Origin of the sequence: Komagataeibacter sucrofermentans DSM 15973 (assembly GCF_040581405.1) — a bacterium.
Classification (GTDB): Bacteria; Pseudomonadota; Alphaproteobacteria; order Acetobacterales; family Acetobacteraceae; genus Komagataeibacter; species Komagataeibacter sucrofermentans.
In genome coordinates, this window is record NZ_CP137157.1 from 2,766,351 (window position 1) to 2,880,109 (window position 113,759).

108 protein-coding genes, 2 tRNA genes and 1 pseudogene (2 of these 111 cut by a window edge) are annotated in these 113,759 nt (G+C 64.1%); 41 read left to right on the forward strand and 70 right to left on the reverse strand.

Annotated elements, in window-relative coordinates; translation table 11 throughout:
- From odhB to zapE, 3 genes are all read right to left on the reverse strand, one after another.
- Positions 1-381 carry the beginning of a 2-oxoglutarate dehydrogenase complex dihydrolipoyllysine-residue succinyltransferase gene (gene odhB / locus R5N89_RS13055; RefSeq protein ID WP_110569600.1) on the reverse strand. It extends 879 nt beyond the left edge of the window, so 381 of the gene's 1,260 nt are visible here — the first part of the coding sequence; its start codon is at positions 379-381; its stop codon lies off the left edge, out of view.
- A gap of 121 nt (positions 382-502) precedes the next feature.
- Entirely contained in the window at positions 503-3,376 is a 2,874-nt protein-coding gene (locus R5N89_RS13060) for a 2-oxoglutarate dehydrogenase E1 component (RefSeq protein WP_110569601.1), read from the reverse strand.
- Positions 3,377-3,722: 346 nt separating this feature from the next.
- Entirely contained in the window at positions 3,723-4,922 is a 1,200-nt protein-coding gene (gene zapE / locus R5N89_RS13065; RefSeq protein WP_110569602.1) for a cell division protein ZapE, read from the reverse strand.
- Between the two features lie 120 nt (positions 4,923-5,042).
- On the opposite strand from zapE, the gene R5N89_RS13070 reads away from it, so the two are divergent.
- The 4 genes from R5N89_RS13070 to R5N89_RS13085 all read left to right on the forward strand — a co-directional run bounded on the left by R5N89_RS13070 (position 5,043) and on the right by R5N89_RS13085 (position 7,172).
- Positions 5,043-5,381, forward strand: a complete 339-nt coding sequence (locus R5N89_RS13070; RefSeq protein ID WP_110569603.1) for a carboxymuconolactone decarboxylase family protein — start codon at positions 5,043-5,045, stop codon at positions 5,379-5,381.
- A 107-nt stretch (positions 5,382-5,488) separates the two neighbouring features.
- On the forward strand, positions 5,489-6,133 hold the full coding sequence (locus R5N89_RS13075) for a 2OG-Fe(II) oxygenase (protein ID WP_110569604.1): 645 nt from the start codon (positions 5,489-5,491) through the stop codon (positions 6,131-6,133).
- A gap of 88 nt (positions 6,134-6,221) precedes the next feature.
- On the forward strand, positions 6,222-6,587 hold the full coding sequence (locus tag R5N89_RS13080) for a hypothetical protein (protein ID WP_110569605.1): 366 nt from the start codon (positions 6,222-6,224) through the stop codon (positions 6,585-6,587).
- A 51-nt stretch (positions 6,588-6,638) separates the two neighbouring features.
- The gene (locus R5N89_RS13085) at positions 6,639-7,172 is read left to right on the forward strand and encodes a Spy/CpxP family protein refolding chaperone (protein ID WP_110569606.1); all 534 of its coding nucleotides are present in this window, start codon (positions 6,639-6,641) and stop codon (positions 7,170-7,172) included.
- A 149-nt stretch (positions 7,173-7,321) separates the two neighbouring features.
- Here the strand turns inward: R5N89_RS13085 and zwf are convergent, their stop codons facing one another.
- Positions 7,322-8,866: a glucose-6-phosphate dehydrogenase gene (gene zwf, locus R5N89_RS13090; protein ID WP_110569607.1), complete on the reverse strand. Its 1,545-nt coding sequence runs from the start codon at positions 8,864-8,866 to the stop codon at positions 7,322-7,324.
- 281 nt (positions 8,867-9,147) lie between these two features.
- Here zwf and R5N89_RS13095 point away from each other — a divergent pair, with 281 nt between their 5' ends.
- From R5N89_RS13095 to R5N89_RS13120, 6 genes are all read left to right on the forward strand, one after another.
- Positions 9,148-10,167 (forward strand): aspartate-semialdehyde dehydrogenase, encoded by a 1,020-nt coding sequence (locus R5N89_RS13095; RefSeq protein WP_078525753.1) that lies wholly within the window; start codon positions 9,148-9,150, stop codon positions 10,165-10,167.
- Between the two features lie 243 nt (positions 10,168-10,410).
- Positions 10,411-10,803, forward strand: coding sequence for a succinate dehydrogenase, cytochrome b556 subunit (gene sdhC, locus R5N89_RS13100; protein ID WP_110569608.1), 393 nt, complete (start codon positions 10,411-10,413; stop codon positions 10,801-10,803).
- 2 nt (positions 10,804-10,805) lie between these two features.
- Positions 10,806-11,237, forward strand: a complete 432-nt coding sequence (sdhD, locus tag R5N89_RS13105) for a succinate dehydrogenase, hydrophobic membrane anchor protein (protein WP_110569609.1) — start codon at positions 10,806-10,808, stop codon at positions 11,235-11,237.
- Between the two features lie 97 nt (positions 11,238-11,334).
- A complete protein-coding gene (sdhA, locus tag R5N89_RS13110; RefSeq protein ID WP_110569610.1) occupies positions 11,335-13,146 on the forward strand; it encodes a succinate dehydrogenase flavoprotein subunit in 1,812 nt (603 codons plus the stop codon).
- Positions 13,147-13,172: 26 nt separating this feature from the next.
- On the forward strand, positions 13,173-13,955 hold the full coding sequence (locus tag R5N89_RS13115; protein WP_078525748.1) for a succinate dehydrogenase iron-sulfur subunit: 783 nt from the start codon (positions 13,173-13,175) through the stop codon (positions 13,953-13,955).
- A gap of 95 nt (positions 13,956-14,050) precedes the next feature.
- The gene (locus tag R5N89_RS13120) at positions 14,051-14,716 is read left to right on the forward strand and encodes a fused DSP-PTPase phosphatase/NAD kinase-like protein (protein ID WP_110569611.1); all 666 of its coding nucleotides are present in this window, start codon (positions 14,051-14,053) and stop codon (positions 14,714-14,716) included.
- Between the two features lie 119 nt (positions 14,717-14,835).
- Here R5N89_RS13120 and R5N89_RS13125 read toward each other — a convergent pair whose 3' ends face one another.
- From R5N89_RS13125 to R5N89_RS13145, 5 genes are all read right to left on the reverse strand, one after another.
- On the reverse strand, positions 14,836-15,300 hold the full coding sequence (locus tag R5N89_RS13125) for a helix-turn-helix domain-containing protein (protein ID WP_110569612.1): 465 nt from the start codon (positions 15,298-15,300) through the stop codon (positions 14,836-14,838).
- Between the two features lie 256 nt (positions 15,301-15,556).
- Positions 15,557-17,107, reverse strand: coding sequence for an apolipoprotein N-acyltransferase (lnt, locus tag R5N89_RS13130; protein WP_110569613.1), 1,551 nt, complete (start codon positions 17,105-17,107; stop codon positions 15,557-15,559).
- Between the two features lie 36 nt (positions 17,108-17,143).
- The gene (locus R5N89_RS13135) at positions 17,144-17,989 is read right to left on the reverse strand and encodes a GNAT family N-acetyltransferase (protein WP_078525741.1); all 846 of its coding nucleotides are present in this window, start codon (positions 17,987-17,989) and stop codon (positions 17,144-17,146) included.
- A complete protein-coding gene (locus tag R5N89_RS13140) occupies positions 17,986-18,477 on the reverse strand; it encodes a Fur family transcriptional regulator (protein WP_110569614.1) in 492 nt (163 codons plus the stop codon). The genes R5N89_RS13135 and R5N89_RS13140 overlap by 4 nt, the downstream gene beginning before the upstream one ends.
- Positions 18,478-18,535: 58 nt before the next feature.
- On the reverse strand, positions 18,536-18,943 hold the full coding sequence (locus R5N89_RS13145; protein WP_110569615.1) for a MucR family transcriptional regulator: 408 nt from the start codon (positions 18,941-18,943) through the stop codon (positions 18,536-18,538).
- A gap of 93 nt (positions 18,944-19,036) precedes the next feature.
- Between R5N89_RS13145 and R5N89_RS13150 the strand changes: the two genes are divergently transcribed.
- Positions 19,037-19,285: a sulfurtransferase TusA family protein gene (locus R5N89_RS13150; protein WP_110569616.1), complete on the forward strand. Its 249-nt coding sequence runs from the start codon at positions 19,037-19,039 to the stop codon at positions 19,283-19,285.
- Here R5N89_RS13150 and rimI read toward each other — a convergent pair.
- The 12 genes and pseudogenes from rimI to R5N89_RS13210 all read right to left on the reverse strand — a co-directional run bounded on the left by rimI (position 19,266) and on the right by R5N89_RS13210 (position 31,764).
- On the reverse strand, positions 19,266-19,709 hold the full coding sequence (gene rimI / locus R5N89_RS13155; RefSeq protein WP_110569617.1) for a ribosomal protein S18-alanine N-acetyltransferase: 444 nt from the start codon (positions 19,707-19,709) through the stop codon (positions 19,266-19,268). The two genes, R5N89_RS13150 and rimI, sit on opposite strands and share 20 nt — an antisense overlap.
- The gene (tsaB, locus tag R5N89_RS13160; RefSeq protein ID WP_110569618.1) at positions 19,706-20,419 is read right to left on the reverse strand and encodes a tRNA (adenosine(37)-N6)-threonylcarbamoyltransferase complex dimerization subunit type 1 TsaB; all 714 of its coding nucleotides are present in this window, start codon (positions 20,417-20,419) and stop codon (positions 19,706-19,708) included. Before tsaB ends, rimI begins: the two co-directional genes overlap by 4 nt.
- Before the next feature lie 3 nt (positions 20,420-20,422).
- Complete coding sequence (locus R5N89_RS13165; protein WP_110569619.1) at positions 20,423-21,007, reverse strand: malonic semialdehyde reductase; 585 nt, start codon at positions 21,005-21,007, stop codon at positions 20,423-20,425.
- Positions 21,008-21,042: 35 nt separating this feature from the next.
- Positions 21,043-21,606: a NifU family protein gene (locus R5N89_RS13170; RefSeq protein ID WP_110569620.1), complete on the reverse strand. Its 564-nt coding sequence runs from the start codon at positions 21,604-21,606 to the stop codon at positions 21,043-21,045.
- 132 nt (positions 21,607-21,738) lie between these two features.
- Entirely contained in the window at positions 21,739-23,010 is a 1,272-nt protein-coding gene (locus tag R5N89_RS13175; RefSeq protein WP_244192226.1) for an ATP-binding protein, read from the reverse strand.
- 104 nt (positions 23,011-23,114) lie between these two features.
- Entirely contained in the window at positions 23,115-23,888 is a 774-nt protein-coding gene (locus R5N89_RS13180; RefSeq protein ID WP_110569622.1) for a response regulator, read from the reverse strand.
- Positions 23,889-24,165: 277 nt separating this feature from the next.
- Positions 24,166-25,474 (reverse strand): annotated as a pseudogene (locus R5N89_RS13185) (hypothetical protein).
- Between the two features lie 112 nt (positions 25,475-25,586).
- Entirely contained in the window at positions 25,587-26,354 is a 768-nt protein-coding gene (locus R5N89_RS13190; protein WP_110569623.1) for a MotA/TolQ/ExbB proton channel family protein, read from the reverse strand.
- Positions 26,355-26,462: 108 nt separating this feature from the next.
- The gene (locus R5N89_RS13195) at positions 26,463-26,792 is read right to left on the reverse strand and encodes a hypothetical protein (RefSeq protein ID WP_244192222.1); all 330 of its coding nucleotides are present in this window, start codon (positions 26,790-26,792) and stop codon (positions 26,463-26,465) included.
- A gap of 221 nt (positions 26,793-27,013) precedes the next feature.
- A protein-coding gene (gene prfB / locus R5N89_RS13200; RefSeq protein ID WP_110569624.1) for a peptide chain release factor 2 occupies positions 27,014-28,145 on the reverse strand; the annotation gives its coding sequence in 2 pieces (ribosomal slippage) (positions 27,014-28,075 and positions 28,077-28,145; 1,131 coding nt in all).
- A 67-nt stretch (positions 28,146-28,212) separates the two neighbouring features.
- On the reverse strand, positions 28,213-30,777 hold the full coding sequence (locus tag R5N89_RS13205; protein WP_110569625.1) for a penicillin-binding protein 1A: 2,565 nt from the start codon (positions 30,775-30,777) through the stop codon (positions 28,213-28,215).
- 99 nt (positions 30,778-30,876) lie between these two features.
- Positions 30,877-31,764, reverse strand: coding sequence for an aldo/keto reductase (locus tag R5N89_RS13210; RefSeq protein WP_110569626.1), 888 nt, complete (start codon positions 31,762-31,764; stop codon positions 30,877-30,879).
- Here R5N89_RS13210 and R5N89_RS13215 point away from each other — a divergent pair.
- Positions 31,763-31,912: a hypothetical protein gene (locus R5N89_RS13215; RefSeq protein ID WP_167400889.1), complete on the forward strand. Its 150-nt coding sequence runs from the start codon at positions 31,763-31,765 to the stop codon at positions 31,910-31,912. The genes R5N89_RS13210 and R5N89_RS13215 overlap by 2 nt on opposite strands.
- Here the strand turns inward: R5N89_RS13215 and hrcA are convergent.
- The gene (hrcA, locus tag R5N89_RS13220) at positions 31,876-32,955 is read right to left on the reverse strand and encodes a heat-inducible transcriptional repressor HrcA (protein WP_110569668.1); all 1,080 of its coding nucleotides are present in this window, start codon (positions 32,953-32,955) and stop codon (positions 31,876-31,878) included. The two genes, R5N89_RS13215 and hrcA, sit on opposite strands and share 37 nt — an antisense overlap.
- Before the next feature lie 127 nt (positions 32,956-33,082).
- On the opposite strand from hrcA, the gene rph reads away from it, so the two are divergent.
- Together rph and rdgB are read left to right on the forward strand one after the other, a co-directional pair.
- A complete protein-coding gene (gene rph / locus R5N89_RS13225; protein WP_110569627.1) occupies positions 33,083-33,811 on the forward strand; it encodes a ribonuclease PH in 729 nt (242 codons plus the stop codon).
- Positions 33,808-34,422 (forward strand): RdgB/HAM1 family non-canonical purine NTP pyrophosphatase, encoded by a 615-nt coding sequence (gene rdgB, locus R5N89_RS13230; RefSeq protein ID WP_110569628.1) that lies wholly within the window; start codon positions 33,808-33,810, stop codon positions 34,420-34,422. The genes rph and rdgB overlap by 4 nt, the downstream gene beginning before the upstream one ends.
- 139 nt (positions 34,423-34,561) lie before the next feature.
- Here rdgB and R5N89_RS13235 read toward each other — a convergent pair whose 3' ends face one another.
- The 4 genes from R5N89_RS13235 to truB form a co-directional block, all read right to left on the reverse strand.
- Positions 34,562-35,980 carry a nitronate monooxygenase family protein gene (locus R5N89_RS13235; protein WP_110569669.1) on the reverse strand — a complete coding sequence of 473 codons (1,419 nt, stop codon included), beginning with the start codon at positions 35,978-35,980 and terminating at the stop codon, positions 34,562-34,564.
- Between the two features lie 92 nt (positions 35,981-36,072).
- Positions 36,073-38,211: a polyribonucleotide nucleotidyltransferase gene (pnp, locus tag R5N89_RS13240; RefSeq protein WP_110569629.1), complete on the reverse strand. Its 2,139-nt coding sequence runs from the start codon at positions 38,209-38,211 to the stop codon at positions 36,073-36,075.
- 304 nt (positions 38,212-38,515) lie between these two features.
- Positions 38,516-38,785, reverse strand: a complete 270-nt coding sequence (gene rpsO / locus R5N89_RS13245) for a 30S ribosomal protein S15 (RefSeq protein ID WP_061274462.1) — start codon at positions 38,783-38,785, stop codon at positions 38,516-38,518.
- A 24-nt stretch (positions 38,786-38,809) separates the two neighbouring features.
- Positions 38,810-39,730 (reverse strand): tRNA pseudouridine(55) synthase TruB, encoded by a 921-nt coding sequence (truB, locus tag R5N89_RS13250; protein ID WP_110569630.1) that lies wholly within the window; start codon positions 39,728-39,730, stop codon positions 38,810-38,812.
- A gap of 254 nt (positions 39,731-39,984) precedes the next feature.
- Between truB and R5N89_RS13255 the strand changes: the two genes are divergently transcribed.
- A complete protein-coding gene (locus tag R5N89_RS13255; protein ID WP_110569631.1) occupies positions 39,985-40,956 on the forward strand; it encodes an MlaD family protein in 972 nt (323 codons plus the stop codon).
- A 199-nt stretch (positions 40,957-41,155) separates the two neighbouring features.
- Here R5N89_RS13255 and rbfA read toward each other — a convergent pair whose 3' ends face one another.
- From rbfA to rimP, 5 genes are read right to left on the reverse strand one after another with little or no spacing between them, the layout of a single operon-like run.
- Entirely contained in the window at positions 41,156-41,575 is a 420-nt protein-coding gene (rbfA, locus tag R5N89_RS13260) for a 30S ribosome-binding factor RbfA (RefSeq protein WP_110569632.1), read from the reverse strand.
- A gap of 23 nt (positions 41,576-41,598) precedes the next feature.
- Positions 41,599-44,295, reverse strand: coding sequence for a translation initiation factor IF-2 (gene infB, locus R5N89_RS13265; RefSeq protein ID WP_110569633.1), 2,697 nt, complete (start codon positions 44,293-44,295; stop codon positions 41,599-41,601).
- Positions 44,292-44,924, reverse strand: a complete 633-nt coding sequence (locus R5N89_RS13270; protein WP_110569634.1) for an RNA-binding protein — start codon at positions 44,922-44,924, stop codon at positions 44,292-44,294. The genes infB and R5N89_RS13270 overlap by 4 nt, the downstream gene beginning before the upstream one ends.
- Before the next feature lie 34 nt (positions 44,925-44,958).
- Positions 44,959-46,497: a transcription termination factor NusA gene (gene nusA / locus R5N89_RS13275; RefSeq protein WP_110569635.1), complete on the reverse strand. Its 1,539-nt coding sequence runs from the start codon at positions 46,495-46,497 to the stop codon at positions 44,959-44,961.
- Between the two features lie 20 nt (positions 46,498-46,517).
- Positions 46,518-47,138, reverse strand: a complete 621-nt coding sequence (gene rimP, locus R5N89_RS13280; protein ID WP_110569636.1) for a ribosome maturation factor RimP — start codon at positions 47,136-47,138, stop codon at positions 46,518-46,520.
- A 176-nt stretch (positions 47,139-47,314) separates the two neighbouring features.
- Between rimP and R5N89_RS13285 the strand changes: the two genes are divergently transcribed.
- Genes R5N89_RS13285 through R5N89_RS13295 form a run of 3 tightly spaced genes read left to right on the forward strand, consistent with a single transcriptional unit; the run spans position 47,315 to position 50,199 of the window.
- A complete protein-coding gene (locus tag R5N89_RS13285) occupies positions 47,315-47,953 on the forward strand; it encodes a hypothetical protein (protein WP_110569637.1) in 639 nt (212 codons plus the stop codon).
- Positions 47,950-49,221, forward strand: coding sequence for an AAA family ATPase (locus R5N89_RS13290; protein ID WP_110569638.1), 1,272 nt, complete (start codon positions 47,950-47,952; stop codon positions 49,219-49,221). Before R5N89_RS13285 ends, R5N89_RS13290 begins: the two co-directional genes overlap by 4 nt.
- Before the next feature lie 42 nt (positions 49,222-49,263).
- Entirely contained in the window at positions 49,264-50,199 is a 936-nt protein-coding gene (locus R5N89_RS13295) for a hypothetical protein (RefSeq protein WP_208624702.1), read from the forward strand.
- A 93-nt stretch (positions 50,200-50,292) separates the two neighbouring features.
- Here R5N89_RS13295 and R5N89_RS13300 read toward each other — a convergent pair whose 3' ends face one another.
- Both R5N89_RS13300 and acnA read right to left on the reverse strand, forming a co-directional pair.
- On the reverse strand, positions 50,293-51,189 hold the full coding sequence (locus R5N89_RS13300) for a LysR family transcriptional regulator (RefSeq protein WP_110569639.1): 897 nt from the start codon (positions 51,187-51,189) through the stop codon (positions 50,293-50,295).
- A 225-nt stretch (positions 51,190-51,414) separates the two neighbouring features.
- Positions 51,415-54,108: an aconitate hydratase AcnA gene (gene acnA, locus R5N89_RS13305; RefSeq protein WP_110569640.1), complete on the reverse strand. Its 2,694-nt coding sequence runs from the start codon at positions 54,106-54,108 to the stop codon at positions 51,415-51,417.
- Positions 54,109-54,390: 282 nt separating this feature from the next.
- Here acnA and ccmA point away from each other — a divergent pair, with 282 nt between their 5' ends.
- Positions 54,391-55,035, forward strand: coding sequence for a heme ABC exporter ATP-binding protein CcmA (gene ccmA / locus R5N89_RS13310; protein WP_208624705.1), 645 nt, complete (start codon positions 54,391-54,393; stop codon positions 55,033-55,035).
- Positions 55,032-55,712, forward strand: a complete 681-nt coding sequence (gene ccmB / locus R5N89_RS13315; protein ID WP_110569641.1) for a heme exporter protein CcmB — start codon at positions 55,032-55,034, stop codon at positions 55,710-55,712. Before ccmA ends, ccmB begins: the two co-directional genes overlap by 4 nt.
- 5 nt (positions 55,713-55,717) lie before the next feature.
- On the opposite strand, the gene R5N89_RS13320 is transcribed toward ccmB, so the two are convergent.
- Positions 55,718-56,122, reverse strand: coding sequence for a copper resistance protein CopC (locus R5N89_RS13320; protein WP_244192223.1), 405 nt, complete (start codon positions 56,120-56,122; stop codon positions 55,718-55,720).
- Positions 56,123-56,245: 123 nt separating this feature from the next.
- Complete coding sequence (locus R5N89_RS13325; protein WP_110569643.1) at positions 56,246-57,376, reverse strand: type III PLP-dependent enzyme; 1,131 nt, start codon at positions 57,374-57,376, stop codon at positions 56,246-56,248.
- A gap of 387 nt (positions 57,377-57,763) precedes the next feature.
- Here R5N89_RS13325 and R5N89_RS13330 point away from each other — a divergent pair, with 387 nt between their 5' ends.
- The gene (locus R5N89_RS13330; RefSeq protein ID WP_373320424.1) at positions 57,764-58,696 is read left to right on the forward strand and encodes a YihY/virulence factor BrkB family protein; all 933 of its coding nucleotides are present in this window, start codon (positions 57,764-57,766) and stop codon (positions 58,694-58,696) included.
- Positions 58,697-58,746: 50 nt separating this feature from the next.
- Here R5N89_RS13330 and R5N89_RS13335 read toward each other — a convergent pair whose 3' ends face one another.
- Positions 58,747-59,289 carry a septal ring lytic transglycosylase RlpA family protein gene (locus tag R5N89_RS13335; protein WP_110569672.1) on the reverse strand — a complete coding sequence of 181 codons (543 nt, stop codon included), beginning with the start codon at positions 59,287-59,289 and terminating at the stop codon, positions 58,747-58,749.
- 132 nt (positions 59,290-59,421) lie between these two features.
- Between R5N89_RS13335 and aroQ the strand changes: the two genes are divergently transcribed.
- Genes aroQ through accC form a run of 3 tightly spaced genes read left to right on the forward strand, consistent with a single transcriptional unit; the run spans position 59,422 to position 61,687 of the window.
- Entirely contained in the window at positions 59,422-59,877 is a 456-nt protein-coding gene (aroQ, locus tag R5N89_RS13340) for a type II 3-dehydroquinate dehydratase (protein WP_061274471.1), read from the forward strand.
- Positions 59,874-60,338 carry an acetyl-CoA carboxylase biotin carboxyl carrier protein subunit gene (locus tag R5N89_RS13345; RefSeq protein WP_110569645.1) on the forward strand — a complete coding sequence of 155 codons (465 nt, stop codon included), beginning with the start codon at positions 59,874-59,876 and terminating at the stop codon, positions 60,336-60,338. Before aroQ ends, R5N89_RS13345 begins: the two co-directional genes overlap by 4 nt.
- Positions 60,338-61,687, forward strand: a complete 1,350-nt coding sequence (accC, locus tag R5N89_RS13350; RefSeq protein ID WP_110569646.1) for an acetyl-CoA carboxylase biotin carboxylase subunit — start codon at positions 60,338-60,340, stop codon at positions 61,685-61,687. The genes R5N89_RS13345 and accC overlap by 1 nt, the downstream gene beginning before the upstream one ends.
- Positions 61,688-61,833: 146 nt before the next feature.
- Here accC and R5N89_RS13355 read toward each other — a convergent pair whose 3' ends face one another.
- From R5N89_RS13355 to R5N89_RS13370, 4 genes are all read right to left on the reverse strand, one after another.
- Positions 61,834-64,068 (reverse strand): FUSC family protein, encoded by a 2,235-nt coding sequence (locus tag R5N89_RS13355; RefSeq protein WP_110569647.1) that lies wholly within the window; start codon positions 64,066-64,068, stop codon positions 61,834-61,836.
- Between the two features lie 136 nt (positions 64,069-64,204).
- Positions 64,205-64,735, reverse strand: a complete 531-nt coding sequence (locus tag R5N89_RS13360; RefSeq protein ID WP_110569648.1) for an adenine phosphoribosyltransferase — start codon at positions 64,733-64,735, stop codon at positions 64,205-64,207.
- Positions 64,736-64,919: 184 nt separating this feature from the next.
- Positions 64,920-66,218, reverse strand: a complete 1,299-nt coding sequence (locus R5N89_RS13365) for a multidrug effflux MFS transporter (protein WP_110569649.1) — start codon at positions 66,216-66,218, stop codon at positions 64,920-64,922.
- 86 nt (positions 66,219-66,304) lie between these two features.
- Positions 66,305-66,997, reverse strand: coding sequence for a TVP38/TMEM64 family protein (locus tag R5N89_RS13370; RefSeq protein ID WP_110569673.1), 693 nt, complete (start codon positions 66,995-66,997; stop codon positions 66,305-66,307).
- Positions 66,998-67,114: 117 nt separating this feature from the next.
- Here R5N89_RS13370 and R5N89_RS13375 point away from each other — a divergent pair, with 117 nt between their 5' ends.
- Positions 67,115-68,185 (forward strand): COX15/CtaA family protein, encoded by a 1,071-nt coding sequence (locus R5N89_RS13375; protein WP_110569650.1) that lies wholly within the window; start codon positions 67,115-67,117, stop codon positions 68,183-68,185.
- 447 nt (positions 68,186-68,632) lie between these two features.
- Positions 68,633-69,211: a hypothetical protein gene (locus R5N89_RS13380; protein ID WP_244192224.1), complete on the forward strand. Its 579-nt coding sequence runs from the start codon at positions 68,633-68,635 to the stop codon at positions 69,209-69,211.
- A gap of 91 nt (positions 69,212-69,302) precedes the next feature.
- On the opposite strand, the gene hemH is transcribed toward R5N89_RS13380, so the two are convergent.
- The 3 genes from hemH to mutY all read right to left on the reverse strand — a co-directional run bounded on the left by hemH (position 69,303) and on the right by mutY (position 71,687).
- Entirely contained in the window at positions 69,303-70,358 is a 1,056-nt protein-coding gene (hemH, locus tag R5N89_RS13385) for a ferrochelatase (protein ID WP_110569652.1), read from the reverse strand.
- 72 nt (positions 70,359-70,430) lie between these two features.
- A complete protein-coding gene (locus R5N89_RS13390) occupies positions 70,431-70,553 on the reverse strand; it encodes a hypothetical protein (protein ID WP_354680686.1) in 123 nt (40 codons plus the stop codon).
- A gap of 60 nt (positions 70,554-70,613) precedes the next feature.
- Positions 70,614-71,687 (reverse strand): A/G-specific adenine glycosylase, encoded by a 1,074-nt coding sequence (mutY, locus tag R5N89_RS13395; RefSeq protein WP_110569674.1) that lies wholly within the window; start codon positions 71,685-71,687, stop codon positions 70,614-70,616.
- Between the two features lie 10 nt (positions 71,688-71,697).
- On the opposite strand from mutY, the gene R5N89_RS13400 reads away from it, so the two are divergent.
- Positions 71,698-72,198, forward strand: a complete 501-nt coding sequence (locus R5N89_RS13400) for a DUF721 domain-containing protein (RefSeq protein ID WP_110569653.1) — start codon at positions 71,698-71,700, stop codon at positions 72,196-72,198.
- Positions 72,199-72,468: 270 nt separating this feature from the next.
- Positions 72,469-72,801, forward strand: coding sequence for a hypothetical protein (locus R5N89_RS13405; protein ID WP_110569654.1), 333 nt, complete (start codon positions 72,469-72,471; stop codon positions 72,799-72,801).
- A 64-nt stretch (positions 72,802-72,865) separates the two neighbouring features.
- On the opposite strand, the gene R5N89_RS13410 is transcribed toward R5N89_RS13405, so the two are convergent.
- From R5N89_RS13410 to R5N89_RS13420, 3 genes are all read right to left on the reverse strand, one after another.
- The gene (locus tag R5N89_RS13410; protein ID WP_110569655.1) at positions 72,866-73,492 is read right to left on the reverse strand and encodes a phosphoribosylanthranilate isomerase; all 627 of its coding nucleotides are present in this window, start codon (positions 73,490-73,492) and stop codon (positions 72,866-72,868) included.
- 118 nt (positions 73,493-73,610) lie between these two features.
- Complete coding sequence (gene pyrF / locus R5N89_RS13415; protein WP_110569656.1) at positions 73,611-74,330, reverse strand: orotidine-5'-phosphate decarboxylase; 720 nt, start codon at positions 74,328-74,330, stop codon at positions 73,611-73,613.
- 40 nt (positions 74,331-74,370) lie between these two features.
- Positions 74,371-74,784, reverse strand: a complete 414-nt coding sequence (locus tag R5N89_RS13420) for a LapA family protein (protein WP_110569657.1) — start codon at positions 74,782-74,784, stop codon at positions 74,371-74,373.
- Positions 74,785-74,904: 120 nt separating this feature from the next.
- On the opposite strand from R5N89_RS13420, the gene R5N89_RS13425 reads away from it, so the two are divergent.
- Positions 74,905-75,195 (forward strand): hypothetical protein, encoded by a 291-nt coding sequence (locus R5N89_RS13425; RefSeq protein WP_110569658.1) that lies wholly within the window; start codon positions 74,905-74,907, stop codon positions 75,193-75,195.
- On the opposite strand, the gene R5N89_RS13430 is transcribed toward R5N89_RS13425, so the two are convergent.
- Complete coding sequence (locus R5N89_RS13430; protein WP_146220220.1) at positions 75,190-75,441, reverse strand: hypothetical protein; 252 nt, start codon at positions 75,439-75,441, stop codon at positions 75,190-75,192. The genes R5N89_RS13425 and R5N89_RS13430 overlap by 6 nt on opposite strands.
- Between R5N89_RS13430 and R5N89_RS13435 the strand changes: the two genes are divergently transcribed.
- Genes R5N89_RS13435 through R5N89_RS13445 form a run of 3 tightly spaced genes read left to right on the forward strand, consistent with a single transcriptional unit; the run spans position 75,440 to position 78,571 of the window.
- On the forward strand, positions 75,440-76,846 hold the full coding sequence (locus R5N89_RS13435) for a M20/M25/M40 family metallo-hydrolase (RefSeq protein ID WP_110569675.1): 1,407 nt from the start codon (positions 75,440-75,442) through the stop codon (positions 76,844-76,846). The genes R5N89_RS13430 and R5N89_RS13435 overlap by 2 nt on opposite strands.
- A complete protein-coding gene (gene pdxA / locus R5N89_RS13440) occupies positions 76,839-77,828 on the forward strand; it encodes a 4-hydroxythreonine-4-phosphate dehydrogenase PdxA (RefSeq protein ID WP_110569660.1) in 990 nt (329 codons plus the stop codon). Before R5N89_RS13435 ends, pdxA begins: the two co-directional genes overlap by 8 nt.
- A complete protein-coding gene (locus R5N89_RS13445) occupies positions 77,825-78,571 on the forward strand; it encodes a pyridoxine 5'-phosphate synthase (RefSeq protein ID WP_110569661.1) in 747 nt (248 codons plus the stop codon). The genes pdxA and R5N89_RS13445 overlap by 4 nt, the downstream gene beginning before the upstream one ends.
- Positions 78,572-78,772: 201 nt before the next feature.
- Here the strand turns inward: R5N89_RS13445 and tldD are convergent, their stop codons facing one another.
- Entirely contained in the window at positions 78,773-80,233 is a 1,461-nt protein-coding gene (gene tldD / locus R5N89_RS13450; protein ID WP_110569662.1) for a metalloprotease TldD, read from the reverse strand.
- A gap of 764 nt (positions 80,234-80,997) precedes the next feature.
- Here tldD and treF point away from each other — a divergent pair.
- Positions 80,998-83,163 (forward strand): alpha,alpha-trehalase TreF, encoded by a 2,166-nt coding sequence (treF, locus tag R5N89_RS13455; protein ID WP_110569676.1) that lies wholly within the window; start codon positions 80,998-81,000, stop codon positions 83,161-83,163.
- A 170-nt stretch (positions 83,164-83,333) separates the two neighbouring features.
- Here the strand turns inward: treF and R5N89_RS13460 are convergent.
- From R5N89_RS13460 to R5N89_RS13470, 3 genes are all read right to left on the reverse strand, one after another.
- A tRNA-Pro gene (locus R5N89_RS13460) sits at positions 83,334-83,410 on the reverse strand.
- 56 nt (positions 83,411-83,466) lie between these two features.
- On the reverse strand, positions 83,467-84,051 hold the full coding sequence (locus R5N89_RS13465) for a TIGR00730 family Rossman fold protein (RefSeq protein WP_110569663.1): 585 nt from the start codon (positions 84,049-84,051) through the stop codon (positions 83,467-83,469).
- Between the two features lie 44 nt (positions 84,052-84,095).
- On the reverse strand, positions 84,096-85,289 hold the full coding sequence (locus R5N89_RS13470) for an MFS transporter (RefSeq protein ID WP_110569664.1): 1,194 nt from the start codon (positions 85,287-85,289) through the stop codon (positions 84,096-84,098).
- Positions 85,290-85,500: 211 nt separating this feature from the next.
- On the opposite strand from R5N89_RS13470, the gene R5N89_RS13475 reads away from it, so the two are divergent.
- Complete coding sequence (locus R5N89_RS13475; RefSeq protein WP_110569665.1) at positions 85,501-86,076, forward strand: NUDIX hydrolase; 576 nt, start codon at positions 85,501-85,503, stop codon at positions 86,074-86,076.
- A gap of 120 nt (positions 86,077-86,196) precedes the next feature.
- Here R5N89_RS13475 and R5N89_RS13480 read toward each other — a convergent pair whose 3' ends face one another.
- The 3 genes from R5N89_RS13480 to R5N89_RS13490 form a co-directional block, all read right to left on the reverse strand.
- Positions 86,197-86,949, reverse strand: coding sequence for a methylenetetrahydrofolate reductase (locus tag R5N89_RS13480; protein ID WP_110569666.1), 753 nt, complete (start codon positions 86,947-86,949; stop codon positions 86,197-86,199).
- On the reverse strand, positions 86,946-87,863 hold the full coding sequence (gene folD, locus R5N89_RS13485) for a bifunctional methylenetetrahydrofolate dehydrogenase/methenyltetrahydrofolate cyclohydrolase FolD (protein WP_110569677.1): 918 nt from the start codon (positions 87,861-87,863) through the stop codon (positions 86,946-86,948). The genes R5N89_RS13480 and folD overlap by 4 nt, the downstream gene beginning before the upstream one ends.
- A 286-nt stretch (positions 87,864-88,149) precedes the next feature.
- Positions 88,150-88,326 (reverse strand): hypothetical protein, encoded by a 177-nt coding sequence (locus R5N89_RS13490; protein WP_244192225.1) that lies wholly within the window; start codon positions 88,324-88,326, stop codon positions 88,150-88,152.
- Positions 88,327-88,391: 65 nt separating this feature from the next.
- On the opposite strand from R5N89_RS13490, the gene R5N89_RS13495 reads away from it, so the two are divergent.
- Together R5N89_RS13495 and R5N89_RS13500 are read left to right on the forward strand one after the other, a co-directional pair.
- A complete protein-coding gene (locus R5N89_RS13495; protein WP_233043190.1) occupies positions 88,392-89,735 on the forward strand; it encodes an IS1182 family transposase in 1,344 nt (447 codons plus the stop codon).
- A 170-nt stretch (positions 89,736-89,905) separates the two neighbouring features.
- Entirely contained in the window at positions 89,906-90,994 is a 1,089-nt protein-coding gene (locus R5N89_RS13500; RefSeq protein WP_146220199.1) for a hypothetical protein, read from the forward strand.
- A gap of 919 nt (positions 90,995-91,913) precedes the next feature.
- Here the strand turns inward: R5N89_RS13500 and R5N89_RS13505 are convergent.
- Together R5N89_RS13505 and R5N89_RS13510 are read right to left on the reverse strand one after the other, a co-directional pair.
- A complete protein-coding gene (locus R5N89_RS13505) occupies positions 91,914-93,488 on the reverse strand; it encodes a Do family serine endopeptidase (RefSeq protein ID WP_110568701.1) in 1,575 nt (524 codons plus the stop codon).
- A gap of 122 nt (positions 93,489-93,610) precedes the next feature.
- A complete protein-coding gene (locus tag R5N89_RS13510; RefSeq protein ID WP_110568699.1) occupies positions 93,611-94,078 on the reverse strand; it encodes a nucleoside deaminase in 468 nt (155 codons plus the stop codon).
- Between the two features lie 175 nt (positions 94,079-94,253).
- Between R5N89_RS13510 and R5N89_RS13515 the strand changes: the two genes are divergently transcribed.
- A complete protein-coding gene (locus tag R5N89_RS13515) occupies positions 94,254-94,376 on the forward strand; it encodes a hypothetical protein (protein ID WP_354680952.1) in 123 nt (40 codons plus the stop codon).
- Between the two features lie 51 nt (positions 94,377-94,427).
- On the opposite strand, the gene R5N89_RS13520 is transcribed toward R5N89_RS13515, so the two are convergent.
- The 13 genes from R5N89_RS13520 to mnmE all read right to left on the reverse strand — a co-directional run bounded on the left by R5N89_RS13520 (position 94,428) and on the right by mnmE (position 108,919).
- Positions 94,428-95,099 (reverse strand): histidine phosphatase family protein, encoded by a 672-nt coding sequence (locus tag R5N89_RS13520; RefSeq protein ID WP_110568697.1) that lies wholly within the window; start codon positions 95,097-95,099, stop codon positions 94,428-94,430.
- 34 nt (positions 95,100-95,133) lie between these two features.
- Complete coding sequence (locus R5N89_RS13525) at positions 95,134-97,245, reverse strand: hypothetical protein (protein WP_110568695.1); 2,112 nt, start codon at positions 97,243-97,245, stop codon at positions 95,134-95,136.
- Entirely contained in the window at positions 97,227-97,955 is a 729-nt protein-coding gene (locus R5N89_RS13530) for an RluA family pseudouridine synthase (protein ID WP_244192138.1), read from the reverse strand. The genes R5N89_RS13525 and R5N89_RS13530 overlap by 19 nt, the downstream gene beginning before the upstream one ends.
- A 26-nt stretch (positions 97,956-97,981) precedes the next feature.
- Positions 97,982-100,828, reverse strand: a complete 2,847-nt coding sequence (locus R5N89_RS13535; protein ID WP_110568691.1) for a DNA translocase FtsK — start codon at positions 100,826-100,828, stop codon at positions 97,982-97,984.
- Positions 100,829-100,983: 155 nt separating this feature from the next.
- Positions 100,984-101,559: a 16S rRNA (guanine(966)-N(2))-methyltransferase RsmD gene (gene rsmD, locus R5N89_RS13540; RefSeq protein WP_110568690.1), complete on the reverse strand. Its 576-nt coding sequence runs from the start codon at positions 101,557-101,559 to the stop codon at positions 100,984-100,986.
- The gene (locus R5N89_RS13545; protein ID WP_110568688.1) at positions 101,559-102,335 is read right to left on the reverse strand and encodes a pseudouridine synthase; all 777 of its coding nucleotides are present in this window, start codon (positions 102,333-102,335) and stop codon (positions 101,559-101,561) included. Before R5N89_RS13545 ends, rsmD begins: the two co-directional genes overlap by 1 nt.
- Entirely contained in the window at positions 102,332-103,069 is a 738-nt protein-coding gene (locus R5N89_RS13550) for a gamma-glutamyl-gamma-aminobutyrate hydrolase family protein (RefSeq protein ID WP_110568686.1), read from the reverse strand. Before R5N89_RS13550 ends, R5N89_RS13545 begins: the two co-directional genes overlap by 4 nt.
- 156 nt (positions 103,070-103,225) lie before the next feature.
- A tRNA-Lys gene (locus tag R5N89_RS13555) sits at positions 103,226-103,301 on the reverse strand.
- Positions 103,302-103,385: 84 nt separating this feature from the next.
- Positions 103,386-104,285 carry a ParB/RepB/Spo0J family partition protein gene (locus R5N89_RS13560; RefSeq protein ID WP_110568683.1) on the reverse strand — a complete coding sequence of 300 codons (900 nt, stop codon included), beginning with the start codon at positions 104,283-104,285 and terminating at the stop codon, positions 103,386-103,388.
- Entirely contained in the window at positions 104,282-105,109 is an 828-nt protein-coding gene (locus tag R5N89_RS13565) for a ParA family protein (RefSeq protein WP_110568682.1), read from the reverse strand. Before R5N89_RS13565 ends, R5N89_RS13560 begins: the two co-directional genes overlap by 4 nt.
- Complete coding sequence (gene rsmG, locus R5N89_RS13570) at positions 105,102-105,710, reverse strand: 16S rRNA (guanine(527)-N(7))-methyltransferase RsmG (protein WP_110568680.1); 609 nt, start codon at positions 105,708-105,710, stop codon at positions 105,102-105,104. The genes R5N89_RS13565 and rsmG overlap by 8 nt, the downstream gene beginning before the upstream one ends.
- Before the next feature lie 17 nt (positions 105,711-105,727).
- Positions 105,728-107,599 carry a tRNA uridine-5-carboxymethylaminomethyl(34) synthesis enzyme MnmG gene (gene mnmG, locus R5N89_RS13575; protein WP_110568678.1) on the reverse strand — a complete coding sequence of 624 codons (1,872 nt, stop codon included), beginning with the start codon at positions 107,597-107,599 and terminating at the stop codon, positions 105,728-105,730.
- 12 nt (positions 107,600-107,611) lie between these two features.
- Positions 107,612-108,919 carry a tRNA uridine-5-carboxymethylaminomethyl(34) synthesis GTPase MnmE gene (gene mnmE / locus R5N89_RS13580; protein WP_110568676.1) on the reverse strand — a complete coding sequence of 436 codons (1,308 nt, stop codon included), beginning with the start codon at positions 108,917-108,919 and terminating at the stop codon, positions 107,612-107,614.
- A 99-nt stretch (positions 108,920-109,018) separates the two neighbouring features.
- Here mnmE and R5N89_RS13585 point away from each other — a divergent pair, with 99 nt between their 5' ends.
- Positions 109,019-109,471 (forward strand): methylated-DNA--[protein]-cysteine S-methyltransferase, encoded by a 453-nt coding sequence (locus R5N89_RS13585; RefSeq protein WP_110568674.1) that lies wholly within the window; start codon positions 109,019-109,021, stop codon positions 109,469-109,471.
- A 29-nt stretch (positions 109,472-109,500) separates the two neighbouring features.
- The gene (locus R5N89_RS13590) at positions 109,501-110,472 is read left to right on the forward strand and encodes a quinone oxidoreductase (RefSeq protein WP_110568672.1); all 972 of its coding nucleotides are present in this window, start codon (positions 109,501-109,503) and stop codon (positions 110,470-110,472) included.
- A gap of 109 nt (positions 110,473-110,581) precedes the next feature.
- On the opposite strand, the gene rho is transcribed toward R5N89_RS13590, so the two are convergent.
- Positions 110,582-111,892 carry a transcription termination factor Rho gene (rho, locus tag R5N89_RS13595; protein WP_061275141.1) on the reverse strand — a complete coding sequence of 437 codons (1,311 nt, stop codon included), beginning with the start codon at positions 111,890-111,892 and terminating at the stop codon, positions 110,582-110,584.
- 317 nt (positions 111,893-112,209) lie between these two features.
- On the opposite strand from rho, the gene R5N89_RS13600 reads away from it, so the two are divergent.
- Positions 112,210-113,019 (forward strand): glycosyltransferase family 2 protein, encoded by an 810-nt coding sequence (locus R5N89_RS13600; protein ID WP_110568670.1) that lies wholly within the window; start codon positions 112,210-112,212, stop codon positions 113,017-113,019.
- Between the two features lie 344 nt (positions 113,020-113,363).
- Positions 113,364-113,759, forward strand: the 5' end (the start) of a protein-coding gene (locus R5N89_RS13605) for a Hint domain-containing protein (protein WP_110568668.1). The gene runs 1,356 nt beyond the window's last position; only the first 396 of its 1,752 coding nucleotides appear in the window; the start codon lies at positions 113,364-113,366; its stop codon lies beyond the right edge, outside the window.

Here is a 113,759-nt window from a genome sequence, read left to right on the forward strand (position 1 = left end):
GGCCGCGCCCTGCGCCGCCACATCAGACGGCGGGGTGGCCGGACGCGCCACCGGGCCCGGGGTTGCGGGCTGGGCCTGCACGCCAGCGGGGGCGGCTTCCTTTTTTGGCGCGGGGGCTGCGGCAGCCTTGGGGGCGGCGCCACTACCGGCCTCGATGGTGGACAGCACGGTGCCGACTTCCACTTCAGCGCCTTCGGGCACCAGCAGCGGGCCAAGCACGCCAGCCTGCGGGGCGGGCACTTCCACACTGACCTTGTCGGTTTCGAGTTCCACCAACGGGTCATCCTCGTTCACGGCGTCACCCGGCTGCTTGAGCCACTTGGCGATGGTTGCCGTGGTTACGCTTTCACCCAGTGTCGGTACCTTGATCTCGGCGGACATTTCCTGTTTCCCAATCCCTTGGCCGCCCCTGCCCCAACCGGGCTGCGGGGCGGCCGCATTCGTTATCTGGGGTGCGACCGGCAGGCCGCCCCCATGTTATGTGTGCTCTATCCAGCCTGTATCAGGCGCTGACGCCCAGCGCCTTGTTCACCAGCGCCGCCTGCTCGGCCACATGCACCTTGGCAAGGCCCGTGGCCGGGCTTGCAGCCGCAACCCGCCCCACAAAGGTCGGGCGCGTGCTCTTGTGACCAATATCGGTCAGCACGCCCTCGATCAGGCGATCGACAAAGGTCCAGCCGCCCATGTTCTCGGGTTCTTCCTGGCACCAGATCACCTTGGCCTGTTTGTAGCGGGCCAGTTCCTCGCCCAGCATCTTGCCGGGGAAGGGATAGAACTGCTCGAGGCGCAGGATTGCGACGTTATCGAGCTTGCGCTCACGGCGCTCGGCCAGCAGGTCGTAATAGACCTTGCCCGAGCAGATCACCACGCGGTCCACCTTGTCGGGGGCGGCGATCGGGTCGATCTCGCCAATGACCGGCAGGAAGCGCGTGCCCGGCCCGAAATCCTTGAGTTCCGACACCGCCAGCTTGTGGCGCAGCAGGGACTTCGGCGTCATGATGATCAGCGGCTTGCGGTAGTCGAGGAACAGCTGGCGGCGCAGCGCATGGAAGTAGTTGGCCGGCGTGGTGATGTTGCACACCCGCATGTTGTTCTCGGCGCAAAGCTGCAGGTAGCGCTCGAGGCGGGCGGAGGAATGCTCCGGCCCCTGCCCTTCATAGCCATGCGGCAGCAGCATCACGAGGCCCGACATGCGCAGCCACTTGGTCTCGCCCGAGGCAATGAACTGGTCGATGATGACCTGCGCGCCGTTGGCGAAGTCACCGAACTGCGCCTCCCACAGCACCAGCGCGTTGGGGTCGGCCAGCGAGTAGCCGTATTCAAAGCCCAGCACGCCAAATTCGGATAGCAGCGAGTTGTAGATCTCGATGGCCGCCTGGTCCTTGGCGATGTTGTTGAGCGGCACGTAGGTGTTCTGGTTCACCTGGTCGATTAGCACCGCATGGCGCTGGCTGAAGGTGCCGCGCTGGCAGTCCTCGCCCGAGAGGCGGACATGATGTTTGTCGAGCAGCAGCGTGCCAAAACCCAGCGCTTCGCCCGTGGCCCAGTCGATGCCTGCGCCGGTCTCGAACATCTTCGCCTTGGCCTTGAGCTGGCGGATGATCTTGGGGTTGGCGTTGAAATCATCGGGCACATGGGCCAGCGATGCGCCGACTTCCTTCAGCCGGTCGATGGCGACACCGGTTTCAGGCGCGGGCAGGGTCGTGTCGACCGGCGGCGGCTTGAGGCCTTTCCATGCGCCTTCCAGCCAGTCGGCCTTGTTGGGCTTGTAGCCCTGGGCTGCCTGATAGGCCTGCTCGAGCTTGTTGTGGAAGCCATCCCACTCGGCGGTGACCTCGGCTTCGGTCAGCACGCCTTCACGCACCAGGCGGTCGGAATACAGCGTGCGGATGGTCGGGCGCGCCGCGATGGCCTTGTACATGGTGGGCTGGGTGAATGACGGCTCATCGGACTCGTTATGGCCGTGGCGGCGGTACCCCACGATGTCGAGCACCACGTCGGATGCGAACTTCTGGCGGAACTCGGCAGCAAGGCGCGAACAGTAGATCACCGCCTCCGGCTCGTCGCCATTGACGTGCAGGATCGGCGCCTGCACCGCCTTGGCCACGTCCGTGCAGTACAGGCCCGAGAAGGAATGGACCGATACGGTGGTGAACCCGATCTGGTTATTGACCACGACATGGATCGTGCCGCCGGTGCGGTAGCCGATCAGCTGCGACATGGCCAGCGTTTCATACACGATGCCCTGCCCCGCGAAGGCCGCATCACCATGCAGCAGCACACCCATGTGGCGGCCGCGCTGGTGGGGGTCGTCATCATCCTGCGTGGCCCTCACCTTGCCGATCACGACCGGATCGACCGCCTCGAGATGCGAGGGGTTGGGCTGGAGCGAGATGTGCACGGGGGTGCCGCCAATCTCGACATCGGTGGAGGTGCCGAGATGGTATTTCACATCACCCGAGCCCTGCACGTCGTCAGGCCTGAAGGACACGCCGGCGAATTCACTGAAGATGGCGGTGTAGGGCTTGCGCACGATGTTGACGAGCGTGTTCAGACGCCCGCGATGCGGCATGCCGATGGCCACCGAGCGCACGCCGCCCTGTGCCGCCTGGTCAATGATGGCGTGCAGCGCGGGGATGGTCACGTCCTCGCCCTCAAGGCCGAAGCGCTTGGTGCCGACATAACGCTTCTGGCAGAAGGACTCGAAGCCCTCCGCCTCGGTCAGCTGCTGCAGGATGACCTTTTTCTGCTCGGGTGTCGCACCCTTGCGCCAGTTATCGCCCTCAAGCCGCGCCTGCACCCACATGCGCTGCTCGGGGTCCTGGATGTGCATGAACTCGGCGCCGATCGGCCCGCAATAGACCGCGCGCAGGGCATCGAGCACCTGGTTGATGGTGGCGGTGTCCGAACCGATCAGGCTGGCGACGATATGGCCAAGATAGATCGGGCGGTCGCAGTCCTTGGGGCCAAAGCCGTAGGTGGCGGGGTCGAGATCCGCATGGGGCTTGGGCACCTGCAGGCCGAGCGGATCGAGCCGCGCCTCGAGGTGGCCGCGCACGCGGAAGGCGCGGATGAGCTGGGTCGCACGCAGGCTGTCATCAGCCGCCGCCTTCAGGCTCTCCGCCGTAACGCCCGCCGCCTTGCCATTGGGCAGAGGAGCCGGTTCATCGCCGGTGATGATATGCGGGCGCGGCGCCCAGGAGGCCCCTTCCGCATCATGAACGATTTCGGTGCCTTCCTCATGCAGTTCCTGGAACAGGGAGGCAAAGGAAGGATCGACGCTGTTGGGATCGGCCACCCAGCGCGCATACAACTCGGCCAGATAGGCCGTATTGGCGCCGCTGAATGCGGTCGAAAGAATATCTACGCCCGCCATATTGAAGACATCTCCTCGCTGGCGGCCTTTGTGGCCGCGCTATTTCCGGATCCGGCCTGAAACGGCAGCCGGCCCGATTTGTATCGCTACCCTAGCCGCACCCTTGCCGGGATGCCGCCATCATTCATCAGGATCAGGTCTGCTTGCCGCGCATACTGACATTTTCGTGCCTGACCCGTGATGGCGGGGCATGGCGCTGCAAAACATCACTTTCTGCGGCATGGCTCCCGGCTGATGCGAACTTGCCCATACCCAAGCAAAGACCGCACGGCTTGCCTACCGCCCCGGCAGTCACACCATCGCCATAACCGTCACGATGGCGTGACCCTTCCGCCGTTTTTACCCATCATGCGTTGAGGTGCGGCAACTGCATGTAGGCCGCACTCTGCATCTCCTCGAGGCGGGAAGCCGTGCGCTCGAACGCGGTCGCCCCCTGCCCTTTGGCATAGATGGCATCGGGGCGGTCCTCGGCGGAGGCAAACAGCTTGACGTTCTGTTCGTACAGCGTGTCGATCAGCACGATGAAGCGTCGCGCCTCGTCAAAATTGTCCGGCCCCATGCGCGGCACGCCATCGAGCACGAGGTTGGGGAAGCGCGTGGCCAGTGCCAGGTAATCACCCGCGCCGAGCGGCCTGCCGCACAGATCGGCAAAGCTGAACCGCGCAACCGGGCCTGCCGCGCGCGCAACCCTGAGCGGGCGGCCCATGATGTCGAGGGTTACGGGCACGACCGGCGCGCCATCGGCCAGGCGGCCAAAGATCGAGTCGAGTTCCTTTGTCGCCGCCGCATCGACGGGGATGATCCATGTCTGCATGCCCGGTGCGTTGCCCCGGCGGTAATCACGCGGGGAATCGAGGATGACGGTATCGACCTCCTTGAGGATCGCGGCGATGAAGGGCTTGAACGCATCGGCGCCGGGCCGGTCCTGAAACAGGTCCTCGGGCTTCGTGTTGGATGTGGCGACCACCACCACGCCATCGGCGAACAGGTAGTCGAACAGGCGGCCAAGGATCATGGCGTCCGCGATGTCATTGACCTGGAATTCATCAAAGCACAGCAGCCACGCCTCCTGCGCGATCTGGCGGGCAAGCGGGGGAATGGGATCGGACAGGTCGGGGTCGGCTTCCTTCATGTCATGTAGGCGCTGGTGCACATCCTGCATGAAGCGGTGGAAATGCACCCGGCGCTTGTGCTCGACCGGGGCGAGGCTGAAGAACAGGTCCATCAGCATGGTTTTGCCACGCCCCACCTGCCCCACCATGTACACGCCGCGCGGCCGGGGCTGCGCCTGCGCCGGCCTGCCCGCGAGGCCAAGCCGCGCCTTCAGCCCGCCAAGCCAGCCACTCGCGGGCGGGGCGGACTGGACCACGGGGTGGTAGTCGCGCAGTTCGCGCCAGAGCTGGTCGAGCCTGCGGGCGGCTTTTTCCTGCTCGGGGTCGCGGTCAAGACGGCCTGAAGCCACGCGGGCCTCATAGGCGGCGAAGGGGCCGGTGCCTGCGGGCAGCGCCGCAGCGGACAGGCGGGCGGGGGCAATATCGGTGTTCATGATATTTTGGCGATAGTCCGTTCAAAAACCCCCAGCAAGGCCCCGATCTCGCCAAACTGTGTCATGACAGGGGTTCTCTCCATCTGGTGAACTCAAACCCCATCATATGGAGGATTTGTGATGACTGACTGGAACGCCTACCGCGCCCATCTTGGCGAGTCCATCGGTGCGTTTGCCACCCTTTCACCCGGCACGCTCAAGGGACTCCAGACCCTCGACCGGGCAGGGGCCGAAACCGGCCACCTCGATGCCAAGACCCGCGAACTCATCGCGCTGGCCGTGGCCGTGACCACACGGTGCGACGGGTGCATCTCCGTCCATTCCGCCGCGGCGGTCAAAGCCGGAGCCACGAAGGCGGAAATTGCCGAGGCGCTGGGCGTTGCCGTGGCGCTGAACGCAGGGGCCGCCGCGGTCTATTCCAGCCGCGTGCTCGATGCGGTGGATACGCTCAAGCCCTGATCCGCGCGATCACTTGCGGGTGAAGGCAACTGGTCCTAGTCTGGCGCATATTGGCTTTCTGGCCCGATGACCGGGGCCGTTTTCACCCGCGTGCTTGCAGAGATGGCATGATCCAACCCGTCACCCCCGACTATGCGGCACTTGAAGCGACGCCCGTCGCAACCACGCCCTTTGCCCATGTGGTGGTGCCGCATTTCATCACGCCCGCCGACCTGCGCGCACTGGCCACGAGCATGCCCGACATCCGCTCGGGCGGGTCGTTTCCGCCCGCGGCACTCAGCCTGTCACCGCTCATGGCGGGGCTGGTGGCGGAGCTGGAAGGGCCACGCCTGCGGCAGGCCATCGCCACCAAATTCGATCTCGACCTTGATGCCGCCCCCACCATGCTGACCCTGCGCGGGCGCACGCGGGCAAAGGACGGGCGCATCCACCGCGATTCCGACAGCAAGCGCGTGACCGTGCTGCTCTACCTCAACCCTGCCGATGAGGCCGCCTGGGCGCGGCATGAAGGCTGCCTGCGCCTGTTGCGCAACGGGCATGACCTTGAGGATTTCGCCGCCGAGATCCCGCCCGTCAACGGCACGCTGCTCATCTTTCCCAACGGGCCGGACACATGGCATGGACACCGGCAGTATGTCGGCCCGCGCCATACCATCCAGCTCAATTACATGACCAATGACACCCGCGCGCGCAACGAACTGCGTCGCCACCGGTTATCCGCCCTGACCAAGCGGTTGCCCTGGGTGGCCTGAACACGGCCCGGGCCATTGTTTCGCCACGCGGGGCGCCTATCGTGCCCCCGTTCTTCGCCTTCACGATACGCCGAGGTACTCAAAGCCCATGAAGCTGCGTAAACTTACTGCTTCCCTCCTGTCAGCCAGCTTCGCCCTTGGGCTGCTGGCCACCGCCGTGCCTGCGGCTCATGCCCAGCCCTGGCGTGGCGGACCCGGCCCCGGACCTGGCCCCGGCTGGCATGGTGGCCCGCCGCATGGCGGCGGTTGGCATGGCGGATGGCGCGGCGGTGGCCGCCGTGGTGGCGGCGCGGGGCTGGCCGTGGGCAGCGGCATTGCAGGCCTCGCGGTTGGGGCCATGCTGGGCAGCGCGTTGGCCGAGCGGGGGGCCGCCCCGCCGCCGCCCGCCTATTACCCCGCGCCGCCCCCGCCGCCCCCGCCGCCAGCCTATTACCCCTATGGCGGCGGTTACTGACCGCCTGACATCCCACGCATCCACTCTCTCCCGCGAAGGAAAATATACAACATGATGTTCCGCCGGTTTCTCCCCGCTGCCGCCCTGCTGATGCTGCCCGCCATGGCCATGGCTGCCGACCCGCAGCCTGCGGCCCCCGCAGCGCAGGGCACGCCCAGCTCGACCGCATCACTCGCCCACACCCCGCGCGACCCCGCCCCCGATGAGGTCGAGGCCCACATCAAGGCCCTGCATGACGAGCTGGGCATCACCAAAAAGCAGGAAGCCCTGTGGACGCCGTTCGCGCAGGACATGATGGACAACGCCCAGCGCCTGCATGACGCCATCGAGGCCCGCCGCGACAAGCTGCCCAAGATGAACGCGGTGGAAAACATGCAGTCCTATGCCGACCTCGTGGCCGAGCGCGCGCATGACATGCAGACGCTCAACAGCGCATTTGCCCCGCTTTATGACAGCTTCTCCAAAAAGCAGCGCAAGCATGCCGATACCCTGTTCGTTCAGGGCGACAGCGAGCATGCCGAGAAGCAGCAGGAACGTGCTGCCGCAGCACAGGGCGCGACAACAGCCGCCCCCGCCGCGCAGTAACCAACTGCGCCACAGGCATGAAAAAAAGCCCGCGCCATGATGGCGCGGGCTTTTTTATTATGTGAAAAAGTTTTTGAAGCTTTTTTCAAAAAGCTTTGGAAGAACGCCGCCTTTTTAAAAAAAGGCGACGCCCAAAAACTTCTGTTTTTTCAGGCTTTATCCAACGGGTACCAGGCCCGCCCGTCACGCGCGAGCAACGCATCCGCGCCCTTGGGGCCGGTAGCGCCTGCTTCATACAGTTCGGGGCCTGTGCTGTCCTGCGCCCAGGCCTGCAGCACCGGATCGACCGCCTTCCATGCCGCCTCGATATTGTCAGCGCGCTGGAACAGGGTCTCATCACCCATCAGGCAGTCATAAAGCAGGGTCTCGTAGCCCACATTGGGTGACTTGGTGAACACGTCCTCATACCGGAAGCGGGCCTGCACGTCGGTCAGGTCCATTTCCGGCCCCGGCTTTTTCGCGCCAAGCTCCACCGTCAGCCCCTGGGCTGGCTGGATGTTGAGGATGATGCGGTTGGGCGGCAGGTTCCCGGTCTCGGTATCGCGGAACATCAGCATCGGCGGCTTGCGGAACTGCACCACCACCTCCGTGCGGCGCCCGCCCAGCCCCTTGCCGGTGCGCAGGTAGAACGGCACGCCCGCCCAGCGCCAGTTCTCGACATGCAGCTTGAGCGCCACATAGGTCTCGGTATTGCTGTGGGGGGCCACGCCGGGGCTTTCGCGGTAGCCCACCATGGGTTTGCCCTCCACCGTGCCGGCTGCGTACTGGCCGCGCACGGCGTCTTTCGGGTCAATGGGGGTTACGGCCTCGAACAGCTGCTCCTTGGCATTGCGCACGCTCTCGGCATCAAAGGTGTTGGGCGGCTCCATCGCCACCATGGCGAAAAGCTGGAACAGGTGGTTGGGCACCATGTCGCGCAGCGCGCCGGTGGGCTCATAGAACGCGCCGCGCTGCTCCACGCCAATGGTCTCGGCGGCGGTGATCTCGATATGATCGACATATTCGTTGCGCCACAGCGGCTCGAAGATCAGGTTGCCGAATCGCATGGCGAGAATGTTCTGCACCGTCTCCTTGCCCAGGAAGTGGTCGATGCGGAACACCTGCGACTCGTCAAGCACCGAGAGCACGCGGCGATTGAGTTCTTTCGCGGAGGCGAGATCGGAGCCAAACGGCTTTTCAATCACCACCCGGCGGAAGGCGCCATCCTTCTGCGCCACGACTCCGGCGGCACCCAGCGTTTCCACCACGGTGGCGAAAAAGCGCGAGGGGATGGCAAGGTAGAAGATGGCATTGGCGGGCAACTGGCTGCCGAGATTGCGGATGGCATCAACATCGCTGAAATCCGACTTCACGTATTCCATCCGCTGCGCCAGCCAGTCCCACTGCGCGGCATTGATGCTGGCGGGGTGGAATTCGGCATTGGGGTCGTGGGTAAAGGACTGCATCATGGCATTCAGTCCGTCGCGCCACGCAGCGGTGGTGCTGTCCACCCGGTCCACCCCGATCACGCGGAAATCCGGATGCAGCAGGCCGCTGCCCACCAGATTGTACAGCGCAGGCACCAGCAGGCGCTTGGTCAGGTCGCCATGCGCGCCAAATATGACCAGCGTGCACGGCGGCGCGCGGTGCGCGCCTGCGGGGGTGACCGGCAATACCGTGCCGGGCGTTGCGGAAATATCAGTTGGTGAGGCCATGATCTCTCTAACCGTCCTTGCCTGCGCGGCCGCGGGTGAGGCCACAAAGGCCCCCCACGCACGGGCGCGATGGGTCAAGCGTGCCTCGGGCACGCGGTACGCCACAAGGCCTATCACCGCATGGAAGCCGCCACCTTGACCTGCCCCCGATTCGATTCCCCCGTTTGGGGCGGCACAGGCTGCTTGCACGTTGGCGGCACAGGCTCTAGGTGTGCCTACAGTGACGGAAAACGGCCCGTTCCGCGCGAATGGACCGGCATGACAGGACAGGAAAGAAGATTATGGGTTACCGCGTTGCGGTGGTGGGCGCCACCGGTGCTGTGGGGCGCGAAATCCTCAAGACTCTGGCCGAGCGCCAGTTCCCTGTGGATGAGATCGTGGCCCTCGCCTCCGCCCGTTCGGCGGGCAAGGAAGTCTCGTTTGGCGATAAAAAGGTGCTCAAGGTGCAGAACCTCGAGACCTTCGACTTCACCGGCTGGGATGTGGCCCTCTTCTCGCCCGGCGGCGCGGTCTCGGCCGTGCATGCGCCGCGCGCGGCCAAGGCTGGCTGCATCGTGATCGACAACACATCCCACTTCCGCATGGAACCGGATGTGCCGCTCGTGGTGCCCGAGGTCAATCCCAACGATGTGAAGAAGGCGAAGCGCGGCATCATTGCCAACCCGAACTGCTCGACCATCCAGATGGTGGTTGCCCTCAAGCCGCTGCACGACCTGTTCACAATCAGGCGCGTGGTGGTGGCCACCTACCAGGCGGTTGCGGGCGCGGGCAAGAGCGGCATGGACGAGCTGTTCAACCAGGCGCGTGGCAGCCTTGTGGGCGACCCGCTCAAGGCCGAGCAGTTCACCAAGCAGATCGCGTTCAACTGCATTCCCCATATCGACCGCTTCATGGATGATGGCGCGACGAAGGAAGAGTGGAAGATGACGGTCGAGACCCGCAAGATCCTCGACCCCGACATCGCGGTTTTCGCCACCTGTGTGCGGGTGCCGGTGTTCATTGGCCATGCCGAGGCCATTACCGTTGAATTCGAGGAACCCGTTGATCTTGCACGTGCCCGCGAGGCCCTGCGCGAGGCACCCGGCGTGGTGCTGCACGACAAGCGCGAGGATGGCGGCTACGCCACCCCGCTCGAGATCGTGGGCGAGGATGCGACCTATGTCTCGCGCCTGCGCATCGACCCCACCGTGCCCAACGGACTCGGCTTTTGGTGCGTGGCCGACAACCTGCGCAAGGGCGCTGCCCTGAACGCGGTGCAGATTGCCGAAACCATGGTCGCCCTCGACCTGCTCGGACACTGAAGGACGGGCCTGTGATGGCGGTGCAGCGCGGCTGTACCGCCACCACGGCGGGGGTGGCGTCTCTCAACCTCGTGTTCCCCGCCTGCGTTGACCCCGCCCGCCGCGCGGCGTAGGACCGAATTCAGACAAGGCGACGGAACAAACCGAAGCCATAACAGGGAAATTGACGAGACGACCATGCAGGATGTCCGTGATGCGCTCTATGTAGGGCAGCGAAGCGACGGAACTCTGACCAGGCGGCCTATGTCCCCACACCTCCAGGTCTACCGCTTCCGTCTTTCCATGTTCCTTTCAATCGCGAACCGCGCTGCTGGTGTCGCCGCCGCAGGCGGTTCGGCACTTGGCCTGTGCTGGATCAGCGCGGCGGCAAAGGGACCAAAATCTTTCAGCAAGGTCCAGAAAGTGACCGGCAACCCGCTTGGCCAGATGCTGATGGCAGGCTGGGCGCTGGCTCTGGTCTACCACTTCGTGGCAGGGCTGCGCCATCTGGCGTGGGATAGCGGCTATCGCTTCTCCAAAAAGGAAATCAACGAGGATGGGCCGGTTGCCGTGGGTGTAACACTCGGCACCACGGCAGCCCTTGTTGCCGGTATCGTTGGCGTTGCGATCTGTCGCTCCCGCAAGAAGGCATCCTGACCATGAGCAATCCAAAGAAGCCACATGTCACGGTCATGCGCTCGCAGCTTTCGCGCGCACGGGGCCTGGGTTCGGGGCAGGCCGGTGTCGGCCACTGGTGGGCCGAGCGCGCCTCGGCGGTGGCCCTCGTGCCGCTGTCGGGCTGGTTCGTGATCCAGGTGTTCCGCCTTGCTGGCGCATCACAGCCGGAAGTGGCGAAGTGGGGCGCGCGCCCCTTCAACACCACCATGATGCTGTCGCTGGTGATCCTGACCTTCTATCACACCCAGCTTGGGCTGCAGGTCATCATTGATGACTATGTGCACGGCAAGGCGCACCTGCCTGCTGGCCTGCTGATGAAGGGGATCGTCTTCCTTCTGGGTCTGTTCGGCACGGTTTCCGTACTGAAGCTGGCGCTGGCCGGCAGCAGCCGGAGCACGATCGCCGCGGGCTGAAGCCCGCGCAATCGCCTGAGCAGAACATGACATTCGCGGACCGGCGGGCCGCACCCGCGGCCGGCCGTCCGAACGAGCATCGGGACACGTCCAAGAAATGAACGCGACCACTTCACCACTCACCGGCTCCTACAGGATCGTTGACCACGCATATGACGTGGTTGTCGTAGGCGCTGGTGGCTCCGGCCTGAGGGCCACGCTGGGCATGGGGGCCGCTGGCCTCAAGACCGCCTGCGTGACCAAGGTTTTCCCCACACGCAGCCACACCGTCGCAGCGCAGGGCGGCATTGGCGCATCGCTTGGCAACATGGCCGAGGATAACTGGCGCTGGCACATGTACGACACCGTAAAGGGGTCGGACTGGCTGGGCGATCAGGACGCCATCGAATACATGTGCCGCGAGGCCGTGCCCGCCGTGCAGGAACTCGAGCACATGGGCGTGCCGTTTTCACGCACGGAAGATGGCAAGATCTACCAGCGCCCCTTCGGTGGCCACATGCGCAATTATGGCGAGGCCCCGGTGCCCCGCGCCTGCGCCGCCGCCGACCGCACGGGCCATGCCATCCTGCACACGCTGTACCAGCAGTGCCTGAAGCATAACGTCGAATTCTTTGTCGAATACTTCGCCATCGACCTGATCATGGATGAAGACGGCACATGCCGTGGCGTGATGGCCTGGTGCCTGGAAGATGGCACGCTGCACCGCTTCCGCGCGCAGAAGGTGGTTCTGGCCACCGGCGGCTATGGCCGCGCCTATCATTCGTGCACCTCGGCCCACACCTGCACCGGTGATGGCGGCGGCATGGCCATCCGCGCGGGCATTCCCATGCAGGACATGGAGTTCGTGCAGTTCCACCCCACCGGCATCTTCCCCGCAGGCTGCCTGCTGACGGAAGGCTGCCGTGGCGAAGGTGGCTACCTCACCAACTCCAAGGGCGAGCGCTTCATGGAGCGTTATGCGCCCACCGCCAAGGATCTCGCCTCCCGCGATGTCGTCTCGCGCGCCATGACCATCGAAATCAACGAAGGGCGTGGCTGCGGGCCGGAGAAGAACTACATCATGCTCCATCTCGAGCATCTTGGCCCCGAGATCCTGCATGAGCGCCTGCCCGGCATTTCCGAGACCGCGCGCATCTTCGCGGGCATCGACGTGACCAAGGAGCCGGTGCCGGTCCTGCCCACGGTGCACTACAACATGGGTGGCATCCCCACCAACTACCATGGCGAGGTCATCCGCCCCACGGCTGACGATGTCGATGCGGTAGTGCCCGGCCTGATGGCCGTGGGTGAAGCCGCCTGCGTGTCCGTGCATGGCGCCAACCGCCTTGGCACCAACTCGCTGCTCGACCTTGTGGTGTTTGGCCGCGCCGCCGCCCAGCGCGCCGCCGCCACCATCAAGAGCGAGGAAGTGATCCCGCCGCTGCCCGAAGGCGCGGGCGAGGCCGCGATCGCGCGCTTTGACAGGCTGCGCTACGCCAAGGGCAAGACCCATGTGGCCGACATGCGCTCCAAGCTGCAGCGCACCATGCAAAAGCACGCCGCCGTCTTCCGCAATACCGAAAGCCTGGCGCAGGGTGTGGAGAAGATAAAGGAAATCTGGTCGGAACTGCCCGACATCTCGATCAACGACCGCTCGCTGATCTGGAACAGTGACCTGATGGAAGCGCTCGAGTTCGAGAACCTGCTCGCCAACGCCACCGTGACCATGGCAGGCGCCGATGCCCGCCACGAAAGCCGCGGCGCGCAGGCCCATGACGATTATCCCGATCGTGATGACAAGAACTGGATGAAGCACACCGTCGCCCACATGACCGACGCGGGCGATGTCACGCTGAGCTACCGCCCCGTGCACATGAAAACGCTGACCGACGATGTGCAGGTCTTCCCCCCCAAGAAGCGCGTCTACTGACGTAACGGCGGAAAAGGAACGAGACGATGGTCGAATTCAGACTGCCAAAGAACAGCACGGTGGGCAAAGGCCGCATTTTCACGGCAGCCCCCGGTGCCTCCAATGTCAAGAATTTCCGGATCTATCGCTGGAGCCCGGATGATGACAGCAACCCCGTGGTCGATACCTATGAGATCGACCTCGACAAGATCGGCCCGATGGTGCTCGACGCGCTGATCCACATCAAGAACGATGTGGACTCCACGCTCACCTTCCGCCGCTCGTGCCGCGAGGGCATCTGCGGGTCGTGCGCCATGAACATCGCGGGCGAGAACACGCTGGCCTGCCTCAAGCCCATCCGCGACATCGAGGGCGATATCGCGATCTATCCGCTGCCGCACATGCCGGTTATCAAGGATCTGGTGCCCGACCTTGATGGCGCCTATGCCCAGCTGCGCTCGATCGACCCGTGGCTGAAATCCGATACCGCGCCGCCGCCCGATTCCGAGCGCCGCCAGAGCATTGAGGAACGCGCCGAGCTTGATGGCATGTGGGAGTGCATCCTGTGCTTCTGCTGCTCCACCTCGTGCCCGTCCTACTGGTGGAATGGTGATCGCTACCTCGGCCCGGCAACGCTGCTGGCGGCCTATCGCTGGATTGCCGACAGCCGCGACGAGCATGCGGGCGACCGGCTGGATGCGCTGGAAGATCCGCTCAAGCTCTATGCCTGCCGCACCATCATGAACTGCACCCAGACCTGCCCCAAGGGCCTGAACCCCGCCAAGGCGATTGGCCGGATCAAGGAACTGCAGCTTGAACGCAAGGCGTAAGGGCTTCTTCCTTCATTCGTGATTGACGCGGAAAGCGCTGGATGTGAAAAATCCAGCGCTTTTTTCGTCTCCACCCATTTGAAAGGACAAGGCCGGTGTTTGAGGGAAACCTGTCCACCCCCGCTGGCCGAAGCCGCGCCTGGATCGACAGCCTGTTTGTTGACCACGCCATCCTGCGCCAGACCTGGACCAACTTCCGCACGGTCATTCCCGGCCGGGTCTATCGCTGCAACCACCCCACGCCGTGGCGACTGCGGCTGGCCACGCGCCGCCTGGGCCTGAAAACGCTGGTCAACCTGCGCGGGCACCGCAAATGTGGCTCGGATGCGCTCTCACGCGAGGCAGCCCACGCCCTTGGCCTGCGGCATATCGACATGGCGTTTGAAAGCCGCAACGCCCCCCACCGCGACCGCATCGAGCGCTTTGAGCGCATCTACCGCGATGATATCCGCTTTCCCATGCTCATGCACTGCAAGTCGGGCGCTGACCGCACGGGGCTTGCGGCGGGGCTGGTGATCCTGTTCGAGGGCGGCACGGCCAGGCAGGCGCTACGCCAGCTTTCATGGAAGAACGGGCATTTCAACTCATCACGCACCGGCGTGCTTGATGCGTTCTTCCTGCGCTACGCGGCGGAAGCGGAAGGGCGCATTCCCTTCATGGACTGGGTGCGCACGGAATATGACGAAGACCGCCTGCGCCATGATTTCCGCGCGGGCAGGATCGCGTCCTTCATGACCGATCAGGTGCTGCGGCGGGAATGACAATGGGGAACGCCGGTCATCATAAAAAAGTCTTTGGTGAAGCTTTTTTCAAAAAGCTTTAAAAACACCGTCTTTGTGAAAAACGGGCGGCACCCAAAAACTGTCTCATGATGACAGGCTTACGCTCCCATGGAGCGTACAAGATCCAGCACGCGGCGGCGCGTGCCGCTATCCTCGATTCCGTAATAGGCGCGCACCAGGTCGATCGTCTCGCGGCGCGATAGCAGGGCGAGATCATCGACCGGCATCTCCCCCCTGCTCTCTTCCTTCAGGGCAGGAAGCGGGGCTACGCTGGCCGCAGGCTCAGCCATGCCCGCCACTTCAGCCCCAACACCCGCATCCTGCTCCATGCCACGATCGGGCAGGCCCTCGAAAAAGAAGGCCACCGGCACGTTGAGCACGCAGGCAAGGTCATACAGACGCGACGCACCAACACGGTTGCGGCCACGCTCGTATTTCTGCACCTGCTGGAATGTGAGGCCAAGAGCATTGCCCAACCGCTCCTGTGACATGCCAAGCAGGGTACGGCGCAGGCGGATACGGTTGCCAACATGCACATCCACCGGGTTGGACGCAGCAGACATTTTCCCGATCACAGTAATAGCCTTACCTTTCCTGTCTCACACGGCGCAAACCGCTGGAACGTGCAGATACCCATCAGATGATGGCCGGGCATTAATCTTTTTTAAAGCAAGCCCGAATATAATACATACGCTATTTTCTGTCCTGTCTGCGCCCAAATGAGGCAGGCGTGCATAAAACTTCCCCACCGCGAAAAGCGGAGAAAAATTAGGAAAATATTCATGCATTTTGAATGCACGAATTAAGAGTGGGCGTATCCTAAAGAGGTATCCCAGAACCTTCTTTAAGGCCGGGCCGCCGCCAGACCAGCCCCGCAGCCCCCGTCAGCAACACCAGAAACAGGGGCACCAGACGGCCATAATGGCCAAAAAACGTGCGCGGCAGCGCATCGGGCAGCGCATGGACCAGCACGCCCTGCCGGTCCCATCCCAACCGGGCCAGTTCCCGGCCACGCCCGTCAAAAATGGCTGAAATGCCGGTATTGGCGGCACGCGCAACCGGCAGGCCTTCCTCCACCGCGCGGATGCGCACGGCGGCAAGGTGCTGGCGCGGGCCTGCGCTATTGCCATACCAGGCGTCATTCGTGCTGTTGAGCAGCCAGGTGGGGCGATCATGCGGATCAACCACCTGGCCCGAGAAAATCACCTCGTAACAGATCAGCGGCCCCACGGGGGCAACACCCGGCAGGTGCCAGGTCTGCACGCCGGGGCCAGGGGTCAGCCCATCGCCCGGCACGACGTGAAAGGGCAGGAAGGCGGGCTGGTATTCGCCAAACGGCACCAGATGCGCCTTGTCATAGGGGGTGGCGGGCTGTCCGCCGGGCAGCAGGGCCACCATGCTGTTGCGCCAGTGTTTGTCCTCCAGCCAGCGCAGCGTGCCGATCACGCCAGCCGCTGCGCCCTGCCCTGCCTGCATGATCATGGGGCGCGCGATGTCATCTTCCATCAGCAGGCCGGGAAAAGCCGATTCCGGCCACGCAAACACGACCGGCCGGCCGACTGCCTCACGCAGGCCCGCCTGCACGCCCTCATGTGTCAGTTGCAGATAGCGGCGGAACACAGCCACATCGGAATCGCGTGATATTTTCTCGGTTTCAGGCACATTGCCCTGCACCAGCACCACCTCGGGGTTGTGGCCATAGGTGTCATGGATGCTGGCCACCCGCAGCGCGCCACAGGCCACCCATGCCGCCAGCATGCCCGCGCAGGCCACGCGCCCCGTGCGGCCATAAAGCGGCGCAAGCGAGAGCAGGCAGGTCAGCAGCGTCAGCCCATCCACCCCGATCCATGCGGCGGGCTGGAGCATGATATCCCCCGCAAGCCCCGGAAACGCCCATACGCTGCCGGGCGGGTTCCACGGAAAACCGCTGAACACGTAAACCCGCGCCATGTCCGTCAGCGTCCATAACGCCGCCAGCACCACCAGCCGCCTTGTGCCGCGCGGCACAAGGCGGCTCAACCCGGCCGAGAGCGCGCTGAGCGGGGCCAGAATGACCGCGCAGCCCGGCGCGGCCAGCGGCACCAGCCACCAGAAATCATCCGCCCGGAGCAGGATGGCGTACATGAGCCAGTACAGGCCCACGGTGTACAGCCCCATGGCGAACATGAAGCCCCGCCGCGCGGCCCCTTTCCAGCCTGCTGCATTATCAATGGCCAGCGCCAGCAGGCAGAAGGCCACCGGCAGCACCACGACCGCATGCACAGGCGGAAAGCCAAGCGCGTACAGCCCACCCGCCAGCACCATCACAAGGTCCGCGCGCCAGCCATGCTGGCGCGACAGCCTCATATACAGATCATGAAGGAACCTCATGCAGCGCCACGATCCCCGCCGTGGGGGAGGGCGCGCCTAGTCCAGCGCGTCACGCAGGCGGCGCTCGTAATGGCGGTAATACTTGTCAGCCAGCAGTTCGCTCTTGACGAGCACGGCCACGTCAATGGTGTTGAACTGCTCATCAATCACCGCGCCATCGCCCACATAGCCCCCAAGCCGCAGATATCCCTTTATCAGGGGCGGCAGGCGCGCGAGCGAGCGGCGATGGTCGAGGGTCTGCGGGTCGGTGCGCAGCATTTCCACCCGGCGTTCCGGCACGGCGCTGATGCGCAGCGCGGGCGGGGCAAGGTGGTTGTGATACAGGTAGGTCAGTTCATCGGACAGCGCATCGGGGTTGGTGCCCGGCAGGCTCGCGCAGCCGAACAGCACGTCAATGCGGTGCAGGAAGATGTAGGAGGCAATGCCACGCCACAGCAGTTGCATAGCCGCGCGACCGCGATAGTTCTGGTCCACGCAGGAGCGACCCACCTCAAGTAGCCGACCGGGGAACTCGGTCAGGCGCGAGATGTCGTATTCGCCCGAGGTATAGAATTTGCCCAGCTTCTTCGCAGCATCGCCCTGCATGAGCCGGTAGGTGCCCACAACGCCCTTCGCCCCCGATGAGATGGCATGATCGATCACCAGAAGGTGATCGGCATATTCATCGAATTCGTCCACGTCGCGCTTGAGGCGCGCGGTACGGGAATCGGGGCGGGCGCCCATTTCCTCATAGAAGACACGGTAGCGCAGCGCCTGGGCGGCATCGCGCTCTTCATCCGTCGCGGCGATCCTGACGCCAAGGTTCCCCCCCCGCAGCTCGGGAAAACCGTTGCGCTCAAGGTCCAGAGTGGAAAGGGACTGTATGGTTTTCTCGATACTCAAGGCCGTGACCCGCCCTTCTGCTCCGTTTGCACCGTGTGGTCCGTCTGTTCTTGTGCCACGTCGGGTAGCCTGCGCGCAAACAGTTCCAGCCGATGGGACACCAGCTCGAACCCCAGTGAAGCCGTGATCTGGCGCAGCAGTTCGGCATGGGCGGCATGGGTGAACTCAACGACCTGCCCGCTTTCCACGTCGATCAGGTGGTAGTGGTCGCCTTCCTCCGTGGCCTCGTAGCGCGCGCGGCCGCCGCCAAAATCACGGCGTTCAAGAATGCCGTTTTCTTCAAGCAGGCGGACGGTGCGATACACCGTGGCAACCGATATGCGCCCGTCCAGCGCCGAGGCGCGGCGGTAGAGTTCCTCCACGTCCGGGTGGTCATGGGCCTCGGACAGCACGCGCGCGATGACACGGCGCTGGCCTGTCATCTTCAGGCCGCGCTCCATGCACATGCGCTCGATGCGCGTCTGTAGTCCGTTACGATCTGTTGCCATGCCTATGGACGTAGCCGATCGCGCCGATACCTGTCCATATGACCACCCGGCATGGAGATCAGTCCTCGCGCTGTTTCGTGCCAAGCCCGATCTTGCGGGCCAGGGTGGAGCGGTGGCTGGCATAGCTCGGCGCCACCATGGGGTAGTCATGCGGCAGGCCCCAGCGCTCGCGATATTCATCCGGCGTCATGTTATAGGCGGTCTTGAGGTGACGCTTGAGCATCTTGAGCTTCTTCCCGTCCTCGAGGCAGACGATATAATCAGGGAAGACGGATTTCTTGAGCGGCACGGCGGGCACCGGCTTCTCGGGCACGGGCTCGGCGCGCCCGAGCGAGGCGACAGCCTCATAGACCTGGTGAATCAGATCGGGGAGGGTATCCGCGTCGATTTCATTTCGTGAGACATATGCCGAAACGATTTCGGCAGCGAGTTCGCGCACTTCAACTTCTGCCGCTGCATCAGCCATTAATCTGATCCTGTCATTCTGGAATAATGATCCATCCTATATAAATAATTCCAGAAGGATCGCAACCGGTCACAACAGAGGTTTCATGGTAATATGTCTGATATAGATATGGCAAAACTGGATATCACCCATGAAGTGTGCCCCATGACTTTCGTGCACACGCGTCTGGCACTTGACAGACTTCCAGCCGGGGGAAAACTGCTTGTCCGCCTGCGCGGAGCGGGCCCGCTGGACAATGTTTCGCGCAGTCTGAAGCTGCTTGGTCATGTCGTGGAAGAAATACAGACAGAAACAGATGGCATAACCCACCAGCTGACCGTGCTCAAATCTCCCGCTTCATGACACAGGCATCGGTACCATCGGGGTAATATCGCGGCCTGACCCCAACCACCGCGAATCCCGCTGCATGGTAAAGCCCCAGCGCGGCCGCGTTATCACGCGCCACTTCAAGGAACATGCTGGCAGCCCCCGCGCGTGCGGCCTCATGCAGGCAACGCGCCAGCAGGGCGCGGCCAATGCCCTGCCCCTGCCAGGCGGGGTCCACGGCAAATGTCAGGATCTCGGCTTCATCAAACAGGGTGCGGGCCATGATGAAGCCTGCGCCGGGGGGAATATCCCCACCCTGCGCAAGCAGCACGAACACGCCGGGCAGGGCCAGCAGGTCCGTCATGGCCTGCGCGTCCCACCGATGCACGGGCGTGAAGGCTGCCGCGTGAATGCGAGCCAGCAGCGCGGCCTGCCCTGCGGGCACGGCAGTGTCCGTCATGAGGTAACGGGTGCCGGGCGCAGGCCTGCGGCGGGCAGCTTGGCTTCCGGCGCATCGACATAAAGCGGCTGGGCCGCGCGGGGGGGCAGATCACCGCGCAGGCGCAGCAGGGCGGCGGCGGCAATGGCCTGCGGGTCGGGTGGCGCATCGGGCAGCAGGTGGATGTCACCGCTCCGGGCGGCGGCGGCCTCGGCTACGGCCTGCGCGGCGTTCCCAGCCAGCAGCACAGGCCCCGGCGGCAGGTCAAGCGCATCAAGCATATAGGCGCGGACCTGCCCCAATGATGACGGCGTGCCCAATGTTTCAATAAACACGCGGCCCCGGCGGGCCATGGTGCAATGCAGGGCGGTCGCCCCCAGCGGGGCCGCGGCCGCGCGCAGGGTCGGGGCCATGACCTCTCCCCCGCTCACACCCACGACCGTGCAGCCCGAACCTGCCGCCAGCCCGTGCGCGAACGCCAGCGAGGCCCGCAGCCCCGTAAACGATCCCGGCCCCACCACCACGCCCGCAAGGTCAGGCATGGCATGGCCCCAGCCACATTGTGCAAACAGTTCGGTGGCCAGCAGCGGAAACTGCTCGGCAGCGCCGCGCCCGGTGGCAATACGGGTAGCGAGAATGGCTGGCACGCCCGCCCCATCAGCCGCCAGGCACGCGATCAGGGCCTGCGCCTGCGCCCCGGTCGCCGCCCCATCCATGACCAGAATACGCATGGGTCAGACAATCACGCAGGCATCATCAAAGCCCAGTCGCGGCGCGCGGGGACCCGGCGGCGGCCCGTCGCAATAGCCAAGGCAGAGCAGGAAATTGGCCTGCCAGCCCTGATCGGCCAGAAAGGCGTCTTCCACCATCGCCGCATCAAAGCCCGAAAGCGGCAGCGCCGACAGGCCGAGCGCGCGGGCGGCCAGGATCATGTAGCCACCTTCCAGCGTGCCGTTGCGCTGGGCGGTTTCCTCGGCCAGGCCCACATCGGCAGCGAACCACTGGCGCACATGGGCCTGCGGGTTCAGCGTGTCCATGCGATCAAAAAACAGCGGGTCATGCGCCACGATTACCGTGACCGGGGCGGTCATCATGCGCTGCACATTGCCTGCCGACAGGGCCGGACGCAGGCGCTCGCGCGCGCCCTCCGTGGTCAGGAACACGAAGCGGGCGGGGCAGCAGTTGCCCGATGTCGGCCCAAGGCGCACCAGATCATAGAGCTGGCGCAGCGTATCGGTGCCGACGGGCCGGTCATTCCACGTCACCGGCGTGCGTGCGTTACGGAACAGAAGATCAAGCCCAGCGTCATCAAGCGCCATGAAACATTCCCAAGCTTACGCGCAAGACCTGCCGATCAGGCCTCTACCTGCTCCACCGATACCACTTCCGGCACGTAATGGCGCAGCATGTTCTCGACCCCGTGCTTGAGGGTGGCGCGTGAAGACGGGCAACCCGAGCAGGCCCCCTGCATGGTCAGGCGCACCACGCCATCGCGGTAGCCACGGAACACGATGTCACCACCATCGCCCGCCACGGCGGGACGCACGCGGGTATCAAGCAGTTCCTTGATCTGCTGCACGATCTCCTCATCCCCCGGCGCGATCAGGTCTTCAACCACCTGCGCGTCGCTTTCCACCACGGGCTGCCCGGTGGAGAGATAATCGGCCAGCACCGCGAGCACCTGCGGGCGCAGGGCCTCCCACTCGGTGGCATCGGCGCGGGTCACGGCCGCGAAGTCATTGCCAAAGAAGACGCGGGCCACGCCATCGAGGTCGAACAGCAGCTCGGCCAGGCGCGAGCGGCCCGCCACGGAATCAGGGCTGATGAAATCCGCCGTCGCCCCGCTGGCCATGATCTCACGCCCCGGCAGGAACTTCAGGGTGGCGGGATTGGGTGTGTCTTCCGTTTCGATGAACATTGCTCGGTCTTCCAGACATGACGGGAAAGGGGGGACAGGCAAAAGTACTTCCCGGGTCCTGTTATATGATCGACCCGCGCGCAAATCCAACCCCACGCACACGCGCGGCGTGCATTTACGCCCCGTGGCCTATCACGGCATGCGCGGCAGGACAATTTCCGCGCATAATCCGCCCCCCAGCCGGTTGAACAGCCTGAACCGCCCGCCGCCACGCGCCACCTCGCGGCTGACAATGGCCAGTCCCAGCCCCAGCCCGCCCGTGCTGCGCGAGCGCGAACCCTCCACGCGGTAGAACGGCGTGGTGACCCGGTCGAGTTCGGCCTCGGGCAGGCCGGGGCCGTTATCCTCCACGCGGATGCACAGCGCATCTTCCATCAATGTCAGGCTGACATGGGCGTTGCCGCCATAGTTCACGGCATTGTCAATCAGGTTGCCCACCACGCGCTTGAGGGCCAGCGGGCGCACGATGGCCTGCGCCTGGTCCGGGCCATCATAGGTGACGTCGCGGCCCTGATCGGCCTCGTCATCCACGCGCGTGGCCAGAATGGAGGCCACATTGACCGAACGCGCGGGCTCGGGGTCCTTCTCGCCCGAAAGGTAGGCCAGCACGCCGGCAATCATGGCCTCCATCTCGGTCACGTCGGCCTCGATCTCCTTCTGCGCGTTCGCATCCTCCAGAAAGCCCGCGCGCAGGCGCAGGCGGGCCAGCGGCGTGCGCAGGTCGTGCGATACGGCGGCCAGCGCCTCGGTGCGGTCAGCAATGAGGCGGTTGATGCGCTCCTGCATGGCGTTGATGGCGCGGGCGAGATAGCGCACCTCACGCGGGCCCTTGTCGGCCAAAGGCACCCACCGGCCCGACCCCACCGTATCAGCCACGTCGGCCAGCGCGCGCAACGGCATGCTCAGCGCGCGCACCAGCATGCCCGCAGCCCCGATGACCGCCCCCGCAAGAATGGCCGCCGAGACAAGGCCCCGGCGCATATGGTGCGGCTCAAGAATATCGGGGGCGAGAAAGCCCATGTAGCTGCCATCGGGCAGGCGCAGCGTGCCGCGCACATCCGCCGTGCCCATGATGGTGCCAGACAGGTTGAGCGCATCGCCCTGCAACACCGGCAACGTGCCCGCCAGCCGGTCATGCAGCTTGCGCAGCGAAGGAGGCTCGACCTTGAGCGTGCCCTGCTGGCCCTGGTTGCGCCAGTCTACCGTCAGATCGCTTGTGGAGAGCATGGCGGCAAGCACCATGCGCTGCGAGGTTGGCGTTGCCGCCAGCACGCGCGCATCGATCACCAGCCGCTCGCCCACCTGCTCAAGCTGGGCGTCGTCTATGGTGTAGGTCTCGGCTTCCTCATAGAAAACGGAACTGCCCACGAACACGAGCGCCACCGCCACGAGCAGCACGAACATGACGCGCCCGACCAGCCCGCGCGGCCACAGCGTGATGCGCCGCGCCACCGCCTGCGGCGCGCGCGCGCCCTGTGCACTCCCCTGCCCCGCCACGGCGCGCGTGCTCAGACCCGCTCCACTTCAGCGGTGAAGATGTAGCCCATGCCGCGCACGGTGCGGATTAGCCCATCCGAATCCGGCCCCAGCTTGCGCCGCAGGCGGCTGACCAACACATCCACGCTGCGGTCGGACACATCGCCCAGCCGCGTGCGCGACAGTTCGAGCAGCCGGTCACGCCCGATCACGCGCTGCGGGTTGTCAAGAAAGCTGGTGAGCAGGTCATGCTCCGCCCCCGAAATTTCGACCGCCATGCCCGAGGGATCAGTCAGTTCACGCCGCCGTAGGTCGAGCATCCACCCGCCAAAGCGTACGGTTTCCTTGCGCTGGCGCCCGGCACTGGGCGTAGTCACGCCGCCGCCGCGCCTGCGCAGCACCGCGCGCACGCGGGCAAGCAGTTCTTTCTGGCCAAAGGGCTTGGGCACGTAGTCATCCGCGCCGAGTTCGAGGCCCTGCACGCGGTCGAGTTCCTCGCCACGGGCGGAGACGATAATGACCGGCACCTCGGTCAACGGGGCCTCGCCCGGCACCGAGGGGTCAGCCTGCGTGCGCAGGCTGCGGCACAGATCCAGCCCGTTGGTACCCGGCAGCATCACGTCAAGGATGATGAGGTCGGCCGCCTGCGCCTTGAGCGCATCCCACATTTCAGGACCATCCTGCACGCCGCGCACGCGGTAGCCATCGCCCTGCAGGGCGCGGACAATCAGGGTGCGCATGCCGGGGTCATCTTCCACCACGAGGATGCGGGCGGGCAGATCGGCTGTGGCAGGTGTCTGTGTCATTCTCTTGGCCATGTTCCGGTTCTGGGGCAGGCATGATGCCCTTCATGCAACAGCGCCCAGCATAGCCAACGCGCGGCATGGGGATAAGGCCATCGTTCATATCATAAAATGTCTGCCCATACGCAAACGGGGCGCCGGATGATCCGACGCCCCGTCCGGGGACAAACTTGTAAATAGCCACAAAAAATCAAGCGTTTCCGGGCGCTGCCTTTTTGAAAAAAAGGCAGCGTCTTTCAAAGCTTTTACACAAAAGCTTCACCAAAAACTTCTGTTTTCATCAATGCGCCGCAGGTGCCGCATTCAGCTTGAGCACCCAGAACTGCGCGATGTCACGTGCGCCATTGGTGCCTTCCACGCTGTTGAACGTGGTGATGGCAGCCGCCTTCTGGCCTGCCGCCGCCTGCGCCAGGCCATAATGCAGGCGACCGATATTGATGTCGGACGGCCCCTTGGCCAGACCCTGCTGCATCAGCGCCAGACCCTTGTCGGCCTGCCCATACAGCACGTAGTTGTAGCCTGCCGTGAGCATGGCGTTGCCGGTTGCGGCCTGGCTGGCTGCCGTATCGAGGTTGGCCTTGGTGCTCTCGGCATTCTGGGCCACCATCGCCTTCAGCTTTTCGCTGCGCGGGGCGGAGGCATCATGCCCGAGCACGCCGCTGGCATAACCCTGATTGATGATGTCGAGCGCAAGCTGGGGCAGGCCCGCCTGCATGGCCAGTTCGGTAATGTCCATATACTCGGCCGAGGTCTTGACCAGACCAGCCTCAAGGCGCACGCGGTCGATATCAAGCCGCAGGCCCGGCGCCATGTTGGGGTTGCTCAGCACGGAATGGACCACCTGCGCCCAGTAATCGGGCTTGGGGTAGTAGGTGGCGAGCATGACGTAGGTCTTGGTCAGCGCCGCGTTGTCCTTCAGCTGCGCCTGGCAGGCGGCCAGAAGCTGGAGCTGGTTCTCGGTGGGCTTGCCACCGGCCTTGATGGCGGCATCGATTTGGCCCTGCTGCACGCGGGCCGCATTGGCGAAATCATGCTGCAGGTAATAGGCCTGGATCAGGATGGTCAGCATCTGCGGGTTCTTGCCACCCGCCTTGATGTATTTCTCGCTCACCGTAACGGCGGTGGGGTAATCCTTGGCGGTAAAGGCCATGCTGCCTTCAGCCAGCGCCATCTGCTCCTTGGTGGCGGCAGGCGTGCGTGGGGAGGCGATCAGCTTGTCATAGGCCGAGATCGCGGCAGGCACGTTGCCCGACTGGGCAGCCACGGCGGCGCGCATCTGGGCAATGGTATAAGATTCGTAATCGGACTTGCCGCTCACGGCGTCCGCTTCGTCCACCTCGGTCATGGCCTGCGGGTATTTCTTGGCGGCAAGGTCGGTCTGGGCCTTCTGCAGCGCCATGCCCACCTTCTGGCCAAGCTGGTCAGCCGCGTGCGCACCATGCATGGGCAGGACGCCCGCCACCGGCAGCGCCATCATGACCCCGGCCAGCAGGCGGCCACGCAGCCGGAACAGCGATTTGGATGTGATGTTTTTCAACTGTGATGTCCTTCCATGAACGGGTCATGGCCCGAATGATCGGCCAGGGCATCACGATGGACCCGTCCGGCCCATCATTCAATCCGCCCCCGACCGCTGGCGCGGCAGCTCAAGGGAGCCGCCGCGCCGTGACGTTGAAATCAGGTTACGCGCGGATGGCAGGCTTATTCCGACGGTTCGTGCGTTTCATGGCGGTAGCCGCCGATCAGGATGGACTGCACGTCAGCCGCGAAGTTGCGCACTTCATCCAGCGCGCCCTTGTTGCGACGGACCAGCATGTTGTAGCCCAGCACCGCAGGCACGGCGGTGCCCAGGCCAATGGCGGTCATGATGAGCGATTCACCCACGGGGCCTGCAACCTTGTCGATCGAGGCCTGACCCGCGATGCCGATGGCCGTCAGCGCGTGATAGATGCCCCACACCGTGCCGAACAGCCCCACGAACGGCGAGGTCGAGCCCACGGTGCCAAGGAAGGCAAGGCCACCCTGCAGGCGGTTCTGGATGAAGTCCACCGAGCGCTGGATGGACATGGTGGTCCAGGAATACAGGTCGATCGTCTCCTGCATCGTACCTTCGTGGTGCTCGGCGGCGGTGATGCCGGTATCGGCGATGTAGCGGAAGGGCGATGCGGTATCGAGCTGGGCAGCGCCTTCCTTGATGTCATGGGCCTGCCAGAACTTGGCCTTCACTTCCTTGGCGGCCTTCATCATGCGGGCCTGCTCGAGGAATTTGGTGATCATGATGTACCAGGTCCCGACAGACATCACGACCATGATGATGAGCACGGTGCGGGCGATGAAGTCACCATTCGACCACAGCGCGCCCAGGCCGTAGGGATTATCGGCGGCTGCGGCGGGCGTGGCGTAGGCCAGTGCCGAAAAGGCGGTCAGCAGCGCGGCCGCCATGACTGGTTTACGATGCTGTCGGGTCATTTACCTCAAATCCTCTGACGAATAGGGCCATACTTCTGGCCCGCAACACATTTCATGACTGTTATCTGACCAGTCCGGACGCTGAAAATCAATCCACCTGTATCGTTTTCAGAACAATTCCGGCTCACGGACCCTGTTATCACGCCCGATCACCGGGGCGGGAATGACCGGAACCACCGGCGCGACCATGACCGGGCGCACGGGCGGCGGCGCGGGCGGCACCGGCGGTGGCGGCTCGGGAATGATGCGGATCGCGAGTGGCGGCAGGGGGCGGTATGGCTCGGGAAACATGGGCTTTGCCTTGGGCCGCAGCCCGTAAGCCAGCGCCGACACGACAACGACATGGACCAGCACGATCACCCCCGCCACGCGCAGGTAGGGCGTGCGCCGTCGCTGCTTGGCGGCATAATCCTCTCCCATGACTTCGTCAGACCACATGCCGCTCCTGTCCAGCCCCTGCGCGGCAACCCGCGCGGGCGCCTGCTGTTCAAATTGCCCTGAGCGGAATTGGGCGTGCTCGGGGGCGCTGTGTCAAGCATCATATGACACAGATTCGAAACAATTTTCTCTTGGCAGAACAATGCCCCAGCACCCATGGCATGAAAAAACCCCGTGGCCTGAGCCACGGGGTTGCCTGCCTGCACGCCCCGGTTGCGGCGTTACTGCGCCTGAGCGCTTGCTTCCGAGCGGGTAGCCCCCACGCGGGCGGCAAGGGCGGCTGCCATGAAGTCATCGATGTCACCATCCAGAATCGCACCCGGGTTGGTTTTCTCGACGTTGGTGCGCAGGTCCTTGACCAGCTGGTAAGGGGCCAGCACGTAGGAGCGGATCTGGTGCCCCCAGCCGATATCGGTCTTGCTGGCCTCGGTCTGGGCGGCGGCGGCCTCGCGGCGCTGGAGTTCCTGCTCGTACATCCGCGCCTTGAGCATGGTCATGGCGGTGGCGCGGTTGCGGTGCTGCGAGCGGTCGGTCTGGCACGCCACCACGATGCCGGTGGGGATGTGCGTGATGCGGATGGCCGATTCCGTCTTGTTGACGTGCTGCCCACCCGCGCCCGAGGCGCGGAAGGTATCGACACGCAGGTCGGCCTCGTTGATCTCGATCTCGATCGAGTCATCGACCACCGGATACACCCACACGGAGGCAAACGAGGTCTGCCGCCTTGCCGCCGCATCGAACGGCGAGATGCGGACCAGCCGGTGCACGCCCGCCTCGGTCTTGAGCCAGCCATAGGCGTTGGGGCCGGTCACCTGGATGGTGGCGGACTTGATGCCGGCCTGCTCGCCCTCCGAGCTTTCCATCATGGTCACCTTGTAGCCATGCTGCTCGGCCCAGCGGGTGTACATGCGCAGCAGCATCTCGGCCCAGTCCTGCGCCTCGGTGCCGCCCGCGCCCGCATTGACCTCAAGGTAGCAGTCATTGCTGTCGGCCTCGCCCGAGAGCAGGCTTTCGGTCTCGCGGCGCTTGGCTTCCTCGGCCAGGGCGCGCAGGTTGCCGAGCGCCTCGGCCACCACGGCCTCGTCGCCTTCCATCTCGGCCAGCTCAACGAGTTCGATCGTATCGTTTACATCGGCTTCAAGCCGCTGCACGCCCTCGATCTGGCCAGCGAGCATGGTGCGCTCGCGCATGAGTTTCTGCGCTGCGTCCGAATCGTTCCACAGGTCGGGATCTTCGGCCCGGTTGTTCAGTTCCGCGAGGCGGTCGATTGCGACATCCCAGTCAAAGATGCCTCCTCAGCAGCGCCACCGACTGCTTGATCTGGTCGTTCAGGGCCTCTGTCTCGGCAGACATGGGCTTGCTCCTTGGTCAACGGTCAACAGTGCGGGCGTGCGCATGTCACGCCCGGCCATAAACGGCGTCAATACAGCCCGCCCATGCCAATGTCACCCCCGGAAGGCTGCGTGGCGGGTGCTGCCGCAGGCGCCGCAGGGTGGCCTGCCGATGTCGTGCCATCAGGCAGGGCGGTGGGGCTGGCGGGCATCGTGGCCATGTCGTTCTCGGAATCGGGCATGTTCTCGGCCCCCGTATCCGCCGCCGTCAGGGCCATGCCGGAACCTGCGCCAAGATCCACGCTCTCACCGGGCACCTGGCCGGGCTTGAATGCATCGATTGCGACTCCCATGCCGGTATCATAGCGTGCAAGCTGCACACCATCAGGCACGCGGAAGTCAAGGCGCGGGCGGGTGGCGAGGGCCGCCTTCATCACCTGATTCCAGATCGGGCCTGCAATCACGCCGCCGGTCTCGTTCTTGCCCAGCGACTGCGGCGTGTCGAACCCGATCCACACCACCGTGACCAGATCGGGCGAGAAGCCCGCGAACCACGCATCATTGAAGTCCTGGCTGGTGCCGGTCTTGCCCGCGATGGGCCGGTCGATGCCCGCGCCCGCGCGCACGCCCGTGCCCCGGCGCACCACATCCTGCATCATGGCCACGATCTGGGCCGCGCTGGTGGCGGAGACGACCTGCGGGCGCGTATCGGCCACCTGCGGGCCATCGGCTGGCGTGCTGCCGGGCTGCCACGCAACCCCTTCGGGCCGCCACACCACGTTGCCGTTGCGGTCCTTGATGTCATCGATCAGGGAAGGTGTTACCAGCCTGCCGCCATTGGCGATGGTGGCGTAAGCGCCAGCCTCCTTCATGACGGTGGTCTCGACCGCGCCGAGGGCCGCGGGCAGCACCAGCGGCATGGAACGCACGAGGCCAAGCCCCTGCGCGAGGCTGGCCACCGGCTTCATGCCGATCTGGGCGGCAAGGCGGATGGTGACGAGATTGCGCGATTCGCGCAGCGCATCATGCAGGGTCGTGGGGCCCCAGAAATCCTTCTCGTAATTGTTGGGGTGCCACTCGCCGTAGCTGACCGGGGAATCATCGAATTTCTGCGAAGGCGAGATCCCCTGCTCCATCGCCGCCAGATAGACGAACGGCTTGAACGAGGACCCCGGCTGGCGCGCCGCCTGAATGGCGCGGTTGAACTGCGATTCGCGGAACGACCAGCCCCCCACCATGGCCAGCACGCGCCCGGTGCGCACATCGATGGTGGCAAGCGCCCCTTCCACGCGCGGCACCTGGCGGATGGCAACGCCGCTGCCATCGGCCTGCGGCTCGATCAGCACGACGTCGCCGGCCTGCACGCCCTTGCCGGTGCGCATCCACGTCATGTCACGCGCCAGCACCGTGCCGGTATGGGGCATGACGGGATCGCGCCCCTCAAGCCAGCCGACCCGGCCCGTGGCGGCCGACAGCACCACGGCCATCCGCCACTGCTCCAGCATGGCGGCGGGCGGTGTCACGTGCGCCAGCGCATTGGCCCAGTCGCCCGCCACGTCCGCCGCCCCGACATGCGCGAACGCGCCCCGCCAGCCGCCATGGGCGCGGTCATAGCGCAGCAGCCCCTCGCGCAAGGCGCCGGTGGCCACCTGCTGCAGGTGCGAATCCAGCGAGGTATGGACCGAAAGCCCGCCCTCCATGGTGGTGCCGATGCCGTAGCGCTCGATCAGTTCGCGGCGCACTTCCTCGGCAAACCATTCCGAGCCGGGCACGGGGCCGGGGCGGGTGAAGTTGGCGGGCACGAGGGGTTCAAGCTGGGCCGCGCGCGCCTCCTCGGGCGTAATCACCTTGAGGTCGGCCATGCGGTCGAGCACCCAGTTGCGCCGGTTGGTCGCCGCCTGCACGTAACGGTGCGGGTTGTAGTTGGTGGGCGATTTGGGCAGCGCGCCGAGGAAGGCGGCCTCGGCATTGTCAAGCTGGTCGAGCGGCTTGTTGAAATAGGTCTGGGCGGCGGCACCGATGCCGTACGCGCCCTCGCCCAGATAGATCTCGTTGAGGTAGATCTCGAGGATCTGCTCCTTGCTCAGCGTCTGCTCAAGGCGCATGGCCAGCAGCGCTTCCTTGATCTTGCGGTCGATCGACACCGCATTCGACCCCAGCAGCATGATGCGCGCGACCTGCTGCGTGATGGTCGAGGCCCCGATGGGGCGGTGCTTGGTGCCGTGCATCATCATGTCGGTGATGCCGGCACGCAGGATGGCCAGCGGGTCGACGCCGCCATGGCTGAAGAATTTCTGGTCCTCGGCAGCCAGGAAGGCGCTGCGCACGCGCTCGGGTATGGCGCTGTAGGGCACGAAGATGCGCCGCTCGGCGGCAAGCTCGGCCATCACCTGGTCATCACCGGAATACAGGCGGCTCATGACGGGGGGCTGGTAGGTGCGCAGGCCATCGACCGTGGGCAGGCCCTCGCTCAGGCGCTCATATTCGTACCAGCCCACAATGCCTGCGCCGCCACCACCCAGCAGCAGCACCGCCAGCGTGGTGCCCGCCAGCCAGCGCACCATGCGGTAGCGCGGGCGGCGCGGGCCACCCCCACCGGGGCGGGAGGGTCCATCCATCCGGCCATCGCGGCCTGATCCGTCAGCAAGCGTCATCCGGTGTCCAATAAGGAGAGAAAGGGGCTGTTCTGTGTCGTAAGGCCCCTGTCTAGCATTGTCCCGCGCTGCCGTCGCCCCCGATCCGCCCCGGTCCGTTCAGCCCGCGTTGCGGCTGGCCCATTCGGCCCGGCCATCGTTATCAAGCTGGCGGAATTCCTCATCGCTCAGTTCGATCGCGGCGGCAGCGGCGTTATCGGCCACATGCCCGGGACTGGACGTGCCGGGAATGGGCAGCATGACCGGTGAGCGGCGCAACAGCCACGCCAGCGCGATCTGGCCGGGCTGCACGCCTTTCTCGCCCGCAAGGCGCGTGAGCACGGTATCGCCCTTGGTCAGCCCGCCCGCCGCAAGCGGTGCCCACGGGATGAAGCCGATATTCTCGCGCGTGCAGTAATCGAGCACGTCCTCCGAATAGCGGTTGACGAGGTTGAAGCGGTTCTGCACCGTCGCGACCGGGAAATACAGCCGCGCGCGCTCGATCATTTCCACCGTCACTTCCGACAGGCCAACATGACGGATCAGCCCCTGCGCGCGCATGGCGGCGATGGCCTCGAACTGCTGTTCGGGCGTGCAGTCCGCCCCCACGCGGTGCAACTGCCACAGGTCGATGCGCGCGACACCGAGCCTGCGCATGCTCATCAGCACGCACTGGCGCAGGTAATCGGGGTTGCCCACCGGCTTCCATATATCCGGCCCGTGGCGCGTATGGCCGCCCTTGGTGGCAATGAGCATGCCCTCATAGGGGTGCAGCGCCTCGCGGATCAGGTTCTCGCTCACCTCGGGGCCATAGGCATCGGCGGTATCGACAAGATTGATGCCCAGCTCGGGCAGGCGCTTCAGCGTGGCAAGGGCCTTGGCGCGATCGGCAGGCTCCCCCCATATGCCCGGCCCGGTAATGCGCATGGCCCCAAAGCCGAGCCGTGTAACCTCGATATCGCCCCCGATCATGCAAGACCCGGACTGGCGTGCATCAGGCGTGAACATGGCTTTCTCCCTGCTTGATGGGCACGCCCGCGCCAGTATGGCGGGCGTGCGGTTGCTGCCTGCCCACCATAAGGGCGCCCTGCGGGCACGGTTGCATGCCCATGCGGCAGCTCAGCCCAGCAGGCGGCCGATCACGCGCGCGGTGTAGTCCACTACAGGAATGATGCGGCCGTAATTGATGCGGGTCGGCCCGATCACGCCAATCGCGCCCACGATGCGGTTGCTGTCGGTGCGCGCGGGGGCCACCACGACCGACATGCCCGCCATGCCGAACAGCCCGCTTTCGGCCCCGATGAAGATGCGCACCCCTTCTGATTCACGCGCAAGGTCGAGCAGGCGCAGCATGGTCTCCTGTGTTTCCAGCCGCTCGAACAGCATCTGGATGGTGGTCAGGCGCTCGATCTCGGTCACATCGGCCAGCAGGCGGCCCTGCCCGCGGATGAAGAGCGTGCCGCCGCGTTCCTCGGCATCGCTCCATGTGGCAAGGCCACTGGCCACCACGCCCGCCGTGAGGTGGTCGAGTTCGTTGCGGTTGGCGGTCATGTCGGTGCTGACCGTCTCCCGCAGGCGATCGAGCGTCTGGCCTGACAGGTGGGCGTTGAGGTAATTGCCTGCCTCGACCAGCGCCGAGGGCGGCAGGCCGGGCGGTGTTTCGATCACGCGGTTTTCCACCTGCCCGTCCGCGCTGACCAGAATGACCAGCGCGCGCCCCGGGCCAAGGGCCACGAATTCGATATGCTTGATGGTGCTCGAATCGCTCTTGGGCGCCATGACCAGCCCCGCCGCCGAGGACAGGCCCGAGAGCATGGAGGATGCCTGCGCCAGCATGTCCTCCAGTGAGCGGCCCTTCACATCGAGCGTGCCCGCAATGCTTTCGCGCTCCTCCTCGCTCAGGCTGCCAAACTGCAGCAGGCCATCGACAAACAGCCGCACCCCCTTCTCGGTAGGCAGGCGGCCCGCCGAGGCATGGGGCGAGAACAGCAGCCCCGCATCGGTCAGGTCGGCCATGACGTTGCGAATCGTGGCAGGCGAGAGCGAAAGCGGCAGGCGCTGCGACAGGGTGCGCGAGCCCATCGGCTCGCCCGTTTCCACATACTGTTCCACGATCTCGCGCAGGATCGCGGCGGAACGCGCATCAAGCCCGGACAGAAGGGCCGGCTGCGATACCGGTGATCGGGTTTCCATCGCCATGCCTCCTTTGCACGTCATCATCCGCCAGCCCCCATTATAACAGATCCCACCCGTCCCTGCCCACGCGGGACTGGAAATAGGGGCGGATTGCGCGCTATGCCGCCCCCTCACCTTGCGGAGTTGCCCCATGCGCCCATCCGGCCGCGCCCCCGACGCGCTGCGTCCCGTCTTCATCCAGACCGGCTTTGCCCGCCATGCGGAAGGCTCCGCCCTGATCCGCATGGGCGGCACCGAGGTGCTGTGCGCGGCCAGCGTCGAGCCGCGCGTGCCCTCCTTCCTGCGCGGCAAGGGGCAGGGCTGGGTCACGGCGGAATACGGCATGCTGCCCCGCGCCACCCATAACCGTGGCCCGCGCGAGGCGGCGCGCGGCAAGCAGAGCGGCCGTACGCTCGAAATCCAGCGTCTGATCGCCCGCGCGCTGCGCGCCGTGGTGGACCTCAAGGCCCTGGGCGAGATCTCGATCACGGTGGATTGCGACGTGCTGAACGCCGATGGGGGCACACGCTGTGCGGCCATTACCGGCGCATGGATCGCGCTGCGCCTGGCGCTGGAAAAACTGGTGCGTGAGGGCACGCTGCCTGCCGTGCCGCTCAAGGGGCAGGTCGCGGCCATATCCTGCGGGCTGACCGAGACAGGCGCCGTGCTCGACCTTGACTATGCCGAGGACAGCAATGCCAGCGCCGACGCAAACTTCGTGCTGACCGCTGATGGCGGCATTGTGGAAATTCAGGGCACGGCGGAAAAAGATCCTTTTACCGAGGCGCAGTTCAACACGCTCATGCGCCTTGCCCGCACCGGCACCGCCGAACTGTTCCATATCCAGACCGTAACCGTGAACGAGGCGCTCGCATCATGACCATCCCTCACCTCAACCGTGGCGACACGCTGGTGCTGGCCACGCATAACAAGGGCAAGATTGCCGAATTCGCCGCCCTGCTGGGGGGGTATGGCATCCGCGTCATCTCCGCAGGCGACCTGTCGCTGCCTGAGCCTGACGAGACGGCGGACAGCTTCGCGGGCAATGCCGCCATCAAGGCTGTCGCTGCGGCCAAGGCGGCCAACCTGCCCGCACTGGCCGATGATTCGGGCTTCTGTGTCGCGGCCCTTGATGGCGCGCCCGGCATTTTCTCGGCCCGCTGGGCTGGCCCCACCAAGGACTACCCCGACGCCATGCGCCGCATCCATGAACAGATGGGCGACAACCCTGATCGCAGCGCATGGTTCATTTCCGTGCTGTGCCTGGCCTGGCCCGATGGCCGCACCGAAACCTTCGAGGGCCGGATTGATGGCCACGTCATCTGGCCGCCACATGGCACCAACGGCCATGGCTACGATCCGCTTTTTGCCCCCGGCACCGGCACGCGCAGCTTTGCCGACATGAGTGATGCCGAAAAGAACGCCATCAGCCACCGCGGCCTGGCCTTCGCACTGTTCAGCGAGGCATGCCTGCCAAAGACAGAAGGATAAAAGTTTTTAGGTGCTGCCTTTTTTCAGAAAGGCAGCATTCTTTTCGAAGCTTTTTGAAAAAAGCTTCACCAAAAACTTCTTTATTGAAAAAGGCCGGTCCCTCGCGGGCACCGGCCTTTTTGTCGTGATCCGATCAGGCTCAGCGCCCGGTCATGATCCGCTCGAGCAGTTGCGCCACGGTCGGCACAAAGCCGTTGGCATAGAACGGGTCGGTCGCGAACCGCCACGCATTGGTGCCACCGAACATGAGGTTGTGGTCGATCACCTCAGCCTGGTCAGGCCCGTGGGCGTGAGCTGCATCCTGAAGGGTTTTCTGGATGCAGTAGGAACGCGGGTCCGCCTTGTGCCCGTTGGAATAGGCAGGCGGCTTCTGCGACCAGTTGGAAAAGCGGCACTCCGACAGGCAGCCCATGCAGGCCCCCTGATCGGCCAGGATTTCACGCGCGCGCCCGGGCGAGACGAACACCAGCGTGTTGTCCGGCGTGCGCATGGCCTCGGTGTGGCCTTCTTCCATCCACAGATGGGCGCGCTGCCCATCAGCGGGGGTAACAAAAACCTGCCGCCCGCGCGCGCCAATGGCGAGCGCCATGGTGTGCTCGCCAAGGGCTTCGGGCGAGAACGGGATCTGCCGCTCCGAGCGCCCGCGCAACTCGCGCAGGAAGCTGTTGTTGACGGCGGAAGAATAGAAACCCGTGGGCGAGAAGCGGTTGAGGAACACATCCCCCTTCTTCAGCGTCAGCAGGCGATCTTTCCATGCCTGCGGAATCGGGCTCTCCTGCGTGAGCAGCGGGCGGGTGCCGAACTGGAACACGATCGGCCCGAGTTCGGGGTTGTCGATCCAGTCCTGCCATTCCTCCAGCCACCACACGCCACCGGCCATGATGATGGGGGTGTCGTCCAGCCCGAAGGCGCGCATCTGCTTGCGCAGCGCCAGCACGCGGGGGAACGGATCTTCCGGCGCCAGCGGGTTCTCGGTATTGGACAGGCCATTATGCCCGCCCGCCCGCCAGGGGTCTTCATACACGACCGCGCCCAGCAGCTCGGCGGTCTTGTGATACGACCGCCGCCACAGGGCGTTGAACGCGCGCGCGGACGAGACGATGGGGTAGTAATGGATGCCGAATTTCGCCGCGATGTCTGACAGGCGGTACGGCATGCCCGCGCCACAGGTCAGGCCCTGGATCAGGCCCGGAGCCCCTTCGAGCACGCCATTGATGACCTGTTCCGCCCCGCCCATTTCCCACAGGATATTGGCGTGGATACGGCCCTTGCCACCGGCGATCTCATGCGCGATGCGGGCCTGGGCGATGCCGCCGCGAATGGCGTAATCAACCAGTTCCTCATGGCGCTCGCGCCGGGTCTTGCCGTGATAGATCTGCGGCACGATGTTGCCGTCCGCATCATAGGAATCGGCGTTCACGATCGAGACCGTGCCCGCCCCCCCGGCTGCCGCCCAGTGCCCGGCGGAAACGCCGGTCGAGATCGAGACGCCCTTCCCCCCCTCGACCAGGGGCAGAATATCCGTCCCGCCCATACGGATCGCATTGATCGGCTTCATCACCATTCCATCGTCATGTGTCTACCCGGCCACGGGGGCGCCATGCAGGCGCACCCTCATGGCCGGGCTGTCTGTAGGCCGGAACCGCGCGCTTAGCGTGCGGCGGGAGCACGGCCGGGCTTGGCGCCCACGGTCTCGGCAATGTCGGCACCGGTCTCCTGATCAACCACGCGCATGGACAGCTTCACCTTGCCGCGGTCATCAAAGCCCAGAACCTTCACCTTCACTTCATCGCCCTGCTTGACCACGTCCGTCGTCTTGGAGACCCGGCCCTGTGCCAGCTCGGAGATGTGCACCAGACCATCACGCGGGCCGAGGAAGTTGACGAACGCCCCGAAATCGGCGGTCTTGACCACCTTGCCGTTGTAGATGTGGCCCACTTCGGGTTCAGCCACGATGCCACGGATCCGCTCGATGGCCTTCTCGGCCTGATCGTCGGAGGACGCGGCGATCATGATCGTGCCGTCATCGTTGATATCGATCTTCGCACCCGAATATTCAACGATCTCACGAATGACTTTACCGCCCTGGCCGATCACATCACGGATCTTTTCCTTCGGCACGGAGATCGTGGTGATCTTCGGCGCGGAGGAGGAGACATCCGTGCGGCCCTCGGTCAGCGCCTTGGCCATCTCGCCCAGGATGTGCATGCGGCCATTGCGGGCCTGACCCAGCGCGATCTTCATGATCTCGGGGGTGATGGACGTGATCTTGATGTCCATCTGCAACGCGGTCACGCCCTGCTCGGTGCCCGCGACCTTGAAGTCCATGTCGCCAAGGTGATCTTCATCGCCAAGGATGTCGGACAGAACCGCGAAGTCCTCGTCTTCCTTGATGAGGCCCATGGCGATACCGGCCACCGGACGCTTGAGCGGCACGCCCGCATCCATCAGCGCCAGCGACGTGCCGCACACGGTCGCCATGGAGGACGAGCCGTTGCTTTCCGTGATCTCGGACACAACGCGCATGGTGTACGGGAAGGTGTCCTTGCCCGGCAGCAGCGGGTGGATGGCGCGCCATGCCAGCTTGCCATGGCCGATTTCACGACGGCCCGGCGAGCCCATGCGCCCGCACTCACCCACCGAGAACGGGGGGAAGTTGTAGTGCAGCATGAAGTTGTTGCGGTACTCGCCTTCCAGCGCGTCCACGATCTGCTCGTCCTGGCCGGTGCCAAGGGTCGCGACCACAAGGGCCTGCGTCTCGCCACGGGTGAACAGGGCGGAGCCATGCGCGCGCGGCAGGATGCCGACTTCGGACACGATCGGGCGGATCGTCTCGAGGTCGCGGCCATCAATGCGGTAGCCGGTGTCGAGCACCTCGGTGCGCACCACGTCGGCCTCAAGATCCTTGATCATCGGCTTGGCGGCATCGGCCTCGGCCTCGCCGATCTTGGCAAGGATCGCCTCACGGGCGGCGGCGACCTTCTTGTAACGCACCTGCTTGGCGCGTTCCTTGTAGGCCTCGGCGATCAGGGCGCGACCGGCCTTGTCCACCTTCTTGCGCAGCTTGATTTCCTCTGCCGTCGGCTCGGCCAGGTCCCACGGGGCCTTGGCGGCATCTTCGGCGAGGTCGATGATCAGGTCGATCACCGGCTGGAAGGCTTCGTGGCCAAACGTCACGGCGCCGAGCATCACGTCCTCGGACAGCTCGACCGCCTCGGACTCGACCATCAGCACGCCTTCGGCGGTGCCGGCCACGACCAGGTCAAGCGCGCTGTCCTTGAGCTGCGAGATGGTCGGGTTGAGCACGTATTCGCCGTTGGCGTAGCCCACGCGGGCCGCACCCACCGGGCCAAAGAACGGAATGCCTGACAGCGTGAGTGCTGCCGAGCAGCCGATCAGCGCCACGACGGCGGGATCGTTTTCCATGTCGTGGCTGAGCACGGTGGCCACGACCTGAACTTCATTGCGGAAGTTCTCGGGGAAGAGCGGGCGCAGCGGGCGGTCGATCAGGCGCGAGTTCAGCACCTCGGCCTCGCTCGGGCGGCCTTCACGCTTGAAGAAGCCACCGGGGATCTTGCCCGCCGCGTAGGCTTTTTCCTGGTAGTTGACCGTAAGCGGGAAGAAGTCCTGCCCCGGCTTGACGCTTTTGGCGCCAACGGCCGTGCACAGCACCACCGTGTCGCCATAGGTTACGACCACCGCGCCATCGGCCTGGCGGGCGACCTTGCCCGTTTCCAGAACCAGCGGGCGACCGCCCCATTCCATTTCCTTGCGAAAATAATTGAACATCCAGACAAACCCTGTCCGTTGACTGCCGCAATGCAGGCGGGCCGGACATTGGAACGTATGATGGCAGCGCCTCGGACGGCATGGAGCGATGGCGGCACATACCGCCAGAACACCATGTGGCCTGAAACGCTGCGATCCGGTCCGGACATCTCCGCCGTGGCGTCGGCAGCGTGTTGGCGGCGCCCGTCAGGGGCGCCTGAAAAAATGCGGCCCCGCGGGGCATGGCCATGCCTGCGCATGCGCCATGCCCGCATGGGCCACGCGGGAGGCGGGCATTATGCCTGCCCTCCCGCATGGTCGCAAATCAGCGACGCAGGCCGAGGCGCTTGATCAGCGTTTCGTAACGGGCCACGTCCTTGCGCTTGACGTAGTCAAGCAGGCGGCGGCGGCGGCCAACCAGCATCAGCAGGCCACGGCGGGAATGGAAATCCTTCGCGTGGGTCTTGAGGTGGTCGGTCAGGTTCACGATCCGCTCGGTCAGCAGGGCAACCTGCACTTCCGGCGAGCCGGTATCGGTTGCAGCGTTGCGGTATTCACCAATAAGCGCCGTGCGGCGTTCGGCAGTAATCGACATCATTCTCTCCATTGATCATTCGGTTCACAGCATGCGCACTGATCGCAGCACGCCGCCTTCAGGGCGGCACAGCCCGACCACGCGCGCCCCGTCCATCGCACGCACGACCCCGCTACGGGGGTCGGTGTGCGCGGGCATCCGGCCTGCCAGCTGCTCCAGGTCAATCACCTGGCCAAATGACAGGGCATCCGCTTCCTCACGGGTCAGGGCCAGCGCCGGGATGTCGGCCAGCGCGGTCGCGACCGGAAGAAGCAGATCCGGTGGGGCAGGCGCGTTGTCGGCGCTTGCGACAATTTTGTCCAGCGGAATCGCATGGGATTCATCAAATGGCCCCACGTTCAGCCGCCGCAGCGCCGCCACATGCCCCACCGTGCCGCAGGCCAGCGCAATGTCACGCGCAAGCGCGCGCATGTACACGCCCTTGCCCGATTCCACCTCGAACACCGCCGTATCGGCATCGGGCCGGGCGATCAGCTCGAAACGGTCGATACGCGCGGGCCTTGGCGCGAGTTCGGGGGCGTTGCCCGCGCGCGCCATGTCATAGGAGCGCTGCCCCCCCACCTTGAGCGCCGAGAACACCGGCGGCACCTGCATGATCTCGCCGCGGAAAGCGGCCAGGGCGGCCTCGAACGCGGCATTGTCGGGCCGCACGTCCGATGTGGCGGTGACCGCACCCTCGGCATCATCACTATCGCGCGCCTCGCCGATGCGCAGGGTGAAGTGGTAGCGCTTGGTGCCATCCATGATGTAGGGCACCGTCTTGGTGGCCTTGCCAAAGGCGATGGGCAGCAGGCCGGTGGCCAGCGGGTCGAGCGTGCCGCCATGGCCCGCCTTGGCGGCATCGAACAGGTAGCGCGCGCGGCCCACCACCTGCGTGGAGGTCATGCCCAGGGGCTTGTCGATGATCAGCCAGCCGTCAAGCGGGCGGCCACGTTTGCGTCGCATTGCACGGCACCTTGCATGGAATTGGGGAGTGCCGTGCGTTTAGACGAGGCACGCATGCACTTCAATGCCCCATTCCGCCACAGGGGCTGGCCGCCTGCGCCACACATGTTAAAAGGACAGGCGGGCACATGCCTGCCATCCCTCCAGGCTGCTTGGCCAGCGGGGCATGGAGTGCCATCTTGCAGCAAAACGGATGCATGGATAACCGTGTGCCACAGTATTTTTCATTCCGCGTCTAGGGAGACCTGAACACCATGGCTGAACGGCAGACCACGGTCGGTGCATTTGTGTTGGGTGGAGCCCTGCTTGGTGTGACGGCCATAGCGCTGTTCGGACAGTTTCATCCCTTTTCGCCCACCAACCGCGCCGTGGTGGTTTTTGACAACCCGATCAACGGGCTGGGCGTGGGCGCGCCGGTCACGTTCGATGGCGTGCAGGTCGGCCATGTGGAGCACATCGCCGTTCAGTTCGATCCGCAGACCCATCAGGCCTATATTCCGGTTACGGTGGAGCTTGAGGCCAATGGCGCGCGCATGGCGGGCTCGCATGGCCGCGCACTCGATGCCAACGAACTGCCCAAGCTGATTGAAAACGGGCTGCGCGCCGAGCTGCACATGCAGAGCTTCGTGACCGGGCAGGAAGAAATCGACCTGACCTTCGACCCCGGCATCCCTGCCCACCTGCATCCCGGGCTGAGCCCGCTGATCGAGATCCCGACCCGCGAATCGGAAATGCAGAAGCTGACCGATGCCCTGACGGCCCTGCCGCTCAAGAACATCGCCAACAATGCCGATACCATGCTGGTGAGCATCCGCACCCTGGCCGACAAGCTCGACAAGGACCTGCCGCCGCTGGTGGATAGCGTGCGCACCACATCCGACCATACGCGCGTGACCGTGGATACCGCGACCGACACCATTCGCGACCTCGACAAGCACCTCGACACCACGCTGGCCTCCATCGACCATCTGGCCGATACCGGCACCGCCCAGCTTGATGCGCGTGGCAGCGAACTGCACACGCTGCTGGTCAACTCCAACGATACGGTAACCGAGGCGCGCGGCGCGCTGGCGGGGCTGCATGACATTACCGCCCCGAGTTCGGCTGACCGATCCAATATCGATTCGTCGCTGCGTGACCTTGCCGCTGCTGCTGCCGCCCTGCGCGGGTTTGCAACCGACGTGGAGCGCAACCCCCAGCTTCTGCTCATGGGGCGGCGCAACTGACCGGGCGTTCACCCGCCACGATATAAAAAAGGCCGGTGGAGCAATGCTCCACCGGCCTTTTTTATGAACTGGCTTTTCAGGAATAAACGTTTTGGGTACTGCCTGTTTTCAAAAAGCGGCGTTTCCTGAAGCTTTTTGAAAACAGCGTCACCAAAAACTTTTCTTGTTTTTTATCTACGGCCTGTTTTCGAACAGACGCTCAGTCTTCATCCGAGAGGTCGCGCAGCACTTCAGGTTGGCGCAGCATGGTGTCGACTTCCATGGCGTAATCAAGCGCCGTATCAGGCTGGAAGTGCAGGTCTGGCACGCCACGCAGCCTGAGCGCGTGCGACAGGCGGGTGCGCAGGAACGGCGTTACGCGCTTGAGCGCGGGCAGCAGTTCCGCCACATCGCTCCGGCCCAGTCGTGCCACGAAAACCGTGGCATGCTTGAGGTCGGGCGAGATACGCACTTCGGTGACCGTAATGCGCACATCGGCCAGATCCGGGTCACGGAATTCGGTGCGGGCAAATATTTCCGCCAGCACGCGGCGGACTTCTTCCGCCACACGCAGCTGACGCTGCGAGGGACCAGACGCGGAATGGCCGGCAAGTTTCCCTGCCGGCCCACTCTCGCTCATCCCTTTTCTGGATGAATTGCGGCTCATGCCGGGACGAGTTCCATTTCATAACACTCGACCACGTCACCCTCGCGCAGGTCGTTATACCCGGCAAAGGACAGGCCGCATTCGTAACCGCGCGCCACTTCCTTGACGTCATCCTTGAAGCGCTTGAGCTGGCTCAGTTCACCTTCATGGATCACGACGTTGTCACGCAGCAGGCGCACGCCACAGCCACGCTTGACCACACCTTCGGTCACGTAACAGCCGGCAACCTTGCCCACCTTGGTAATTTCAAAAACCTTGCGGATTTCGGCATAACCCAGGAACTTCTCGCGATGCTTGGGCGCAATTTTGCCACGCACCAGCTGCTCCACGTCATCCGCCACCTGGTAGATGATCGAGTAGTAGCGGATGTCCACGCCTTCACGCTGTGCAAGCTCACGGGCCTGTGCCGTAGCGCGGACATTGAACGCGATGATGATCGCACCCGATGCCTTGGCAAGCTGCACATCGCTTTCCGTAATCTGGCCCACGGTAGCGTTGAGCACGCGGATCTTGACTTCCTCATGCTCAAGCTTCTGCACGGTGGCTTCAAGCGCCTCCGCCGAGCCCTGCACGTCAGCCTTGATCAGAACCGCGACTTCCTTCTGCGCGCCTGCCTGAATACGGGCGAGCATCTGGTCAAGCGTGCCGCGTGCAGCAGTCTGGCCAGCGGCCATGCGCTCCTTGATCACGCGCTGGCGGAACTCGGAGATTTCGCGGGCGCGATTCTCGTTTTCCACCACCACGAACGGCTCGCCTGCGCCCGGCACGCCGGTAATGCCCAGGATTTCAACCGGCATGGACGGACCCGCCTCGCCAAGCTGGCGGTTGCGGTCGTCGATCATGGCGCGCACGCGGCCCCATTCGGCCCCGGCCACCACGATGTCGGTGCGGCGCAACGTGCCCTTCTGGACCAGAACGGTCGCAACCGGACCACGCCCACGATCAAGGCGGCTTTCGATCACCGAACCTTCGGCCACCCGATCGGGATTGGCCTTGAGGTCAAGGATTTCGGCCTGCAGCAGGATCGCTTCCTCAAGCTTGTCCAGGCCCGTGCGCTTGAGCGCCGAGACCTCGACATCCTGCGTATCGCCACCCATGCTTTCCACTACGATTTCGTGGTTCAGCAGTTCCTGGCGCACGCGGTCGGGGTTCGCACCCGGCTTGTCGCACTTGTTGATGGCCACGATGATCGGGGCATCAGCAGCCTTGGCGTGCTTGATGGCTTCGATCGTCTGCGGCATCACGCCATCATCGGCGGCCACCACCAGAATGACCACGTCGGTCACCGAGGCGCCACGGGCACGCATGGCGGTAAACGCCTCATGGCCCGGCGTATCGATGAAGGTGATCTTGGCACCCGAGGCCAGCGTGACCTGATACGCGCCGATATGCTGCGTAATGCCGCCTGCTTCGCCATTGGCGACATCGGTGGTGCGCAGCGCATCGAGCAGCGAGGTCTTGCCGTGATCGACATGACCCATCACGGTCACGACCGGCGGACGCGGCCGCAGATCTTCTTCGCTGTCCTCGATGCCTTCGATGCCGATCTCGACATCGCTATCGGAAACACGGCGCACGCGATGGCCGAATTCCTGCACGATCAGTTCCGCCGTGTCCGCGTCGAGCGACTGGGTCACGGTGGCCATCACGCCCATCTTCATCAGCGCCTTGATGACCTCGCCCTGACGGGCGGCCATGCGGTTGGCGAGTTCCTGCACCGTAATGCTCTCGGGCAGGACAACATCGCGCACCACGCGCACCTGGTCGGAGCGCAGGCGTTCGAGTTCAGCCTGACGGCGCTCACGCTCACGCTGGCGGCGGACCGAGGCGAGCGAACGGGTCTTGTCGTCATCCCCTTCGATCGCGGCCTGCACGTCAATGCGGCCAGCGCGACGGCTGTCGTTGTTCTTCTTGGCGCCACCTGAGGGGCGGCGGTTCGGCACGGCGCTACCGGGGCGACGGCTGGGGCGACGTTCTTCCTCGCCACCATCCGCACGGCCCGTGCGCAGGCGCAGCGTCTCGCCAGCACCGCCTGCGGGGCGTGCCGTGGTAGCAGCACCACCGCCACCAGCAGGCCGCGACGGACGCAGCGGCTGGGCGGGCATGATCGCGCGCTCGGCCAGCGGGCGCAGGCGCTGCATGGGCGGCGCCAGCGTCACTTCACCCGGGATGGGCACGGACGAGACAACCGGCCCTGCGGGATCCATCGAGTCGGGCGCTGCGGGGGCCGGCGCGTTGCTGGCCTCCTGCTTGCGTGCTTCCTCGACCGCAGCAGCGGCATCTGCCTTGGCGCGTGCCTCTTCTTCGGCACGGCGGGCATTTTCCTCTTCAGCGCGGCGGGCTTCCTCCGCGGCGGAGAGGATCGTGATCTTCTCCTGCTCGCGGGCCTCTTTCTCGCGCTGGATTGCGGCGCGACGCTGCTCATCGAGCACGCGCTGGCGTGTCGCCAGTTCCGCTGCCGTCAGCGCGCGACCGCCCCGACCACCGGCGCGACCGCCAGCCGGCCCCGATCCGTTACCTGCGGCCCCGGCCCCGCGCTTCTTGCGCACCTCGACCTGAACCACCTTTGAACGACCATGGCTGAAGCTCTGTCGCACGGAACCGGCATCCACCGTCCGTCCGACCTCCCTGCGGCCCGCCGGCCGCAGAGACAAGCGTCCCTTACCCTGATCCTGATCGTTGCCTTCGCTCATGTACCCGCCTGTTCACACCGTCCGGCGGAACGATCCGCCGAATTCGGGCCAATCCTGCCGGACAGACCCGCAAAACGTTCACTCTCGATACGGAAACGGCGCGCCAGTTCACCATGCAGAATCGCTGCATGAACAACATGGTCGCGGCCAAATGCCGCACCCAGACCCGATGCCGTAGGAACAGCCACAACCGGCAGTTCCCGTGCACCAGACAAAACTCTCTTCCTCTCGTCGGGGCTGCCATCGGCCGCCTGTATGACCAGACCGGCACGACCGCCCACAACCCACTCACGCACCTTGGCGAAACCGCAGACAATCTGCCCGGCCCGCCGTGCCAGCCCCGCGACATCCATCATGCGCCGCAGTAACCCGTCCTTCACAAGATGGGTCAGGTCAGGGGGAATAACAACCCTTCCCCTCGCCGCGCGGGCAAATACGCCGCGTGTGCGTGCTGTTTCTAACACATCCGCGCGTGCGCTCAACCAAATTCCCCGTCCGGGCAGCCGTGCGGAAAGATCAGGGATCACGACTCCATCGGGGGAAATGACAAAACGGATCATTTCCTCCTTGGGCAGCCGGAGCCGGGTCACGGCGCAACGGCGCAGTGGCCCGCGCTCTTCAGGCTCCATGCCTTCCGGATCTTCCGCGTTCAGGTCGGTTTGCTCAGACGTCGGACGTCTCCTCTTGCACGGGCTTCGCCTCGTCACCATCGAACCAGTGGGCGCGCGCCGCCATGATGATCTCGTTGGCCGCATCCTCGTCAATGGCATCGCTGCCCAGGATCTCGACAAGTTCATCACCGGCCAGGTCGGCCAGGTCATCAAGCGTCTTCACGCCTTTTTCACCCAGCGTCACCAGCATCTGGTTGGTGAACACGCCCAGCACGGCGATATCATCGCTCACGCCCAGCGTGCGGCGCTTGTTGTCAAGCTCCTCTTCCTGGCCAGCCAGATAGCCTTCGGCGCGGCGGACCAGTTCACTGGCCACATCCTCGTCAAAGCCTTCGATGTTGGCCAGCTCCTCGGGGTCGGCAAAAGCCAGTTCCTCGATGGAATGGAAGCCCTCGGTCACCAGCAGGCCCGCGATGACATCATCCACGTCCAGCGCTTCAACAAACAGGTTGCTGCGGCGACGGAATTCTTCCTGACGGCGCTCCGATTCCTCGGCCTCGGTCAGGATGTCGATGTCCCAGCGCGTCAGCTGGCTGGCAAGGCGCACGTTCTGGCCGCGGCGGCCAATGGCCAGGCTGAGCTGGTCATCGGGCACGACAACCTCGACGCGACCCGCTTCCTCATCCATCACCACCTTGCTGACTTCAGCCGGGGCAAGGGCGTTGACTACGAAGGTTGCGGCCTGCGGGCTCCACGGAATGATATCGATCTTCTCGCCCTGGAGTTCCTTGACCACTTCCTGCACGCGGCGGCCACGCACGCCCACGCAGGCGCCCACGGGGTCGATCGAGGCATCACGCGAGATGACGGCCATCTTGGCGCGCGAACCGGGGTCACGCGCCACGGCCTTGATCTCGATGATGCCATCATAGATCTCGGGCACTTCCTGCGCGAACAACTTGGCGAGGAACGCCGGATGCGTGCGCGAAAGGAAGATCTGCGGGCCACGCGGCTCGTCACGCACGTCATAGATATAGGCGCGCACGCGATCGGAGTTGCGGAAGCTTTCACGCGGGATCAGCTCATCACGGCGCAGCAGGGCCTCCGCATCGCCGATCTCGACGAGCAGATTGCCATATTCCGTGCGCTTGACGGTGCCGTTGACGATCTCGCCCACGCGGTCCTTGAAGTCGTTGAACTGGCGGCGGCGCTCATATTCACGCACGCGCTGGACAATGACCTGCTTGGCCGTCTGCGCCGCGATGCGCCCGAAATCGATGGGCGGCAGCGGGTCGATCAGGTATTCGCCAAGCTGGATCTCGGGCTTGAACTTGCGCGCGATGTAGAGCGGGATCTGGGTTTCCTCGTTCTCCACCGCCTCGACCGCCTCGGTCCAGCGCGACAGGCGCACATCGCCGGTGCGGCGGTCGATGGTGGCGCGGATATCCTTTTCATGACCATATTTCGCGCGGCCGGCCTTCTGGATGGCCTGCTCCATCGCTTCGAGCACTTCCTCGCGGTCAATCGACTTTTCCCGCGCTACGGCATCGGCCACCAGCAGCAGTTCGGGACGGGCAACGGACGTATCCATCAGTGTCTCCACAACATCGTTCAATTGGCCTTGCGGGCCGACTTGCGACCCGACTTGCCAGCGGGCTTGCGGTCTTCAGCCGGGGAAGGATCTTCCTCCAGGCCAGTCTCCTCGGGGCTTGCCGCCGGCTTCATCATCCGGGCGCTCGCCTCGATCAGTTCATCGGTCAGGACAAGGCGCGCCTTGCGCATTTCAGCGAAAGGCAGCGAAACCTCGCTCCCGTCATCGAGCCGCATCAGGCCATGGCCCTCGCGCGCGCCGAGCACGATCCCGGCAAAACGCTTGCGGCCTTCAATGGGCATGTTCATCTCGGCGCGGGCAAGGTGGCCTGCAAACCGCTCCCAGTCCTTGGCGCGCGTCAGGGGGCGGTCGATGCCGGGGGATGAGACCTCGAGCGTCCATGCGCCGGGCAGCGGGTCTTCCACGTCCAGTATCGCGCCAACCGCATGGCTGATCTGTTCGCAGTCCTCAATGAGCAGGAGCGTGCCATCGGCACGGTCCGCCATGATCTGCACGGTAGGGGACTCGCGGCCCAGCACCGCCACGCGCACGAGGTCGAACCCCATGTCGGCCAGCGCGGGGGCGACCATTGCGGCGATGCGGGCATCGAGGCCCGACAGGAAAGGCAGATCAGCGTCCAATGCAAAAAAGGCAGCCCTGCGGCCACCCCCCAAAGAAAAAAACCATAAATGAAGGAATAATCGGTAACATAGGTCACGCCATGCCTTACCGCAAGGACTATATGGGCGCGCGGGGGTTACATTTCCTCTCTCTTAACATCTTGCCATTCGCCCCGCCCCGCACACATTATGTACGGATGATGCCCACGCCCTCCGCGCCGGAACCGACACGGGAACGCAGCGAACGCTCGTCTAGCCGCAAGCTGGTCGTGGTGGGGCTGATTGCGGCCGTCGTGGCCGGCGGGGGACTGGGCGCTGGCGGCTTCCTGACCCCGGAGGAAGGTGGCAGCGGCAGCCAGACGCCCCCCGTCGCAGCCGAGGCCGGCGGCGGCCGGGGCAATGGCGGCAATCACCTCATGCTGAACGCGCCGGTGCAGGGCAGGCCCGACATGATGGGCCAGATGCCCATGATCTCGCCCGATCGCGCGGCGGAAATGCTGCGCCAGACAAGTTTTACACTGCAGGAGCAGGCCGAGATCATGGCGGCGTTGCGACGGCGCGAGATCATACTGGCCGACATGCCGATGTATGACACCGCAGGCGGCGGGTCAGTCGTAAACGTGGAGTCCCTTGGTCTCGTGCAGACCGTGCATCTCGGGCCGCAGCCCCGCAGCGTGATCCTGCCCATCCGCATCGCAGGCAATGTGTCGATCTCGCCCGCGGGTGACCCGGGGCCGATGGGCGTGCACGCCGCGGCGGTGTTCGTGCCGGGGCCCATGCCGCTGCCGGTGCTGATGCGCGGGGTCAATTTTGTCATCGGGGTTGTGGTGCAATGAAGCCGCTTTATCCGATCCTGATGGAACGGGTCGTGCCGATCGCCATGGTTATTTTCCTGGTGCTTGGCAGTTTTCAGGCCGCAATGGCGTTGCATCTTTCGCTCGCCAGCATACGGCATTTCATGGAATGGTGCGCACCGGCCTATCCGGTCATGGCGGCGGTAAGCGCCCTGCTGGTGCTGAGCGGGCTGTGGTTCGATAGCCGGGCCGAGAAACTCGCCCGCAAGGGAATCCGACGCAGACGGGGATGGATGATGGACGTACTGGCCAGGCTGACCAATCGTAGCGCGCTTGAGGAAATGCTGGCGCGCGAACAGAAAGAAACCGTGATCGACGCCGAGGAACTCGCCGCCAGCCTGCGCGCGCGCGTGATCGGCCAGGACCAGGTATGCGAGGACGTGGCGACCCAGCTGCGCCGCCGCCTGGCCCTGCAGGTGCGCGGCAAGCCGGTGGGAATCTTCCTGCTTGCCGGGCCGCCGGGCACGGGCAAGACCTATCTGGCCAAGCAGCTTGCCCGCCAGCTTGACCGCCCGCTGCTCAACTTCGACATGACGCAGATGAGCTCGCCCCATGCCGCCACCCAGCTCTTCGGCTCGCCCAAGGGGTATGTCGGCTCGGACACCTACGGCAAGCTGACCGGCGGCCTGAAGGAAAAGCCGGATGCGGTAGTGCTGCTCGATGAAATCGAGAAAGCGCACCCCGATGTGTTCAAGAAATTCCTGACCGCCTGGAATGACGGGCACGTGACCGAGGCCTCGACGGGGCAGCAGATCTCGACCGTGCGCTGCATCTTCATCCTGACATCGAACATCGCCACCGATGCGCTGTCCGAGATCGCGGACCGGCTGGCGGATGAACCCGACAAGATGCGCGCCGAGTCGGTCGAGGCGCTGCGCCAGGCAGGCTTTGCGCCTGAAGTGCTGAACCGGCTGGACCGCATTTTCGTGTTCCGCCCGCTTGAAGGGCTGGACATCGCCCGCGTGTCGGCGCTGGAAATCGAGGCGATGATCGACAGTTATGGCCTCAAGGTCGAGACCGGGGGCATCGACCCCGCCCTGCTGTTCGAGGTCATGCGCCGCCAGGGCCGCATGGGCCCTGCCGCAAGTGCGCGCGACCTGGCCCGCTCGATCGAGGACATGATCAGCGACTCGCTCATCACCGCCCGCCAGCAGGGTGCCAAACTTGTGCGCGTAGTGCAGAACGAAGATGGCATCGTGGCCGAAATCGCGGACAAGGGCGACGCGCAGCAGGCCCGGATCAGTTCCTGAGCCATGGCCGTGCTGTTCCGCCCTGCCCCCGTGGCCTGCTGAATGTCTGCTTTTTCGCGCCTCTGGTATCGTGCGCCGTTGTGGCGTCTGTGCCTGTACCTGATCCTGCCGTTCGTGGCGCTGACGTTCATTTTCCCGCCCGCCTATCTTACGCGGTGGCTGCCCCGCATGGGGCAGATCACCACGGCCATCCATAAGCGCCTTGGCATGCAGGACCTGCCTGCCGACGCCAACCAGTTCGGCGGGCCGGGAGATGGGGTCGTGACCATCATGCCCATCACAGAGCGCCTGACCAAGGCGATTCCGTTTGCCGGGCGCATCCTGCCGCTGCCCGCAGGCGTGTGGCACCCGATCATCAACGTGATTGAAGGCCCGCATGGCGAAGTGCTGGAAAACATTCTGGTGCGGGTGCAGAATCATGTCGTGACCGGCCTGATCGTGGCCAGCGGCACGACACAGTCGATCCTGACCGCCGCCAACACCACAATGGACACGGAATGCCATGATGACCGCAACTACATGGCGCATATCGCGGCCAGCCATCCGCCCGTGATGGAATGCTGGCTCACGCGCCTGGTCGATCCGGCCTCCATCCTCCACATGAACGTCATTGCCGAGCGGCTGCAGCAGGAAGGCATCACGCTGCCGCCTGTCCTGCTCAGGGCCACGTGGATCAACAGCGCCGCCGCCTCCGAAGACAGCCTCAATGCCGAGACGGTGGCCATCTATCTCAATCCGGTCAACCTCGACGACACCAAGACCCTGCGCTCACCCGGTTTCTGGACCAGGGAGGCGCTGACGCAGCAACCCGCCGCCAATGACTTCGTCAGGCGCATGAATGCATGGATGGCAGGCTGGGCACCGGTGCTGCATGATGGCTTCAACAGCGACATGCTGGCCTCAAGCGAGGAGCAGCGCGCCCGGCTTTCGGTTGACCCGGCAGCCCCCCGCCCCGGCGAAGGCAACCCGCTGGACTAAGCTGGTTCTGAAACCCAAAAAACTTCAGAAAAACGCCGCCTTTTTTCAAAAAGGCGGCGCCTGGAACTTTTGTTTCTTCTCAATGGCTTCTTTTCAGCCCTGACGCAGTACGTCCGATATCTCGATCAGGAAATCGAGCACCGTGCGCGTGCGCAGCGGCAGGGTGCGCGGGCCGGTATGCACGGCATAGAAGGGCAGCTCGGGAATGGTCCATTCCGGCAGCAGGTGCACAAGGCGACCTGCCGCAATATCCTCTTCCACCTGAAATGTCGGCAGCATGCCAATGCCAAGCCCCGCCCGCACGGCCTGAAGCACGGCTTCGCTGCTATTGGCGCGAAATGGCCCGTTGGCCGCCACCGTGGTCTCGCTCTCGCCCTTGCGGGTGAACTGCCAGTCATGCCGCGTGCCGCCATAGCTATAGGCAATGCAGGGGTGATTGAGCAGGTCGCGCGGGTGGGCGGGGGTGCCACGGCGGGCAAGATAATCGCTTGAAGCAATGACGCAGCGATGCACCGAGCCCAGGCGGCGGGCAATCAGCGAACCCTCGGCGATGGAGCCGATGCGGATGGCAAGGTCCAGCCCTTCTTCCACCAGATCGCCAAACCCGTCGCGCATGACCAGTTCAACCGACAGGTCGGGATGTTCCTCCAGCAGGCTGCTCAGGCGACTGGTCAGGTACAGGCCAAACGCCGTGGTCACGCCCAGCCGCACCAGCCCGGACACCGAGGCCCGCCTGCGGCCCAGCGCGGTTTCCGCCGTTTCAAGAATTTCCAGCACTTCATAGGCATGCGGCAGGAGACTGCGCCCGTCTTCCGTCATCATCAGGCTGCGGGTGGTGCGGGCGAACAGCGTTGCGCCGTAATGAGCCTCAAGCAGGGCGATATGGCGGGAAATGGTAGGCTGGCTTGCCCCCGTCTCCCTTGATACGGCAGAGAATGATCCCGTTGCAGCCACACGGACAAAGCTGTGCAAAGCAGAAAGCAGATCCATGGGGCCCCATCATATCCGGCATGTTATTACACTATCCCGGCTTTAAACGGCATCGTATTTATACACAATACAGAGAAAAGGCACCGCGGATATGTGTTTAACGCAGAGGTAACTTATACCACTCACGCATAGATGAGCGGCCATAAAAAAACGGCGACCCGCATGATACGGGCCGCCGTCCTTATCCCTCCGGCCCGGCTCAGGCCGGGACGGCGCTGCCTGTTATCAGGCGGCCTTTGTCATGCCACGCAGCACGGTCTGGAGAATGCCGCCATTGCGGAAATACTCCACCTCATCAAGCGTATCGACACGGCACAGCAGGGGCACGTCCTGCTTGGAGCCATCGGCGCGGGTGATGGTCATGGTCATGGTCATGCGGGGCGTGATCTTGTCCAGACCACGGATCTCGAAGGTCTCGTCGCCCTTCAGGCCCAGCGTCTTGCGCGTTGTGCCTTCCTCGAACAGGAGCGGCAGCACGCCCATGCCCACCAGGTTGGAACGGTGGATACGCTCGAAGCTCTCGGCCACGACCGCACGCACGCCCAGCAGCAGGGTGCCCTTGGCCGCCCAGTCGCGCGAGGAGCCCATGCCGTATTCCTTGCCGCCGATCACGACCAGGGGCACGCCCTCTTTCTTGTATTCCATCGCCACATCGTAGATGGAGCCTTCCTTGCCATCGGGGAAATGCTTGGAAACACCCCCTTCGGTGCCGGGCAGCATCTCGTTCTTGATGCGGATGTTGGCAAACGTGCCGCGCACCATCACGCGGTCATTGCCACGACGCGAGCCGTAGGAGTTGAAGTCCTTCTTCGCCACGCCGTGCTCTTCAAGGTACTTGCCCGCGGGCGAGCTTTCCTTGATCGCGCCGGCAGGCGAGATGTGGTCGGTGGTGATGTTGTCACCGAGCAGCGCCAGCAGGCGCGCGCCGATGATGTCGCCACGCGACTTGGGCTCGGGCGTGATGTCCTGGAAGTACGGCGGATCCTGCACGTAGGTGGAGGACGCATCCCACTTGTAGGTCTCGGAACCAGTGGCCACTTTCAGCGCCTGCCATTCCTTCGTGCCCTGGCTTACGTGCTTGTAGCGGTTGATGAACTCCTCACGCGTGATGGCGGACCCCATGAGGGCCGCAATCTCGTGGTTGGTGGGCCAGATGTCCTTGAGGAACACCGGCTTGCCGTCCTTGGAGGTGCCCAGCGGCGTGGTGGTGATGTCCTCGCGCATCGTGCCCAGCAGGGAGTAGGCCACGACCAGGGGCGGGCTGGCCAGGTAGTTGGCGCGCACGTTGGGCGAGATACGCCCCTCGAAGTTACGGTTGCCCGACAGCACCGAAACCGCCACCAGCTTGTTGCCTTCAATCGCATCGACGATGTGATCTTCCAGCGGGCCGGAGTTGCCGATACAGGTCGTGCAGCCATAGCCCACGGTGTTGAAGCCCATCGCGTCCAGCTCGTCCTGCAGGCCAGCGCGGTTGAGGTAATCCGTCACCACCTGCGAGCCCGGCGCGAGCGAGGTCTTGACCCACGGCTTGGGCTTCAGGCCCAGCGCGCGCGCCTTCTTCGCCACAAGCCCTGCCGCGATCAGCACGGCGGGGTTGGAGGTGTTGGTGCACGAGGTGATGGCCGCGATCACCACGTCGCCGTGGCCGATCTCGTAATTGGTGCCAGCCACCTTGGCCTTCTTGTCCTTGTCGGCCGCGGGCACGCCCAGGCTGCCGGTCAGCTCGGTCTCGAATGCCTTGTCCGCACCCTTGAGCACCACGCGGTCCTGCGGGCGCTTGGGGCCTGCGATGGACGGCACGATTGTCTCGAGGTTGAGTTCCAGCGTGTCGGTAAACACGGGGTGGGCGGATTCGGCGTGGCGGAACATGCCCTGCGCCTTGAGGTATTCCGCCGTCAGCTTGATGCGGTGCTCTTCACGGCCGGTCTGGCGCAGGTAATCCAGCGTCAGGTCATCAACGGGGAAGAAGCCGCAGGTCGCGCCATATTCCGGCGCCATGTTGGCGATGGTCGCGCGGTCGGCCACCGGCAGGTGGTCAAGGGCGGGGCCAAAGAACTCGACGAACTTGCCCACCACGCCCTTCTTGCGCAGCATCTGGGTCACGGTCAGCACCAGGTCGGTGGCGGTCGCACCCTCGGGCAGCCTGCCGGTCATCTTGAAGCCGATCACATCGGGGATCAGCATGGCGATGGGCTGGCCGAGCATGGCCGCTTCCGCCTCGATGCCGCCAACGCCCCAGCCCAGCACGCCCATGCCGTTGACCATGGTGGTGTGGCTGTCGGTGCCGAACAGGGTGTCGGGGTAGGCGTAGTCCTTGCCGCCCACATTGGCCGTCCACACCGCCTGGGCGATGTATTCCAGGTTCACCTGATGGCAGATGCCCGTGCCCGGCGGCACGACCGAGAAGTTCTCGAACGCTTCCTGGCCCCAGCGCAGGAAGGCGTAACGCTCGCCATTGCGCTCGAACTCGATGGTCACGTTATCCTGCAGCGCATCGGGCGTGCCCGCCACGTCCACCATGACCGAGTGGTCGATGACGAGGTTGACGGGAACCAGCGGGTTCACCTTCTGCGGATCGCCCTTGAGCTTGAGAATGCCGTCGCGCATGGCGGCAAGGTCAACCACGGCGGGAACGCCGGTGAAGTCCTGCATGAGAATGCGCGCGGGCTTGAAGGGCACTTCCTTCGTGCTGCGCCCTTCCTTCAGCCAGTCGGCAATCGCCTTGGCATCTTCTACGGAGTAGGAATGTCCGTCCTCGAACCGCAGCACATTCTCCAGCAGCACTTTCAGGCTGACCGGCAGGCGGCTGACGGAACCGATGGCCTTTTCCGCTTCCGGGATTGAGAAATAATGGTAGGTCTTGCCGTCCACGTTCAGTGTGCGGCCCGTTTTCAGTGAGTCGTGCCCAACCGTCTTCATTGGCTTTGTTTCCTCCGAGGCATCAGCAACGGATCGTCCCGTGTGATCGTATGTCCTCCGCTGCCTTTTTTCGTGGCGCGGGGTTTGTGACCTTGTCGGGGACAACCTGCTTGATCTCCCAACGGTGGTAGAACATACCCGGACGCGGTTGCGACACAAGCTGGAGCCGGTAACAAGAAACCGGGAGCAGGCATTTTTTTGCCTGAGCCCCACCATCGACCCATTGCCCGGAGGATTTCCGTCATTCCTGCCTTTACTCCCCCCGGCCGCCCCCTGCTGGAAGTGGAAAACATCTCGGTTTTCCGCGGTGAACGGCTGGTTCTGGACCGTGTCGGCTTTAAGCTCGAGGCCGGTGACGCCCTGCTCCTGACCGGCCCGAACGGGGCTGGCAAGTCCACCTTGCTGCGCGTGCTGGCGGGATTGCACAAACCGGAAGGCGGCCATGTGCTGTGGTCTGGCGTGGATGCGCTGGCCGATCGCAGCCAGCATGCGGGGCGGGTGGCCTATCTGGGCCACCAGGATGCGCTCAAGCTGGGGCTGACACTGCGCGAAAACCTGACGCTGGCGGCGCGCGCAAGCGGCGGGAATCCTGACCTGTGCATGGAATCACTCAATATTTCCGGCCTGGCCGACCTGCCCGCGCGCATGCTCTCGGCGGGGCAGAAACGCCGCGCGGCGCTGGCGCGCGTGCTGCTGGCGCAGGCGCCGCTCTGGCTGCTTGATGAGCCAAGCCTGGGGCTGGATATCAACACGATGGGGCTGCTTGGCACCCTGTTTGCCGCCCACCGGCAGGCTGGCGGAATTGTGATTGCAACCACCCATGTTCCCCTGCCCCTGCCCGATGCCCGCACCCACGCTCTGCCGGGCCTGAACGAATCCGACATCCCCCAGCCGCTGGAGGATTTCCCCGAGGACGACCTGCTGTGACACTCCGGATTCCCGCCCTCATCACCGCCATCCTCGAACGCGACCTACGGCTCGCGCTGCGCCACGGGGCCGACACGCTGGGGGCGGTGCTGTTCTTCATTCTGGCAGGCGCGCTGTTCCCGCTCGCCCTTGGCCCCTCGCCCGAGCTGCTGCGGCGCATGGCGCCGGGTATCGTGTGGGTGTGCGCGCTGCTCGCGGCCCTGCTGCCGCTTGACCGGCTGTTCGGCTCGGAGCTGGAAGATGGCTCGCTGGACCAGCTGCTCATGACCGGCCTGCCGCCCTCGCTCATCGCGCTGGCCAAGATGATGGCCCACTGGCTGACCACCGGCCTGCCGCTGCTGCTGGCCGCAGGGCCGCTGGCCATCATGCTCGGCATGCCCACCACCTCCATGGTGGTGCTGCTGACCGGGCTGCTGCTGGGCACGCTCATCCTCTCGCTCATTGGCGGCATGGCCGCCTCGGTCGTGCTGGGCGCGCGGCGCGGCGGCGTGCTGCTGCCGCTGCTGGTGCTGCCGCTGACCACGCCCGCGCTGATCTTTGGCGCAGCCGCCCTCGATGCGGCGCAGACCGGCCTGTCATGGGGGCCGGACCTGGAACTGCTGGGCGCGTTTCTTGCGGCCGCCCTTCCGCTATGCCCGCTCGCCGCGGGTGCCGGGCTGCGGGCCGCGGTGGAATAAGGCGGCTATTTTTTACCCGCAGGCGCTGCTGCGGCTACGGGGCCTGCGGGGTCTACATCAAAGGGCACATTGCCTTCCGCAGGCGTGCCGCCGGGCGCGCGCATGCGCCAGTGCAGCACGTAATGCCCCGGCGCCAGCGCCACGGTGGTGGCCAGGCCCTGCTGTTCATCATCACTGGGGGATGCCACAAGCAGTTGCGGCACGCCGCTCGGCCCAAGCAGGAGCAGGCGTGCGCGGAACGGGTCGATCACGCTGTTATAGGTCAGCTTTATCGCGACATTGCCCGCAGGCACATGCTGCCCTGCCAACGGCGTGGCATGAACCAGCACGGGGGCTGCAAACGCCCGCGCCGCCACGACGCACCCGATAAAGGACAGGCCCAGCAAACGCAGCGTTGAAACACGGGACACGGGCAAGGAACACCTCCGGCATGGATGGAACTGCCCTGTGTATCCCCCCGATACACGCAGGGCGGCAAGACTTTCATCCTGCCGCCCCGGTATTCACACGTGTTCAGGTCGTGCTGAACGCGATCAGATATAGTGTTCCTGAATGGGCTTGAGGCCATTGAACCCGGTCGAGCAGTAGGTCGAAACATACGCCCCGGTGGAGAGCAGTTCGATCCGGTCGCCCGATTCCAGCCCAAGCGGCAGGGCGTAGGGGGTCTTTTCATACATGATGTCAGCCCCGTCGCAGGTCGGGCCTGCAATGGCGACCGGGCCGGTTGCCGTGCCATCATGCGGGGTGCGGATGCCGTAGCGGATGGCCTCGCCCTCGGTCTCGGCCAGACCGCCGAAACGCCCGATGTCGAGATAGACCCAGCGCACGCCATCATCCATGCCGCGACGGCTGACCAGCACCACTTCCGACGACACCACACCCGCATCGCCCACCATGAAGCGGCCCGGCTCGATGATCATTTCCGGCAGGTCGTTGCCGAAATGCTCGGTCATGGCGTGGCTGATGGCCACGGCAAAGCGGTCGATGCCCGGCACGTCGTCACGGTAGCGGATGGGGAACCCGCCGCCGAGATTGACCATGCGCAGGTCAAGCCCTGCGGCCTTGAGGTCGGTAAACAGCATGCCCACGCGGGCAATTGCCGCCTCGTACGCGCCGGTCTCGGTCTGCTGGCTGCCCACGTGGAAGGACAGGCCATAGGGGTCGAGTCCCAGGTCACGCGCACGCAGCATCAGGTCGCGGGCGTTGTCCAGCGTGGTGCCGAACTTGCGCGACAGTGGCCAGTCCGCGCCCTCGTTCTCCACGATCAGGCGGCAGTAAACGCGCGAACCGGGCGCGTGGCGGGCCAGCTTTTCAAGCTCTTCCGCGCAGTCAAAGGCGAACATGTCCACGCCTGCGGCAAATGCGCGGGCGATGTTCGACGCCTTCTTGACCGTGTTGCCGAACGAGACATCGACCGGGCGCGCGCCGGCTTCGAGGCACATGGAAATCTCTTCCCACGAGGCGGCATCGAACGACGAGCCAAGACCCACGAGGCGGGTCAGGATCTCACGGGCGGGATTCGCCTTCACGGCGTAGTAGATCCGGGCCAGCGGCAGCGCCTCGCGCAGGGCGCGGTAGCGTTCTTCCACCCGGTCGACATCAACGATAAGGCATGGCGTGGCAGGAGCCTGCTCAGCCAGATAACGAGCGATTTTGGGAGTCATCGCACCCAAATCCCTTCTGTACTGCCGCCCGGATGAACACAATTCTGGAATTGCACAAACGGACAGATGTTGCGAAACGGTCTAACGGACCAGCGACCAATAAGGACCCCCACCATGTGGCGGCCCGATTGCCAGAACGCTTGACGTCGTTGCGTAACCTCAGAGGGCCAGTGGCACGTGCGTTGTTGCGTAGGGAGCGCATATGCGCACAATACGCGCCTGACGCAATAGAAAAATCCGCACGGTCCGCAATTTTTCCTTTAGGATCACACGATCGTGGCACAATACACACAGGCCGCTCCTCTCCGCGCCCGACGTGCCACCGCACAATAGGACAAGAAGCCCGCCTTGATTGGTTCCTCCTCTACTGAAATCGATATGACGGACATGCCCCCGCCCGCACGTCACCTGCCGCAATTTTCCATGCAGCAGGTCAGGAAAGTGCTGCGGCAGGTCGCCCGCAACATCGTATCCGACCAGATTACGCTGGCTGCGGCAGGGTGTGCGTTCTACGCCACGCTGTCGCTGTTTCCGGCCATGAGCACGCTCATCTCGCTCTATGGCCTCCTGTTCGATCCGCAGACGGTGGAGCCCCAGCTTGTGGTGCTGCGCAACGTGCTGCCACCTTCAGCCTATGACATGATCGGCGCGCGCATCCACCTGCTGGTGGCCGAATCGCACTCATCACTCACGCTGAACCTGATCATATCGACCACCATCGCCACATGGTCGGCCTCGGCGGCCACGCGCTCGCTCATCCTGGCGATGAACGTGGCCTACAACACGCCCGAGACCCGCAGCTTCCTGCGCTTTCAGGCCATGGGCATGGCGCTGACCTTCTGCTCGATCTGTGGCGGCATCCTCACGCTGGCGCTGATGGTGGCGCTGCCGTTCCTGCTTGACTACCTGCCGCAGAAGCTCGAACTCGCCCCCCCGCCCGGCTCGGTCGAGCTGCTGGTGCGCATGGGCGGCCCCATGCTCATGCTCCTGTTCGTGCTGTCGCTATGTTCGGCGCTGTACCGCTTCGGCCCCAACCGGCCCCATACCTACTGGTGGTGCATCCTGCCCGGCTCGATCGGGGCCACGCTGCTATGGCTGCTCTCCTCGGCGGGGTTCTCGTATTATGTCAGCCATATTGCGGGCTACAGCGCCACCTATGGCCCGCTGGGCGCGTTCATTGCCATCATGATGTGGTTTTATGTCTCGGCCTATGTGGTGCTGCTCGGCGCGGAACTGAATGCGGGACTCGAGATCGAGATGAAGCTGCGCTGTTCGCCCGACACGACCATGGAAGGCTGGACCAAGCACCAGCGTCTGTGAAGGCGTGCTGACTGCCGCGCGCATGATGCTTCTTTAAAAAAGAAGCGCCCCTAGCGTGTGGCGCTGGCCACTTCCTCATCCGCCTCGCGCGCGGGTTCTATTTCCACCTTCGAGATACCCCGGCCCATGATGCCGAGCTGGCGCGCGGCCTCGGGCGACAGGTCGATGATGCGGTGCCCGTGATACGGCCCCCTGTCATTGACCCGGACCACGACCGAGCGCCCGGTGCTGACGGCATGCACCCTGACCCGCGTGCCCAGGGGCAACTGGGTGTGGGCAGCGGTTAGCGCATCAGGGTCAAACCGCTCGCCCGAGGCCGTGGCATGCCCGCTCTGCCTGCCCGTGCCATACCAGCTGGCCAGGCCGTGCTGGTTCCAGTTCGCGGGCACATGCGCCATGGCGGGCGGGCGCCGCACGCGGGTGCCTGCCCCATGCCGGGTGGTGCCCACCCCGTGCCGTGCCGCCGCCTGCGCCGCGCTGAGCAGGCCCGATGTCGCCAGCATCAGGCATGCCACCGCCACGGAGGCCCCGAAGCGCGCCGTATTGCCGCCCCGTGCGCCGCGCGCGCGCTGGTGATCGGTTTTTCCTGTCATGACGCCACCATAACATAATTGGACCCGCAGGACATAATTCAGCCTGCAGGCCGGGCGCGGGCGGCCCCGCAGGGGGGCATGACGCATGATCGGACTTGGAACCGGGCGGCGGGCGTGCTAGGCGCGTGCATCATGGAGCGCCCTCTCATTGCCGTGTTGAACGGCCCAAACCTGAACATGCTCGGACTGCGGCAACCCGAAGTCTATGGCCATGCCACGCTTGATGACGTGGAACAGGTCTGTGTCCAGGCAGCCGAACGGCTCGATGTAGCCATCGACTTCCGCCAGACCAATGGCGAGGGGGAACTCGTTTCATGGATACAGGAATGCCGGGGCCGCGCACGCGGCATCATCATCAACCCGGCGGCCTATTCCCACACCTCGGTTGCCATACTCGACGCGCTGCTGGCCGTTGATCTGCCGGTCATCGAGGTGCACATCTCCAACATTCACCGCCGTGAAGCCTTTCGTCATCACTCCTACGTCTCCCAGGCCGCCATTGGCGTTATATGCGGGCTGGGCGTACGGGGGTATGCCCTGGCGCTTCAGGCCATGACAGACATGATTCTGGACGAGGACGATCAATGAGCCGACTGCTCGTGGATGCGGATGCCATACGGGCATTGGCTGAAATTCTCACCGATACCGGCCTGACCGAAATCGAGATCGCGGAAAAGGACAACCGCATCCGCGTGGTGCGCGCGGCCGCCCCCGTGGCGCATGCCGTGCCTGCCCCGGCCCCCGTGGCCGCGGCGCCGGTTGCGCCCACGCCCGTGGCGCCCCCTGCCGCCAACCCGGCCGACCTGTCCAAGCACCCCGGCGCGGTGACCAGCCCGATGGTGGGCGTGGCCTACCTCGCACCTGATCCGTCCTCGCCCGCTTTCGTCTCCGAAGGCCAGCAGGTGACCGCGGGCCAGACGCTGCTGCTGATCGAGGCGATGAAGACCTTCAACCAGATCAAGGCCCCGCGCGCAGGCACGGTCAGCCGGATTCTGGTGCAGTCTGGCGACCCGGTCGAGTTCGGCGAAGCGCTGGTCATCATAGAGTAATGTTTTCCAAGATCCTCATTGCCAATCGTGGCGAGATCGCCCTGCGCATCCTGCGGGCCTGCCGCGAACTGGGCATCCGGACCGTTGCCGTGCACTCCACGGCCGATACGGATGCCATGTATGTCCGCCTTGCGGATGAAGCCGTGTGCATCGGGCCACCCGCCAGCCGCGACTCGTACCTCAATGTAGCGGCCATCCTTTCGGCAGCCACCATCACCGGGGCGGACGCCATTCACCCCGGCTACGGCTTCCTGTCGGAAAACGCCGATTTTGCCGAGACGGTAGAAGCCCACGGCCTGACCTTCATCGGGCCGACGGCGGAGCATATCCGCATGATGGGCGACAAGATCACCGCCAAGACCACCATGATGGCGCTCGGCGTGCCGCTGGTGCCCGGATCGGATGGCGCGCTGGAAAGCCTGGAGCAGGCGCGTGAGGTCGCGGCGAAAGTCGGCTACCCCGTGCTGATCAAGGCTGCCGCCGGCGGCGGCGGGCGCGGCATGAAGGTCGCCCCCACCGAGGCGGACCTTGAAGAGGCATGGAGCGTGGCCCGCACCGAAGCCCGCGCCGCCTTTGGCAATGACGAGGTCTATCTCGAGAAATACCTCGACAAGCCGCGCCATATCGAACTGCAGATCATGGCCGACACGCATGGCAACGTGGTGCATTATGGCGAGCGTGACTGCTCGCTGCAGCGCCGCCACCAGAAGCTGCTTGAAGAGGCGGGCTCCCCTGCCCTGACAGCAGAGCAGCGTGACGAGATCGGCGCGATTGCCACCGCCGCCCTGACCAGGCTCGGCTACCGCAACGCTGGCACGCTGGAGTTCCTGTATCAGGACGGGCAGTTCTGCTTCATCGAGATGAATACCCGCCTGCAGGTGGAACATCCGGTGACGGAGATGGTGTGCGACGTGGACCTCGTGCGCGAGCAGATCCGCATCGCGGCGGGCGAGCCGATCGGCTACAGCCAGTCGGACATCAAGTTCTCCGGCCATGCGATCGAATGCCGCATCAATGCCGAGGACCCGCAGACCTTCATGCCCACGCCGGGCACGATCACGGTCTACCACCCGCCCGGCGGCCTGGGCGTGCGAATCGATAGCGCGCTGTATGCGGGCTACCGCGTGCCGCCTTACTACGACAGCATGATCGCCAAGCTGATCGTGCGCGCGCCGACCCGCCTTGAGGCCATCGAGCGCATGCGCCGCGCGCTGGATGAATTCGTGATTGAAGGGGTCAAGACGGTCATCCCGCTGCACCGCAAGATCCTGGAAGACCCCCAGTTCCGCAAGGGTGACTACACCATCCACTGGCTGGAAAACTTCGTGGCCCGCCAGCAGCAGGGCTGAATAGCCAATCACGCCCCAAAACAGAAAAGCGACCCCTGCCATTGCGCCGGGGTCGCTTTTTTTATGGCTAAAATCATAAGAACGTTTTTGGCAAAGCTTTTAGATAACGTCCCTCATACGGATCAGCGCAGAAAGAACACCGCGCTTCACGCCATGACCGGATCCAGATACGGGCTGGAGGCATCAAAGAATTTCTGGTTGTGATCCAGCTCAAACGAGATCACGTACAGGCACCCCAGCGCGCTGTCTATTTCCAGCCGCACGCCCAGATTATCGGTCTGCCCCGCAAGCTGCTGCAGGTGTACGATGGCGAATTTGGCCGAGCGCGCCGTGCGCCCGTAATGGCCGCCATACCGCCCGCTGAACTGCGCCATGCGGCCCATCATCTCGCCAACCACGCGCTGCGCCTCGGGCGGCAGCATGTGTCGCTCAAGGATGGCGCGCAGGCGGATGACGTTCAGCCCGATGGTCATGGCCGACAGGATACCCTGCAGGTAGGCATCGATAATGGTGTCAGGCGTGTTTTCCGCATTGGTCAGCAGGCGCACGAAGCGGTCCACGTTATGCTCGACCACATACAGCGTGGTGGGCAGCGTGCGCGCCCGCGCCACATAGCGCAGCCCGCGCAGGATGCCGGTGCGCATCTGCCAGCGCATGTCGTTCGTATCGAACGGCAGCACCAGCCGGAAGGCCCACATCGCATACCACAGCCCGACAATCAGCGGCATGGCGGTGTTGAAAAACGCCACCTCGTCCAGCCGCGTCTGGTTGCCCGGCCCGAGCAGGATGGGCAGGAACAGGTTGTACGACACTGCACCAAGAATCAGCGCCGGATAGGCAAAGGCCAGCCCGCCCGCCAGCATGGGCAGGAACAGGCACAGCGCCAGGATCTCATACGTGGTGGGCGAGGCCAGGCGCCACAGCACCAGAACACCCGCCACAACCGAGGCGATAATGGCCCCGCCAAGGAAGGCCCGGGTGGCAAGGGCAGGTTTTTCCAGCGTGGAGAACAGGCTGCACACGATGGAGACGAACATGATGAAGGTCAGCCCGGCCGACCATGCGGTCGTGATCCAGATCACCCCCGCCCCGAAGATGGTGACCGAAGCCCGCAGGCTGTTGGTAAAGGCCTGCTGCCAGTCACGGAAGGTCTTGAGCCGGTAGTGAAAATGGTCATGCGCCAGCGGGTTGCGGCTGGCGTCGAACTGGATCAGCGCCTGCTCCAGCTCATCAAGGATCTGGCCCAGCGCGTAATTGAGCATGCGCTGCTGCGAGAGCATCTGCACCAGCTGGGGGTCAACCGGCAGGGCGCCGGGGGTGCCCATTTCCTGATTGAGTGAATCGGCCACGCTCTGCCGGCAGGCCGCCTGCAGTTCCGCAAGCCGGGCCAGCACGGGGTGAATGTCGTCACTGGCCTCAAGCTCGCCCGCCATGTCCTTGAGGAAGGCCTGCACCTTGCTCGATGTCGCGCTGAAGGCGGCATCGGGCCTGCCCACCGGCCCCTGCATGAGGGCGGCAAGATCCAGCCCGCGCGAGAGCAGCATCGCAACCCGCGCCAGCGCCGCGCGGGCATGGTCGCCCTCATGGCCGCGATGGGACCCCATCTCGACCTCGGCAAACTCGATCTGGTCGCTCAGCGTGGTGATGTTGGAGAACACGCCCCGCGCCTGCTTGAGCACCTGCGTATCACCCGACAGCAGGGAGGCCAGCGTCTGGGCCGCGCCATTGATGGCGGTCATGAAATTGTCGGCCAGCCGGTCTTCCGCGCGCTTGGCCAGCTTGAACTGGAACAGCGAGGAAACCGTGCTTTCCAGCACGATGCCCAGCACGATATAGGTCGCGCGCGACATGGCGGTCATGAAGATGTGCTGCGGGTCGGCAATGCCATCAAGCGAGATGATGGCGTAGGTAAACCCGCTCGCCCGCATGCCGTGAATGCGGTAGTTGGTCATGGTGGCGGGGCCGGGCAGCAACGTGCCGATAAAGCAGAACGTGCCAATGCCGATGGCCAGCAGCAGGATGAACATGAGCGGCGCCTGCGGAAACGCCGCCACCAGCAGCACGGCGCAGATCGTGCCCACCACCATGCCGAACAGATGCCACCGCGCCTTGGCCACGCTCTTGCCGCGCGAGCCCTGCGCCACCATCCAGACCGTCAGCGCCGCCCATTGCGGGCTGCCAAGCTCCCACCACAGCGCGATGCCCAGCGCGATGAGCGAGGTAATGGTGGTGCGCAGCGCATAACCAAAGGTGAAGATGCCCGGCGCGTACAGCCACCGCAGATGGTCCTGGCGCGGGGTCATGCCCGGCGGCCACAGCCGCCGGAAAAATGCCCGTATCTGATCCTGAAAACGGATCAGGGAAAGCTCAAGACCTTTCATCCCGGCGCGTGGCTCCCCCTATCCAGATACGATGCCTGCATAGCGTACACCATAGCGGGCGTACGAACAGGCTGACAGCCGAATGGCCGCATGGAAGAAAGCGTATACCGCATGCCACCAGCGCCCGGACTGCGGGTTATTCGTCGTAAGAGACGAGCGTCTTGACCGGCAGATCCAGCCGGTCGCGGCCACCAAGGCCGGTCAGTTCGATCAGGGTGGCGGCCCCCACCACATTCGCGCCCACCTTGTGCAGCAGGGCAACCGAGGCGACCAGCGTGCCGCCGGTTGCCAGCAGGTCATCCATCACCACCACGCGCTGGCCGGGCAGGATCGCATCCGCCTGGATGTGCAGCGAATCGGAGCCATATTCCAGGTCATAGTTGTAGGATACCGTCTCGCCCGGCAGCTTGCCCGGCTTGCGCAGCATGACCAGCCCGCAGCCCAGGCGGCTGGCAAGCGGCGCTGCCGTCAGGAACCCGCGCGATTCGATGGCGGCCAGCACATCAGGCGCCCACGGTGCGACGGCGGCGGCAAGGCGGCCCATGGCGATCTGCCAGGCATCGGCATTCCGCATCAGCGTCGAGATATCGTAGAACAGGATGCCCGGCTTGGGAAAATCCGGGATATGGCGAATATACTGTTTCAGGTCGATCTGGGCGGTCGTCATGATCGGTGCACGGTCCCCGTTGCATGGTCATACAAATCCGGGACATATGCGCCCCGTTCACGAAACTGTCGCCCACTGGACGGCCCCCCGCTGTAGCCGCCACGCGCCAGCCCGACAACCCCATCCGCACCCCTTTGCCCATGCTTTGGCACCCATCACGCGCCAGGGCGGGGGGAAGAAGATTTTATTCCTCAGCCGCTCCGGCAGGGATGGACGTAGGCACGCGGGCGGGGCGCAGCAGCACCATCACCATCATGATCGCAGCCCCCATCAGCATCACGCCCGCCATGGGCAGCGGCGAGTTGGCGGGCAGCATGCCCACGAAGGCACCGGCCACGGCACCGAGCACATATTGCAGCGTGCCGACAAAAGCCGAGGCGCTGCCCGCAAAACGCGGGTGGTCGGCCAGCGCGCCCACCGTGGCATTGGGGCCGATGATGCCGGTCGTGCCCAGCGAGACCATCATGGCCAGGATCAGGCAGCCCAGCATCCACAGCGGCGGGTGGCCGCCATGCTGCATGGCAAAGGCGATGACCACGGCCATGGCCGTCATGGCCATGGTGCCTGCCACCGCAACACCCACCGACACGCCAAGGATGCGGGCGGCGTCAATGCGCCCCACCAGCGCGCCGTTGAGCTGCGACGCCCCGATCATGCACACCGCGAACACGCCAAACATCATGCCGAAATGCGCCGGCGTGAGCCCGAACTGGTGAATGAACACCGAAGGGGCCGCCGACAGGTAGGTAAACGACATGAAGCACGCGAAACCCGCGATCATGGCATGGGTAATGAACCCCCGGTCACGCGCCAGCATGACATAGCGGCTGAACAGCGTTACGGGCGAGAACTCGCTGCGGTTGGCTGGCTGCAGGGTCTCGGGCAGGACGCGCCAGATCAGCCCGATGCAGATCACGCCATACACCGCCGCCGCCCAGAAGATCGACCGCCACGACGCGATCGACAGCACCAGCCCGCCCAGCGTGGGGGCCAGGATGGGCACGACCCCCATCACCAGCACCAGCCGCGACATCAGCCGCGCGGATTCATTGCCGTGCGACATGTCGCGCACGCAGGCACTCGGAATGATCAGGCTGGCCGAAGCCCCGAGCGAAGCCACGAAGCGGAAGAACGAAAAGGTGGGAATGTCGCGCGCCATGGCGCAGCCAACCGAGGCCAGCGTATAGACCAGCGTGCCCAGCAGCATGGGCCTGCGGCGGCCGAATCGGTCCGATAGCGGGCCCATGGTGATCTGGCCGATGGCCAGCCCCACGAACCACACCGCAAGCGTCATCTGCGCCGAGCCCGGACGGCCGTGCAGCGTGGTTTCAAGCTCGGGGAAGGCAGGCAGGTAAATATCGGTCGAGACCGGGCCGACCGCGGTGAGGAAGCCCAGCAGGATCGCGATCCAGCCCATGGGGCGGCCGGTCGTTTCGGGCACAGGGGTTTCTGCCGGACGGCCCGCCGTTGCGGATGTGCCCATGAGGCGCTCCAATATTAAAAGACTGTGGGGACTAGTAGACCAGCGCGGTCCATTTTTTCACCCTCTAATTACAACATCGCTGCAATTCACTCCTGCCATGGCGGCAAGCCGCGCATGCGGCGCATGAGCCACAGCCCCACCAGCGCGGAAAGGCCAAACAGCCCGATGGCGACCCCGATGCGCACGCCACCACCAAGCCGCATGCCCGTGCCCACCAGCACGAACACCACGGTCTGTGGCAGGCTGCCCAGCAGGGTTGCCAGCACAAACGCCATGACCCTGACCCCCAGCATGCCCGCCGCCAGGTTGAGCAGCAGCGCCGAGCCCACCGGCATGAGCCGCAGCGCCAGCACCGAGGCGAAGGGGGCCGCGCGTACGCAACCTTCCACCCGCGCCAGGGTTGCACCAAGCCGCGCGGGCATGCGCACGCGCCCTGCCCACCGGCCCCAGCCATAACCCCACAGGCACCCGGTAACCGTGGCCAGCGTGGCAAGCACGCATCCGGCCCCGATTCCGTAAGCAGCACCTGCTGCAAAGCACACCGCCTGCCGGGGCAGGCCCAGGCCACAGAAAGCGCTGGCCGCCAGCACGAACATGATCGCGCCACCAGCCCCCGCATGCAGGCCATGGCGCGCTGTCAGCATGTCGCACAGGCCCGGCAGGCGGCCAAGCACCACCGTGAGCGCAACAAAGGCCGCCAGCAGAAGCAGGGGCCGGACCAGCACGCGCAGGCTGCCCTGTGCCACGGGCGCGGGCGGTACTGCGTGCGGTGCTGTCATGCGTGCATCCCAGTTGTGGAAGAATATATGTTCCTTCGCGCCTAGCATCGCCTTGCGGCTGACTGCAAGGGCAGTCTAAATCCGGTTATGTCCGCATATCCTTCCACTGGCTCCCTGATGGGCCGCACGCCCCCTTCCGCGCAGGATCTGCGCAACAGGCAGCGTATCTCCACATGGCTGTTCGCCATCTGCTTCATGCTCGTGGGCATGATCGCCCTTGGCGGCTACACGCGCCTGACAGGCTCGGGCCTGTCCATCATGGACTGGCGGCCGATCACCGGCATGATCCCGCCGCTGAGCCATGCGGAGTGGGAGCGGCAGTTCGAGCTGTACAAGACCATCCCGCAATACAAGATCCTGCATGATGGTTTCGGGCTTGCGGGCTTCCAGCAGATCTTCTGGGCGGAATGGACGCACCGCTTCTGGGGGCGGCTGATGGGCTTCGTGCTGCTGGTGCCGCTGGTATGGTTTTCCATCACCGGGGCGCTGAGCCGGGGGCTGGCGCTGCGGCTGGTGCTGTTTTTCGTGCTGGGTGGGCTGCAGGGCGCCATCGGGTGGTTCATGGTAGCATCGGGCTTCAACCCGGACAGCACGGCCGTCGCCCCCGTGCGGCTGGTGCTGCATCTGTGCTGCGCCTTCGCGCTCTACATCGCCATTTTATGGACGGCACTGTCAGTGCGCACGCCACGCCCCGCCTTCATTCCCGCAACGCCGGAAGTCAGGCGCATGCACGCGCTGGTCTGGGCCATCTGCGTGCTGGTGGGCATGACCGTGATCGCGGGCGGTTTTACGGCGGGCACGCATGCGGGCTTTGCCTACAATACCTTTCCGCTCATGGATGGCCACCTGATCCCGCAGGGTTACGCAAAGCTGCACCCCTTCTGGCTGAACTGGTTCCAGAACATTCCCGCCATCCAGTTCGACCACCGGCTGCTGGCCACCACCACGGCGGTGCTGATTGGTGTAACGATCGTGCTCGGGCTGCGCACGCCACAACTGGGCAAGGACGTGCATGCGGCTCTGACCATGCTGGGCTGGCTGGTGCTGCTGCAATACGCGCTGGGCGTGACCACGCTGCTGCTGGTCGTGCCGGTATGGGCGGGCACGGTGCACCAGACCTGTGCTGCCATCGTGCTGACGGCGGCCATCATCACGCTGCACCGGCTGCGTGGGGTTGGCCGCCCGTAAACCCGCTGGAATACGCGGCCAATCATAAGAACGCCGCTTTTTTCAAAAAGGCGGCACCCAAAAACGTTTACTATTTTTTAAGTAACCAGCTCTTTTTTAAAATAATTCTTGCATCCCGCCCGGTGCGATAACGGTTTCATGCCCATGGGCAGCCGACCTGGCGCCGGGGCGGCGTAAACCATCGGTCATATGCTACGGAATGTTACGGCCCTGCACCCTACGCTTGCACATTGGGCCAAACCGGGCAGAAATGCCGTTCATGAACAAAAGGGCACAGACCCGTTCGCCGCCTGCACCGCACGGTTGCCCGTGCAGGCATCCGGCCTAGCTGTCCCTGCGTTATAGAAGCGGGCGTAAGGGGACCGGCCGGGCGGCCTGCCGCGCCGCGTCTTTTCCCGATCTATGATTTTCTGCGATAAACCCCATCACGACATGCAGGAATGGAACATGCACAAGCTGAAACAGGCACTGACAGGCGTGACGCTGGCACTGATCGCATGCGGCTCACTGAGCCTGCCCGCCCATGCTGGCCCCCACGGCGGCGGCTGGCGCGGCGGCGGCGGTGGCGGCTGGCATGGCGGCGGGGGTTGGTATGGTGGCGGCGACTGGGGCGGCTGGCATGGTGGATGGGGATGGGGCGGCTGGGGTGTGGGCTACTATCCCGGCTATATCGGCTGGGGCTGGGGTTACCCCATGGGTGGATGGGGATGGGGATGGGGATGGGGATGGGGCGGCGGCTGGGGATGGGGCTGGCCCGGCTATTATGCTGCGGGGGCCGCGATGGGGGCTGCCGCGGCAAGTGCCAGCTATCAGGCCGCACCCGAGGTCTATAACGCCACGGGCAACAACGCGCCGGAAGACGACTCCGTCTATGACAAGGATCTGTCCACCCTGCTGGCACCCGCGCCAGCCCAGCAGCAGCCCGGCCCGCAGGGCAATGGCCAGCCTGCGCCGCAGCGCCCTCCCGCCTCGTGCCCTAAAGGACAGGTCTATAACGATTTGATCGAAAGCTGCGACCGGCCCTGACCGTAGGGCATCATCAACGTTTTCGGGTGCCGCCTTTTTCCCTAAGGCGGCACTTCATGAAGCTTTTTTTGGTCTACGGGCAGCGATAACCTCAGCCAGTAGCGGCTGCCGGTTTACGTGGCAGCCAGCCTGCCAGTTCTTCACGCACCAGGGTTTCGAGCAGGTCAATGGCATCGGGCGAGTTGTTCAGGCACGGGATCAGGGCCAGTTCCTTGCCGCCGGCCTTGATGAAGTCTTCCCCCGCCTCATTGCCGATTTCATCGAGCGTTTCGATACAGTCGGAAATGAAGCCCGGCGTAATCACCGCAATGCGCTCGATGCCCTGCGCGGGCAGCGACTCGATAAACGGCGCGGTATAGGGCTCCAACCACTTGGCCGGGCCAAAGCGGGACTGGAAGGTGAGCGGCATCATCTGCGCGTCATACCCCATGACCTGACGCAGCGCGACGATGGTGCGCGCGCATTCATCGGCATAGCTGTCGCCCTTTTCCACATACACCTTGGGCAGGCCATGGAAGGAGGCGACAATCATCTGCGGCTTGAAATCAAGCGTTTCGAGCCGGGCCATGATCGAGCGCCCAAGGGCCGCGATATAGGCCGGATGGTCGGCAAAGGCCGGCAGGGTGCGGATGGCAGGCTGGTTGCGCAGCCGCATGAGAGCACGGAACGCCTGGTCATTGGCCGTGGCCGTGGTGGTGGCGCTGTATTGCGGGTAAAGCGGGGCAAGCAGGATGCGGTCGCACCCCTGCGCCACCAGTTCATGCAGCGCCTGCTTTATGGAAGGCTGGCCATAACGCATGCCCCACGCCACCGGCACGTTGTCACCGGCCAGCCGCGTTGCCAGCATTTCCGCCTGATCGCGCGTGTAGGTGCGCAACGGGCTTTCATTACGGTCATGGTGCCAGATGCGGTGATACGCCTCGCCCGACTTGCGCGGGCGGAAGGTCAGCACCGGGCCATACAAGATCGGCTTCCAGATCAGGGGGCTTGCTTCGATAATGCGCCGATCTGACAGGAATTCAGCCAGATAACGGCGCACCGCGCCATAGCCGGTGCCATCGGGGGTGCCAAGATTGCTCAGCAATACCCCGATGCGCGGCGGCGCATCTTCATGCCCCGCCGCGCGGTTTACAGTAATGAATGTCATACTTCGGCTGCTACAGGAAGCCAGAGTGGGATGCAAAAGAACAGCGGGTCATACCCCTGCACGAAGGGCATCCTAGCGCCGGGCACGCACCCGGATCGGCTGCATGGCGCGCGCAGGAGCGGAACAGTAACGGGCGGCGGCAACAAGGCCCAGCAGGGCCATAACGGGGGAAAGCATCTGGACAAAAGCGAACATCACGGTCCCTTTCCTGATCGGACACCTGTTACTCAACCGCGCCGATCGGGGCGGCGTCAATCAAAAAATACCGGCCCTGCGTGCAACCTTTACGCATTTGTCCATAAGCGAGGGCAGCGCCACGGCTGCGTCACCGGGGTAATGCACGCATCCCGCCGCCGCCATACTGTTGGGAAAGGCCGCAATCCGCGCTGCGTACACATCCACCAGCAGGGTGAAATGGGTGAAGACATGCTTCACCTGCCCCACCATGCGCCAGTGTGGTTGCAGGCGGGGCGCTGCCGGGGCAAGGCTCAGCGCCTCGGCCTCGGGCCACGGGTCATCGCGCCAGTGCGGCCCCGGCAGGCCCATCATGCCGCCAAGCAGCCCCTTTTCGGGGCGGCGGACCAGCAGCAGGCCCCCGGCTTCATCCACAAGGCAGAAATGCACGCCATGGCGCACGGGCCGCACGGGCTTGGGCGCCCGGCGCGGCAGGGTGGCGGCAATGCCCTGCGCATGGCCCGCGCAGGCTTCACGCCACGGGCACAGCACGCAGGCGGGATTGCGCGGCGTGCAGATGCCTGCCCCGAGGTCAAACAGGGCCTGCGCGAAATCGGAGGGGCGGGCTTTCGCCTGCGCATCCGCGTTCAGGGTTATGGCGCGGGCGGCAATGGCCTTGCGGGCACCGGGCAGCGGGTCGGTCAGGGCGAACAGGCGGCTGGTCACGCGCTCCACGTTGCCATCCACCGGCACCACGGGGCGGCCAAAGGCGATGGCGGCAATGGCCGCTGCCGTATAGGCTCCGACTCCCGGCAGTTCCAGCAACCCTTCCACCGTATCGGGAAAGCTGCCGCCCCGCGCCGCCACAGCCTGCGCGCAGGCGTGCAGGTTGCGCGCGCGGGCATAGTAGCCAAGCCCCGCCCACAGCGCCATGACCCGGTCCTGCGGGGCGCGGGCCAGCGCCGTGACATCGGGGAAGGCGGCAAGGAAGCGCTCGAAATAGGGCATGACCGCCGTAACCGTGGTCTGCTGGAGCATGATCTCGCTCAGCCAGACCCGATAGGGATCAATGTTCTGGCCGGGCAGCGCGCGCCATGGCAGAATGCGACGGTGCCGGTCATACCAGCGTAACAGATCGGTAGCACAAGGTAACACGGACCCGTTTATGACGAACCCGCCGCCACGCAGCAAGAAAAAGAACGAAGCCGCCGCCGCTCCCGAGCCGCCGCGCCGGGCCTTCCGTGCGCGCAGCATGGCCGCCCTGCTGCCACAGATCAGCCAGCCGGTCTTTCGCAAGCAGTCGGCTGCCGCGGTGCAGGTCATGACGGACTGGGCGGATATTGTCGGCCCCCATCTGGCCACCCTGACCGTGCCGCGCAAACTCTCGGCCGGCACGCTGACGGTGGGCTGCCAGGGGCCTGTGGCGATGGAACTGCAACACCTTGCCCCCACCGTTATTGCCCGCATCAACACCACCTGCGGGCACGGCGTGGTCAAGCGGCTGAAAATGGTGCAGGACCTGCTGGCCCCGCCCCAACAGGCCGCATCCCCTGCCCCGCCGCGCACACCGCCCCCGCCAGTGAAAATTGACGATATGCCCGACGGCCCGCTGAAAGAGGCGCTGGAATCGCTCGGCGGATGGCTCCGCGCCCGGCAGGACCGCTGAAAAACGAAAGTTTTTGGTGAGGCTTTTTCCAAAAAGCTTTGAAAGAACAGCGCCTTTTTAAAAAAGACGACACCCAAAACCTTTTATCTGTCAGGTGCCATCGGGTCGGCAGGGCCATCGCTCCAGCGTGGAGCCCACTGTCATGAAAACGCCCTGTTGTGAAGGTTTTCTACCGCGCAACATCACGGAACGGTGAGGTAACGGGGCTGGATATCTGGCCAATCCATGCCAATATCGGCTTTGCAATGGTACACAAAAGGAACCCGTCAGATGCGTAAGTTGGCCCTGCTGCTGGCTGTATCCATGGGACTGGTTGGCGTATTGCCCGCTCCTGCTGCCCATGCCTGGGGTGGTGGCTGGCGGGGTGGCCCGGGCTGGGGCGGCGGCTGGCACCGTGGCTGGGGCTGGGGTGGTTTTGGCATGGGCATGGCCGCTGGCACGGCGCTGGGTGTGGCCATGTCGCCCTATCGCTATCGCTACCGGCCTTATGGCTACGGGTATGGCTATCCGGTTTACGGCTATCCGCCGCCGCCCTACCCGGTTTATGCCTATCCGCCGCCACCACCCCCGCCACCTCCGGCCTATTACGGTTATTACCCCTAGGATCTGAGACGGAGGAAAGCTTCGTAAAGATGCCGTCCTTTAAAAAGACGGCACCCAAACACATTCAGGGACTACGGGCCGCCCGCACGAATTCACGGATCAACGCAGGCGACTTGATGCCGGGAGCCGTCTCCACCCCGGATGAAACATCCACCGCCCGCGCCCCGCTGCGGGCAACGGCCTCGCACACGTTATCGGGGCGCAGGCCACCGGCCAGCATCCACGGGGCCGGTGCCTGCCAACCCTCGGTCAGGCTCCAGTCAAACACCTGCGCATTGCCACCGGGGCGCTGTGCGCCTGCGGGCGGGCGGGATTCAATCACCAGACCATCCACAGTACAGCTTTGCGGCAGGTCGGCGCGGGTAGCGATACCGGCGGCCAGCCATGCCGGCACGCCAAACCGGGCGCGGATGGCGGCGGCACGGGCGGGGGTGTCATAGATCTGCACTCCATCGAGTGCGATCGTATCCAGCACGTGACGGATTTCATCATCCGTCGGGCGCACGAACAGGCCGATGGCGCGCGGGCCGCCGGGCGGCAGGCGGCGCACCAGCGGAGCGGCCTGCAGGGCCGTGACATGGCGGGGCGAGCGGCTGAAAAACACGAACCCCACCCAGTCGGCCCCGGCCGCACAGGCAGCGTCCAGTCCCACTTCGTCGCGGATGCCGCATATCTTGACCTTGACCGTCATGATGATCCCGCCGCCTTTTAATATGTAAATTTATAAAAGTTTCCGGGTGCCGCCTTTTTTCAAAAAGGCAGCGTTCTTTTCGAAGCTTTTTGAAAAAAGCTTCACCAAAAACTTTTTCTCAGGAGAGGGCCGTTTCCAGTTCGGCGGCAATCGCGGCAGCAGCGGCTGCCGTGTCTGCGGCACGGGTAATGGGGCGGCCCACCACAATCCAGTCTGCCCCGGCGGCACTGGCCTGTGCCGGGGTCATGACCCGCTTCTGGTCGCCCAGCGCGCTGCCTGCCGGGCGGATGCCTGGCACCACCAGCACCGGCTTATGACCAAGTGCCGCACGCAGCGGCGCGATCTCGTGCGAGGAACAGACCAGCCCATCCGCGCCGGAGTCCATGGCCAGCGCGCCAAGACGCAGCACCTGCGCCTCCACGCTGCCTTCCACCCCGGTTTCGTGCAGGGCGGCCTCGTCCATGCTGGTCAGCACGGTCACGGCCAGCAGCAGCGGGCGGGCGCCTTCGGGAAAGGTCTCGTCAATCGCCTTGCGGGCGGCGGCGATCATGGCGCGGCCACCGCTGGCGTGGATGGTCAGCATGGCAGGCCGGAGTGCGGCAAGGCTGCCAATGGCCGAGGCCACGGTGTTGGGAATGTCGTGCAGTTTCAGGTCAAGAAAAAGCGGGCTGTCGCCTGCCGCCTTGCGCACCGCATCGAGCCCGCAGGCATAGGTGAACTCAAGCCCCAGCTTGACCATGCCTGCATGCCCCGCCACCTGCTCGCGCCAGCGCACGGCCTGTGCCGTATCCTTGGTGTCGAGGGCAACGATCAGGCGGGTGGACCGTCCATGGCTCATTGGCGGTGCTCCAGAGGCAGAAATGGCGGGTTGGTCAGGATCAGGAATGCTCGGGGGGCTTGGGCAGTTGCGGGGCCGCCTCGGGGGCCGGGGCCACCTCGGGTGCGGGCTGCGTCTCGACCGGCGCGGCGGCATAAGCCTTGAGCATGGGGGAATCAGCCGGGGCCGATGTCAGGCCCTGAGGGCGGGCGGGCGCATCGGTATCAGGCAGGCTGGCGCGCAGGGTGCGCAGTTCCTGTTCGGCGCGGCGCGCGCGGCGGATCTGGCGCAGCACCACGATCCAGACACTGGCCGAGCCGGTGGCATAGAACAGGGCGGCCACCAGCAGCGCAAGCACGCCGGGGGATGACGTCCATTTCCACTGCAGCCATGACAGTTCCACGGGCGCCTGGTTGCAGGCCGCGAAAATGATCAGTGCCACCGTCACGGGCAGGGTGATGAAAAGACGTATCATGACCCTGTTCCCTACCCCCAACAACCAGCCCCTGCAAGAAAATCAATTCATACGGCGCTGGCTTGATCGCGTGGCACGGACATGGTTGCCTGTACCACACAGGGTGCAGGGAGCGGGGCAATGGGCAAGGTTGTCGTTTTTCGCAACACGGCGCGACGTGATGAATCCTGGGCGGTGGAAGCCCGCACCGGGCGCGAGACGCGCATCGCCAGCATCTATGCCACCCGCGCCGCAGCCGAGGCCGACTGCGTGTGGCGCAACAGCCAGGTCGCGGCCTATCGCGCCTTTCTTGAGCGCAATGCGGTGGCCGTGCCGCATTACAGCATCCGCCCCTATCGCCGCGCCGACCTGCCCCGCGCCTGGCGCCCGCTGCCCGCGCTGGGCTTTCTGCATGGGCAGTGCCGCTCATGAATGGATTGGTGCCGCCTTTTTGAAAAAAGACGGCATGCTTTCAAAGCTTTTTGAAAAAAGCTTCACCAAAAACATCTCCAGGTTTTCACGCTTCTTGTTTGCCACGGCCTTTGCGCCCGCCCGTCCTTGACGATCTGCCTGATCCGTTGCTGTCATACGTCCCGCCCGCGCGCCCTGGGGTGTGGTATAAAGCGCGGTCAGGCCCATGACAGGCCACCAGCCGATTGCAGCAAACGGAGATTTCATGACCGCGACCGCCTCCTCCCTTTCTCCCGTTCTGGAACAGGCGGACCGCACGCTCGATGCGGCCCTTGAGCGGCTTTTTGCCTTCCTGCGCATTCCCAGCATTTCCACCCAGCCTGAACATGCCGATGACTGCAGGCGCGCGGCACAGTGGCTGCGTGATGAACTCGATGGCCTCGGCTTTGACGTGACCCTGCACGAAACCCCCGGTCACCCCATTCTTGTTGCCCACGACCGCACGCCGCCCGCAGGCCCGCATGTGCTGTTCTATGGCCACTACGACGTGCAGCCCGTCGATCCGCTGGAATTGTGGGAAAGCGGGCCATTCGAGCCGAAGCTGGTCATGGGAGAAAATGGCACGAAGCGCATCGTCGCCCGGGGCGCATCGGATGACAAAGGCCAGGTCATGACCTTTATCGAGGCCATCCGCGCCATCCGCACGACAAACGGGCAGATGCCGGTGCGCATCTCGCTGCTGATCGAAGGCGAGGAAGAATGTGGCGGCCCCAGCCTGCTGCCCTTCATGGAAACGCACCGCGATGAACTGCGCGCCGATGTCGGCCTGATCTGCGATACCGCCATGCTGCCCGGCGTGCCCGCCATCACCACCACGCTGCGCGGCATGGTGGGCGAGGAAGTGCATCTGCGCTGTGCCTCCCGTGACCTGCATTCGGGCATTTATGGAAATGCCGCGCGCAACCCCGCCGAGGTGCTGTGCCGGGTGCTCTCCTCCATCCGCGATGAGGCGACCGGGCGGGTCACGCTGCCCGGCTTTTATGCAGGCGTGCACGACCCTGCCCCCGAACTGCGCGCGCGCTGGCGCGAGATTGCGCCCGATGACGCAACATTTCTGGGCGAAGTCGGGCTGTCGCGCCCGGCGGGTGAGAAAGGCTATACCGCCATCGAGCAGACATGGTGCCGCCCCAGCTTCGAGATCAATGGCATTTCCAGCGGTTATGCTGGCGCAGGCTTCAAGACCGTGCTGCCCGGCGAGGCCGTGGCCAAGGTGTCGTTCCGGCTCGTCGCCGGGCAGGACCCGGTGCATATCCGCCAGGCTTTCTGCAGCCATGTCCGCAACCTGCTGCCCGAGGACTGCACGGTTACCTTCACGCCCTGCGGCGGATCGGTGGCCAGCACCCTGCCCGATGATGCCTTTGGCCTGAAACCCGCCCTCAACGCACTGGGCGAGGAATGGAACACCCCTGCGGTGACCATCGGTTGTGGCGGCTCGATTCCGGTTGCCGCCGACATGCAGCGCGTGCTGGGCATGCCCGCCCTGCTGGTGGGCTTTGCGCTCGATGATGACCGCGCCCATTCGCCCAACGAGAAATATGACCTGACCTCCTTCCACAAGGGCATGCGCTCGTGGGTCCGCATCCTGCACGCCATGGCCACGACCGATGCCTGAGGTTACCCCTCCTCTTGCCCTGACCATGGGCGACCCGGCCGGGATCGGGCCGGAAATCACCGCAGGCGCCTGGCGGGCCATGCGGGCAGGTGATACGGCCTTTGCCGTGATTGGCGATGCAGCCCTGATTGCCCGCTCCGGCGTGCCGGTGCGCGAGATTGGCAGCATTGGCGAGGCCACGGGCGTGTTTGCCGATGCCGTGCCGGTGCTGCCGGTCACGCTGGCCGCCCCCGTTCACCCCGGCCAGCCGGACAGCCGCAATGCGGATGCCATCACCACATCCATCGCGCGCGCGGTGGAACTTGCTCGCCACGGGCATGCGGCGGGCGTGGTGACCAACCCCATCAGCAAGATCGTGCTCAAAAAGGCGGGGTTCGCCTATCCCGGCCATACGGAATATCTCGCCGCCCTATGCAACGTGCCGGGGCGCGAGGTGATGATGCTGGCCTGCCCGGAGCTGCGCGTGGTGCCCGTCACGATTCATGTCAGCCTGCGCCGCGCGCTTGATGAACTCACTACCGAAGGCATCATCGCCGCCACCCGCACCACCTATGCGGCCCTGATCCGGGATTTCGGCATTGCCCGCCCACGCATCGCCATGGCGGGGCTGAACCCGCATGCGGGCGAAGGCGGCACCATGGGCACGGAAGAACAGACCATCATCATCCCCGCCATCGAGGCGCTGCGCGCACACGGCATGGATGTAAGCGGCCCGTGGCCACCGGACACCATGTTCACGCCTCCCGCTCGCGCGCGCTATGACGTGGCGATGTGCATGTATCACGATCAGGCGCTGATCCCGCTCAAGACCATCGACATGACGCAGGGGGTCAACACCACGCTGGGGCTGCCCATCATCCGCACATCGCCCGATCACGGCACCGCCTTCGATATTGCAGGCCACGGCACGGCTGACCCTTCCAGCCTTGTCGCAGCCCTGCGCATGGCCATGCAGATGGCCGAACACAGGAACAGGTCATGAGCGCATCTTCTCCCGCCGCCATCCGGCTGGGCGTAAACATCGATCACGTCGCCACCGTGCGCAATGCACGCGGCGGCACGCATCCCGACCCGGTAAAAGCCGCCCTGCTGGCCCAGAAATCGGGGGCTGATGGCATTACCGCCCACCTGCGCGAGGACCGTCGCCACATCCGTGATGCCGACCTTGAGCGCCTGCGCGCGGAACTTGCCATTCCGCTGAACATGGAAATGGCCGCAACCGAGGAAATGACCACCATCGCCACCCGCCTGCGCCCCCATGCGTGCTGCCTGGTGCCCGAACGGCGGCAGGAAGTCACGACCGAGGGCGGGCTGGACGTGCTGGGGCAGGCCGCAACGCTGGCCCCGCGCATTGCACGACTCAATGACGCGGGCATCCGTGTTTCGCTGTTCATCGACCCCGATGCCGCGCAGATTGAAACCGCGGCAAAACTGGGCGCCGCCGTGGTGGAACTGCATACCGGCGCCTATGCCGATGCACCCGATACGGCTGCCCGCGCGGTGGAGCTCGGCCGCCTGACCATAGGCGCCGCCCATGCCGCGCGGTGCGGGCTGGAAGTGCATGCGGGCCACGGCCTGACTTACGATAACGTGCCCCCCATCGCAGCCCTGCCGCAGGTGATGGAACTCAATATCGGGCATTTCCTGATCGGGCAGGCCATTTTTGACGGGCTGCCCGCGGTCATCGGGCACATGAAGGCCGTGATTGCTGCGGCGCGGGCGTGATGAAGCCACGGCAAGGCAGATAAAAGTTTTTGGGTGCTGCCTTTTTTCAAAAAGGCGGTGTTCTTCGAAGCTTTTTGAAAAAAGCTTCACCAAAAACTTTTATGATTTCAGTGTTTTATTGGGGCTGCTTTTTCAGGCAGTCTCCAAAGGCACGACCACCGGACCAAAGGGGCACGCCTGCCCCCTCCGCCCGGTTCATCATCAGCCCCCCGTGCCCCCCACGGTCAGGCCGGTCATTTTAAGGGTGGGCTGGCCCACGCCCACCGGCACGCCCTGACCGGACTTGCCGCAGGTGCCGATGCCGGGGTCAAGGGCGGGTTCACCGCCAATCATGGTCACCTTGGTCATGGCATCCGCGCCATTGCCGATCAGCGTGGCGCCACGCACGGGGGATGTGATCCTCCCATCCTCGATCATGTAGGCCTCGGATGCGGCGAACACGAACTTGCCCGATGTGATATCCACCTGCCCGCCGCCAAAATTGACGGCATACAGCCCGCGCTTCGTGCTGCGGATCATGTCTTCGGTCGTGGCATCGCCGCCGAGCATGATGGTGTTGGTCATGCGCGGCATGGGCGCATGGGCATAGGACTGGCGGCGGCCATTGCCGGTGGGGGCAACGCCCATCAGGCGGGCGTTGAGGCGGTCCTGCAGGTAGCCGGTCAGGATGCCATCCTCGATCATGACCGTGCGGCCCGTGGGCGTGCCTTCATCATCAATGGTCAGGCTGCCGCGCCGCTCGGGGAGCGTGCCATCATCCACCACGGTTACGCCAGGGGCCGCCACGCGCTGGCCCATCAGCCCGGCAAAGGCGGACGTGCCCTTGCGGTTGAAATCGCCCTCAAGCCCGTGACCCACAGCCTCGTGCAGCAGGATACCGGGCCAGCCCGCGCCGAGCACCACCTCCATCTCGCCCGCAGGCGCGGGGCGGGCATCAAGATTGACCAGCGCCATGCGCAGGGCCTCGTCCACCGCGTTCTTCCACACTTCGGGGGCCAGCAGGCGACTGTAGGCATAGCGCCCGCCCAGCCCGTGGCCGCCGCTCTCGCGCCGCCCGTCGAGCTCCACCACCACTGACACGTTCAGCCGCACCAGCGGGCGGATATCGGCCATGCGCTGCCCGTCGGGCCGCAGGATCTGGATGGCCTGCCACTCCGCCGAGAGCGAGGCCATCACCTGCACCACGCGCGGGTCACGCGCGCGGGCATAGGCATCAAGCTCCGACAGCATGGCCGCGCGCGACGCGAATTCACCCTCCGCCAGCGGGTTGATGTCGGGATAGAGGCGATGATTGGTTGAACGGGGGCCTGCCGCCAGCGTGCCCGAACGGCCCGCGCGCACCTGGCTTACGGTCTCGGCCGCGCGGCGGATCGCGCTTTCGCTGATTTCATCGGAATGGGCGAAGCCGGTTTCCGTCTCCAGCACGGCACGCAGGCCGAAGCCTGATGACGTATCGAAAGTTGCGGAGCGGATGACGCCTTCATCAAGCGAAATGCCCTCGCTTTCACGATATTCCAGGAAAAGCTCGCCATCATCCATCCCTTCGAGCGCCTGCTGCACAAGGCGCTCGGCATCGGGGCGGCCAAGGCGGGCACCGGCGCGTTCAAAGAACAGGGCATCGGTTGCGGCCAGCGGGGTAAGACCCTGAAGGGATGAGGGCATGAAAAGACGACTCCGGTTTGGCGGAACAGGAAAAACACGAACGCTCGGGCCGCGCAGGCCGGGAGGGCACACAGCATAGCCGGTTTCACACCCTATGGAAAAGCAGGGACATGTTCATGACAGCCATCATGCCTGAAAATGAACTTCCCTCCATCTGCATGGTTTCCCTTTGTGATAGGCAGGCAAGGCAGGGCATGTTGCACGGATCATATTCAGCTTTTTATTATCTGGAGAATTGGCGTCTCGTGAAAGTTTTACTCCTGTGCGGTTCAAACCTGTCCCGGTCCGCGCCCCGCCAGGCCGGGCTCGTGCTGGCCAGCATTCTTTATGCGGGCACGCCCGCCCTGGCCCAGACAGCGCCTGAGTCCACGCAGGCCACGCCCATTGCCCAGACTCCCGCTGCCATCCCGTCCGCGCCACCCACCGGCACGGAACGGACAGCAGCGGCACCGTCGGCCCCTGCGCCCGCCGCCAGCCCGGACACGGCGGGGGAGCAGGTCTATTCGGTGCCAACGCCCGAACCGCTTTCGGGGAGCGGAAGCATGCCACCTGCACCAGCCGCCACCACGCCATCCGCAGGCCCCACGCCGCCGCAGGCCGCGTCGGGCACTGCTACGCCCCCCATGCCCGCAGGCGGTGGCGCGCCCGCGCCCACGGCCCCGCAGCAGGACGCAGCCCCGGCCAGTCCGCCCACGGCCATGCCGGGTCCGGCCAGCGCCGACCATGCCGACGCCACCCCGCCAGGCACCCAGCCCGCGCAGACCATGCACAAGGATGGCCCGGCATCGAGCGGCAGCAGCCCGGTTCCGCCAGCCGACGCCCTGCTATCCGATGCGGCAGCACCCGCGGCCCTGGCCCAGGACCTGCGCCCGCCCTCGATCGCACTTGACGGCCTGTTCCAGGCCATTGGCGAGGCGCATATCTACACCGATGCCAAGACCGCCGCCGACGCCATACCCGATGAAGCGCCAGCCGACCTCATGGCGCAGTATAACCTCGCCCGCCAGCGCCCCGATTTCTCGCTCAAGGACTTCGTGGCCCAGCACTTCACCCTGCCCGAGCGCAAGACCGTCTCCTACCAGCGCACGCCGGATGAAAACGTGCGCGACTACATCGTAGGCATGTGGGAAGTGCTCAGCCGCCCGCCCGACACGCAGGTGGCCTATTCCTCGCAACTGCCCCTGCCGTTTACCTATGTGGTGCCCGGTGGCCGTTTCAGTGAACTGTATTACTGGGACAGCTACTTCACCATGATCGGCCTGTACGAAAACCAGAAGATCGACCTCATGCGCGACATGGTGCGCGACATGGCCTCGATGATCGACCGGTACGGCCATATCCCCAACGGCAGCCGCACCTATTACCTCAGCCGCTCGCAGGCGCCGTTCTTCTCGCTGATGGTCGACCTGCTGGCCATGCATGACGGGCAGGTGGCCTACACCACCTTCCTGCCCGAACTGCAGGCGGAATACGACTACTGGATGGACGGCCAGGATTCCGTAGCCCCCGGCAGCGCCTACCGCCATGTGGTGCGCCTGCCCGATGGCACGATCATGAACCGCCACTGGGATGACCGCGACACCCCGCGTGATGAAAGCTACCCGCAGGACATCGCCACGGCCGCCGAGTCCAGCCGCCCCAAGAACGAGGTGTACCGCGACCTCCGCGCGGGTTCCGAAACCGGGTGGGACTTCAGCTCGCGCTGGCTGGCGGACGGGCATACGCTCTCCACCATCCACACCACGGAACTGCTGACCGTGGAACTCAACTTCCTCATTCCGCACCTGCAGCAGACTTTGGCCCACGCCTATGACCTGAAGGGCAACAAGGAAGAAGCAGCCCGTTACGCGCACCTGGCCGAAGAGCGCATCAGCGCGGCACAGCGCATCCTGTGGGATGAGCGCCGCGCGGCCTATATCGATTATGACTGGAAAAAGGGCGAATCGACCTCCATCCTGTCAGGCGCGACGGTCGTGCCGCTGTTCTTGCAGATGGCAACGCCCGAGCAGGCCAAGGCCGTATCCGAAACCGTGCGCAAGAACCTGCTCAAGGTGGGTGGCCTGATCGCCACCGAGCGCACCAATAGCGGCCAGCAGTGGGATGCCCCCAATGGCTGGGCTCCGCTGCAGTGGATGGCGGTCAAGGGCTTTAACCAGTACGGCTATGACCAGTTGGCCAGCGACATCGCGGCCCGCTGGATGGGCCGCGTGATCGGCACTTACGAGAAATCGGGCGTGCTGCTGGAAAAATATGACGTGGTCAATCCCTATATCAGCCCCAAGGGCGGCAAGGGCGGCGGCGAATACCCGATGCAGATCGGCTTTGGCTGGACCAACGGCACGCTGCTTGGCCTGATGAACCGCTACCCGCAGAACACCCGCGTGGTGCTTGACCGCAACCCGGCGGCGGATCAGCCCTCGCCCCAGCCCCTGCCGCCCATGAACGCCTATGGCGTGCAGAGCGATGCCGATGCGCTGAACCGCTACACCCAGCCCACCGTAACACTCACCCCGCGCCCGGTGGCCCCCACCCCCACGCTGCCGCAGGTTTCAAGCGTGGGCGCCAGCGCACCGATCCCGACCACCGAAATACCACCCAGCCCAGCGCCCGCGCAGGCTACGACCCCGGCCACGCCGCCTGCTGAAGCACCTGCGGCAAACGCCCCCCCGGCAGAGGCTGGCGCACCGGCAGCCCCGGCTTCGCAGCCTGCCCCGGCAGCGCCCGCGGCGCAGGATACTGCCAGCGCGCCTGCTGCCTCAACGCCACCTGCGGCCACTCAGCCCGCGCCGTCTGCGGCCCCTGAAGCAGGCACGCCGCCCGCAGCCCAACCAGAACCGGCGCACGCCCCGGCCAGCGATGCGACAGCGCCTGCAAACCAGCAGCCCGCGCCCGCAAGCCCGGCCACACCGCCACAACCGGCCCAGCCGTAAAAAACACAAAGGGGGAAGATCAGCAGGTCTTCCCCCCTTTTTTGATGAAGCTTTTTTCAAAAAGCGTCAGAAGAACGTCGCCTTTAAAAAAGGCGACACCCCAAAAACTTTTATTATTTCAGAAAATACGAAAACAGGCCGGTCACCCAAGGGCGACCGGCCTGCAAATCTGGTCGGAGTGAGAGGATTCGAACCTCCGGCCCCTGCGTCCCGAACACAGTGCTCTACCAGGCTGAGCTACACTCCGTTGCAGGCGGCTATACTAGCCTGCTCCGTTTTGTGCAAGGGGATAGATAAAAAGTTTTACAGTGTCGTCACCACATCCGGCACGCCCGAAGGGGCCGGAAGTGCTGCAAGGGCGGCCATGAGGGTGGCCACATCCGGCACCACCGCGAACAGGTCGCGCGCGCTTGGTGAGGCAAACCCATCCTCGATACAGGTATCGATCATGGCCAGCAGCGGATCAGCCCAGCCTGCGATGTTGACGATATAGATCGGCTTGTCATGCTGGCGCAGTTGCCGCCAGGTCATGATCTCGATCGTCTCGTCAAACGTGCCCAGGCCGCCGGGCATGACCACAAAGGCATCCGAGCACGCAAACATGCGCGCCTTGCGGTCGTGCATGCTGTCGGTCACGGTCAGGTCGGTCACGCCTTCATGCATGATCTCGCGTGAATGCAGAAAGCGCGGGATCACACCCGTCACCGTGCCCCCTGCCGCAAGCGTGGCATCGGCCACCGTGCCCATCAGGCCAACATGCCCGCCCCCATAGACCAGCCGCACGCCCGCCTGCCCCAGCGCCGTGCCCAATGCGCGCGATTGCGCGGCATATTCCGGCCGCGAGCCGAAACGTGATCCACAAAAAACCGCTACAGATGAAATCCGCATCTATCCAGCTCAGCTCCCGCAAGATTGGTCATGTGCCGCGCCCTTCAGCGCGGCAGGAATTTCAACGCCATGGTGACACCCACGCCCGCCAGCGTAAACAGGGCCGAGACCACAAACAGCGCCCCGTAGCCCATTGTCTGGATCACAAGCCCCAGCAGCGGGCCGGACAGCCCCACGGCAATATCAAGAAACACGGAAAAAGCCCCCAGGGCCGCCCCCCGGTTCTCCGCCCCCACGCGGCCTACGGCCAGCACCCCCATGGCGGGAAACACCAGCGAGAATCCGGCCCCTGTCAGCGCGGCCCCAAGGGCCGCGCCCTCCACGCTAGAGCACTGCCACAGCACAAGCAGGCCCAGCGTTTCGACCAGCAGGGAGATGAGGGTGACCTGCAACCCGCCCCGACGGTCTATCTGCCGGGCGAACAGGAAGCGCATCATCACGAAGGTCAGGCCGAAACCGGCCAGCGCCACGGCAGCGCCATTCCAGTTGTTATGGGCATAGAACAGCGCCAGGCAGGCGGAAATGGTGCCAAACCCCACCGACCCGCAGGCCAGCACCGCGCCATGGGGCAGCACGCGCATGAACACCTGCCCAAATGGCATGGGCGGTGCCTTGGATGGCACGGGCGGCACCGGCGCATACTGACGGGCCAGCACGAAACCGAACAACGTCAGCCCCGCCGAGAGCGCGCCCACCATGGTCAGCCCGCCATAGGGCATGGGCAGCCCGGACAGGACCTGCCCGATCGGCGCGCCAAGGGCGATGCCGCCATAAGAGGTCACGCCATTCCACGAGATCACCTGCGCGGTGCGCCCTGCCCCCACGCGGCCGATATTCCACATGATGGCGCCCGTAGCTGTCCAGCTTTCGCCTATGCCCAGCATCACGCGGCTCAGGATCAGCAGCCCGATCGACAGGGCGGCAAAATGCAGCAGCACGCCCGAGGCCAGCAGCATCAGCCCCGAGAGCGTGCACATGGCCAGCCCCACGATGACCGAAGGCTTGGCGCCACGCCGGTCAGTCTGCCGCCCGGCGCCTGCGCGCGAGGCGAAGGTTGCGAGATACTGGACCGAGACCGCCATGCCCGCCAGCACGGTATTGTAGCCCAGCACCTGATGCACAAAAACCGGAATAACCGCCATCGGCAGGCCGATATCGATGTAACACAGCAGATTGAACAGCACGACGGGCAGTATCCGCCGTGTCGGTGACGCCGATGATGCCTGCGGCCCGGTCATGATATGCCTGCACTCCCCATAAAAAACGAACGCACCGCACCGGCGCGCATGACAACCCTGATTTCCCGCGCCGCAAAAGAGCTTGGGCACAACGCCGGATACGGCTTATGGAAAAAACTGAAAAAACCAACCCGCAACCATTCGTTCCCGCACCACAGCCCCGTGCAGGATGCATGGAAACGCATCAATCGCCACGAAGGAAACAGCTTTCATGACGCAACGCCCCACCCCCGATGCCGGCGGCTACACCACGCTTTCCACCCGCACGGCCTATGAAAACCCATGGACCCGCGTGCGCGAGGACATCATCCTGCGCCCAAACGGCCGCGAGGGGCTGTACGGCGTGGTGGAGCGTGGTGATTTTGTCGTGATCCTGCCCTTGTGGGAGGGGCCGGACGGCCCGCGCGTGACCTTGATCCGCCAGTACCGCTATCCCATACAAAAGCGGATGTGGGAACTCCCCATGGGCATGTGGGAACACCGCCCCGACGCCACGCCCGAGGATGTGGCGCGCGGTGAACTGCGCGAGGAAACCGGCCTGCTGGCTACAGAAATGCGCGATGCGGGGCTGATGTATCAGGGTGCGGGCTACACCACCCAGAAAGGCCGCGCCTATCTTGCCACCGGGCTGACGCAGGGTGCCCACGAGCGTGAGGTGACGGAGGAGGACATTACCTGCCACACCGTCCCCCTGTCCGAGATGGAGGCGATGATTCTTGACGGCCGGATCACCTGCATGGTCACGATCGCGGCCTTTGGCCTGATCCGGGCGCGGGGCTGGATCTGAACGCAGGAGAAGCGCGCCGTGGAAAAAGTTTCTGGTGAAGCTGTTTTTCAGAAAGCTTCAAAGAACGCCGCCTTTTTGAAAAAAGGCGGCACCCAAAAACTTTTTCCTTTTACCAGTCGTCTAAACTGAAACGTCCAGATCACGCCGCAGCGGCGTCAGGTAGCGCTCGAGATTGACGCGCAGCGGCATGAGGTAGGTATTGCCACCCGCGCTGGCCACGACATCCATCATCTGCCGGGCAAAGGTGATATTGGCCTCAAGGGTTGGCTCGAACCCATGGGGGAAGATGACATGGTTCGTCGTCTCCCAATACGAGCGCGATTTTGGCCCCACCACGGGCGAGATGCCCCAGAACACGTTTTCCCCGTGCAGCCAGTTCATGCACAGGTCAAGCATGGGCAGGTCGAATATGGGCTGGGTAAAGAAGCCGATGGCACCGGCTTCCTTCTTGCGCGCAATCGCCTCCATTTCCTGATACGGGGCACGGCGATACGGGTCGAACGCGGCATAGACATCAAGATGCGGCGCCTCGCGGCGGTAACGCGCAATCACGCTCTCGCTGCTGTTGGGATAGGTACGGTGCCGCAGGTCCGATGGCGGGTCACCCTTGACCACCAGCACTTCGCGCAGGCCCGGATCATCCGCGCCCGGCAGGGGGGCGTCGGGCGCGATGTCGATGGCGCGGATATGCGGCACCACGCGCGAAAACACCGGGCGCACGAGACGCGCCGCCTCCCAGCTGCGCAGCGGAAAGCGCAGCAGGTCGGGGATATTGATCATCCCGGCATCAGGGAACAGCCGGGCGACTTCATTGGCATCACGCAGCAGGGTTTCCGCATCACGCGGGATCAGTTCAACAGATGTCAGGGTCATGAGCGTGCCTGCCCCGTTACGATCAGGCGGGCGGCATCAAGGGTGTTGCGCAGCAGGCAGGCAATGGTCATTGGCCCCACGCCGCCAGGCACGGGCGTAATCAGGCCCGCGCGTTCAACAGCCTCGTCAAACTTTACATCACCCACCAGCCGCGTCTTGCCCGAAGGCAGTGTGATGCGCGAAATGCCCACATCGATGACCGTAGCGCCGGGCTTGATCCAGTCGCCGCGCACCAGTTCGCGCACGCCGGTCGCCACCACCACGATATCGGCCTGCCGGGCCAGGGCTGCCGTATCGCGCGTGTCGATATGCGCCACGGTGACGGTGCAGCCCTCCTGCAGCAGCAGTTCGGCCATGGGGCGGCCAACGAGGTTCGACGCGCCGATCACCAGCGCATCCTTGCCGCGCATGTCGCCCACGTAGTGGCGCAGCAGCAGCAGGCAGCCTAGCGGGGTGCATGGCACGAGGCCCGGCAGCCCCAGCGCCAGCCGCCCGGCATTGACCACGCCCAGCCCGTCCACGTCCTTCTCGGGCGCGATGGCGTTGGTCACGGCCACGGGGTCAAGACCCTTGGGCAACGGCAGTTGCACGAGGATGCCATGAATCTCGGGATCGACATTGAGCCGTGCGATCAGCGCGAGCAGTTCCTCCTGCGAGGTGGTGGCGGGCAGCATGTGCATGAACGAGCGCATGCCCGCGCGATGGGTCTGGAGCGCCTTGTTGCGCACATAGACCTCGCTTGCGGGGTCATTGCCCACCAGCACCACGGCAAGGCCGGGGGTGATGTGATGCTTTTCATAAAAGGCGCTGACATCGGCCGCGATATCCTGCGTGAGGCGGGTGGCGAAACCCTTGCCATCAATCAGGCGCGCGCGAGACGACCCTTGGGCATCGGATAGTGCTGGACCGGTCATCATCCCCTCCGGAAAACGAACATGCAATGCGTGCAGATACGGCAAGAAGCCCTGCCACGACAATCAGGGTGGGCCGTTTTTTTTAGGCAGCCGCGTAAAAGCCAATTTTTGTGCTGCGGTGGTGGGGAAAGTGAGATGAAGGGAGTATCTGGTAATAGCTTCCGCTTTCGCCCTCATGGAGGACACCCAAGCGGTTATGACAGTTGCTCGAAAGCCGACATGAAGTCTCCATTACTCCGCTGGCAACCCTTTGAGATATATCCGGTGACGTTTTCGCCAGTTTCGCCTATTTGGACGAGGTCAACTTGCCCTTGAACCCATCAAACAGACGTTCGAGCATGAGACGCTGCCGGCCATTGATCGATTGACCGGCCAAATTCTTCCAGAAACGGGCTTTCTCGATGACTTTTCCAGAACCAGTTCGCACGATCAAAGGCGCGATCCAGAGCCCCTCAGAAGCCACTACATCCTCTAGCAGCCTGTCGGGTTGGGGTACCCTGTGAAGGGGGGCGATTGTAAGGTGGTGTGATGAGCAGCTTCATCCCGTTTGACCGGTCTCAGCCGTATCTTCTGCCGCCTGATCTGAAGTCGTGGCTTCCTGCTGATGATATGGCGCATTTCATTGTAGCCGCCGTTGAGCGGGTTCCGATGAGTGCGTTCTGCGTGCCAGTGCGCACGGGAGGCAAGGCGCAGTATCATCCGCGCCTGATGCTGGCCCTTCTGATCTTCAGCTATGCGAACGGGTTGTTTTCCTCACGCCGGATCGAGCGGGCGACATATCGCGACATCGGGGTGCGATTCGTGGCGGCGAACCTGCATCCGGATCATGATACGATTGCGACCTTCCGCCGGACGAACCGGACAGCCATTGAAGCTGCATTTGCGCAGGTCCTGCTTCTGGCGCGCGAGACGGGTCTGCTGCGTCTGGGCGTGGTGTCGATCGACGGCACGAAAATCGATGCTGACGCATCGAAATACCGTTCGGTGCGCTACGACCGGATCAGGGCGCTGCGCGAACAGCTGGCTGTGGATATCGCGAAACTGATGGACCAGGCGGAGCATGCGGACGTCACAGACAGAGATCCGCAGGCATTGCCGGAAGAGCTTGCCCGGCGGGAAACGCTGAAAGCGAAGCTGGACGAAGCCTGCGCCCGGCTGGAAGCTGATGCGAAGGCGCAGGCTGAAACGGCGCGACCGGCCTACGAGAAGAAGAAAGCCGCTTATGATGCGAAAACAGGGCGTCGCGGCCGGGCGCCCAAACCGCCCGATGATGAACCACCACCCGACCGACAGATCAGTCTGACCGATCCCGACAGCCGCCTCATGCGGCGTTCGGACGCCCACGAGTTCCGGCAGGCTTACAATGCCCAGGCCGTGGTGTGCGCCGAAGGCAGCCAGTTGATCGTGACAACCGACGTTGTCGCCACATCAGCGGATGCGCCGTCCTTTGCCGACACGGTGCTGTCGATGGAAGACACAATCGGTCTCCCAAAGACAGTGCTCGCCGATACCGGTTACGCCAGCGGGCAGGCGGTCCGGAAACTGCGGGAAAAGGGCATTGATCCGCTGGTCGCCATTGGACGGCCCTGTGCCCGCAGACCTTACGACTTCCGACCCCGGCCCGCAGAAAGGGAGCCACGCCGGATAACCGAACCCTGGCGGCTTGCCATGAAGGACAGGCTGGAAACTACAGAAGCCGGAGATCTTTACAGACGACGAAAACAGACCGTGGAGCCGGTCTTTGGAATTATCAAAAGCATCATGGGCTTCAGAAAATTCAGCCTGCGTGGCCTTGCAAAAGTCACGACCGAATGGACACTCGTTGCTCTCGCATACAACTGTAAAAGAATGGCGCGGCTTCAGGCAGCATAAGCCAGGTCAGCCTTGGCGTTATCAGCCGCAAAATGCCCAACCCGACAGGCTGCTAGATGCCATAAAGATTCCTGACCTTAGATATGAACTTCGATTTTTTGTGATATACAATTATGTTGGACATCGCTTGAAAAGCCCATTTGTTATTTGCATCTTATTGGAAAATTCATATGAAAAATGACAAAAAACTATTAGTTCTATACTTGAAGATCGTAACTTCATTCGTATTTGGCGCAATTATTGGCTATATAATCGCAAGCCTGTCGGGCATTAAACCGTCCTTTGTTCCCTTAGTTTCAGCCGTTCTTGGACTTCTAGTCGCATTTTCAATGCCGTTGTGGCAGGCTCTATTTGTAAATGCTCCCAATCTATCAGTGGAAATAAGTGCAATTAAGCGAACAGTAAGTGATACAGCCATAATATCTCTTGATGACGACCCGGAAATACGCCCTCTGATAACCACCAGAAAACGTCAGTCATTGCCTTTTGACGATGAAAGCAATATATTAAATGTCAAGCGCCAGGTAAAAAGAGGGTATACTCTCGCGCAAACTGAGGAACTATTAGCTAATGCAAAGCAGAGCCTGCGGGACCTGCCGTCTCAAATAGAGGAGCGCAAGAAAGAACTAGATCGAGTCAATGCCCTGACCTCGACAACACTAACCAAATACGAATGTGATAGATTGAATTCCCCTCTTTATCCAGAGGTTGATTTTGACCCATCTTCCCCTGAAAAAAGCCTCGATGCCCTTCGAGAGGCCTATCAGAAGCGGCTAGAGAGGCTCGAAAAACGGTATACAGATCTTCAAAGTAATTTGCCAGCTTGGGAACGAAAAATCGAATTACTCAAAAAGGAACTTTTTGACAATCGCTCATACTTTACCGTATCCGCCTCATTAATAAACTCTGGCCGTACTAATACAGCAGTTAAAGTTCCGTCTCTGCTTCGAGTTTCGATTGGCGAGGGAAATTATATTGACATAAAGTTAAGCTTGAAGGATTTTGAGGACAAGTCTGAGATATCAGCTAATGGTACAAGAATTGTCGTCTTCGAATCATCGGAAGTGTCATCCCTCCCAGAAGATGATCGAAACCTGATTAACACTTACTGGGGGCAATCGGTTAGTTCTCGCTTATTTATAGAAGATATTCATTCCAATATATATTCATCAAACACTATTGCCTTCGCCGAAGGTCTATACCAAAAGATCATCTACGATCGCCTTGCACGCGCTGCTAGCACAGAGGAAAAGAGGTGAATCGTCGTGCCAGCGCTCAACCCGTTCCTCCACCAGACTTATGTAAAATTCTGCGTAGACTGGTGAATTAAAAACATTAAGCGTTTTTTTCCGGGCTTGTTTGGAAAATCGGTAAGATGGACTTCAAGCTCTGGATGTGGACGCCAAGCAGTGGGACCGGATGGTCAGCATCTCCCGAAAGACGAAATGCTCTCCGTCTAACATGACAGACCAGGAATGGGGGCAACTCATGCCTTTGACGCCTCGCCCAAAGGGGCGTGGAAGGCCGCTACACCAACCCTAGGGCAGCGGTGATCGACAGACAAGTATCTGTTGTAGACAAGCAACTTTTGGCGACCAGAACCGTTGATCACAGAGCAATATGTCGGCGAGTACAACGAGTTTTCGCATGATCGCGATGATGATGACCGTGCCCCGAATGTTCCCTTAATTTTAGGTTAGAGTCTGTGGATTATTATATGCTTTATTGGCATATTAAGTAAAAGCCTATGCCATTCTATTAGGCTCCACACGGAACGGATAGTGATGACCTTTCGACCACGGATCACTTCATCCAGCCCTATCAGGCGCTTTGCTTTCAGGGATTGCCGTTCGCATTGCCCTTTGAATGCTATTCCTTTTGCAGTGCGTCGACGCCCGCTCATGAGACCCTGTGCGATTGCGTCAACGCAAGCTGGTTTCCGTCCACGCGTCTGTCCCACACATCAATCCTGCATCTGACTATGAATGACCTTAAGGATGTTAGGTGGCCCAAGCGTTTTTTATATAAATGTCAGCTTTCTGATTATTATTTCTCACGAACGGACTTTCTGTTCCCCCCCCCAACAGTCACATTCCCACCCGATATACTTTGCCCATACAAAAAGGGCCGGGACACCTTGCCCCGGCCCTCACACCAATCCGTTCAGTTCACCCGATCTTACTGATCGTCATCATCACCAGTCGGCGCATCGTTATCATCGGCATTAGGGCTGACCGCCACAAACACGCTCTGCCCGTTACGCACCACGCGCAGCAGCACCGAGTGATTGGCCTGGAAAGCCTGCCTTATGGCCGAGACGGTAGCGCGCGGGTTTTCAACCGGCACTTCGCCCACTGCCTGGATGACATCACCAGCATGGATACCGGCCTGCTCGGCGGGTGAGCCGGGCTGCACGTCGCTCACCACCACGCCGCGCACGCTTTCCTCCAGCCCGAGCTGCTGGCGCAGGTCAGGCGTAAGGGGGGCAAGGGTTACGCCCAGCTTCGGGCCCTTGTCGGCATCATGCGCGTTGTCGCCCACCGTGCCATCTGCCGTGCCGCCCTTGCCCAGGCTTGAAATCAGCACCGTTGCCGTCTGCGGTTTGTTGTTGCGCAGGTAGGACAGCGATGCCTTGGTGCCGGGCGTAATGGAGGCCACATTGACTGCCAGCGTATGGGGCGTATCGATATTCTGCCCGTTCAACTGGGTCACCACGTCACCAGCCTTGAGCCCTGCCTTCTCGGCCGGGCTGCCGGCACTGACACTGGCCACCAGCGCCCCGGTGGCAGGCGCACCCGTGGCCGAGGGCTTCAGCCCCAGCGCGCTGGCCATCGACGGCGTGATTTCCTGCGCCGTAACACCCAGATAGCCACGCGTGACATGGCCGGTCTTTTCAAGCTGCTCGACAATGTTCTTCACGGTATCGGACGGAATGGCGAAACCAATGCCGATCGACCCGCCCGAAGGCGAGAGGATGGCGGTGTTCACACCCACCACCTTGCCATCCTGCGTGAACAGCGGGCCGCCGGAATTGCCGCGATTGATGGGCGCATCCACCTGAATGAAGGAATCATACGGCCCATCGCCAATATCACGCCCGCGCGCGGAAACGATGCCCGCCGTGACCGTGCCGCCAAGCCCGTACGGATTGCCAACGGCCACCACCCATTCGCCCGGCTCGACCTTGTCGGAGTCGCCAAGTTCGATAAAGCGCAGCTTGCCCGAGGGCGAGACCTTGAGCAGGGCGATATCGGTCTTTGAATCGCGGCCCACGATCTTGGCGGGCAGCGCCGTGCCATCATCAAGCGTGACCGTAACCTTGGTTGCGCCCTTGACCACATGGTTGTTGGTCACGACGTAGCCATCGGGCGAAATGACAAAGCCCGAGCCACGCGCCTCAACCGTGTGGTGCGCCTGCTGCGGCATCATCTGGAAAGGGAACGGGAACGGAAAGCCGCCGGGCATGCCGCCACCGCCGCCCATGTCCTCGCCCGTGTCAGCATCCTTGATGCGGGCCGTGATCGAGACCACCGCCGGTTTGACCTGCTTGACCAGGTTGACGAAGTTGGGGAGCTGCTGGATCTGGGTATCGGGGCGGATGACCCCGGTTTCATCGGCCCGCGCCACAGGGGCGCAGGCCAGCCCGGCCCCGACAACCGTGCTGGCCACCAGAGAGGCCAGCAACCGCGTGCGAAACCGGCGGGAGGAAAGGGTGTTCGACCGTATTACGTCTGACATGGCATCCCTGAGCATGGAGGTCCTGCTGAAATCTCGAAACAACGGGGCGGGACTGGCCGCCTGGGCATGACAGTCCCATTCCCTGCATTGTGCCGCAAGAGAGCCGACCCGTGTTATACCGTTGCATGACAAATAGGTTAGGCGCGCTTATGGGCAAAAAAATCCCGTAGCAGCGCCCCGGCCTCGCGCTCGCGCACGCCGCCCACCGTTTCGGGCCGGTGCAGGCAGCGTGGCTGCGCGAACACCCGCGGGCCATGCTCCACACCGCCGCCCTTGGGGTCATAGGCGCCAAACACGATCCGGCCGATACGGAAATGCACCGCCGCCGCCGCACACATGGGGCATGGCTCAAGCGTGACATAAAGCGTGCAGTCCGCCAGGCGCTGGCCGCCACGCAGGCGGGTTGCAGCGCGCATGACCTGCATTTCGGCATGGGCGGAAGGGTCATGCCACTCCTCCACCCGGTTGCCCGCGCGCGCGAGCACCTGCCCCTGTGGCCCGGCAAGGGCGGCCCCCACCGGCACCTCACCACGCAGCGCAGCGGCCCGCGCCTCAGCCATCGCAATATCCATGAAATAAGCCGGGAGCGGACGTGTCATGCCCATATGATACCCAGCCCCACCGCCACGGACCAGTCCCGCGCAAGGGCACAACTTTTCCATGATTGGCGCAACCGTGCCCGGCCCTGATGGTTAACCGTTTACGGGACGGGCGTTACAGCCGCCCCTCCTCATGAAAACGGATTGGAGCACACGCACCCCACAAGCGGAAGGAATGGTCATGCACATGCTTTCGCTCATTCTGGCAACAGCCGCGATTGTGGCGGGTCTGGCCTCATCCAATGACCTGCACCCTGCCGCACGCTCTGCCGAGACCTGCCTGCTGACGTGTGCCCTGCGCTGAGAATTATTTGTAATAACCTGTAAAATATAAAAGTTTTTGTCAGTACACTCTTCAGGGCAGCGGCAGGTCGTTCACGGTCACGATGCGCCACCCCTCCGGCAGGCGCTCGATCACGCTCAGCGCCAGGTTCTGGATGGAGAAATGCAGCGCCGTTTCGGGGTGAACGCGCAGGGCATGGGCCAGGGCCGCACGAATGGCGCCCCCATGGCTGACCACCACCATGTCCCACCCCTCATGCTCGGCGGCGAGCCGGTCAAGACAGGCCCCCACGCGCGAGCACACCTGTACCATGCTTTCCCCCTGCGGCGGCAGTTCGGTTGCCCCCACCGACCAGAACGGATGAGCGGGCAGGCTCAGCTTGTCAGGCAGCGTATCATGCGTAATGCCGTGCCACTCGCCCATCGACTGTTCGGTCAGGTCAGGCTCCACACACCATTCATGCGGGCCATAACCAGCCTTCTGGATGGCGCGCGCGGTATGCTGGGTGCGTGACAGCGGCGAGGTAAACCACAAGGCCGGTTTGGGCAGGCGGTGGGCCAGCGTTTCGTACATCCCGCGCTGCGCCACGAGGCTGTCGGGGCAGAGCGGCACATCCATCGCCCCATACAGCCGCATGCGGGCATTCTGCTCCACCAGGGCATGGCGGATCAGCCAGAAGCGGGTCACCCCCGTCTCCAGTTGCGGGGTATCAAGAAAATTGCCGTGGTTGATCTGTATCGTCACACCGGAAATCCATCATGGAAAAACAGGAAAAAAATCAGGCAGGCAGAATGGCCCGCGCGCGCCAGCCATGCGGCAGGTAGGTCTGCACCGGGGCCATGGCGGCAAGGCGGGGCCAGTGCCGCAGGATCAGGCCAATCTTGTCAAGGATGCGCCCGACATTGCGCGCCTCGCGGCGCAGGCGTTCGGTCGGGTCCATGCCCTCATGCGAGGGCTCGCCCGAAACCAGCCGCGCGCCAGCCGAAATACGCAGCGCGCCCGCCAGGGCACCCGGCAGGTCGGGATGGGCCAGCGGCACCGGCTGGCCCACATGGCACAGCACTGCGGCAAGGCCTGCATCCGCATCATCAGGGGGGATGCAGCCGGAAAGATCGGTATTGAGCCACGCATATAACTGTCGCGCCTCGGCCACCGCCAACGGCCGAAAGCCGCCTTCCGGGCTATCGGGTGCGCGGACAAAAAAGCTCATGATGGTCGGCAGGCAGTCCCATGCCTGATCCGGGTCGGGTCGGGCTGGGGCAACAGGCGGCAGCAGTTCCAGCACGGGGCGGGCCGCGATCTGCGCCGTTACGGCGGCAAGGAAAGTACGCAGCCGGTCGCGCACCACAATGCGGGGTATGGCGCCAAACGCCGTTATTTCAGCCAGTGCCGCCTGCCAGCGCAGGATAAGGCCGATATTGTGCCCCGGCGGCAGGCTATTGCGCGCGGGGCCCGCAGGCCAGGCGGCGCGATAGCTGTAATCCGCCAGCCCGGCAGGCAGCCCGCGCGGGCCATCAAGCCTGCTGCGCACGCAGGCAGGCAATAACAAGGCCCCGCAGAAGGGCGGTCCGGTAAAGAATTTGGAGCCGGTCACCATCACCATCCAGCCCATGTCCAGATAGGCGCGCACCCGTGCCGGATCGAGCCGCGCCTGGCAGGCATCCACCACCACGTCGGGCCGATCGTCCATGCCCGCGCCCAGCGGGGCGGTCGCCTGTTCCAGCGCCGCAAGCCCCGGTGCGAGCAGGCCGGTCTTGGACAGGTCAAGCCGATGCAGCAGCACATGGCGGCCTGCAGCCCTCAGTTCATGCGTCAGGCGGCAGGTTTGCGCATCCACTTCTGGCAGCGCACGGACATGGCCCGCCCCATCGCGCATGGGCACATTGACCACGTCCGTATCATCGGGGAAGCCTGCAATGCGCGCACCCCGTGTCACGCCGTGGCCAAGGGCGGTATCATTGGCAAAATGGCGGCCCTGCGCTGCCAGAGGCACGCCGCTGCCGGTCTCCTCGGGGGCAAGGAGGATATTGCTGACCGGGCGGCCACCAGGCGCCAGCGCCGCAAGGGCCAGCGCATAGAGTTCGCAATCCGTGCCCGATGGAGCCAGCACCACGCCTTCCTGTCCGGTCAGGCCAAAAGCGCTGGCGATGCGGGCCTGTATGTCGGCACCCTGCGCGCAGGCCGCCTCGTCCGCCCGGCCCTGCAATGCCCCCGCCACCAGGGCGAGACGGGCCGTTTCAGCCCCGGCAAAGCCGCGCTCGGACAGTGACGAGGCCGTGGACGAGGCAAAGGTGATGGCCCATGGCCGGGGTCGGTGCGAGCAGCCGTAATGGTTCAGCCCCGTTGCCGGGTCCACTGCCAGCCGGGCATCGCCGCCCGTGGCCATCAGGGTCTCGATCGGCCCAAGCAGCTTCCATAAAAGCGCCAGCTCGCCCTGCAACGCCGTGAAATCGGCCTCCACCGGCAACACGGCAAGGGCTGGCTGCAAGGGGGCCAGAGCGGGCCACATCGCGCGCAGGGTTGCACTGTCTGGCACGGCGGGCCCGGCCATCAGGGGCACCCAGGCGGCAGGCGCATCCGTATCGGCACGGCCCGTATCGAGGTACCAGAACAGGGCCGCCGTGCGGGCGGCGCAGAAGGCGGCATGAAAAGGCTGCCCGGGCGCCCGTTCAAGCAGGGCGGCGAGTTCCAGCGCATGGCGCAGGAAAAAGGCCGTCTGCTCAAGGTTGCCCTGAAGCGGCAGACCCAGCACGACTCCCCCATCGGGCAAAATGCGGAAAGGGGCTTCAAGCACCGGGTCCAGCACGATGCGCCGCGCGCCCGCAATCACCCGCAGGTCTGGCCGTTCCAGAACACGCAGCAGTTCCTGCGTCAGAGTATGGGCGAACACCGTGCTGTTTCCTTTTCCACGTTGTCAGGCGGCATGACCCAGCCCGCCTCGGCCATGATGCGGCGCATATGGTCCGGCGGGGGGGCCAGAGCCCGCACGGGCGGGTCAAGCGGCAGGACAATGCCGCGGCTCATGAGGTGTAGCGCCCCGGCCGTGGGCGCGCCATAGCGCTCATCCCCCCGTATGGGGCAGCCGATCAGGGCGCAATGCGCGCGGGCCTGATGGGTGCGGCCGGTTTCCAGCACCAGTTCCAGCCAGCTTATGGGCGCACCCGCCGCATCCCGGCCCTGCCCCAGCACCCGCCACCGCGTGCGCGCGGGCTGCGCGCCCTTTACATTGGCCTGCATGCGCCACTGTCCGGCCTCTTCCACGCGGCCAAGGGGGGCCGCCACCACGCCAGACAGGCCCGCAGGCGTGCCGTGCACGATGGCCCAGTAGGTCTTGCGGGCCCTGCCTGCGGCAAAACAGGCCTGGGCCGCCACCAGCGCCTGCTTGCGCAGCGCCACGACCAGGCAACCCGCCGTATCCTGATCCAGCCTGTGCGCCAGCCACGGCCCGTTGCGATGGCGTGACAGGAGGGGAAACCAGTCCTCGATGCTCGCCCCGCCCTTTCGGCCGGGATGGACCGGCAGCCCCGGTGGCTTGTCGAGCACCACGAAGCGGTTGTCACGGTACAGGACCGTGAACGGCAGGGGGCCAGGAGGCTGCATGGATGCGGCCCGGGGCGGAGGTGGCCTCATTCGTCCTCTGTCGGGCGGCGCATCAGCACTTCACGGCGGCCCACATGGTTGGCCTCGCTGACCAGTCCTTCCTTTTCCATCTGCTCGATGATCTTGGCCGCGCGGTTATAGCCGATCGACAGATGGCGCTGGATGAAGGAGGTGGATGCCTTGCCCTCGCGCGCCACCACTTCAACCGCCTGTGCGAACAGGCCATCTTCCTCCCCGCCGCCAGACGGTGCCGCGAAGGGTTTGTCCGCGCTGTCTTCTTCCTGCGGCGAGATGACATCATCATCATAGATCGGCTCGCCCTGCGTGCGCAGGAAGGCCACCACGGCCTCCACCTCCCCATCCGCCACGAACGGGCCATGCACGCGCGTGATCCGGCCACCAGCCTGCATGAACAGCATGTCGCCACGGCCCAGAAGCTGCTCGGCCCCCTGCTCGCCCAGAATGGTGCGGCTGTCAAACTTGCTGATGACCTGAAAGGAAATACGCGTGGGGAAGTTGGCCTTGATGGTGCCGGTAATCACATCGACCGAGGGGCGCTGGGTGGCAAGGATGAGATGGATGCCCGCCGCGCGCGCCTTCTGTGCAAGGCGTTGCAGCAGGGCCTCGATCTCCTTGCCCGCCACGATCATGAGATCGGCCATCTCGTCCACCACGATGACGAGATAGGGCAGCGAATCAAGGGCAAGCTGCTGCTCCTCGAAGGTCGGCTTGCCGGTTTCGGGGTCGTAACCGGTCTGCACCCGCCGGGTCACGATCTCGCCACGCTCGCGGGCTTCGGTCACGCGCTCGTTGTAGCTGGCGATGTTGCGCACCTGCAGATGCGCCATGGCGCGGTAGCGGCGATCCATCTCGCGCACCGCCCATTTCATGGCCGCGACCGCCTTGGCCGGTTCCGTCACCACCGGGGTCATGAGGTGGGGAATGCCCTCGTAGATGGACAGTTCGAGAATCTTGGGGTCGATCAGGATCAGGCGGCACTGCTCGGGCGAGAGGCGGTAGAGCAGCGACAGGATCATGGAGTTCACCCCCACCGACTTACCCGACCCCGTGGTGCCCGCGATGAGCAGGTGGGGCATGGCGGCAAGGTCGCTATAAACCGATTCACCCGCAATATCCTTGCCAAGCGCAAGGTTGAGCCGTGCTGAGGAATGCGCCCATTTGGGGTCCATGAGCAGTTCAGAAAAATAAACTGTCTCGCGCCGTGAATTCGGCACCTCGATGCCAATCACGTTGCGCCCCGGCACGGTGGCGATGCGCACGCTGAGCACCGATAGGGAACGCGCCACGTCATCGGCCAGGCCAATCACGCGGGCGGCGCGAATGCCGGCGGCGGGCTGGAGTTCATACAACGTCACCACCGGGCCTGCATGATAGGCTACGATCGTGCCCTGCACCCCGTATTCGGACAGCACGGTCACAAGCTGGGCGGCATTGGCCTTGAGCAGTTCCTCGGTCGGCTTGTTCGTGGAAGCAGGCGGCGGCGGCGTCAGCAGTGACATTGAGGGAAACTGCCACTCCGGCTGTGGCGGCGGCGTATAGGCAGGCGTGGCTGATGCCGCGGGAGCGGGCGCATCATACGCATCCATGCGGGCGGGCGTGTCGTCAGCACGTGCGCCACTGGAGAAAAGACGCGAAAAGATGTTCGGGCGCGCGGGTTCCTCAACAGCGGGCGGCGTGGCCGGATGATCGGTGACGGGCCTGTTTTCGGGTGGAGCCGGTTCATCATGCCAGGGCGCGCGGTCTGCTGCCGTATCATCGCCGCCGACCAGCAGCGGCTGCGGCATGTCCTCATCCATGCCGGGCGGGAGCATCCAGTTACTCTGCAATGATACCTGTGCGGGTCGCCCCCCTTCCACCTTGCGGCCGCCAGCCAGCGCCGGGGGGGCTGTATCCTTCGGCTTGGCCGTGGTGGCAGGCATGTTCGTGGCATCTGGCGCGCGCAGGCTGCCTGAAGGAGCCTTATCATTCACCGGCATCAGGCCCGTGCCGGAGGCCGCCACCGCCTGCGCGGGGCGCGCGGCTTCAGCATTGGGCGCGGGGGCGGTCAGGCCAGTATTGAAAAGCGGTTCGTCCTCTTCCTCGATCAGCGCCGCCATTGATGAAGGCGGCGCTGCGGCGGGTGCCGCCTGGGAAGCGGGCGCCTTGGCTGGTGCCTGCGCCCTGCCCTGCCCTGCCTCGGGCCGGGCCGTCATGCGGCGCAGCCAGGCCACCAGCGCCATGGGCTGGCGCACCCCGAACACGAGACCACGCCCCATGCCCTGCCATTCCGACAGGGACAGGGCGAGCGCCAGCAGCACCAGCAGGGCACCGAGCACCAGCCCCAGCACCCAGACGAGAAGCGGCCCGCCACGCCCCATGAACACGGTAGCCGCCTGAATGGACATGTGTGCTACCGACAGGCCAACCGCCCCGCCCAGCCCGGCCTGTGTGGGCCATTGCGGCGCGTGCAGCCCCATGAGCAGCGGCAGGGCCGCGACATCCGCCGCAATAACCGGCAGGCCGCACAGCAGGGCGATGAAACGCAGCAGCGCCGATACCAGCCCATGGTGGCGGATCAGCCGCCAGCCCCAGGCCATGAGGCAGAAAATGGCCAGCGTGCCCACGATCCCGAAATCCTGGAGCATGAAGTCCGCCATGTAGGCGCCGGGCCGCCCGAGCAGGTTGCCCGGCGGCTGCGCGCTCGACGTATTGGCGGAGGGATCGCGGGGATCGTAGCTCCATAACGCGATGGCGAGACACAGCGCCAGAATCCACAAACCCACGCCACCGGCTTCGGCCAACCGTTCGCGCAGGCGCGAACGGGCCGGGCCAGAGGAAAGTGAGTCAGGAAAAAAACGGCTGAAGATCGCCAAAAATCCACATCCCGATCATACGGCCCGCCTGCGGGGACCAAAAGCACGAGGGAGATGACCTTGCATGCCGCGCCTGCCATTCCCGCCAAACGAAACAACTATAACCCTGTCCACGCGACAGAAAGAAGGCCGAGAGGATAAAATACGGCGATGAATCACCCGTTATCATCCACCCCATGCCGCCACGCATACAGGCAGGCCGCCCCATGCCGCCGCTCCAGCAGCAGGCGCTGTGCCGCCACGGGGGGCGCTTCCGCCGCTGCCGTCTCGACCACGATGAGGGTGCCTGCGTGCAGCCAGCCGCCCCGCTCCAGCACGGCCAGCGCCCTTGTGGGCAGATCGTGGTTATAGGGTGGATCAAGAAAAACCAGATCGGCGGGTGCCGCCGCGCCACGCGGCGGCAGGCGCAGCATGTCACATGCGCGAATCGTGGCGCGTTCCTGCAGGCCGCAGCCACGCACATTGTCGCGCAGGCAGCGCAGGGCGGCGCGGTTCTGCTCGACAAACAGCGCCGATGCCGCCCCGCGTGAAAGGGCCTCGAGCCCCAGGGCGCCCGTTCCGGCAAACCCGTCGAGCACATGCGCGCCACGCAGTTGGTCCGCCCCGGCCCATGGCGCATGGGCCAGCGTATCGAATAGGGCCTGGCGCACCCGGTCTGCCGTGGGCCGCGTCACCTGCCCCGGCGGGGCTACCAGGGTGCGGCCCCTGCACTCGCCCGCGATGATCCGCATCAGGCCCCGCGCGGGGTCTTGCCGCCCGCAAGGCCCGCGACCTGCTCACGGATGACCTTGCCCGTCACTTCCTCAAGTTCGCCCCGCTTGAGCGTGCCAAGCTGGAACGGCCCGTAGGAGGTGCGGATCAGGCGGCTGACATGCAGGTTCAGCCCCTGCATCACCTTGCGGATCTCGCGGTTCTTGCCCTCGCGCAGCGATACGGTCAGCCAGGCATTGTCACCTTTGACGGAATCAAGCTGCGCCTCGATCGGTCCATAGCGCACGCCCTCGAACTCGCTGCCCTTGATCAGCGATGCCAGCGCCCGCTCGTCAACCACGCCAAACACGCGCACGCGGTAACGCCGGATCCAGCCATTGCTGGGCAGTTCCAGCCTGCGTGCGAGCGCGCCATCATTGGTGAGCAGCAGCAGCCCCTCGCTGTTCAGGTCAAGGCGGCCCACGCTGATGACGCGCGGCATGCCCGGCGGCAGGGAATCGAACACGGTGGGGCGATCCTCGGGGTCGCGGTGGGTCGTGACCAGCCCGTCGGGCTTGTGATAGCGCCACAGCCGCGTGCGGTCCGGCGCGCCAACAACCTTCTGCTCGACCTGGACGATATCGCCTTCATCGACAAACGTGGCCGGATGGGTGACCGGCGCGCCGTTGAGCTGCACCTTGCCCTCGGCAATCAGGCGTTCGGCATCACGCCTGCTGCACACGCCTGAACGGGCCAGCCATTTGGCAATACGGTCGCCACGCGCGGAGGGGGCTTCGGTGGAGTGGTCCTGTGTCATGTTCCTGTGTGCCTCGCAGCGTCGATCAACCCTTCGAACAGAAGACGGTCTCCTGCCGATATGCCAAATTCGGGGTGCCACTGCACCCCTATACAGAACGGATGGCCCGGCAGTTCAATCGCCTCGACCACGCCATCGGGCGCCGTGGCACAAACTACCGCGCGCCCGGCATCCGCTACCGCCTGATGATGCGATGAATTGACGGCCAGCGGATCAAGCCCCACCAGCCGCGCAAGCTGCGTGCCGGGGGTTACATGCACCATATGCCCCGCCTCATCACGCGGGTTGGGCTGTTCATGCGCCAGGGCAGCGGGATAGGTATCGGGGATATGCTGTACCAGCCGCCCACCGAGCAGCACCGCAAGCAACTGCATGCCGCCGCAGATGCCCAGCACCGGCCGTCCCTGCGCCATGGCTGCCCCGAGCAGCGCCATTTCCGCTGCCGTGCGGCGCGGCTTGGTCTGCACGGTGGCATGAGGCGGCTCATCGCCATACAGATCAGGCGGCACGTCAAAGGCACCACCCGTGACCACCAGCCCATCGAGCCGCGCCACCATCTGCCCTGCCTGCGCCGCATCATGCCCCAGCGCCACCGGCAGGCCGCCGCAGGCGGAAATCATATCCATGTAGTTCTGGCGCAGCGCATACCACGCAAAGCGCGAATAACCGCCCGTGGTGGAGGGTGGTTCGCTATCAAGCGTGATACCGATCAGGGGGGCGCGGGCGGCGGTCATGACCCAGCCACTGCACGGCGGGCTGGCGGGAGGAACGGAGTCATCATGCTGTTCCCCCTTCTGTGCTGCTGCAAGAGTGCCATGCTGTGTGCATGATACAAAAAATCCCCACCGGCAAAGCCTTGATGGGGACTTATGTAATCTTATTAAACCCTATGGTGGGCGCACAAGGGCTCGAACCTTGGACCCGCTGATTAAGAGTCAGCTGCTCTACCAACTGAGCTATGCGCCCACAGGGTTACCCTCTCGGGTGAGAGGGCTTCTAGCAGTCACCCCATTGGGTGGCAAGGGGTTTTTTGAACTTTTTTTATATTCCCTAGCGCTGGAGCAGGCGCAGCAGCCCATCGAACTGCTCGAGCGAGCGGTAATCGATCTTCAGGCTTCCGCCCTTGCCATCAAAACTGATCTGCACTTTCAGGCCCAGCCTTGTAGCCAGATCGCGCTCAAGGGCGGCGATCTCGGGGTTGCGGGCGGCTTTTTCCCCCTTCTCGCGCGCAGTAGCGGCCTTGCGCTCGTGCTGCTTGGCCAGGGCTTCGGTCTGGCGCACGTTCAGCCCCTGCGCCAGCACCACCTTAAGCGCTGCCACCGGGTCGGCATGCGCCAGCAGGGCGCGGGCATGGCCTGCGGAAAGGCTTTGATGACGCACCGCATCGCGCACGGGCGGCGGCAGTTGCAGCAGGCGGACCATGTTGGCCACATGCGGACGTGACTTGCCGATGGCGCTGGCCAGTTCATCCTGCGTCAGTTCGTAATCATCAAGCAGGCGCTGCAGGCCCTCGGCCTCCTCGATGGCGTTGAGATCGGCGCGCTGAAGGTTTTCCACCAAAGCAGCAGCCATGGCATCGCCATCATCAAGCGGGCGGATATGCACGGGCACGTCATGCAGCCCCGCAATCTGCGAAGCGCGCCACCGGCGCTCACCCGCGATGATCTGGTAGATACCCGGACGCTGCGGATGGGGCCGGACCAGAATGGGCTGCAGAATGCCGCGCACGCGGATGGAACTGGCCAGTTCATCAAGCGCGCCCGGCTCCATCTGCTGGCGCGGCTGGAAGGGGCTTGGCTCCAGCACATCGACCGGCAGGCTGGAAATGACTTCAGGCGTCTTGCGCCCCTCCACCGCAGGGGCTGCGGGCAGCGCATTGACCTGCTCGCCCAGCAGTGCTGCGAGCCCACGACCCAGGCGGGGGCGACCCGCTTCCTTTTTGGTTTTCACGCGCGTGCCTTCCCTTTATGGCCAGCCGACAGGCCAAGGCGCCCGGCCAGTTCGGTCGCCAGCGCCTGATAGGCCTGGCTGCCCGAGGAGCGCTGGTCGTAATTCATGACCGGCTGCCCGTGGCTCTGCGCCTCGGAGATGCGGATATTGCGGGGAATGAGGGTTTCCATCACCTTGTCGCCAAAGAAGCTGCGGGCATCATCGGCGACGAGTTCCGACAGGTTGTTACGCCGGTCGTACATGGTCAGTACGATGCCATCGAGTTTGAGCGCGGGGTTGAGCCCCTTGCTCACGCTATTGACGGTACGCACCAGCTGGCTGATGCCTTCGAGCGCAAAGAACTCGCATTGCAGCGGCACGAGAACCGATTGAGCCGCCACCAGCGCATTGAGCGTAAGCAGGCCAAGGCTGGGCGGGCAATCAATCAGCACCACGTCATAATCACTGCCGATCTGGGACAGGGCCTCACGCAGGCGGTATTCACGCCCTTCCGCCATGACCAGTTCAAGTTCGGCACCAGCCAGTTCGGTATCCGCCGCAATCAGTGACAGGCCAGGCACGGCACTGGCCTGCACCACGCCTGCGGCGCGCGCGCCATCTTCAAGCATGGCATAAGTGCCGGTGCTGCGGGCATCATACCCCACGCCCAGCCCTGTCGAGGCATTGCCCTGCGGATCAAGATCGACCAGCAGCACTTTCAGCCCCGATGTGGCCAGCGCTGCCGCCACGTTGATGGCGGTGGTTGTCTTGCCCACGCCGCCCTTCTGGTTGGCCAGCGCGATAATGCGGGGGGAAGACGCGGACCGGCTTCCCGTATCATTCATTGTTATGGTCTCTGACACGCCTGATATCGCTCAATTCTAGAATCACACCATCCGTATTGGTACGGCTTGGAATCCGGGTTGTCGCCATGTGCCAATCGGCACGGGCCATCGTCAACTCTTCCTCTGCGTTGCGTCCTTTCAGAAACAGGCAGACACCATCTGGCCGCAGGAACCGCGTACCCCATTCCAGCAGGCGCGACAGGGGGGCGAGCGCCCGGGCCGTCACCACCTGCGCAGGCGGCACATCGGCCACTTCCAGCCGCTGCGCACAGACCCGCACCTTGATCCCCGCCACCCGCGCGGCCTCACGCAGGAAGGCAGCCTTGCGCTGGTCAGATTCAACCAGCGTGACCCGTGCATCGGTCGCACACGCAATGACCAGGCCGGGGAACCCCCCGCCCGACCCCATATCCACCAGATCCACGCCGCCGGGCGGAATCAGGCTGGCAAGCTGCAAGCTGTCCCCGATATGGCGTGACCACAGATGCGGCAGGTCATGCGGAGAGACAAGGTTGATGCGCGCGTTCCAGCGCAGCAGCAGGTCGGCATACTGCTCCAGCCGCTCACATGTTTCACGTGAAACATCGGCCAGCACCGCCATAGAGTCATCCTGCGCCATCACGCGGCCACCTGGCGCTGGCGGATATGCGCGAGCAGCGCCACAAGGGCAGAGGGCGTAATGCCGGGAATGCGCTGGGCCGCGCCAAAGGTCACGGGCCGCACGCGTGCAAGGCGCTCCTGCATCTCGCTACTCAGCCCGCCCACCTGCGCATAATCGAGGTCAGGCGGCAGGGTGATGCGCCCTTCGGTGGCAAGCTGGCGGATCTCGCGATCCTGCCGGGTAATGTAACCACTATAGCGGGCCTCGGTGGCCAGATGGCGGGCCACGCGGGACGGCAGGTCAGCAAACCACGGGGCGATGGTGGCAATCATGGCCGGCGTGGCGTCCGTGGCCAGTACATCAAGCAGGGAGCGCGCGCGCCCATCTGCCGAGACACTGATCCCGGCCTTGCGCAAAAGTTCTGGCGCATAGGTTTCCTGCCCGGCCCGGCGGGTCGCGGCATCAATGGCCGCCTGATCCGCTTTGAGCTGCGCGGCGCGGGCGCTCCCGACGCACCCCCACTCCATGCCGCGTGGCGTGAGCCGCAGGTCGGCGTTATCGGCCCGCAGGGTCAGCCTGTATTCCGCGCGCGAGGTAAACATGCGGTATGGCTCGGACACGCCCTGCGTGGTCAGGTCATCAATCATGACCCCAATATAGGCATCGCCACGCTCCAACGTTACCCCTGCCTCACCCGCTGCATGCCGGGCTGCATTGATGCCCGCAATCAGCCCCTGTGCCCCGGCCTCCTCATAACCTGTCGTGCCATTGACCTGCCCTGCAAGGAACAGGCCGGGCAGGCTTTTGAGTTCCAGCGTGGGGGCAAGTTCACGCGGGTCGACATAATCATATTCCACGGCGTAGCCCGGCCGCACGATGCGGCAGTTTTCCAGCCCCGGAATACTTTGCAGCATTTCAAGCTGCACATGGGCAGGCAGGCTGGTGGAGATGCCATTGGGGTAGACCAGCCCGCCATCCGGGTTGCCAGGCAGGCCTTCGGGCTCAAGGAAAATCTGGTGTGAGTCCTTTTGCGCAAACCGTACCACTTTATCCTCGATGGAGGGGCAATAGCGTGGCCCCCGCCCCGAGATTGCGCCACCATACAGCGCCGAGAGATGCAGGTTCTCGCGAATGATCTCATGCGTGCGCGGCGTGGTGGCCGTGATGCGACATGAGACCATGGGGTTTGTGATGCCGTCTGTCATGCGACTGAAGGGTTCGGGCTCGGCATCGCCCCGATCCTCAGGCAGGCTGTCCCAGTCGATGCTGTCGCGCGCGATGCGGGCGGGGGTTCCGGTCTTGAGGCGGCCCATGCGCAGGCCCAGTGCGGCCAGGCGCTCACCCAGCGCATTGGCGGGTCGATCCCCTACCCTGCCCGCCGGTTCGCTCTCATGCCCGACATGGATGGTGCCGCGCAGGAAGGTGCCGGTAGCCAGCACGACGGCACCGGCGGAAAACACCCGGCCATCCTCGCACACCACGCCGCCCACGCGGCCCTGCGCATCGAGCCGCACGTCGCCCGCAGCGCCTTCCACAATCTCCAGCCTTTCGGTCTGGTCGAGCAGATCCTGTATGGCCTGCCGGTAGAGCGTGCGATCCGCCTGGGCGCGGGGGCCATGCACCGCAGGCCCCTTGGAACGGTTGAGCAGCTTGAAGTGAATGCCCGCCCGGTCGGCGGCGATGCCCATCAGCCCATCCAGCGCATCGATCTCGCGCACCAGATGCCCCTTGCCAATGCCACCAATCGCCGGATTGCACGACATGATGCCCACCGTATCGCGCCGGTGCGTGAGCAGCAGGGTGCGGGCACCCGTGCGCGCGGCAGCAGCGGCGGCTTCGCACCCCGCATGCCCCCCACCGACGACAATCACATCATAGGCCCGATCCATCACCCCTTGCTCCTACTTGCCAATACAGAACTGGCCAAACACGGTATCCAGCAGCGCTTCCACATCCACCGCCCCTGTCAGGCGGCCGAGCGCGCGCATGGCCAGCCGCATTTCCTCGCCCCGCATTTCCGGCCACGCCAGCGAAAGCGCGCGCCCGATATGGTGCGCCGTCTCCTCAATCGCGGCACGGTGGCGCGCGCGGGTCAGCGGGGCATTGGCGCGGCCTGACGTCAAAGCCCGGGCTTTTTCAGCCAGCCCTTTCCGTAGCACATCCATGCCCGCATGGGTGAGAACACTGATGCCCATTGCCCCTTCAGGCGCTGGCTGCTGATCGATCTTGTTGCAGACCAGCAGGCCACCCTCTTCCAGCCGGGGCGGAAGGATGCTGCCGGTAAAGACCTGCACCACGCAATCCGCCTGTTTCACGTGAAACAATGAGCGCCGCACACCCTCGGCTTCAATCTCATCCTCTGTTTCGCGCAATCCGGCGGTATCGACAAGCGTTACCGGCACGTCACCCAGCACGATACGGGTCTCGATCGCATCACGCGTGGTGCCGGCACGGGCGGATACAATCGCCGCATCCCGCCCCGCCAGCGCATTGAGCAGGCTGGACTTGCCCACATTCGGCTCGCCCACAATGGCAAAGACCAGCCCGCGACGCAGCCGCTCCGCGCCTGCCCCTTCACGCAGGTAAGCCGTCATGGTTGCGTGCAGCGCCGTCAGGCCATCAAGCAGGCCCTGCTCCACTTCGGGTGGCAGTTCTTCATCAGGGAAGTCGATCAGCGCTTCCTGATGGGCGAGCAGCGTGCGCAGCCTATCGGCCCATTGCTGGTACAGGCGGCTCTGCGCGCCATCAACCTGAGCGAGCGCCTGCCGCCGCTGGGCCTCGGTTTCGGCATCGATCAGGTCGGCAATGCCTTCCGCCTGCATGAGGTCGAGGCGCCCGTTGGCAAAGGCCCGGCGGCTGAACTCGCCCGGCTCTGCGGGGCGCGCGCCAAGGGCGACGAGCGCATCGGCCACGGCACTGATCACGGCGGGGCCTGCATGCAGGTGCAGCTCCGCACTATCCTCGCCCGTGTAGCTGTCCGGGCCGGGGAACCACAGCACCAACGCGCGATCGAGCAGCACGGGCGTGAGGCCATGCCGGTTCCACAACCCGCGCAGCGAGGCCCGACGGGGCGCAGGCAGGCGGCCGCACAGGCTTTCCACAATCCGGCCACTGCCCTTCCCGCTCAGGCGCATGACGGCAATCGCCGCGCGCGACAGGCCGCTGGCCAGGGCGAAAATGACCGGGGGAGACCCATCACTTTCCTGCATTCTTGCCTCCATCAGGTCATCATCATTTTGTCGGTGCCCCGAACGGCGTTATCGTTCACCTCTTTGTCCTGATCAAGGTGACTCATGCCACAACTTTCAATGCATTCGCCACTGGCTCCCCTCACCGTCTCCGCCGAGGACGGGCAGATCGTGGCGCTTGACTGGGGCTGGGGCCGCGACCAGGAAGAAACACCCCTGCTGGATAAAGCCCGCTCCTGGCTGGAAGCCTATTTTGATGGCGAGGCCGCGACATGCGATCTGCCACTCGCCCCCTATGGCACGCCAGAGCAGCAGGCGGCCTGGCAGTTCATGCTGACCATTCCCGTGGGCCAGCAGGTCAACTGGCGCGATGCCGCCGACCGGGCTGGCATATCGCCCGAGACCATTCTCAGCGCCTGTGCCGAGAACCCCATCCCCATTTTCATTCCATGCCACCGGATCGATTTTGCCGATTGCCCGGATTACGACCCAGACAGCTACCCCGGTGATGAAGGCGCGCGCGACCGGCAGTTCCTGCTTGACCTTGAAACCCTGTCCGCCACCCCGCTTTGACATCGCATAGCTGAACAGGAGCCACGATCATGAATACCGTCATCCGCGTGCATGAGTATGGGGGGCCGGATGTCCTGCGCGTGGAAACGCTGCCCATCCCGACACCTGGCCCCGGCGAAGTCGTGCTGCGGCAGGAAGCGATCGGCGTCAATTTCATCGATACCTATTTCCGCAGCGGACTGTACAAATTCCCGGCCCTGCCCGCCATTCCCGGCATGGAAGGGGCTGGCACCATCACGGCGGTGGGTGATGGCGTATCGGGCCTGCAGGCTGGCATGCGGGTGGCCTACCCCGCCACGCCGGGTGGATACGCCACCATGCGCACCATCGCGGCAGACCGGGTCGTGGTGCTGCCGCCCGACATTACAGCCCAGACAGCCGCCGCCATGATGCTGCGCGGCCTGAGCGTGCACATGCTGCTGCGCGAGGTGTACCGCGTGCAGCCAGGCGACGACATTCTGGTCTATGCGGCGGCTGGCGGCGTGGGGCTGCTCATGTGCCAGTGGGCGCGGCATCTGGGCGCGCGCGTGATCGGCGTGGTCTCCACCCCCGAAAAAGCTGCACTGGCCAAGGCCCATGGCGCAGCGGATGTCATCATCGGCACCGACACTGTGGCCGAACAGGTCCGCACCCTGACCGAAGGCCGCATGCTGCCCGTGGTGTATGACAGCCTCGGCAAGGCAACGTTCGAGGCCAGCCTGTCCTGCCTGCGCCCGCGCGGGCTGATGGTCAGCTACGGCAATGCCTCCGGCGCCGTGACGGGGGTGGATGTCGGCACGCTGGCCAGCCATGGCAGCCTGTATCTGACCCGTCCCCTGCTCATGACCTATATCGCCAAACGCGCAGCCCTTGAGCACGCAGCGCGTGAACTGTTTACGTTGGTGGAAAAAGGCGTGCTGACGCCGCGCATCGGCCAGTCCTTTGCGCTGAAGGACGCGGCACAGGCGCATATCGCGCTGGAATCGCGCAAGACCACCGGCAGCACCATCCTGCTGCCCTGATAAAAGTTTTCAAATGCCACCTTTTTGAAAAAAGCTTCACCAAAAACTTTCAATAAAAAACCCCGGCTGCAAGGCCGGGGTTTTTTGTTCATCACGCGTCCTGATGCAATCAGGTATTCATCGCATCGAAGAAGTCGTGGTTGGTCTTGCTGTATTTCAGCTTGTCGAGCAGGAAGTCCATCGCATCCATCGTGCCCATCGGCGCAAGGATACGGCGCAGCACCCACATCTTGGCAAGGTCGGCACGGTCAACGAGCAGTTCTTCCTTACGCGTGCCACTCTTGGTGATGTCGATCGCGGGGAAGGTGCGCTTGTCGGCAAGCTTGCGGTCAAGGATCAGTTCCGAGTTGCCGGTGCCCTTGAACTCTTCAAAGATGACCTCGTCCATGCGGCTGCCGGTATCGATCAGGGCAGTGGCGATGATGGTCAGCGACCCCCCTTCCTCAATGTTACGGGCCGCGCCGAAGAAGCGCTTGGGGCGCTGCAGCGCATTGGCGTCCACACCACCGGTCAGCACCTTGCCCGATGAAGGCACGACCGTGTTGTAGGCACGGGCCAGGCGCGTGATGGAATCCAGCAGGATCACCACATCGCGCTTGTGCTCGACCAGACGCTTGGCCTTCTCGAGCACCATTTCCGTTACCTGCACGTGGCGGGTGGCGGGCTCGTCAAAGGTGGAGGACACCACTTCACCGCGCACCGAGCGCGCCATGTCGGTCACTTCCTCGGGCCGCTCGTCAATCAGCAGCACGATGAGGAAGACTTCAGGATGGTTGGCAGAAATGGAGGAGGCGATGCTCTGCAACATCACGGTCTTGCCGGTGCGCGGGGGCGCCACGATCAGCGCGCGCTGCCCCATGCCGATGGGCGAGACAAGGTCGATCACGCGCGAGGTGAAATCGCGGTTCGGGGTCTTGCCCTTGCCCTTGCCGGTGGGCACAGGCGCTTCAGCACCACCCACGGCCGAGTTCTCGACTTCCATCTTCAGCCGCCGCTCGGGGTAGAGCGGGGTCAGGTTGTCGAAGTTGATGCGCTGGCGCACCGCCTCGGGGGGCTCGAAATTGATGGCGTTGACCTTGAGCAGCGCGAAATAACGCTCTCCATCGCGCGGAGCGCGGATCTGGCCTTCCACCGTATCACCGGTGCGCAGGCCAAAGCGGCGGACCTGGCTGGGGGAGATGTAGATATCATCCGGCCCCGGCAGGTAATTGGCCTCGGGCGAGCGGAGGAAGCCAAATCCATCGGACAGGATTTCAAGCGTGCCGTCCCCATAGATGGCCTGGTCATTATCGGCCAGGGTCTTGAGGATCGTGAACATCAGCTCCTGCTTGCGAAGAGATGATGCGTTTTCAATATTCAGACTTTCAGCATAAGCCAGAAGGTCTGCTGGAGTTTTGGCCTTGAGTTCGGCGAGTTGCATGCAGGATGTGCCTATAAGTGGGCAGTTCACGAAGGGAAAGAAAAGCCAGCCATCAGAGGGAAAAGGCATGCCGGAACCGGCGCCTGACCATTGTTTTTATCAAACTGTCGATGCTGCTTAACTGATAAGGCGGGAATCCTGACCGCGCAGAAAGCACCATGCCAGAATTGGCTTGACCATAGGCATTCATGCCCTTTCCGTCAAGCTTTTGCATCACTGCGCCATGAACCGTAGCCCGCGCGCCGCCGGGCACTGTATGAATTGTTAAGCTTTGATCCGTACAATCCCTCTCCTTTCGGCCTCTTCAGGAGAGACGGATGTCGTTTCGCGCCGCGATCATCACCATGGTTTACAATGAAAATTATTTTCTACCGTTATGGTGCGCGTATTATGGTCGGCAGGTCGGGATGGAAAATCTCTATGTCATCGATCATGGCAGCACCGACGGCTCGACCGATACCCTGCCGTGCAACAGGCTGCGTATTCCGCGCGACTGTTTTGATGATGGACAGCGGGCCGGCATGATCAGCCGGCTGCATGAGTCCCTTCTCTCGTTTTTTGATGTTGTCATCTATGTGGACTGCGATGAATTCCTGGTCCCGCGCGCTGAGCTGTTTCCATCACTGCCGGATTATCTGGAAAAGCGCCGCAATCACACCGTGATCCGTGCCGTAGGCGTTGATGTCTTTCCCGAACGGCCGAACATGCCTGCCGTCAACCCGTCCCTGCCGCTGCTTGAACAGCGTTCGTTCGGGTTCATCAACCCGTGGGAATCCAAGCCCGTCATCTCCTATGTTCCCGTTTCATGGGCACCGGGGTTTCATGAATGTAACCAGCCTTCCTATCTCGATCTCGATCTATGGCTGTTTCACATGAAAAACATGGATCTTGATGTCAGCCTCAGGCGACTTGCCCTGACGCGCGCCCTGAACTGGAGCAGGGCATCCGTGCAGAATGGCCAGGGAGCCCATCAACGCTGTAGCGATGAAGAGCTGATCAACAAATTCCATCATCTTATGAATAGTAAAAGAAATATAGATCTGGATTCCCTACCGATAAACGAAATTCTTTCCAAAGGCCGCACAAGCGATATCTGCAGAATACCGGAACAGTTCATGTCATTTTAAAAAGCCTGCTGCCCGTTCAGGACAATGACCACAGCAGGAATGACCCGGAACGGCAACAACGCGCGACCGGCATGAAACCCTTACAGCCCCAATAGGGCTGTCACATTAATAGAAGTGTTTGATGACGCCTTTTTGAAAAAAGGCCGCACCCAAAAAATCTCTATTGTTTTCTATCAAGAATTTGCTTTCAAACAGGCCATGAAGTCAAAATTTCCAGATAAATGTTTATACAATGCTTACAAAAAGAAATCATAATTATATTTTTAAGTAAATATTATTAATTGGCACATATTCTGCAAATTCAAAAATAAATATTCCGGCCACCCAGATTCAGGAGCACGAATATGTCCGATGTTCTCGGCGTTTATTATGGAAAAGGCAACACCGTAACCAAAAGCGGCTCATATACACTGGACCCAGGGGGCCTGCTCGGCATTCTTTCACCTGCGGACATCACCGTCTCCTCGCCAGACGGCAAACCCGTCGATGCGACAATCGACCTCGCGGGCCTGCTTGACCTGCCCGTAACCGCCGCTGCCACTTTTACCGTCACCGCTGAAAAGAATACGGTCGTGACAGTCAGCGCGGGCGCCGTAAACGCGCTGACCACAACCACCCTCGATGCAAATGGGGGCACGGTAGCGCTGGCTGGCGGCCTGCTGAACGCGGCAAGCGGGGTGACAATCAACCTGACCAATGGCGGCACGTTCAACGGGTCTGGCATCATTTCCGCCCTGGCT

Coding starts and splice junctions, on each gene's coding strand:
- R5N89_RS13365 (WP_110569649.1), bottom strand. CDS start 66,218: ATGGGCACATCCGCAACGGCGGGCCGTCCGGCAGAAACCCCTGTGCCC.
- R5N89_RS13600 (WP_110568670.1), top strand. CDS start 112,210: ATGTCGTTTCGCGCCGCGATCATCACCATGGTTTACAATGAAAATTAT.
- R5N89_RS13480 (WP_110569666.1), bottom strand. CDS start 86,949: ATGACCCTGACATCTGTTGAACTGATCCCGCGTGATGCGGAAACCCTG.
- R5N89_RS13375 (WP_110569650.1), top strand. CDS start 67,115: ATGGGCCGCACGCCCCCTTCCGCGCAGGATCTGCGCAACAGGCAGCGT.
- treF (WP_110569676.1), top strand. CDS start 80,998: ATGCACAAGGATGGCCCGGCATCGAGCGGCAGCAGCCCGGTTCCGCCA.
- R5N89_RS13400 (WP_110569653.1), top strand. CDS start 71,698: ATGACGAACCCGCCGCCACGCAGCAAGAAAAAGAACGAAGCCGCCGCC.
- R5N89_RS13550 (WP_110568686.1), bottom strand. CDS start 103,069: ATGACCGCCGCCCGCGCCCCCCTGATCGGTATCACGCTTGATAGCGAA.
- zapE (WP_110569602.1), bottom strand. CDS start 4,922: ATGAACACCGATATTGCCCCCGCCCGCCTGTCCGCTGCGGCGCTGCCC.
- R5N89_RS13195 (WP_244192222.1), bottom strand. CDS start 26,792: ATGTGGTCTGACGAAGTCATGGGAGAGGATTATGCCGCCAAGCAGCGA.
- R5N89_RS13145 (WP_110569615.1), bottom strand. CDS start 18,943: ATGGCTGATGCAGCGGCAGAAGTTGAAGTGCGCGAACTCGCTGCCGAA.
- hrcA (WP_110569668.1), bottom strand. CDS start 32,955: ATGGCGATGGAAACCCGATCACCGGTATCGCAGCCGGCCCTTCTGTCC.
- R5N89_RS13210 (WP_110569626.1), bottom strand. CDS start 31,764: ATGTTCACGCCTGATGCACGCCAGTCCGGGTCTTGCATGATCGGGGGC.
- R5N89_RS13515 (WP_354680952.1), top strand. CDS start 94,254: ATGCACATGCTTTCGCTCATTCTGGCAACAGCCGCGATTGTGGCGGGT.
- R5N89_RS13530 (WP_244192138.1), bottom strand. CDS start 97,955: ATGCAGCCTCCTGGCCCCCTGCCGTTCACGGTCCTGTACCGTGACAAC.
- R5N89_RS13175 (WP_244192226.1), bottom strand. CDS start 23,010: ATGTTCGTGCTGCTCGTGGCGGTGGCGCTCGTGTTCGTGGGCAGTTCC.
- zwf (WP_110569607.1), bottom strand. CDS start 8,866: ATGGCCTCACCAACTGATATTTCCGCAACGCCCGGCACGGTATTGCCG.
- pnp (WP_110569629.1), bottom strand. CDS start 38,211: ATGTTCAATTATTTTCGCAAGGAAATGGAATGGGGCGGTCGCCCGCTG.
- rsmG (WP_110568680.1), bottom strand. CDS start 105,710: ATGGCGGTGCTGGCCGATGTTTCACGTGAAACATGTGAGCGGCTGGAG.
- R5N89_RS13140 (WP_110569614.1), bottom strand. CDS start 18,477: ATGGCAACAGATCGTAACGGACTACAGACGCGCATCGAGCGCATGTGC.
- R5N89_RS13545 (WP_110568688.1), bottom strand. CDS start 102,335: ATGACACAGGACCACTCCACCGAAGCCCCCTCCGCGCGTGGCGACCGT.
- R5N89_RS13370 (WP_110569673.1), bottom strand. CDS start 66,997: ATGACAGCACCGCACGCAGTACCGCCCGCGCCCGTGGCACAGGGCAGC.
- hemH (WP_110569652.1), bottom strand. CDS start 70,358: ATGACATTCATTACTGTAAACCGCGCGGCGGGGCATGAAGATGCGCCG.
- R5N89_RS13345 (WP_110569645.1), top strand. CDS start 59,874: ATGAGCCGACTGCTCGTGGATGCGGATGCCATACGGGCATTGGCTGAA.
- R5N89_RS13475 (WP_110569665.1), top strand. CDS start 85,501: ATGACGCAACGCCCCACCCCCGATGCCGGCGGCTACACCACGCTTTCC.
- R5N89_RS13405 (WP_110569654.1), top strand. CDS start 72,469: ATGCGTAAGTTGGCCCTGCTGCTGGCTGTATCCATGGGACTGGTTGGC.
- R5N89_RS13470 (WP_110569664.1), bottom strand. CDS start 85,289: ATGACCGGGCCGCAGGCATCATCGGCGTCACCGACACGGCGGATACTG.
- R5N89_RS13270 (WP_110569634.1), bottom strand. CDS start 44,924: ATGGAGCCTGAAGAGCGCGGGCCACTGCGCCGTTGCGCCGTGACCCGG.
- R5N89_RS13465 (WP_110569663.1), bottom strand. CDS start 84,051: ATGCGGATTTCATCTGTAGCGGTTTTTTGTGGATCACGTTTCGGCTCG.
- rsmD (WP_110568690.1), bottom strand. CDS start 101,559: ATGCGGATCATCGCGGGCGAGTGCAGGGGCCGCACCCTGGTAGCCCCG.
- nusA (WP_110569635.1), bottom strand. CDS start 46,497: ATGGATACGTCCGTTGCCCGTCCCGAACTGCTGCTGGTGGCCGATGCC.
- R5N89_RS13590 (WP_110568672.1), top strand. CDS start 109,501: ATGAATACCGTCATCCGCGTGCATGAGTATGGGGGGCCGGATGTCCTG.
- R5N89_RS13420 (WP_110569657.1), bottom strand. CDS start 74,784: ATGATACGTCTTTTCATCACCCTGCCCGTGACGGTGGCACTGATCATT.
- R5N89_RS13565 (WP_110568682.1), bottom strand. CDS start 105,109: ATGAATGATACGGGAAGCCGGTCCGCGTCTTCCCCCCGCATTATCGCG.
- R5N89_RS13295 (WP_208624702.1), top strand. CDS start 49,264: ATGTCTGCTTTTTCGCGCCTCTGGTATCGTGCGCCGTTGTGGCGTCTG.
- R5N89_RS13115 (WP_078525748.1), top strand. CDS start 13,173: ATGGTCGAATTCAGACTGCCAAAGAACAGCACGGTGGGCAAAGGCCGC.
- R5N89_RS13445 (WP_110569661.1), top strand. CDS start 77,825: ATGAGCGCATCTTCTCCCGCCGCCATCCGGCTGGGCGTAAACATCGAT.
- R5N89_RS13070 (WP_110569603.1), top strand. CDS start 5,043: ATGACTGACTGGAACGCCTACCGCGCCCATCTTGGCGAGTCCATCGGT.
- sdhD (WP_110569609.1), top strand. CDS start 10,806: ATGAGCAATCCAAAGAAGCCACATGTCACGGTCATGCGCTCGCAGCTT.
- R5N89_RS13085 (WP_110569606.1), top strand. CDS start 6,639: ATGATGTTCCGCCGGTTTCTCCCCGCTGCCGCCCTGCTGATGCTGCCC.
- R5N89_RS13060 (WP_110569601.1), bottom strand. CDS start 3,376: ATGGCGGGCGTAGATATTCTTTCGACCGCATTCAGCGGCGCCAATACG.
- R5N89_RS13235 (WP_110569669.1), bottom strand. CDS start 35,980: ATGAAGCCGATCAATGCGATCCGTATGGGCGGGACGGATATTCTGCCC.
- infB (WP_110569633.1), bottom strand. CDS start 44,295: ATGAGCGAAGGCAACGATCAGGATCAGGGTAAGGGACGCTTGTCTCTG.
- R5N89_RS13300 (WP_110569639.1), bottom strand. CDS start 51,189: ATGGATCTGCTTTCTGCTTTGCACAGCTTTGTCCGTGTGGCTGCAACG.
- R5N89_RS13425 (WP_110569658.1), top strand. CDS start 74,905: ATGGGCAAGGTTGTCGTTTTTCGCAACACGGCGCGACGTGATGAATCC.
- tsaB (WP_110569618.1), bottom strand. CDS start 20,419: ATGCGTATTCTGGTCATGGATGGGGCGGCGACCGGGGCGCAGGCGCAG.
- R5N89_RS13380 (WP_244192224.1), top strand. CDS start 68,633: ATGCACAAGCTGAAACAGGCACTGACAGGCGTGACGCTGGCACTGATC.
- R5N89_RS13325 (WP_110569643.1), bottom strand. CDS start 57,376: ATGACTCCCAAAATCGCTCGTTATCTGGCTGAGCAGGCTCCTGCCACG.
- sdhC (WP_110569608.1), top strand. CDS start 10,411: ATGTCCCCACACCTCCAGGTCTACCGCTTCCGTCTTTCCATGTTCCTT.
- R5N89_RS13180 (WP_110569622.1), bottom strand. CDS start 23,888: ATGACACAGACACCTGCCACAGCCGATCTGCCCGCCCGCATCCTCGTG.
- R5N89_RS13190 (WP_110569623.1), bottom strand. CDS start 26,354: ATGACCCGACAGCATCGTAAACCAGTCATGGCGGCCGCGCTGCTGACC.
- R5N89_RS13285 (WP_110569637.1), top strand. CDS start 47,315: ATGATGCCCACGCCCTCCGCGCCGGAACCGACACGGGAACGCAGCGAA.
- mnmE (WP_110568676.1), bottom strand. CDS start 108,919: ATGCAGGAAAGTGATGGGTCTCCCCCGGTCATTTTCGCCCTGGCCAGC.
- R5N89_RS13435 (WP_110569675.1), top strand. CDS start 75,440: ATGACCGCGACCGCCTCCTCCCTTTCTCCCGTTCTGGAACAGGCGGAC.
- aroQ (WP_061274471.1), top strand. CDS start 59,422: ATGGAGCGCCCTCTCATTGCCGTGTTGAACGGCCCAAACCTGAACATG.
- R5N89_RS13205 (WP_110569625.1), bottom strand. CDS start 30,777: ATGACGCTTGCTGACGGATCAGGCCGCGATGGCCGGATGGATGGACCC.
- R5N89_RS13095 (WP_078525753.1), top strand. CDS start 9,148: ATGGGTTACCGCGTTGCGGTGGTGGGCGCCACCGGTGCTGTGGGGCGC.
- rimI (WP_110569617.1), bottom strand. CDS start 19,709: ATGACGGACACTGCCGTGCCCGCAGGGCAGGCCGCGCTGCTGGCTCGC.
- acnA (WP_110569640.1), bottom strand. CDS start 54,108: ATGAAGACGGTTGGGCACGACTCACTGAAAACGGGCCGCACACTGAAC.
- R5N89_RS13390 (WP_354680686.1), bottom strand. CDS start 70,553: ATGTTCGCTTTTGTCCAGATGCTTTCCCCCGTTATGGCCCTGCTGGGC.
- accC (WP_110569646.1), top strand. CDS start 60,338: ATGTTTTCCAAGATCCTCATTGCCAATCGTGGCGAGATCGCCCTGCGC.
- pyrF (WP_110569656.1), bottom strand. CDS start 74,330: ATGAGCCATGGACGGTCCACCCGCCTGATCGTTGCCCTCGACACCAAG.
- lnt (WP_110569613.1), bottom strand. CDS start 17,107: ATGAGGTTCCTTCATGATCTGTATATGAGGCTGTCGCGCCAGCATGGC.
- R5N89_RS13495 (WP_233043190.1), top strand. CDS start 88,392: ATGAGCAGCTTCATCCCGTTTGACCGGTCTCAGCCGTATCTTCTGCCG.
- R5N89_RS13290 (WP_110569638.1), top strand. CDS start 47,950: ATGAAGCCGCTTTATCCGATCCTGATGGAACGGGTCGTGCCGATCGCC.
- R5N89_RS13355 (WP_110569647.1), bottom strand. CDS start 64,068: ATGAAAGGTCTTGAGCTTTCCCTGATCCGTTTTCAGGATCAGATACGG.
- R5N89_RS13360 (WP_110569648.1), bottom strand. CDS start 64,735: ATGACGACCGCCCAGATCGACCTGAAACAGTATATTCGCCATATCCCG.
- sdhA (WP_110569610.1), top strand. CDS start 11,335: ATGAACGCGACCACTTCACCACTCACCGGCTCCTACAGGATCGTTGAC.
- R5N89_RS13125 (WP_110569612.1), bottom strand. CDS start 15,300: ATGTCTGCTGCGTCCAACCCGGTGGATGTGCATGTTGGCAACCGTATC.
- rbfA (WP_110569632.1), bottom strand. CDS start 41,575: ATGAGCGAGAGTGGGCCGGCAGGGAAACTTGCCGGCCATTCCGCGTCT.
- R5N89_RS13430 (WP_146220220.1), bottom strand. CDS start 75,441: ATGAAATCTCCGTTTGCTGCAATCGGCTGGTGGCCTGTCATGGGCCTG.
- R5N89_RS13215 (WP_167400889.1), top strand. CDS start 31,763: ATGGCTTTCTCCCTGCTTGATGGGCACGCCCGCGCCAGTATGGCGGGC.
- rpsO (WP_061274462.1), bottom strand. CDS start 38,785: ATGTCGATTACTGCCGAACGCCGCACGGCGCTTATTGGTGAATACCGC.
- mnmG (WP_110568678.1), bottom strand. CDS start 107,599: ATGGATCGGGCCTATGATGTGATTGTCGTCGGTGGGGGGCATGCGGGG.
- R5N89_RS13410 (WP_110569655.1), bottom strand. CDS start 73,492: ATGACGGTCAAGGTCAAGATATGCGGCATCCGCGACGAAGTGGGACTG.
- truB (WP_110569630.1), bottom strand. CDS start 39,730: ATGCGACGCAAACGTGGCCGCCCGCTTGACGGCTGGCTGATCATCGAC.
- pdxA (WP_110569660.1), top strand. CDS start 76,839: ATGCCTGAGGTTACCCCTCCTCTTGCCCTGACCATGGGCGACCCGGCC.
- R5N89_RS13335 (WP_110569672.1), bottom strand. CDS start 59,289: ATGACAGGAAAAACCGATCACCAGCGCGCGCGCGGCGCACGGGGCGGC.
- R5N89_RS13080 (WP_110569605.1), top strand. CDS start 6,222: ATGAAGCTGCGTAAACTTACTGCTTCCCTCCTGTCAGCCAGCTTCGCC.
- R5N89_RS13500 (WP_146220199.1), top strand. CDS start 89,906: ATGAAAAATGACAAAAAACTATTAGTTCTATACTTGAAGATCGTAACT.
- R5N89_RS13170 (WP_110569620.1), bottom strand. CDS start 21,606: ATGTTCATCGAAACGGAAGACACACCCAATCCCGCCACCCTGAAGTTC.
- R5N89_RS13510 (WP_110568699.1), bottom strand. CDS start 94,078: ATGGGCATGACACGTCCGCTCCCGGCTTATTTCATGGATATTGCGATG.
- R5N89_RS13165 (WP_110569619.1), bottom strand. CDS start 21,007: ATGGCGCTTGATGACGCTGGGCTTGATCTTCTGTTCCGTAACGCACGC.
- R5N89_RS13330 (WP_373320424.1), top strand. CDS start 57,764: ATGCCCCCGCCCGCACGTCACCTGCCGCAATTTTCCATGCAGCAGGTC.
- tldD (WP_110569662.1), bottom strand. CDS start 80,233: ATGCCCTCATCCCTTCAGGGTCTTACCCCGCTGGCCGCAACCGATGCC.
- R5N89_RS13150 (WP_110569616.1), top strand. CDS start 19,037: ATGTCTGATATAGATATGGCAAAACTGGATATCACCCATGAAGTGTGC.
- rho (WP_061275141.1), bottom strand. CDS start 111,892: ATGCAACTCGCCGAACTCAAGGCCAAAACTCCAGCAGACCTTCTGGCT.
- rph (WP_110569627.1), top strand. CDS start 33,083: ATGCGCCCATCCGGCCGCGCCCCCGACGCGCTGCGTCCCGTCTTCATC.
- R5N89_RS13505 (WP_110568701.1), bottom strand. CDS start 93,488: ATGCTCAGGGATGCCATGTCAGACGTAATACGGTCGAACACCCTTTCC.
- rdgB (WP_110569628.1), top strand. CDS start 33,808: ATGACCATCCCTCACCTCAACCGTGGCGACACGCTGGTGCTGGCCACG.
- R5N89_RS13075 (WP_110569604.1), top strand. CDS start 5,489: ATGATCCAACCCGTCACCCCCGACTATGCGGCACTTGAAGCGACGCCC.
- folD (WP_110569677.1), bottom strand. CDS start 87,863: ATGACCGGTCCAGCACTATCCGATGCCCAAGGGTCGTCTCGCGCGCGC.
- R5N89_RS13255 (WP_110569631.1), top strand. CDS start 39,985: ATGGCTGAACGGCAGACCACGGTCGGTGCATTTGTGTTGGGTGGAGCC.
- R5N89_RS13585 (WP_110568674.1), top strand. CDS start 109,019: ATGCATTCGCCACTGGCTCCCCTCACCGTCTCCGCCGAGGACGGGCAG.